This is a genomic window from Schlesneria sphaerica (assembly GCF_044336245.1).
GTDB lineage: Bacteria > Planctomycetota > Planctomycetia > Planctomycetales > Planctomycetaceae > Schlesneria > Schlesneria sphaerica.
In genome coordinates this window covers 4,117,596-4,232,938 of record NZ_CP172346.1, presented here as the reverse complement: position 1 = coordinate 4,232,938, position 115,343 = coordinate 4,117,596, and the positions used below count along the sequence as shown (strand labels likewise).

Sequence of the window (115,343 nt, the reverse complement as noted above, 5' to 3'; positions counted from 1 at the left end):
CCGCGCGAGAAGAATCCCTCTCGGTCCGACACTTCCTCCCCTTCCATGCGAAGGGATTTCCCTACTGTTCGGACGCCGCATCGGCAGAGTGCGAACCGTGCCCCCATTTGCATTCGCTGAACGATGACTCACCCCGGACACGCCGGCCACAGCCACGCGGTCACCGGGGGGGAGATCGAACTCATCGACCGGTTTGTATCTTCAAGTCAGCTTGAAGAGCTTCTTAGAGTTTTCGTACAGGATTTTTCGTTCTGCCTCTTTGTTTGGCGCCAGTTTGCGGATTGCGGCGATGGTCTGAGCCCCCTGGCACGCAGGCCCGGAACCGACTCGGTCATCGCAGTCGCTGCCGTACAGAATCTTTTCCTGATGGCGATCGAGGAAGCCACGGGCGTGCTCTTCATCTCGCGTCAACGCATTCAATCCCGACCCCGCTGACATGTCTGCGAACATATTCGGGTAATCGGCCAGATAACGATCCGTCAGCCCCCCGGGGGTGACTTTCCCTTTCGGGTACAGGTCCTTCTGATTGGTATGATTCTTGTCGATATTGGCCCACCACGTTTGCGCATGACCGATGAAGATCGTCTTGGGAAACTTTTCCAGCATCCTGGGAAGTTTCTCAAAGCCGAGGTTGTATGTTCCATGCTGAAGATGCATCAGGATCGGAACCTGATAGTCCGCAGCGAGAGCATACAGTTCCTGACTTGCGGGCGAGTCAAGTTCGAGCCCGAACTTCTGCTCACCAATGATGATTCCACCCAGATCAAGGTACTTGGCGATCTCGGCCCGGGCTTCCGGCAGATCGGTGACTTCGTTCGCACCGAAATAGAACTCCTTGGGATATTGTCGCGCCATGGTCAGGGCGGTCTCGTTCCCCCCTGCCCCGACACCCCCGAGCGTGTTGTGGATGCCGTCCCCCGTCGAAGGCCGCTTCACCGACGAACCGGCTGGCAACAGAATCGTCTGGGTCACCCCCATGGCCCGTTGATGAGCGGCCAGTTGTGCGTTCGTTCGCTCCCGATAGTTCGTATGCTGATGAATATCGATGATCGGTTCCACCGGTGTTTCCGCTGCAGTGGCAGCAGACGGCAGAAGAGCGACCGCTCCGGCGGCCAGAGAAGTCGACAGAAAATCTCGCCGAGACAGACACCTCATGACAAACTCCAGTCGGGTCACTTTCAACACGGACAATCAACACGGGCCAACGTGTGCGAAGACAGCGAAGCCGACCGGGGGGATAAGACCTCGCTTATGCATGGCTGAGCATTCTGCCACATTGATGCGAGGATGGAAATCGTGCCGCCAACTTGCGTCACCGGGAAAGACGGGACAGCGTCGGACGACCGCAGGGAGCACATCGGATGGAGTGCATCAAACTGAGTGCACGGGTGCGACCGAGTCCCCCCTCCCTCAACCTTCTCGATAGCGCAGTGCGACGAGGATACACGGTCCCCCGTGAATGACATTCAGCCCCGACTGTTCGGCCCGACGGACTGCCGCATCCGATTCGGCGCCGGGCTGAAACCAGACATGCTTGATTCCCAGGCGGACCACATCCTCGATGATCTGCTCGGAAACTTCGGGCGGAGTAATGATACTGACGCCAAAGACAGGCTCTGGCAGCGACGCCAGGTCAGCGTAGGCTTTTTCTCCTTCCACAACATCCGCCACCGGATTGACGGGGAACGCGGGGCGACCGGTCTGCTGGAATGCGCGCAGCACCTTGTTCCCATATTTCGCACGATTCCGCGAGGCCCCCACAATGGCGTGCGGACTGCCCGACAGGAATTGCTGTATCTGCTTGTCAGTACTCATCGAATTCTCTCTGCTCATGACGCCTGATGACCGCCTGACGTGCCGGGACATCTGGCCCCAGTGAATCGCGTCGCTCCACCATACTTCGCCGACCGGCATGCGGGAATCGAAGCGGTGCACCGCCCGACATCCTCAGCGCACCGCATTTGCGGACGGTCAGGAAATCAGCACTCATTGACCCCTTAAAGTGGCCTGCCAGCGTGGGCGGGTGACAGGTGTCACTTGTGCTGTCGGAGGGACACAGGCAAAATCCATTCATGCGCTGGGTGTCGAGACGAGTCACAATCCTCGGATATAGCTGAACGATGAATCCACATGACGAACTGAACTCGCTGACGAACATTTTCCCTGGTTCGGACAAGCTCTTTCTGCGAGTTGAACACACTCCTGCGGCACTCACGCCCGAGCCCTACAAGTCCATGCTGGCGCATGACCACCACATGACGATCGCCATGGAGACCTACCACAATTGTACGGTCGACGTGCGCGTCCTCGACAGCAAACTGGATGGCGACGAATACTCACGAAAAATTCTGTTGCTGAAGCAGGGAACCGAGACCGTGGTCCAGTTCGGTGTCATCCGGTTTCACTTCGAGTACGTCACCCGGGCGGTCCGCGACCAGATCATCGAGGGCAAGATTCCCCTCGGCCGCGTCCTGATCAACCACAACGTCCTGCGGCACATCGACCTGGGCGCCATTCTGAAAATCACCGCAGGGGAGGAACTGGCCAACTACTTCAAAATGCCGGTCGGAGGGGTCACCTACGGCCGACTGGCAACAATCTTCTGCAACCGACAACCCGCCATCGATCTGCTGGAAATCTCGTCGCCCCTCGCCTGAGCCACGCCTCAAAGCCCCCAGGCCGGGTCCGCAGCAGTTCGAGCCGTTCCACACAACTCAACATCCAGCGTGCAGGTCTCAGGATCCCGTCAGCATTCAGTCAACATCGAGCGAGAAGAGCAACTCGATCACAAACAACTGACAAGCGAAGACAACCACCCCCAACCCAAACAAAAAAGCTCTCCACCGAACCCGCTTCGGTGGAGAGCAACGACTGAGCCGCTAAGCCCCCCAACCAACCCCCGGACAAAAAGCTCTCCACCGAACCCGCTTCGGTGAAAGCAACGACTGAGCCGCTAAGCCCCCCCCAACCAACCCCCGAACAAAAAAGCTCTCCACCGAACCCGCTTCGGTGGAAGCAACGACTGAGCCGCTAAGCCCCCCCACCAACCCCCAAACAAAAAAGCTCTCCACCGAACCCGTTTCGGTGGAGAGCAACGACTGAGCCGCTAAGGCAGGACTGGCGAGGAGGGGCTTCGACAGGCGTTGTCTTTATGGATTGCACCAACCGCAGTGCAACTGCGGAGCACTCACAAGTCCATCCCGTCGCTGAATTTCTACCGTATGATTGCACAGGACGCACCCGAATTCTTCGTGCTCAATCATGTCCGTCGGTTGGTCGCAATACTCGCATCGCAAACCTTTTTCGGCGTTTACCAACCCCCAGCCGGGGGCGCGGCAGGCGGGACAACGTGTCGCCAGTCGCTGTGCCAGTTGGCGAGCAAGCTCGGCAATTTCGGACATGCGAGTCGGATTTACATGTGCACGCATGTCGGTCTCGACCCAGACCAAACCGTCCGACGATTGCATTCCTGAGTGAAAAAATGCACGTTCGAGTTCCTCTGGAGTATCAATACCATTGAAGATGAAGTCCCTGGATTTCATCCGGTTTGGCCGAACGATCAGGGCGTGTGACGGGAATTGCGTTTCGGCGGCAAACGTCTGCAATGCTTCGAAAGAATCGATGGTCTTAGCCCGGTAGTTTGTCTTTTCGCACAAGCGGCTCACATGAAGGTGAAAGTTCCGCTCGCGGTCGATGAAATATAGGACCTCACGTCCGGCCGGAATGAAGGGAATGTAGGGATGCGGGCCGAAACTCCCTTCACTCGCGATTCCGAACTTGGCGTTCAGCAGGTTCAATCCCCATTCGCATTTCCGGCGGGCACAGTCGAGCGCACTTCCCCGTCTTTTAACTTCTCCCGAAAACGTACCCAGCGCATCGGTGTCAATTGGATACTCGGCCACCGCCGCCCCAAGGATCTCTTGGAATCCAGGGGCGACGGCGATGGACTTTGCGTGTTTGGTCGTCATCAAAACGCATTTGCCAGTGTAGGGGGATGACTCCATTAGCATGTGCTTGCCCACTTGAGGTCTCGCTGAAGCAGGTGAGCCTGATTGTTGGATGGGTCGATGCAGGCCAGCGTGACCCATCCATTACCGAAGAGTGTCTTCAGGACATCCTGCGTCTGAATGGCCTGATCCAGCATCGCGCGAGGTGCGTAGACGACGGTCAGCAGTCGCAGGGGTTCGTGGTATGGCTCGCCGTCGGCGGCATAGACCGATTGCAGCGGCAGCCCGTGCATCAGGTCACTGGCGTTACCTTGCATTACGCCGAGTTTTCCAGTGACGTTTTGCGTAACCTTGCTTCCACCACCGTAGGCGACGTTGTCCAGCGTCGAGAACAGATACTGGCTGTTGATCCATTGCGCTACCACCATGGGTGCGGTCAGGATGCTGGTCAGGAACTTGCCAGTCGTGTCGGTCTTCCAGTCGTAGGAGTGGAGAAAACAGCGGCCTTCGAGGTTGACGGATTTCGTCAGTCCCCTTGGACCGACGATGAAAGCGGCGTTTCGCGCCAGGCCCCATTCTGGCCGCACTTCCGCCCAGTCACAGCTCCGCCGCTGGGTCTCCTGTACAGCCTTATCGTCCTGCAACATGTGCAGGCCGAAGGTCGCCGTGCGGGCTTTCGCATTCGCGATTCTGGCCTTGGAAAGATCTCTTCGAAGGCTGTTCATCATTCCTTGCTGCTGCTCTGACATGCCGCGCGGCTCGTAGAGTTCGACATGATCCGTGGTCGTATCGTGTTCGGCAGCCACGAACAACGTATCGGACGGTATTGCGAGTCCCCGATCCGAAAGGATGGAACGCACTGGTAGACTGTTCAAGATCGCAGCAAGGATACGGGCGTTGCCACCGCCATGATTGCCACCACAGGCACCGCAATCCAGTGCGGAAGCGTAGGCATTATTGCTTGTGCTGCTACCATGTCCGCAGAGAACCACCAAAGGTGCCAGGTTCTCAGTCAGGCCCATCATCCGCAGCGCGGATTCTCCGAAATCGGCCTGCTCGGAAAGTTCAATACTTTGCAGCGAGGGCTCGCTCGGAATCGGTGGTATGACGGTTACCTGGGTCGTTTCCGCCCATCCTGAGATGAGCGACGGCGCAAAGGTCCGCCCCAGCATCTGCATTCCGAGCCAAGGCCCCACCATTTCGACAAGCGCGAAGGGGGTGGCGAAGTTGTACTTCAGCCATTGGTAGATGGATGTTGGCATTCTCAGCAATGACCGTCCCTGGTCGTGACGCCGGACGCAGGATGCATCCGAATCAACCGCATGGTCACAGACCAGATGTCGCGGTTTGAGCAGGACCGGACACGAATCATGCGGTTGGTCGTCATCGAGCCCCTTCACCTGGACAGGCACGCCAAAAAATCCGGCAAATCCAAGAGTGTCATAGTTCCCTTGCGCTTCCAGCGCTCGCCGAAACGGCTCGGATCGCACGTCGATGCAGAATACCAACTGGACATCGGCCCGGGATGATTGAGGCAAGGCGACAGCCGCCGACTGCTCCAGCAACTTATTGAGCAGTCCCTTGCGGAACTGTGATTCCCTGTCGGGCAGTTCTGACAGGAATGCAGGCGGCGGCGTATTGGCCGATTCTGCAAGGCTGGCCTCTGGCCACAGCAGGCGAGTGAGAACCAAACGCACTGCGACATAGTCCACCAAAGTCGCCGGTCGTTTGGCTTGCTCTGCGGGACTCTGCCAGTTTTCTTTCCATTTCACGTAGCCCGACCAGCCCGGCAACGCCGCAAGTGCCTGCCGAATAAATTCTTCTTTCTGGTCCTCGATAATCTCCATTTGGTCGAGACATGCGACGATCGCATCTTCTGGTTTATCCGGCAATGCTGCCAGCACGATGTTGTCAGAGTGAGACCGGTTCAGCCTTGCGTCGTACAGTGCAAGGTTTGCGAACGCCCGGTAAAGACCACCATCGCGTCCCGGCATACCGATCGTCGATTGACCTTCGTCAAAGTACACGGAACACCATTTGATCAATTCCCTGTTGACCGCTTCGCGCCCGCTGCTGGCATCGCTGATTGCCGCGCGTTGCCGTTCCACTTCGAGTACTGCCAGCTCGAAAGGCAGATGTTCGAGGCCCTGCAAGGGGTTGACGGCGATGAAGGTCTTGAGCGGCCAGACCGGGGCGACAATATTTGCGGCGCTCGCAACCAATTCTTTAATCGAAATCATTTCGATGGGGATGACAGGGGTCTTTCGTTTCTGAGACCTGTTGACAACGTTCATAGACTCTCCTTTCAGGATTGGTAGGCGGTTCGGGATGAGGTAACGGTCTGTGGGTGGGGCTGGCTGGCGTTCAGTGCTTTCATATACAGCCTCTTCCAGGTGGCTCGGGACTGAAGCCTGGCTGGGAGGTTAAGAATCATGGCCATCCACAGCACGACGATCGTGGCAATGCCTGCGAAGTAGACGGCATCCATCGGCTGTGGCTGAATGGTGTGAAGCGAATTGAGCGCAGTTTCCACCAAACGGATACTGAGGCCGTACATCCCACCTGCTCCAGCCCCAACCAGGAAGGTGCCGAGCACACGAGAGACCGCCAGCGATTCGCCAAGCAAACCGACAGCCAGTTGCGTGGCGGCCATGAAGGCCAGAGCAATCATCAGGCTTGAGGTGTCGACGAAGCGGAGGTCAGCCCCGCTCGTGAGGGTGAACGCGAAGGCCCCACAAAGACCCGCCGGGCAGGCCATCAGAATCCGAGCGAAAGAGGGTTCTGTCGCGATGCCTGCGCGCTTTTCCTGCACCACCGAACCCGCGCTGAGGAAGAGATAGGCCTTAAAGAGGCCGTGCCAGCAGAGATGCGAAATCGCCGGTGCGAAGAGCCCCATTCCACACTGCAGAAGCATAAACCCCATCTGCCCCATCGTGGAACAAGCCAGCATTCGCTTGATGTCAGTCTGGAGTAGCTTCCAGAAGGTACCGATTACCGCCGTGATGAGGCCGACAAGGAATAACCCATGCAGAATTACAGACTGTGTCGCAAAGAGAGGCGCGAAGCGAACCAGGAGGAATCCGCCCCCGTTGACAAGGCCCGCGTGCATCAGGGCGGAGACAGGCGTTGGAGAGTTCAGTGACGAAGTCAGCCAGCGATGAAAGGGCCAGGCGGCGGATTGGGTCAGTGCGGCAATCGCAATCAGGATCAGAGCCACACGATGCATCGTTGTCCATTCATCAGTGGCCTGAACGATGCTGGCGATGGAAGCGGTCCCTGCGTTTTCCGCCAACAGCCAGAAAGCCACGCCCAGAACCACGGACCCAAAGCCAAATGTCTTGAGGGCCAGCAGGCCAGAATTTCGGGCGGCACGCCAGTGATCCTTGTGAATCATGAGCCTGACCAGCAGCAAGTTGCTCATTACCCAACCCGCAAGCAGCACCAAGAGGTGGTCAGCGAAGACGATCGCCATCACGCTGGTGGCAAGCAGCAAGACATCGCGTCGATGCCGGCGCTGGTTTTTGTCACCGGCCAGATAGCGACTCGAGTAAGCGAGCACATTGATGACGACGAACAGGATCAACCCCGCCATCACCCAAGAAAGGCTGTCAGGCCGGAAGAGCTCAAAATGATCAAACTGAAACAAGGGCATCGAAACTCCTTTCTGGAAAGCGTTGCGTTTACACGACTATCGTGATTGACAGTTTAGCCGCCGCAGTTTAATTTAAAAAATTGATAGTTCTCAACACTTCGATGATCTTTTCACATAGGTCGCAGCATGCCGTTCTTTGTCGATACCATCCAGCTCAAGAGTTTTATTGCGATTGCCGAAACGGGGACGTATGGGCAAGCCGCCGCGACGGTCAACCGGACGCAATCTGCTCTCAGCCTGCAAATCAAAAAGCTGGAGGAGCAACTTGGCTGCGAGCTATTCGACCGAACGAACCGCCGAGTGGTGCTGACGCAACAAGGAGAGATTTTCCTCGGCTACGCCAAGCGAATGATGCAACTTCAGTGGGAAGCGTTCAGTCGCCTCCGGGAGCCGGATGTCGAAGGCGAGATTCGATTCGGAACGCCAGAGGATTTCGCGACGCACTATCTTCCAGATGTGCTCGCGAGCTTCAGGCAGCATCATCCGCGCGTGCAGTTGAATGTCGCTTGCGACTTGACTCTCAACCTGATCGACGGCTTCCATCGCGGGGAGTTCGATGTCATTCTCGCCAAACGGGATCCACAGCGAGTCAAAGGGGGAACAAAGGTCTGGCGGGAACCGCTGGTCTGGGCTGCCGCCGATGGCTATCAACCAGAGGAACGCCTATCGTTAGTGCTTTCCCCACAGCCCTGCATCTACCGCGCTCGCGCGCTGGCAGCACTCGACCGGGCAAAACGGAGCTGGCACATCAGTTTCACCAGCCCGAGTCTGGCGGGTACGATCGCGGCGGTGAAAGCGGGGCTTGGTATAACCGTGCTGCCCGCGCACATGATTCCTGCCGGTATCCACCCGATTCGCAAAGAAACGAAACTGCCTCAATTGGCAGACTCTGAAGTGGCTTTGATGAAAAAGGACGAACTTTCGAAAGTCGCAGAGATTTTTTCCGACCACGTCGTGCAGAGCTTAGAGAACATCAGAACATAGCGACGGGAAGTGGGTTTTCCCGCAAAACTGGCGACGGGATTTGAGCTCAGGAATTCTGGTCCTGATCGAGAGTTATCGCGCATCGTCGGAGAAAGGGTTGGGGTGACAGAAGACCGTTAGAACGTTTTTCGGGGGGGGGGCACGAGCGGAGACATCAGCCTGCGGCGAAGGATGTTACCGATCGAGAAATTCAGGGGACGGTGGGATGCTCAGGTTCAGCTCGCCATCCTGGAAAGGTCCGTCGCCACCAAGTGCCGCCTGGTAGTCTGCCATAGACCGGTAGAACTCGGCCAGGGCATCAACCTCGGCAAACGAGGCTTCTGCGGCCACCAGTTCGCGAATGTTGAGGATCACAATCGTTCCTTGTCCCTGTGTGAAGCGCTCACGCTCACCACTTTCCACCTTCCGGGCCACCGCGACGTTTTCCCGCGCTTTCTTCAGCAGTTCGTAGGAACGTTCCAGGGCCGAGGCGGCGTCCTGAAGCTCGGCCACGATGCGGTCCCGCTGAAACTTCTCCTGAAAGCTAAGCTGAGTAAGTGCAGCTTCGGCCGTCATGGCACGCCCTTTTGCCTCCCGGCGTTGCAGCGGCAGGTCGAATTGCAGCGAGGCGATGTATGTGGCGCGATCCAGCTCCGTGCCGGTGACGAGCGGCGTCTTCGAGAAGTTTGAGGCGTACCCGATATCCTGAGCCCCTTCCAAGCCGAGGTTTAAGCCGGGGAGCATCTGATTTCTCGCCAATTCCAGATCCACGGCGGTCCGTTCACGCTGAAGGCGCAAGCGTGCGAGTTCCGGACGCTGTTGAAGAGCGACTGGGATATCCAGGGCAACATTCGCAGGGTCGAAGGGATCTGGCTCTGGCAGGTTCTTCGGTAGGCGTATCGCCTGCGGAATCAGGGGTTCTCCCTCTGGATTGCGGAGATAGAGTGACAATGCAATGGATGTCTGCTGCCATGCTCGCTCCGCTGTGATCAGCCGGGCCTGCCGCTCCACAATCACCCGCTGGTTGTCTGTTCGCTCAATCTCGGCGAGTGCACCGCGCTCGACCAGTTCCGCAAGCTGTTTGTTCCGGTCCTCAGCGATCTTCAGCACGGATTGGGCAATCAGGTAACGTCGGCCGGCGGCCACCCAGGTCCAGTATGCTCGGGATGCGGCGCGAATGAAGTCGAGCCGCTGCGCCGCGATGACGGGGTCCGCCAAAGCCCGAGTGAGGGCGGCCTGCCGGGCCGTTGCCCGCCGCTTATCAATGGGTCGGCCGGCCAGTAGTGGTATGAGCACACCAGCACGGAACTCGCCCCCGTCGCCGGTTTTGCGATCTCCGTAATAAATGGGAAAGTTGCCGTCGGATTGCCGATAGCCTGTGTAATACGACACACCGTTCCAGGCTGTGTTCTGATCCACGCCGACAGTCATCCGTTGACTGTCGTAAGTGCCGACCTGCCAGAATTCACGGGCCCGCAGATTCAGGTCAAACGCCCCCTGAGCGGCAAGCAACTGGCCGGAAGTGATTCCCTGCTCCTCAACTGCGGCAAGCAGCAGGGGATAATGGGTCTCGACTGAAGCCACAACCTCGCCGAGGTCGAGTTGGTCCTCAGCCAATTCATCTGCAGCGTGAATCGGCGGCGAGAGGAATTCGTAGCTCGCCTTCTGCTGGTCCAAAATATCCGTGTTGTCGTCGTCCATTGCAGAGGATTCCTCCTCGGTCTCACTGAACGCGACAAGCTGAGCGGAGTGCTCGAGAGAATCGGCCTCTGGATCAAGGGCACCCGCAGAATCCAGACTCTCCGTTTGGCCAGATTGCTTCTTTGATATGACCCCAGAACCAGATCCAGTACCCCGATCAGCACCCGCTTTTGAAGGTACGCTCGCACACCCACTCGCGATTGTCAGCAGCAAGCAGCCACAGACGATCGGCATCCTTGCCTGTGGTTTCATTTCAGCTCCTTGCGCTTAACCGGACCAAGCGGCTGACCGCTCTTCGCCTCTTGCGATTCACGAACCGGGGGAAAACCGTTGAGTTGCCGCCAAAACTCCCATCCAAGCGAAACTCTCTCCAGCAGGACCCAACCTTGCGCACGTCCCCCCTGACGGAGATACTGGTTGTTCGGCCAAGGCTGATCGTCAGGGTCTGGCTCGACGAGGATACGGAAGCGTCCCTTGTCATCCGCTGTGGAATCGACCAGGTAAACGCGCCCACCGAATGTGCCCACGGCGACGGAAGGCCAGCCGACGAACTGGGCGGCGGGCCAACCTTCGAACTGCAGCCGGACCCGGTCCTTTTCGTGCACCAAGGGCAAGTCGTTGCCGTCAATATGGAGCTCGGTGACGATACCGGGATAGCCTTTTCGGGTCAATTGCAATCCATCCTCGGACCCATCGTCGGAATCGGCCTCCGCCTTGATATCCGGGACCAGTACCGCCAGCCTTTCCCCAGGGCGGACCAGAATGCCTCCCTGCTCGGAGTTCGCCAGAAGTCGCAGCACTACGCCGTCGACTGGGGCATCGACATACTGGGCGCGTTGACGCGCGATACGCACTTCAATCTGGGCCTTGTCCCGCTTGACGGAAGCAACTTCGGCTTCAGCCGAGCGTTGCGACGCTGTCTCAAGATTGATCATCGCGGCCGTGTCCGAATCAACCTTCCCGAGATTGTCGGTCGCAGCCTTTTCTCCCGCCTTGGCGACTTTGACTCGCGCTTCTGATTGCCGAAGCTTGGCTTTTGCCGTTTCGAGCACCTGCTTTGCAACCTCAACGTCGCGCTGCGATACAAGGCTTCCCTGCTTACTCTTGAACAGTTCCTGCTGGCGCTGAAAGTTCGGCTCCGCCGCATCCAGGGCTGCTCTTGCCTCCAGCTGCTCCTGCTCGGAGGCCTGCACCCGCGCCTGTTCCTGGCGCAGGATGCTTGATTGAACGTCGATGGCAAGCTGGCGTGAATTCTTCAAGTTGCTGATACGGGATTCAATGTCGCGCACGCGCCCCTCGGCGGCGCGGAGGCGGTCCAGGATCGCCCGCTCCTCATCCAGCAGGCGCAGCTCCAGGTTCGGGTCGTTATCGACCATCTCCACAATACGCTCACCCGACTTTACTCGTTGCCCTTCAACGATATACCACTTCTTGATACGTCCCTCGATGGGGGACACCACGAACTGCGGGCGCTGGACCGGGTTGAATGCGATCGCCCGGCCAGTGCCGTGGACGGTCTGAGTCCAGGGTACGAGAGTCAGTGCAAAAGGGAGAGCGAGCAGGCAAAGCAGCACAATCTGCGATAGCCGCCGTGCCATTCGCGGAGGGCGTGCGAGCTGAAGAGCGGGCAAGGCCAGCCGATCACTTCGGACGAACTGTTTCGTTGCAACGACCATAGAACTTTCCACTTAAACGTTGGTCACGTGTTGATGGCTGGAATCGGCGCGGGCGTGGCTCGGCCGGTCCGCTCGCATGAGGGACACCTGGCGCCCGCAGAGCCGCGCAACGTCTTGACTGTGAGTGACGACCAGGAGCGTCCAGCGCGCTTCGGGGCCAAGGATGCCAGGCAAGACTTCCTGGCGAACATCCTGGTCCATATCGTCGAGCACTTCATCGAGCACCAGCAACCGCGGGCTGCCGGCAATCGCCCGTGCGAGCATGAGCCGTTCCGCCTGGCCCAGGGACAGGGGCGCCCCGCCGGTTCCCAATGCGGTGTTCAGCCCGCCGGGCAGGTCGAGAACATCTTCCAGCAGTCGCACTGCCCCCAGCGCCCTGCGCACATCCGCGAGTGACAAATGCTCTCGGCCCATGCGGACATTGTCGAAGATGCTCCCTTCGAAGATCTCGATTCCTTTCACGACCGCAATATGTTCGCGCAGCGACTCAAGGCGAAGGTCCCGCAGGTCCGTCTCGTCAATTTCTATGTGGCCATGGTTGGGCTGCCGCAGACCGAAAAGCAGGTCGACCAGCGTGCTCTTGCCGGCGCCATTCGGGCCCAGTAAGGCAACTCGCTCTCCCGCGTCGATACGAAGGTTCAATCGATCAAGTACCGTCCGATGGCCCTCGCCATAGGCGAAGGTGACGTTGTGAACCCGGATCGCTGCCCCCTGGCTCCGGGCGCGGTGAGACACACCTCCATCACGTTCCAGGGGCAGATCAGTCAAATGACCGAGTTTGTCAACCGCCGCCAGCAGGTCGTAGTAGCTCTCCAGATGTTTGCCAAGCTTGGTAAATGAACTGACAACCGATGCGACCACGATTTCCGCCGCGACGAGCTGGCCAAGGGTCAACTGTCCATTGATCACCAGATAGCCGCCGAGGCCGAGCAACGCGGTGCTGGCGAGCACCTGGAGGCCAAGGGCGAAGACAACTTGGCGCAGGACAATACGGTAGTGGCTTTGCCGGGCCAGAAGGTATTGCCGCGTCAAAACGTCGGCCCGCTCGCGGGCGAAGTTTGGCCCGCCGTTGAATTTGAATGCAACAGGATGCCTCGCCATTTCCTCGACCCATCCTGCGACCACGTATTTTGCTCGCGACTCGCGGATACTGCTGGCAACGGCCCCACGGCCTAAGACGAAGACGAGAAATACCAGACTGGCGATGAGTGCAAGGTCGAACCCCAGCAGGATCTGGTGGTAAAAGGCCAGAAGGGCAAGTCCAATCGCCATTTGCAAGACAACACTCACGCCATCGAGCAGCAATGACGCGCTGGCTTTCTGGACGGTGAGCACGTCGAAAAAACGATTGACCAGTTCGGGGCCGTGGTGTTTATCAAATGCCTTCACGTCGATGCGAGGCAGACGGTGCGACAGGTCTCCGACAACGCGAACGAAAATGCGCTGTTGCAAATACTCCACGACGATTGACTGCAAAACCCGTAAGAGCGCAGCCAGGCAGAGACTGATCAGCAATGCCACGCAGAGGACCAGCAACTGCTGCACCAGTGTCGCCAGCGCGGTCGTGTTCACCACCGCCATCGCCGTAATGGGAACAGCCAGGCTGAGGACACCGACGCCGAGCGCATACACGATCACCATCCAGATGTCGCCGGCTTCGGGCCGAAGTAACCCGAGAAGTCGACGCAGTGGGGGTGGTCCGTGATGTTCCTCGTCATGGGAATGGCCAAGCTCACCAGCGGCCGATGCCTCGGCGAGAGGAGCAGCAGGTTGCGCCGTCATCCACTCAACAACGACATCGGCGTCGGACGCCCCGATACGTTCCGCAATCCTCTCCGCATCGAGCCATTTATTGTCGTCTTCCGGTGCGGTGGAGAGCAGAGACCCTTTTCCACCGCTCGAATCCGTGAGCAGATGCCATCGAGCCGTGCCCGTCGGCGTAACCGCAAAAATGGCCAGAGGAGACTCCGGCTCAACGCTGGCTAAGGCCTCGCGGACAGAAAGCTGTCTGGTCAAGGTTTGTAAGCCGACCGCTTCGGCAGCCTGGGCAAGTCGCAACCGTGCGGCCCGCGCCACTGTAGGCGGAATATCCGCTTCCGCCCTGCGAAGCGCCTTGCCAGCCTGGGTCGGATCGAACGCGAGTCCGGAAGCCTCAGTCAGGTACTTGAGAACGACCAGGCTCTCCGGCACCGGGTCATCAATTCGCGAATCCGTCTCGTTCATGCGCGTCTGGCCCTTGATCCGGGTTCCGGGCGGGCGAAAAACGACACCACCCGCCCTCCTCGCCGGATACTGAATTCTTCGTTAGAATTCTAGGGACGGATTCAAAACCCGGCTACTGCAATAAATGCTCTGGTGAGCATATTTGGATTCAAGGAAGACTGGGGCTGCTCGATGTCAGATCCGATTGACGGCCGACTGGTCGTCGATGCACTGGAGAGGGCGGCCCAGCGAGAACTGCCGCCCACCGCAGGCCCGGTGGAGCACTCGGCCCCCGTGTGGAGCACTCGGACTGCAGGTGTGCAGTATGCCAGCGAACACGACCAGATTCTTCTGAGACGAAATCAGATCACCGACTCGATGAGCCGCCGAGGCAATCGCGGGGATGACGCACCGATGGAGCGTTTCTTCGCCACGCTGAACAAAGAGCTCGTACTGCGAACGGTATCAGACTCACTCGGTTGCTCGTTAAAGCCACTTTGAATCCATCAAACCGTTTTACAACCGTGTCAGAAGGCACTCGACAATCGGGTCTCTCCCATCTGTCAAGTTCGAGCAGGCCCTTTGATCCTAACCTCGCCCCCCCCTTTCATGGCCAAGTCCACAACCACCCCTCAACCCGAACAGAAGACGCTCTCCACCGAACCCGCTTCGGTGGAAGCAACGACTGACAAGCTAAAGCAACCACCACCAACCCCAACAAAAACGCTCTCCACCGAACCCGCTTCGGTGGAAGCAGCGACTGAAAAGCTAAGGCAACCACCACCAACCCCAACAAAAGACGCTCTCCACCGAACCCGTTTCGGTGGAAGCAACGACTCACAAGCTAAAGCAACCACCACCAACCCCAACAAAAACGCTCTCCACCGAACCCGCTTCGGTGGAAGCAACGACTCACAAGCTAAAGCAACCACCACCAACCCCAACAAAAACGCTCTCCACCGAACCCGTTTCGGTGGAAGCAGCGACTGACAAGCTAAGGCAACCACCACCAACCCCAACAGAAGACGCTCTCCACCGAACCCGTTTCGGTGGAAGCAGCGACTGAAAAGCTAAGGCAACCACCACCAACCCCAACAGAAGACGCTCTCCACCGAACCCGTTTCGGTGGAAGCAGCGACTGAAAAGCTAAGGCAACCACCACCAACCCCGACGTTCGAGCAGGAAGTCGTCGATCTGCGACTTCCAGAGAAAATCCATTCGGGAGGCCGGCTGGAGTTCGAAGTCGAACTTGAGTTTGCAAAGGATATGGAATGGGGATCTTTGCTGACGATTGAGTTTCTTGCCCCGTTCGATCGGACCGAGGGGCGCCGATCGTTCGGCGGCGTGACGAGACCCTGGTGCCGAAAGTACGGGCCTGTCGCGACACTGGAACTCGACGCCCCAACGCAAAAAGGAAAGTATCTCGTTGAACTTCAGGCAACCTCATCTGAGTTCGAACCACCAACCCAGCTCCTTGGGCGGGGAGTTATTCTCGTTGAATAAAGACAAACACAGACATTGCGAACCTTAGCGGCTCAGTCGTGGCTCACGACCGGCGCAGGAGGGTCGTGGGGAAGAATCTCCTTCCTTCCGGCGGAATTATTGGTCCCTGTTGTTCAAGGACCAAGTCTCGTCCAAACGTTTGGCTGTTTGGGCTCGCTGGGATCCTGCTTCTTGCTGACACTGCCCGTGTTCAAACATCTTCTGCTGGGACGAGACAATCGAAGAAAGAAATAGTTCAGATCGCAGAGCTTCATCATCCATCGCATGTCATCAGAAATCATCTGCGAGGCACAGGTAGTACGAACGCGGCACGGATGATCGAGACGTAAGCGGGACGTGTTGCGAGTGATCTTGCGAAGCTCGGGACGCGACCGACGGTCTGGTTGTGGCGTGACTCGGTCGCGCCCGGGAAAGTCATGAGTTTGAGTCGTCCAGCCGGTGTGAGATTGTTGTCTCAGACGGTCAATGTCGCTGCGGCCAGGAACCGCGGAATCCTGCATCAGACGGGAGAAAAAGGAATCGTCGCCCGCGTCGGATGGCGACAGGAGGTCATCAGGAAGTGCGGATGAGAGCGGGATTTACAGTCCGTCTCGGCGGGGATGGAGCACGACCGAAGACAGCGGCAAGACGCGCTGCGACGAATTCGAGGTCATCGATCTTGACGTCACGGGCTGGCCAATTGGCCAGTCCGTGGCCAGCCGCTGGCCAGTCCCATGTCTTTGGAGGATCAGGTGTTAAGTAATTTGGACGGGACTGGCCCGGCTGGCCAGGGATTTCTGGCGAGCCTCCCCCTGGGGCCGACTCAGGAAACGTGACGTTTCGGTACAAGCGGTTACTTCAGAACCGCATAACGAATCAACGGCACTATCGTTATTTGACAATTCGGGAGAAGTCGTGCCCCCACCTCTGCTGAAGAGGGGGGGGCACGCAGGCGATTCGTACCAAGAGCGGCTCCGTCGATCGGCTGCTCGCAGCTTTGATTGCTACACCTTCCTCCGAAGAATGTGGGGGAGTGAAAAGCTTCACCAGAAGCCTGGTATTCTCGCAGCGGTTCTCAGAAAGCGTGACACTGATCGGCAAAGTGGTCGTCCGCAATCCGCCTGTCCGACTGCCGACTCGGATGTGGTTGCCGCGCGGAGGTACTTCCGTCGCACCAACATTAAAGTTGAGATTTGGAAACGACAAAGTTAATGGACTGGAAGCGGACTGCGCGACACATGTCATAGACATGGATCACATCTCCCAGGGGGACTTCTGCAGCGACATCCAGATTCACGGGAATCTCGGTCGATGCCCGCGCGAGATCTTTGAGTTTCGCATCCAGCCCGTCCATTTCACGAAACTCCTGTCCTTCCAGAAACGTCACCGTCTCCGTTTCCACGCGTGTCAGTCGGATCGAGACTTCACCCAGCGGTTTCTCGGTCGGTTCCTTCTCGGTGGCACTGATCGCTCCGGCGGCAAAGTCCGTCGTTAGCAGTAGCTCTTTCATATGCCCCGTTGAGGCACAGATGAAAAAGATGAGGAGCTGAAAGACCACGTCAATCAGTGGAGTCATGGCCGTCTGCATATCCACCTGGGACGCTCGTTGTCGCGATGTGGGAATACGCATGCTCAGTGACTCAGAGATTCTCAGAAACCAGACACTCCACTGAGGTTAACGATTTTTCGGGGATCTCCATAGAGGGACACGATCTACCGGCGAGCCACGCCCTCGACCAGTTCAAATTCCCTACTCCACCCATTTCTCGCAAGCGAGAGACAATGTGTCCTCTGCGCACAGGAACGTTGGCCAATTCGCCGTCTGCCGGGAAAGTTGGTTGAGAAGAGATGAAGGCCGGGACGGCAGGTCACCGAAATCAACCACAGCAGCAGTGACTTGATCGTCAGCGACTTGATCCGCTGGCTCCGAAGCTGACGTCAGGTCTCAGTGAGAGGTAGAATCAACAGCCTTTGCGCAAGAGTCGCAACCTTCCAGCGGGACTGCTGCGAGGTCGCTAGTCGGGTTCGTCCATTTGGTGTTCGTTCGTGTCCAAGAGTGAAGATCGTGGTGCTCGAGCTTGTTGCACAGGGTTCAGAGACGGAGCAGCACTGGCGGAAACGGCTGGAGCCGGGTCAGCGTTACTGCATCGGTCGCCATCCCGAGTGTGAACTGAGCGTCAAATGGGACCCGCAGATCTCGCGGCAGCATGTCCAGATTGATGTGCATCCTGACCATCTTCAGCTTTCACGCGTCGAAGCGGCCAGAAACCCGCTGTTTTTCGCGGGGGAAGCGGTAGGAACCTGTCGCGTCGAGGTCGGTCAACACTTCGTGGTCGGTTCGACCTCGTTCCATGTCACACAACCTGAAACCGAAGTGGGAATTGTCGCAGCACCGTTTGAAGAAGTGGCATTCAAACGGGCGGAGCTCCGGAAAATCCGCTACCAGGACCCGGAAAACCGGATCGAGGTCTTAACTCATCTCCCAGAAGTGATCTCGGGTGCTCGCGACGATAGCGAGCTGTACTACCGCCTGGCGAACCTGCTGCTGAAGGGGGTGGTCCATGCAGAGGCGGTCGCGATCGTGACCACATCGGGGACAGAAGAAGTCCAGATGCTGCACTGGGATCGGCGACACGAAACTGCGGGCCCGTTTCGTCCCAGTCGTCGTCTGGTAACGGAAGCAATTGAGCGGCGCCAGTCGAGCGTGCTGCACATCTGGGAAACGGATTCGCCTGTCCCCAGCGACAAGACATTGACGCAAGAGTTCGACTGGGCCTATTGCACACCGGTGCCGGGACTCGCCATGGAACCGGCAGGACTATATGTCGCCGGTCGGATGGGAAAGACCTTCGTTCCCGGAACGACGCTGTCGGACGCCCTGCAACTGGAGGCAGATGTCAAATTCACCGAGCTCGTGGCCGAGATCATCAGTTCGGTCATCCGTGCCCGACGGCTGGAACGGCAGAAGGCGGGACTGCGGCAGTTCTTCGCCCCCCCGATTCTGGCGGCACTGGGGGACGAACTGGATACGACGCTGCTGGAACCCAGTGAGTGCGATGTCACCGTGATGTTCTGCGACCTCCGGGGGTTCAGTCAGCGACTGGAGAACGAAGCGGGCGACCTGATTGGCTTGCTGGAACGAGTCAGCCGGGCTCTGGGTGTGATGACTCATCACATTCTCGAGAATGGGGGTGTCACCGGGGACTTTCAGGGTGACGCCGCACTGGGATTCTGGGGTTGGCCGTTCCCTTCGCCGGACGCGGCCGTTCATGCGTGCCGCGCTGCACTGGGTATTCGGGCCGCTTTCGCCAAAGCGGCCGCAACCCGGAATCATCCCCTCGCCGACTTTGAAATGGGAATCGGGATCGCTCACGGCCGGGCGGTCGCAGGCAAGATTGGAACGGCAGAGCAGGTCAAGGTGACCGTGTTCGGCCCCGTCGTGAATCTGGCAAGTCGATTGGAGTCGATGACCAAACAGTTACGCGTCCCGATTCTGCTGGATGAGGGAGCGGCAAAAATGGTGCGAGATCGCCTGAAGCCGACTGAAGGAAGGCTGCGGCGGCTGGCTCAGATTCTGCCCTACGGCATGGAGACACCGGTGACGGTCAGTGAACTACTGCCACCGGCAAGCGACTTCCCGGAACTGACGGACGCGCACCTCGAGAGCTACGAGGCGGGAGTCGCGGGTTTCATTGCCGGAAACTGGGATGAAGCCTATCGACACCTGCACGCCATGCCGGCGAGCGATCGGGCACAGGATTTTCTGATGCAGCAGATCGTGCTCAACAATCGCACGGCACCTCGAAACTGGGATGGAATCGTACGACTTCCCAGTAAGTGATCTCGGCCGACCAGATGATTGGTCGTTAAACATTGACCGGTTTAGCCAGTCGGCTAGGATATCGGTTCTGGCCTGTGGGTCGCACAAGTTAAGTTTGGCCTTCCCTACCGGGATGAGTCAGACGCTGCGGGGTTACCCCGCAGTCGCAACAATGTTCCACATTCGAGCTGTGAAGAGTCGGCATCGGCAGTCTTAGCCGCAGCGACTCTTCGCCACGGGATCGGTTGTGCGGCCCGCAGGTCAGTAATGTTGCTTCGCAGGCAGTGGCCATACCCCGTTGCGTGCGGCGAACGGCAGGAAAGTTCAGCCAGTCAGGGTCGATTGGTTGGCGGTAACGGCTGCTTGGGAAATCGCTACATGGGCTTATTCAGTTGGCTGCTACAATGGTTTCGACGACGCCCCGAGCCTTCACCCCCCCAGCTCCAACCTTCGCAGAGTTTACCCGCCCCGGATTTCAGCGCGACTCAAATCGCTGTTTCCGACAATTGTCAGCAAAAGAGTCTTTCGGCCGCTGCGGTCGTGACGGAAGAACCTCGGCCTCGGAAGCGGTTGCCAAAATCGGCTCGCATTCGCCTGACACCTAATCGAAGAATCGTCGTCACAGCAGCGGAACGTCGAGCGATTCCCTTCATCGAAGCGAGCGGCGTTCCCCCGTACCGGTATGCTCGTTATGGGTCGCGAACGGATCACTATCTCGACCTCAGCCAGGACGGTAGCGAAGAACGGCTGCAGATATTTGGGCTGCCTGTCTTTCACACTCCTGAACAACTGGCCGAATGGATTGGAATTCCCCTCAACCGGGTTGCGTGGCTCATTCATCGCTTTTCCAATGGTCGACCTGAATCCCAGTCAGCCGCTCACTATCACTTCCACTGGGTCAAAAAACGGGCGGGTGGCTGGCGGCTGATTGAATCACCGAAGGGCTTGCTGAAGCAGGTACAGACAAAGATCCTGCATGAGCTTCTCGATCACGTCCCCGCCCATGCCAACTCACATGGCTTTACGAAGTCTCGTTCGATTCTGACGAACGCCCGGCCACATACCGGCCAGGCAGTGGTCCTGAAGTTCGATCTGTCCAACTTCTACACCACGGTCAGCTTCGCTCGCGTCGTGGCGATCTTCCGCAGCCTTGGCTATTCACGTGAAGTGGCAATCTGGCTCGGCTCACTCGTGACGTCGGCCGTCCCGGGCAATTTGAAGTTTCAGGAACAAGGACCGTACGCGCTGGTTCCTTACCTGCGCCGCCACCTCCCTCAGGGTGCTCCGACATCGCCGGCTCTCGCCAACCTTTCCGCATTTGGTCTCGACGTTCGGTTGTCGGGTCTGGCCAAGTCATACGGAGCAAACTACACCCGCTACGCGGACGACCTGACGATCTCGGGCCCGAAAGAGCTCAACTACGCGATTTCGACGATCATCCCGCTTGTCCAGCAGATTGTGCGGCAGGAACGGTTTCAAACGAATGGGAAGAAGCGGCAGATTCTCAGGTCTCACCAGCGGCAAACCGTAGCCGGGGTCGTCGTCAATCAGCGGCCTAACGTCGCCCGATGCGACTTCGATCAACTCAAGGCGATTTTGACTAACTGTGTCCGACTCGGCCCATCAACGCAGAACCGCGTCGGAGCCACCGACTTTTATCAGCACCTTCGCGGACGCATCGCCCACATTAACATGCTGAATCCCCTAAGGGGCGAACGACTCACGCAGTTATTCCTGGCGATCGATTGGACCAGGTAAGTCACGCAATGCGATCACCATTCCCGGGTCAGCCCCGGGAGCGGCGCACGGTTCATTCCTTCGACCGGGTACGTGGCGGTGTCTCGTGTTAGAGGATGAACTTGCTCAGGTCTTCGTCCTGACTGATCTGTTCCAATTGCTTCGCGACAAAATCACGATCAATGGAAATTTGTGTTCCCTGGGAATCAGGCCCCTGGAAGCTGATTTCTTCCAGAAGTCGTTCCATGATGGTGTGCAGTCGCCGGGCACCGATGTTCTGAGTTGATTGATTCACCCGCCAAGCAATCTCGGCGATCTCGGCCAATCCATCTGCGGTAAACGAAACATGGATACCGTCGACCTCAAGTAACTGCTGGTATTGCCGGGTGACCGAAGCAGAGGGTTCCGTCAAAATTCTCAGGAAGTCCGATTTGGTCAGTTCATCGAGTTCGACGCGAATCGGAAACCGGCCCTGCAGTTCGGGCATCAGGTCGGCAGGCCGGGACGAATGGAACGCCCCTGCGGCGATAAACAGAATGTGATCCGTCTTAAGAGCGCCATACCGTGTATTGACGGTGGCACCTTCCACGATGGGAAGCAAATCCCGCTGGACCCCCTGCCGGCTGACATCGGTCCCACTATGCCCCCCTTCGCTGGAGGTACAGATCTTGTCGATCTCGTCGAGGAAGACAATGCCGCTCTGTTCTGCCAGCCTGAGGGCTTCGTCATGGATGGCATCTTTATCCAGCAGCAACTCGGTTTCCTGCTCCATCAGAAGGCGGCGTGCTTCCACGACCGTCACCTTTCGATTCTTCGACTGTCGCGGCATGACTCGTTCGAACAGTTGCTGGAAATCGACATCCATCTGCTCGAGCCCCATGTTGGAAAACATCTGGACCGGAGCCTTGCGCTGTGGCACTGATAACTCAACCTGACGTTCATCCAGGGTCCCGGCATTCAGCATCTGGCGAAATTTTTCTCGAGTCCGTTCATGCCGAGCCGCATGCTCGTCAGCCGACACTGACTCTTTTTCATCATCTCGGGGCAGAGGCCGCGGTTCATGAGGAACAAGCAGATCGAGCAACCGTTCTTCGACATTCTTGCTGGCTTCGTTTTCGACCTCGCCCCGACGGCGTGCCTTCACCAGGTTGATCGACGCGTCGACCAGTTCACGGATCATGCTTTCGACATCACGACCGACGTAGCCGACTTCCGTGAAGCGGGTCGCTTCGACTTTGACGAAAGGAGAGCCAATCAATGTGGCCAGACGACGCGTGATTTCGGTTTTTCCGACACCTGTCGGACCAATCATGATGATGTTCTTCGGCGTAATCTCGCGCCGGATTGCGTCCGGGAGTTGCTGCCAGCGCCAGCGATTGCGTAACGCAATCGCCACGGAGCGCTTGGCTTTATCCTGCCCGACAATGTGCTGGTCCAACTCGGCAACGATCTGCCGTGGTGTCATGTCTCGCATTGGTCTTTTCCTTCCCCGTCCCTGAACTGGCGAGCCATCGTCGCCGCGACGAGACTTTTGTTCGTCATCTGAATCCTGTCGCAGTAAGCAGTCAGTGTTACAGCGACTGCGGACGTCCCTGAATCAGGATTGAGTTTGAGGAGTTCCAAATTCTTCGACGACAATGTTGTCGTTGGTGTAGATGTCGATCTCGGAGGCGATCTTGAGCGATTCGCGAACAATTTCTGCGGCGGTAAGTGAGGAATGCCGGATCAAACCTCGGGCGGCAGCAACAGCATAGTTTCCACCTGAACCGATCCCCAGGATTCCATCGGCCGGCTGAACGACGTCCCCTTGTCCCGTCACGAGCAGACTGTGATCAGCATCGACGACGATCATCATCGCTTCCAGTTTGCGGAGGACCCGATCGGTCCTCCAGTCGCGTGCCAGTTCCGTGGCGGCCCGCGGAAGATTACCGGGGAAGTTTTTGGCTTTGGCCTCAAATCGTTCGAGCAGTGAGAAGGCGTCCGCAGTTGATCCCGCAAACCCGATCAGCATTTTCTTATCGAGAATCCAGCGCACCTTACGTGTGTCTGACTTCAGAATGGCATTTCCGTAGGTGACTTGTCCGTCACCACCCAAAGCGACTTGTCCACGATGCCGAACAGCCAGAATTGTCGTGGAATGCGTTTCGACCTTTGAAGGTCGAGAATTTGTGCGGGCGTTCATGGTCAGCAGAACCAGTTCAGTTAGATATCAAGGAGGCCCCGCCGGACGCGGACCTGTCGTGCCGCCACCGTCAGCCAGATCGAGGGCCTCAACCAGCCCGCGCGGAAGGGTTTTTATTTCTCGGGCAGGTGGCAGTCGTATTATAGCGATGTCCTGCCATCGCCGATGGCTTCTCGCAGGAAAGTCCCGATCCGGTCCAGAACGACATGCGGAATTTCATGTCCACCGGCGAAGGGAAGAAACTCGACATCCGCCCCGCCGTGATTTAACAGGTCACGTAAAGTTCCTGCGGCAGCAAACGGAAGAATCGGGTCGTTGGTTCCGTGAGACTGGAGTACCCGAAGCGCTTTGTGCCCTGCCACACGCTCGTTCCAGGTATCTTCATTCAGCAACGTGCCGGACAAAATCACCAGACCGGCCGGGTTTTCGTCGAGATGCAAAGTGACATCCGTCGCCAGCATCGCTCCTTGTGAAAAGCCCCCCAGCAGAAAATGACTGAGGGGAACGTTCACTCGCTCGGACCATTTTCGAACCAGGCCCAGCATCATCTCTCGAGCCACCGGAAGTTCATCAGGACAGTCCTTCCGCAGATCACGGAATGTCCCGAGTGCAGCCGCCATTTGCAGTCGCCGCATATCGATGGGCCACCAGGCACGACCGTCGGGCATCCCCAGGTCTTCCAGACTGAGTGGCGCTTCGGGGAAGATAAACTGGACAGAACTGGCCATCCGCGGCTGTCGCAACAACATCTGACCGAGCGGAACCAGGTCCGTGCCGGGTGCACCGTACCCGTGACACAACACGACTACCGCGCGGGGAGTCGCTCCTGCCGGAAGGCTGTCTGCCACGTGACATTTCAAGCCGTTGAGATTCTCTTGGCGAAGTTGCATGGCGGTTTCAGTCTACTGAATTGAGAGGTGAATCTGTCTGTCGTTCACGTTCTTGTGGAGTTCCTGGGGAAGTCCACGAATGATTCAGCGGTTCGTCCATTGTGTCAATCGCTCGCACAGGTCTCTTGCCGCCCCGGAATCGACGACGTCTTTTGCGAGAATGACGGCGGCCTGGATCGAAACCGTTTTCCCTGCAGCCAGAAGTGCGGCTCCCGCATTTGCCACAACCATGTCATACGCCGGCCCTCGCTCACCTGCAAACACGCGACGGATCACATCCGCGCTTTCTGCCGCATTGTCGACGCGTAGAGCCTCTACATGACATTCCGGCAATCCCAGCGTCTCCGCCGTCCATAAGTGCGAAATCACTTCCGTCGGCGTGACTTCGAACACCATCGTGGAACCCCACAGGCTGACCTCATCCAGTTCATTGTTCCCGCAGACGACGAGGGCTCGCTGCGTCCCGAGTTTGAATAGCGACTGAGCCAGTTTCTCGGCAAAGTTGTTCTTGGTCGCGCCCAGTAACTGATACGAAGCCCTCGCCGGGTTGGTGAGCGGCCCCAGCAGGTTAAAGATCGTGCGGAATCCGAGCTGCTTCCGTACGGGCCCTACATGCTTCATGGCACTATGCAGGAGCGGTGCAAAGCAGAATCCGATGCCGACTTCATCAATACAACGACCAACCTGCTCGGCAGACAATTGCAGATTGACCCCCAGAGCCTCCAGCACATCGGCCGATCCGGATTTACTGGTTGCTCCCCGGTTCCCGTGCTTGGCCACCGGTTGCCCCGCGGCAGCTGCTACGAGCGCTGCGGCCGTGCTGATATTGAACGTCGAGAGTTGGTCGCCCCCCGTTCCGCAAGTGTCCAGCAACCCTTCCGCCTGACAGTGAATTGTTGTCGAGCGTTCTCGCATGGCCAGCGCGGCACCGACAAGCTCACCGACGGATTCCCCCCGCAAGCGAAGTGCGGTCAGAAACGCGGCAACCTCGGCCTCGGAACATTCACCATCCATGATGGCGTCGACTGCGGCCTTCATCAGTTCCGCAGGAAGCGGTCGTCCGTCGAGTAATTCGGCGAAAGCCGGCTGGAGAGCATCGTGCATTATTCGTGTTGTTCCAAGGTTCTTTGAGAGATCAATCTGAAGATTCTCGCCACGTCGGCTGCCTGCCCCCGCCCTTTCGGCAAGCTCTGAACGAGGAACGCTGAGTATATCCGCGGGAGATTTCGCGTGCGCGAATCTCCCGTTTGCGATGCGGATAAAAACGGCGGTGATTAGCCCACCTGCAGGTGATCGACGACAAGAGAGATGGCTCGTGACCGTGATCCGTTATTTTCCTGAACTGTCTTGAGATCCGCTTCGACACTCACCCCCAAATTGCAACCTGCCAACGTCGTTCGGCTTCGCCGATGCTGCCAGGAAACGAGACCGGCGATTGTACAGGAACAACAGGAAGTCGAGCGATCCCGGTACCGGTTCAGATTGAGTCAGTGCTGCCTGAATTTGGACGGATCGGAGATGCGATGGCGTGACCGATCCTTGATTTCGAAACAGTGAACCGACACTCTCAGCGTACGAGTGTCGGTTCGTCTCCATTTCGGCACCAGTTTCAGTATCAGACGCTGATATTGATTTCGTAGCCCTTTCGCTGCTCACGCGTGATCCACTTGGCGGCATCTTTGTCGTTGATGATCTGCTCCGTCTTGGGATCCCATTCGATCTTTCGGCCAAGGCGAATAGCGATATTCGCCAGATGGCATGTCGTCATCGCCCGGTGATGCGAATAGACATCACTGACCGGCAAGCCACGATCCTGCACGCAATCGAAGAAGTTTGCCATGTGAGCGTTGCGTCCCCCCTTGGGATCTTTCCCTTTGTAAAGATCTCGCAAGAGAGTCTCGGGAAGCGGATTCTTGGCGAGTTCCTCGACGGGTGCCCCGGTCAGCTTGCCCCGATTGACGAAGATCCGGCCTTCGGTTCCTTCGATGAGGACGCCATTATCCCCTTCGCTGGTGATCAGCATCTCGGCACCGTTCTCGAATCTGGCGGTGACATCGAACTTCGTCGCGACGTTATACCGGTCGGAAACTGTCGGCATCCCATTTTCGAAAGGAACAGGATGTTCCGCCGTTCCTTCGACAGAGATCGGGCCACTGTTATCCATCCCCAGTGCCCACATCCCGACGTCCACATGGTGAGCCCCCCAGTCCGTCATCTTTCCGCCGGAGTACTCGTACCACCAGCGGAATTCATAATGAGTGCGAGATTCCGGATAGTGCTTGTTGTTTCCGAATCCCCCCTGACGATATTCGGTCAGCGGTGCCTGCCCCAGCCACATCTCCCAGTTGAGCTGTGGAGGGATGTCGGCGACCGGAATCGCGCCGCTGACTTCTGCGCGATTAATCCCGCAGGTCACTTTCTTGATCTTACCGAGCCGACCGCTGCGGGCGATGGCGACGGCCTTCAAGAATTGGTTTTGAATCTTGCCGTCGTTCGCAGACATTTCCGAACGCTGCTGCGTTCCCACCTGAAACACACGTTTCGTTTCATTCAGAACCTTGATGATCTGCTTGCCTTCAAGGATCGTCAGTGTCAGTGGCTTTTCGCAGTAGACGTCTTTACCGGCCTGCATCGCTTCAATGGCAATTTTTGAGTGCCAGTGGTCCGTCGTCACGATTGTCACGACATCGATATCTTTGCGATCCAGCAGTTTGCGATAGTCTTCATACATCTCGGGATCGCCGGAAATCCCCTTCTTGCTTTGAATATCCCGGACTCGATTGCGTGCTTTTTCCACATGCTCGCGATCAACGTCACAGACGGCGACGCAATCCGAGAATTCCATTGCATTCGGGCCGACAGCGTTCCAGCGATCTCCCGTCCCCACACACCCTAGAACAGGCCGGCTGTTCACCGTCTGGCGGCCGAGGGCGAGGTTACTTGTAGACGTGAACCAGTAGGGTAGCGTCGCACCCGCCAGCGCGGCGGTTGAAGACTTCAGAAAATCGCGACGATCGGATCGGTAGCTCATCGATGATATTCCTCGCACGAGATCTGGGAGCGAAACAGAGTGATCGGAAGCGACAACCACTCTAGCGGAGCATGTGAACGGATGAAACCCGATCACGCCCCGAAGTGATTCTGGACCAATCCCCGACTTCAGGCCACGGGCTCGATATAGCAGCCCAAGGGAAAGGAGGCAGGCTTGGACGCGTAAATATCAGTCCCGAATCCGATGATCTGATCACGCTTCAGTTCAGCAACTTCCATCGCCCCGGTCCAGACCGCCGCCCGGCCCTTGGAGTCAATCTCGAGAGCCAGTCGGTAAGCCTCTTCTACGGTGTGTCCACAGATACGGCTCAGCGCATCGATCACGTAGGCGAACGTGTGCAGATCATCATCCTCAACGATCACCGAATATTGGGGCTGGCGCCGGGTCCGGGTGACGGGTGCGGGTTTCGCCGTCGACACGATCGTTTCTTCCACAACAATTTCTTCAAGCTCAGTCATCGCTCTGTTCCATCTCGGCAAGTCACCTGGGGAAAGGTAGGTTCAGACTACTCTTCGCTTCCTGTTCCCAACCGTTCGTAGTAACCACGCACCAGATCTCGATAGCGAGTCGGCACGGGGTCGCGATCGACGGGGACCAGTGATTCAGGCGATTCCTGCCTGGCTATTTCATCGGCCAGCCGCTGCTGGAGTTCGATCATGGGCTGATGCACAGAGGAGCGCACAAAATCCCAATTGGGTGTGGTCGTGTGCCGTTTGAATTCGGCTCGGGCACTCCGTGCACGATCACGAACTTTCTGAACTTCAGACTGAAGTCGGGGATCGCCGATCATCGATTCGACATCGCGCAGTCGCTCATTGAATTCCGTGAAGTCACCACCCGTGAGCGGTCCGCCCCCCTGGCTGTTCCCGCCACTGCCTCCACCTTCAGAGTTTTCTCCCCCCTCTTGCGAATTCCCCGGAGCGGGACGTGGACTTCCTGATGGTTTCTGTGACCGCGAATTGGCGGAAGATTGCCGCAGCGAAGGACGTTGACTGTCAGATCCCTTCGGATCAGGTTGCTCACCAGCAGGCCTTCCCCCGCCCTGTCCACCCGGTCGCGACTCCCCTTCACCACTTCCTTGACCTTCTCCCGCTTCACCCTGTGGGCTCTGACTATCACCGCTACTGGCAGCGGGCTGCGCACCGGACTCACCCGGACTCTCTCCTACTCCCTGAGCCCCTTCGCCAGCAGGCTGCTGGCCTTCTCCCGGTTCCGTCCCTTCGCCGGGTTTTGCGTCCGCTCCCGCCCCCTTGCCGCCGTCCGGTCCCCTTTGCCCCGCTGACTCATTCGTCTTCTCGTTCCCATCGTTGTTGCCATCAGCGGTCGAAGACTTGCCCGACGAACCAGCCTCTTGTGACTTGCTGGTATTAGCTCGAATTTCTTCCTCAAGCTGTTGCGAGAGAGCGGCCAGTTCTCTGCGGGCGCGCTTCAGCGAATCGATCTCATTTCCAAGGACCGATTCAGCCGCCTTTTCGATCCCCTTCTTCAGTTGATCGATCCCCGCCTGAGCCTGCATTTCGGCCTTCGCTGCTTCAGGCAGGATTCCCTGCTTTAGCAGTTGCTGCGTGGCTGAGAGCGCCTGGTCCAGTTTCGATTCGCGGGTCGAGCGGAGCATGTCATACAACTGCCTGGATAACAGCGGCTCAGATGTTTCGGACTCCTCGACAACTTGTTTGGCGTGATCCACAATCTCGTTTGCACGGAGCTGCTGTTGCTGAAACTCGGCCTGTAACTGAGACCGCTGCTGCGACTGTCGCAGAGTCCGGCTCGAGTCATCCGACAACTGAGCCAATTCTTGCGCAAGCTCTTTCTCGCGTTCGGCCAATTGTCGAACTTCTTCACGCATCGAACGCATGGCGTCAGCAAACTGAGCCGCTGTCTGCTTGCGAAAATCTTCCTGCATCTGTTTCAGTTCACGCTCGGCCCGCGTCCCGGCGCTGAGAGCCTGAGAGAGCTGCCCCTCACGCAGTTTTTCGGCCGTTTCGACCATCCGCTGGCGAGTCTGTTCCAATTGCTGTTTGGTTTCAGCGACGGTCTCCTGCTGGTTTGAGTGATTCAGCTTGTTTCGCAGTTCGTCTGTGTCATGCAGGATCTGCTGCTGCTCTTCGCGCAATCGCTTGAGTCGTCGTTCGATTTCCTCTCGATCCGCATCAGTCTTGGCCTGTCGCGCCTGGGCATCGAGGTCTTTCAACTGCTGGTTAAGTTCTTCCTGGCGCCGAGCCATTTCCTTCAGTCGGTCCAGAATCGCCAAGGCTTCGCGATTGACGTTGCTTTCCTGTTGCTTTGCAGTTTTTTCCGATTCGTAGCGGTCTTTGGACTGCTTCAACTCCAGATCAAGCCGTTCTTTTTCTTCGTTCTGTTGACCACTTCCTTTGGCCTTGGACTGCATCAGCAGATGTTCTTTGGCGCGCAGCTTAAGCAGCCCCTGGTAGGCGAGTTGTTCCGCGGCAGTCGCGGGAGTCAACGGTTGAACATTCTGCGAAGTCACCGCACGTTCCAGTTCACCGCTCGCCTTTTCCATCCCGTCGGAAATGGTCGAAAAAATCGGCTGCAATTGCGGCTGCGTCATTCGCTCGCGAAGTGCCTGCAGTTTGCGTGCGGCCTGCAACTGACCTTCGTGCAGGGTTTGAACTTCCTGTTCCAGCTTCGGCGACCACGTGGGATCGGGAGTCCTGACGGCTTTCCAGGTACCCACAATGATCTGCTTCTGAAGCTCAAGGAGTTTCGCGAGTGATTCGGGGGGCTTTTGAGAGTTCTGCATCTCTCCCGCCCCCTGCTGATCAACCTGGCGGTAAATCTCGTCGAAGGCCCGAACTTCCGCGAAAAAGACGTCACCATTCGTGCGACGGCGCTGACCATCCGGGCCGAAATCATCCGCGTAGAGGTAGTACGTCATCAACTCGTCAGGCTGCACCCGAAAGTCTTCCAGTCGCTGAAGAGAGGAAAGCTTATGTTGCTGACCGCCGCTGAGTTCACGTCCCAGCGGCAGCGTGACCGGTTCGCGTCCCGGCATCTGCACCACTAAACCGACTTCGAGCAGGCCAAAGTCGTCGATCGCGGTCGCATCCAGAGCAACTTCTTCCAACGGCGAGACTTTGACATCTTTCCCGGGAAAAACCAGTTTGAGATCTGGCGCGCGATTCGGAACGACATCAATCCGAAACTCTTCAGGATCGCGGTTTTTTCGGCCCGCATCGTCGGTCAGTTCCAGCTTCAGCCGCACCCGGCCTTCCGGAATGAAACTGCAACGATAGGATTGCGGCCGATCAGGATCAGCCTCGAGAGTCAATGTTGTTCCATCGGCCGAAACAAGCCGTGCACTGACAAGACTCTTATTCACGTGGCATGTAATCGAGATCCGTGTCCCCTCAACAACAGAGGCGTCGAAAGCATCCTCAAGTGTGTTCGCGGGAAGCTGCGTATAGCTGGGATACTCGAAACTCAGATCCGATCGAACGAGCGCAGGCAAATCGTAGACAGTGATGCGGTAGTCTTTCGTCTGATTGCCATCAAAGTCGATCCGATAAGAGATATCCTCTTTAACGACCGGCAGACGACTGGCAAAAACAGGGTCGTCGAGACTCTTTGCCAGCGCGAGTCTTGTTTCATTTCCATCCTCCCCCTTCCAGATGACGTGCACATCGGCGGGAGGCGTCCCCTGAAAACGTGCCAGAACCAGTAAACTGCTTCCCCGCTCCAGTTCCGCATCACCCGGTTCGACAGTCACCGGCAATTCCCCTGCCACGTTCTCGACGGCACGGTCACTGCTGGAAATCGCTGCCGCGGACCTGTTCGCCCCCTGGGTTGCCATCAAGCCGACGATGACGAACGCCGCCATTGCGGCGGTCTGATTGAGGATGGCTCGGCGCATCTGCCGGGGAGGCACCGCCTCGGTCCAGTCATTCATCCTGGCATGGTGCACCGCTTCGGAGATCACCTGACGCTGCAGCACATTGAGCCGGCCAGTTTGCACTTCCGGGAACTGCTCCAGAGCGGCCAGCAGGCGAGAGTTCAGTTCCGGAAAGGCCTGTTCAATGTTGCGAGCAACTTCAACTTTCGACGTCCCTAAGTAGCGTGACTGAATCCACACGACCGTCGCGACCAGCAGAGCTGCAAAAAACCAGACTGATCCCGGAACGAACGGACGCCCGGCGATCGCCCAAAGTGCAACTAGCACCGCGAATGCAGCCCAGGACCAGGTGAGTCGCCGCCACATCCATAATCGGCCCAGGCGCAGTGCGACCTTCGACAACTGCTGACGAAGTTGGATTTCCAGCATGCGACTCACTTCCAGCCAGATTCTGAGATTTCATGAGCGGAACCACACAGTCAGGATATCGCTTGATTTCCCGGTCGTCACCCCCGACTTTGAGCCACGCGGCCTGAAATTAAGATTCTCTGCCGACCGGAATTGCACTCCTCAACTCACAACGCAACGGGTCGAAGAACTTGTCACGTCCCGCGCCACGTCCGTCCTCATACGCACCCCGCCCTGATGGAGAATTGTCTTCCGCGAAGCGGGAGCGCAGGGACTCGAATTAAACAGTTCGATTCTGCAAACCGCTCCTCAATCCGAGCTCTTCTCCTGCGGGAGCGCGTGTACAGATTTACGCTACGTGCGCGATTGTTGAGTCGCTGTGGTTGGGCAAATCGGCTCGGTTCAATAATATGCCGACTTCATTTGTGTTTGGGTCTGGCGGTCGTTGCCATCCCCGTCCTGTTTGAAAAGACCAGATGAACTATTGCGGCGTACTCAACATTGACAAGCCAGAGGGGCTGACTTCCCGCGAGATTGTGAACCATGTCGATCGACTGGTCAGGCCCGCGAAGGTCGGACATGCAGGAACGCTCGACCCCCTGGCGACGGGCGTTCTCGTGGTCTGTGTCGGACACGCAACTCGCTTGGTGACCCTTGCCCAGGAAGGGCGTAAGCGCTATCTGGCGCGATTTGAGCTCGGCAAAACCAGCGACACCGATGATATCACTGGAACGGTCGACGCCGGGGGCGAATGGACTCATCTCACTGAAGATGACATTACGCGTCTGCTACCCTTGTTCACAGGCCGGATCGCGCAAGTTCCCCCGCAGTTCTCGGCCGTTCATGTGAAGGGAGAACGGGCGTATCACCTGGCACGTCGTGGGGAAACAGTCGAAATCGAAGCCCGGCCCGTCGACGTCTATTCTCTCCGGCTGACGGAATTTCAGTTGCCGGGGATCGAGTTGGAGATTGAGTGCGGCAGCGGAACGTATGTCCGATCGATCGGCCGCGATCTGGGTCATCGCCTTGGCTGTGGTGCGGTGATGACGAAGTTACGTCGCACGGCCGTCGGCCCCTTCGAAGTCAGTGACGCCATCACACTGGACTCTCTGACACCCGAAACGATCGCAGCCAGCCTTCAGCCTGCACTCAGAATCGCTCAGCACTTGCCGCAACGTGTGCTCAGCCCGCAGGAGACCGTGTCTGTTCGGCGAGGCCAGGCGATCCGACTGGGAATCCCCCTCTCGGTATTTGAAGAGGGGGGACCACTTCAGACGAGTGAACCCGCCTGCGTTCCACGCGCTGCACTGGTCGATGCAGATGAAGTGTTGATCGGGATCGGCGAAGTTGACTTTACCACCAGCCGCCTGCATCCACGTATCATTTTCCCGAACTGACGCATCGTTCTCATCAGCCGTTCGTGCAGAGCGGCATTCTCGTCAGTCCACACACGAGCAGCACACCGTGGGCAAAGTCGCTTGTGTCTCGAAACGACTACTGTTGATTTGCAGGCTGAATCGCGGAGGCGGGCTCGTCAGCCAATAGATCAGCAGGCAGAGGCAACTGATTAGGTGCCGCACTACCGCAACCATTCTCCTGCGACAACAGCGGTGGAGCAATAGGACCGACCTGGACCTCACTGCGGACGACGGGAATCTCGAACGATTCGTCATCAGCGACCGAGAAGTTCTGCTGGAGGATCCGGGGAATGGAAACGCGCCGTGCGGTCCATTTGGGGATCTCGTACCTGGACGTTGCCTTGGGTTGGCCTGCCTGGGACGCCGGAGGCTGATCAAGTCCTGCAGCAGCCACCTTCGAGAAACTTCCGGACAGTTTGTCAGAATCAATGGTCGCCTGCGGAGCGTTCGAAGAACCGAGCAATGACGGGGTCAGTGCCAGAGCAGGAAGTCCCGTTTCACTGGTTGCCTGGGTCGACCTTTTCGCTGCTTCTGCGAACGTCAGCTTCGGTTTTGACGCCACTTCGCTGATACTCTTGGGCTCCGTTTCGAGCTTCGGAGTCACTTTCAGACGGGACTCGGAATTCTGACTCGTCTCTGCACGAGGGACTTTTGCTTCCCGCAACAGGGGTGGCGTCTGAATCGTTTCTTCTGCACCCTGATGCTTTGGCGAGATTCGTTCCCGATAAAGAATCAGTGCATTCAGCGAGTGGAACAGCGGACCACAATCAATCTGGGCATCGCGCTGGAGGATCAGTTCACGTGACAGCGTCCAGACGGCGTTACGTACCCAAGGCTCATTGAGTCGTTCTTTGGGCAGGCTTGCAGAAAGGAACTCCATCGTGTGCCCGGTGGTGTTAAACCGCTTGTTCACGTCCGGGGTATAACCAGGTCCTTTGTAGGATTCGCTGGAGAAACTACCGTCCGAGTTCTGTAGCGACCGGGCGATTTCAATGTGCTGCTTGATTCGCTGATCGGCCTGCAACCAGACCCCACGCAACCGTCCGCCATTCTGCAGGTACTTGTCGCGAGCTCGGGTCAAGGCGTAGAGCCGATGATTCCCACCACAAGGAGCCCCTACGACGGGTTGACTGGTTTCAATCTGGACCAGTCGTTCGATGCTCCAGGGTTCATTGTGCTGGTTGTACCAGGTCGCGTCGGGCTTCAGAAAATGTTGCAGTGCCCACAACACCCAGGTCACTTCTTCGTTGGTGTTGACTTCCTTCATCGTATTGTTGACCAGATCATTCAGCGTGACGGTCTTTCCCTGCACGCGAAATTCGTGGTCAAGTGGCAGATTCGAATGAGACAACAGCGCCAGAAACTGCGAGGGATGTCCTTCGAAGGCGTAGATGCGGGTATAGGGATGAAACTTGGCCCCATGACTGGTCAGCAACATCCATGGCTGGTTGTCGAACTGAGGTTCCGTCGTCGACAGCCACTGGATGGCGTTGACTTTCTTGTCACCGAGTCGCAATACGGTGTCATGGCGCAACGCCAGAATGCAGTGAAATATCTGCCAGGGAGAATGCGAATTTGCGACCAAGGTCCGCTTGCTCGTGATTTCGATTGCACGATCAATCAATTGGACAAACTGATCTGACTGCGGCCCGGCGACGGTTGCTTCTGCCACGATTCGCTGAATCTCGGCAGGTGAATCCGCACGCGTGCTGAGGACACTGTTTTCAACCTGGGCTTCCACCTCAACTACAGCGAGCAGGACCATGGCCACGCCGAAGGTGAGCACAGACCGGACAAAACAGAGATCACAGCGATTATGCACAGTTCCTCCCATGAATCTCTCACTCTTCATCTGCAGTTACGTCTTCGGCCAGCGAGCGCAATCAGGATGAGTCGTTCCGTCCATTGAACCACGTTCTGCCCGTCCATCCGTGCTGAACCGGCAGTAATGGCGAATCGATTCCTGTGCGCTCACGAGCGCGGCCTGAGGCGTGCAGTGATCTTCGGCACTTGCGTAACCGGCTGACCACCTGTCAACATGCACGAGGATGAGCCTCCGTAATCGTCATAGCTTGACATTCCCACCTGGCGGGGCCGGTCAAGTCCGATGACACCTATCAGATGAAGACGATGCAGACAACCACGAATATCTCCGCCTACAAATTTGCTCCACTGTCTAACCTGAAGCCTCTGCGTGAACATCTGATCCAGATTTGCGCCGCTGGTAAGCTGAAAGGGACCATCCTGCTCAGCACCGAGGGAATCAATCTGTTTGTCGCTGGCAACCGAAGTGCAATCGACACATTGATTTGTGAATTGCGGCAAGTTCCCGGACTGGAAGATGTTGAGCCAAAAGTGAGTGAGAGTGCGGAACAGCCGTTTCGACGAATGCTGGTGAAAATCAAGAAGGAGATTATCGCCTTCGGCGTCGAAGGGATCGACCCCGCACGCGCCCCCGCTCCCAAGCTCCCCCCTCGCGAGTTGAAACAATGGCTGGATGAAGGACGCCCGCTGACACTGATTGACACGCGCAATGACTACGAAGTGCAGTTGGGGACCTTTCAGCACGCGATGTCGCTGAACATTGACCATTTTCGCCAATTTCCCGAAGCCGTCCGACAGCTTCCGGCAGAAATGAAGAAACAGCCCATTGTCATGTTCTGCACAGGGGGCATTCGCTGTGAAAAAGCGGGCCCGTTCATGCAGCGTGAAGGGTTCGAGCAGATCTTTCAATTGGATGGGGGAATCCTGAAGTACTTCGAGGAATGCGGCGGGGCTCACTACGACGGAGAGTGCTTTGTCTTCGATCAGCGAGTTGGTGTCGACCCGAGTTTGCACGAGTCCGAATCGGCACAATGCTTTGTCTGCCAGTCTCCGCTGACGCCCGAAGAACAGGAAGACCCGCGCTTCGTCGAAGGCCTTTCCTGTCCTTACTGTTACAAAACCACAGAGGAACAGCGAGCGGCAACTCTCGCCGAGCGCCACACCACGCTCCAGCAGGTCGTGAATCCCCTTCCCGGAAGTCAGCCATACGTCAACGAAAGGCCTTTGAACGTTCCGGCCGAGTATGATGGCGTTGCACTGCTCGACTTCCTCTGCGGTATTCTCAGTCACATTCCTCGGGAAGACTGGAAACAGGCGTGCGACGAGGGCCGCATCCGAAAACGGATTCATCCCCCATCACGCAGTCCAGGCCGACGCCCACAGCCTACGGAAGACTCTCCCACAATCGCCGCATCCCACGATGAACTCGTTCGTGCGGGTCAACGATATCTGCACATCATTCCGGGTACTCAAGAACCCGACGTCAACGTCCAGATCCGGATTCTCTACGAAGACGAAGCGATCATCGTCGTCCACAAACCAGCCCCCCTGCCGACACACCCGTCCGGCAGATTCAGCCGCAACACGTTGCAGTCGATCCTTTGTCAGGTCTATTTCCCCCAAAGCCCCCGTCCCTCGCACCGTCTTGATGCGAACACGTCAGGCGTGGTGGTCTTTGCCCGCACACGGCATTTCGCCAAACTCGTTCAACGGCAGTTCGAACAGACCGGCCCCGATGCCGTCTGCAAGCGGTACCTCGCACGAGTCCACGGCATCCCTTCGCAGGATGAGTTCGAATGCACCAGTCCCATCAGTGCGGATGCCGGGCAACTGGGATCACGTCACATCGACGACGAGCATGGCCTGGCGGCCCGAACCGGATTTAAAGTGCTCGAGCGTTTCCCGGATGGAACTTCCCTGCTGGAAGCCATCCCTTACACAGGTCGAACAAACCAGATTCGCGTGCATTTATGGCATCTCGGCCATCCCATCTTTGGAGATGCCACTTACCGCGTCGGGCATCAATTGGGAGACACACAAACCGTTTCGCTGGATGCTCCCCCGTTGTGCCTGCTTGCCCAGCGGATCGAATTCAAGCACCCCTTGACCGGTGAGCGAGTCCACTTCGAAACGGATCTTCCTCCCTGGACCGCCTCCGACTTTGTCATCGATTCAACGAAATGAGCTCCCCGATAACAGCCGGCCGCATCCAGTCTCCCGGACAACCTGGATGCCACCCATCATCGGACGAACATTCCATCGCCTGAAAATGGCTAACACGGCGCGACTGATCCAGTCGCGCCGTGCTTTTATCAAGTCACTGTCACCTGCCCTGCTGATCGAATCGCCATCCATCGGCTCAATCGAATCTGCGAAGGATCAGTTTCCAGCGGACGCAGTTCGGGGATTCGGCGAGATCGGCAGATATCCGAATCGGGTTTCCTGTCCCCGCACGAGGTAAAACTTCATCTGACTCTGTCCATCCGGGCCGGGGGTCTGCGTCATCATCTGATTCATGATCCAGGTGATGTTGTCGACGCTCATGGTTTCCCACTTGTCGAGTCCGACCAGGACGTCACCCTTCTGGATCCCATTAACAGCAGCAGGGCTTTCGGGCTTCACTTCAAGAACCCGCATTCCCCCTCGATACTTGGTCTTCGACAAGTGACTTCGCACTTCGTTCGAGGGCAACAGCGTCAGCCGCAATCCCAACTGCGACCAGAAGCGATCGGAATCATCATTGTTGGCCCGCGATACGACCTGGATATCGTTCGAGACTGAGGACCTGCCGCCGGCGTAGCTGGCCAGAGCGAGTGTCGTTTTGACTTCCCGATCATTCCGCTTGACGGTGATTTCAATTTTGTCTCCGACCGGACGATGAAGCATCGCTCGCTCGAAATCCGCCGCGTCGACAACATCAAGATTACCCGCCTTGACAATCACATCCCCCGATCGCAGCCCCGCCAATGCAGCGGGACTGTCAGGGTGAGCACCGTCAACCCGCAACATCCGTGTCGCACCCGACTTGATGTCCTTGCCGATCAAGCCATGGAAATTACCATCCAGATTCTCCACGCTCATCATCTTCGCAATGATGACTCGTGCGTCATCGATCGGAATTGCGAAACCAATTTTTTGAGCATTGGCGCGGATCGCGACATTGATGCCGATCACTTCGCCATCCATATTGATCAGCGGGCCGCCACTGTTGCCAGGATTGATCGCCGCATCGGTCTGAATCAAGTTCCGATACGATACGGTATCGTTGGCTTCAACATCGCGCCCCAGAGCACTGATGTATCCGAGCGTGACGGTCCCGTCGTAGCCGAAGGCGTTGCCGATGGCAATGACTTTTTCGCAGTACATCAAATCCGATGATGTTCCACAGGGCATCACCTTAAACGGTTTGGCGCCATCGACTTTAATGATGGCCAGGTCATGCTCGCGATCATAGCGAACCTTGCGAGCGACGTAGCTCGAACGGACCCGGTTTTCATCTTCGAATTCGACACGAATGGTGTCGACGTCGGCGATGACGTGGTAATTCGTGACCATATAGCCACGCTCATCCACAACGATCCCGGTACCCATCCCATTGATCTTGCGCGTCTTTTCAGAGGTAAATACGCTATTGGAAGGGTTCGCCGATTTCTCAGTATGGATGTTTCCGACCGACGGAAGTGTCCGCCGGGCGGCCAGTACTTCTGGCGTAACCCGTTCCGATGCACAGACCACCGTTGATCCTGCCAGCAGGATCAAGGCACTCCATAACTTACATGAAAATATGCTTCGTATCATGGAAGGTCTACTCGTGGGCGCTGAGGTTGGACAATAGGTGTTAATCAATGCGTCTGCCACAATCCCTCGCTGCGTCGGAGGACGATCCTTCATCTCCGTGCTTGTCCATCGACGGACAGGCGGGAATCGCTTGAAAGCGGGGGAGTGCGAGACGAACAGATTGCCTAGTCGAACGAAGTAGAAGACAGGAAAACTCTGCCTCCCCCACGCCACGGAGTTCCACCTTTTGGACTTCGACGGACCAGTTCGCTCAAGAAGACAGAGCTCACCCTGCTGCATGAGAGCCGCAGGCCAGAGTGCCCTGCAGAAATGGCCGCAATCGCCTCAAAATCTCCCGTCCGACTCAAGCGACCCCGCCCTCCGTCGCCCGGCAGACAAACCGATCCTCTGCCAACCCGAATTTCACATGTTCAAACCAGCAGTAGATTTCTGTCCAGACGGCTCGTACTTCCAATGCCAGCCCGAAGCGAAAACAACGACCATCCAACAAACGAGCCCTCCGCCAAGAGCTCTCCTCCGACCCTGTGTCGGTGGAAGTAACGACTGAGCCGCTAAGAGCAGAAAGCAGCCCCACTCAAAAGCTCTCCTCCGACCCCGCGTCTCATCGTACCACACAAGTCTGCCGTAACGGGTTCGTGAAACGCGATGTCGGTGGCATCCTGACCTTTGTTTCTGGGGCGAATGAGGTTCAACGATGGAGAATGATTGGAGACGGGGTCCACCCGAGCGAGTAGTCGGATGAAAGAGATCACGAGAGTGGGGAACGATGCTCTTGTATGGCAACTGGCGGGCTGTCAGAGCGTACATCGGCGAGCGAGCTCATCTTGAGCGTGGTTACTCGTCGACGGTTCCGACCGTTGGAGAGACCTGCGGGAAGTCGGTGGGCTGGCGGTGCTCAGGGACAGTTGATGACGTTCTGTGTCATACCCTGCCTCGACCCCGATCGGATCCGCGGGAGGGGCCGTCATTGCAGAGCTGGTCACCACCGCGGGGCATTCTTGCAGAAGCCTCGGGTCCAAATGAATTCCAGGCCTGGGAGAGGTCATGCAGACGTTGAAGACCCAGCCACAGCGTTTGGGAGCCGGGTTGAGTTTTCGAACGCATCACGTAACCACCCAACGAGGCAATCATCCGGACCATTTCGTTCAGCGTCGGGGGGCTCTGAGGGAGCACGTTGTTGTGCGTGACCATGTAAACGGGTTTCCATTCACAAGGCTCGAAGACGACTTCGCAGTCCAGGTCGGGACACTGCTGGCTGAGCCGACACAGATATAAGATTTTCCACGCAACGATCGAGTACACGGCTACGCAATTCAGCAGTCGATCCATCTCCTCGAAGTACCGTTCTTCAATGCGGCAACCTGATTTCAATGTTTTGAAATAAACTTCGATCTGCCAGCGGATGCCGTAGTATTTCACAATCAATTGAACCTGTTCGAGGTTATCGATCGGCAATGTTGTCAGGAGAATCCATTGGATTGGCTGTTGTCCTTCTGGAGGACTTGGTTCTTCTATCAGGACAACATTCAACGTCGCTTCAAGGAGTTTGCGGTCGGGGCGGTGAGGTGGTCGAAGTGTGACCGTCGCCGTGCGAATTTCCACTGCCGCGACCCGAGCATCTCGTTCTAGTGTGCGTTTTCGTTTATTCGCCTTCACCTTGGGAGTCCGACGGCTCACTTTGACGCTACACGACAACAAACTGGGTGACGCCCGCAGTGTTTCCACCAAATTCTTGGGGTGATTGCTCAGAACCCTGTTGTCGTGGCAGGCGCGTACCAGTAACTGCAATTCCTGTCCTTCACCTGTGTTTCGCGGCTCGGCGAACAGTTCGTAGATATCTGCTTCACTATCTCCCACACAGATGCACTGGGTGTCAGGGCAGACTTTGGCGACCTCTCTCGCCGCTCGAAGGCCTTCCAGCCAGCGGAAACTCTCTTTGTCTTCAATCGGAGTCGCCATGCGTCTATCTCGCTTTTCCGAACGAGGGACCTGCGTCTCAATCGATTTGCGAACCCAGGTCTTATTCCAGGTTTCGCCCAGAGGAATCCCGTTGGTATCAAAGGCAATCAACGGATGAACGAACGCGCCAAAGCGTGTTTTAAATTCGAGCGGGCCGCTTTCTCTGACTTGCTGCCTGGGGCGAGTGACATCCAGTTGGGTCGTGTCTTGAACCAACACGACCACGTCTGTTTGGCGAATTCGCTCATACGTGGCGGCGACATGGGGAGAGCGGATCGCCTCGGGGGACACCTTCCGATTATCGCAGAACCGATAGGCCCCTTCCATTTCGGCGCGCCCCTTCATCGCGGCCGGAATACTCATGTTCGGCTTCTCAGAGACGCGTTCCATGATCCTGACAAATCGCTTCGTCAACCGCTTGTCACCGAATTGGGCGGTGTCCAACTGATCAAGGATCATCTCCGGCATGGCAAGGACTTTCACGAGAGAATTGAAACCAATCCTCACGCAATCCTTGCGTGAACACGTCCAATGATGACTCGCTGTCCAGGTCGCACACAAAAACGGACCACGAAAATCGCTTCTATTCAAATAAAAACAACTCACGACAAATCAACATCGGCAATAACCGCCGGAAGACCGAGAAGACAAAGATGTGTGGTACGATGAGACCCTGCGTCGGTGGAAGCAACGACTGAGCCGCTAAGAGCGATCAAGTGCGGCCTTGATCGACCCAGTGTCAAACTCACCCACCGTCCCGACGTAGTAACTGCCGTCCCCACATAGTAACTGAAGGAAAAGATCCGCCTCATTCCGTGAGCCTAGGCCAGGTTGTTCAGGTAGCCGAGTGCGATCTCTTCCGGGGAAGAGGTCGCAGGAAAACCCGCCAAAAGATGCAGGTGGTCAGGCAACAACGCGAGGCGAGAGATCCCATATCCTTTGGCTTGAGCAACCGAAGCACCATATCCCGAGTGCCAGCCAGTGCTTCGTCACGAACCTCATTCCAGCGTCCGGAATGCACCAGCACCAGGTGCATGCTGTAGAGGTACGCTCCATGCGCCGTCGTCTGCCTCTGTGAGAGGTCCACCTCAGGGAAGGCCAGTTGAAATTGCTGCAGAGCGTTCTGAACTCGATCGTCGGCCATGCGATGATGGTCCAGTTGAGATGCCACGTACGCCTCGACCACCTCCCGTTTCGCATTGCCGATCGCCGCCAGCAGAAACTTTCTGCGGAACGCTTTCGGCGTGGTCTCTCGAAGCAGGTGCTGCAGCCGTCCCTTCACAGACTTCACGATGGAAGGGGGAGCCACCTCCGGCCGCGTCGAGAGAAATAACTGACAGGTGGTGTCTCCAGGGAGCAAGCGAGCTTCAAGAATCCGTACCCCATCCGCCTCAACCCGCTCCCTGAGTTCCGGCAACCAACGGTCTGAGGCCGGTAAGGGCTGACTGGCGAACAGCGACAGCGACCACCGTAGCTGGTACCTCCAGAAGATCGAGGACGATTTGATAACGGATCTTCAATTGTCCGTTACGGCATCTCCGCATGTTCTTCAGAATTCGCCGCTTGTCATGACGACTCGGGCTTTGAATAATTCCTTCCATGGGAATCTCTCCTTGAACAATTGGTTCCAAATCACACCCAATTATACCCTTGGAGCGATTCCCTTCTTTTCAACTACTGACCGAGCATATTCGCGCACGGTGATTTAGGACTTGTCCTCATGGGTAGAAAGAAACAGTTGGAAGTCTGGCAAAAGTATCTGCGCAACATAAAAAATGCCTATCGAGGTCGCGAACTGAGTTTTGAAATCTGAGTAATTGACATCGAGTCGACCATTTCTCCAAATAGAATTTGCCATGAGAGGCGGAAAAACTGTGAACTGGAGCACCGGTAAGATCGCTTTCTTAATGTTCCTATTGACGTGTGTCCTGTGGACTTACGTTTTCATAAATGCCGACACTTCGTATAAACGCCATGTTGTGTTGCGGCACATTAAGGCACTGCAGAACGATTTAAGAAAGAACCCAAGCGATCCCACGTCAATTGCAAAGCTCATAAACATTACGAATGGTAATTATTCCTTTGGCGCCACGAAAGCAACAATAGCCTTGGGTGAAATGGCACCGTTCTCCCTTGCAGTACGAAAGCAGATGGTGCTCCTTTTAAACTCGCCAAATTTGTATGTCCAGCGCGAGGCGGCCATCTCACTGGCGAATTGCGGTGCAGGGTCGGTGGATGTAATAGAAGAAATGGTAAACTATTTAGAAACAGAACATTCTTCAAGGGATTCCGTAGGATTCGTCGTGGAAGCGATTGGAAATATAGGGTGTCCAGCTAGTCAGTACATTGCAGTGTTACGATCCCGGCTAGGCCAGGGCAGCGTACTTGATATGCAACTTCTTGAAGCGATAAACAAGCTTGAGAACTGTAGTACTGAATGATGCTCTATTTAATCCGCCGCCAGAAATTCTCGAAATGAGCTTTCTTTGGCGTAATTTTGTTTAAACCAGGTTGCGGGTCAGATGCACGTGGGTGCGGGACTCAACGTGGACACCGCCAATACTGTTCGTCGCGAAGCTAAGACTCATCGACGACACAGCAGGTTGACGGCTAGTAAGCGTAATTCAGTTCGAGCGAGTCGGCATACATTTAGTTTGGGCGATAACGGAACACCCGGATGTGACCACACCCCCGGAGGATTCTGCAGCGATGGCGCACCAGTATTGTCGCGTGGCATTAACAGTCATCGTCTTGCTGTACCCATGAAATCAACGTTCCGCAGCACCCCTGTCGGTAACGATCTGCTCGCTGTCGGGAGGCGACGGCCCCACGACCGTTGAATAGGTAATGCGTCGAGAAAATCGTTATCCTTGTCGGTCAGATGGAACGAGTATTTTGTCGCCCCCCTTCTGGAGAAAAGTATGTTGCTGCGCTTTGCTCTGCAGTCCGTCACTGTGGCCCTCTGCCTGATTGGTGTTCAGGTCCTTGCTGCGGATGCCCCTCCCGAAAAAGAAGGAATGGTGACATGCTTTAACGGCAAAGATTTGAGCGGCTGGGACGGAGACCCGCGCCTGTGGAGTGTGAAGGACGGCGTGATCCGGGGTGAGACGACGCCAGAGAACGCGGCGGATGGAAACACCTTCCTGATCTGGAAAGAAGGTCGCACAAAGGACTTCGAACTGCGACTTTCGTTTCGCTGTAACGCCACCAACAATTCCGGCATTCAATACCGATCCCGTCATATCACCACCTCTGATGTACGGAACAAGTGGGTGGTCAGAGGTTACCAGCATGAACTGCGTAACGAAGTGGCGTTCCCCAATGTGGCTGGATTTATTTATGACGAGGGTGGCAAACGGGGCCGTATCAGCCTTGTGGGTGAACAGGTCAAGTGGGACCAGAATGGAAAGCAGGTCCTTCGCTCCGATCTGATCGATCAAGCCACCTTTGAAAAGTTGTTCAAGCTGGACGATTGGAATGATGTCGTGATCATCGCCAAAGGCCCGCTCATTCGGCACTACCTCAACAACAAGCTGATCATGGAATGTGAGGACCAGGATCCTCAAAATTCCTTTTCGGACGGCATCCTGGCACTGCAACTCCATGCCGGAAAGCCAATGTGGGCCGAGTTCAAAAACATCCGAATCGCAGAAATCAAAGCGGAATAGCTGCCGCTTCGTACGACCGATCCTGTGTCAGTGGATCGACGCAAACTCGTTGGAGTTGAGAAGAGCCCAGAACAGATCCTGATAAGCCGCAGCGGGACTGACGGCACCATTGGCGGACTTGCCCGCAGTGGTCGCAGCGTCCCGCAGCAGTTTCTTCATCGAGCTCAATTCATTGGGTTCGGGCAAGCGGGAAAGGGTCGCCAGACACAGCGATCGAATCTTCTCGGTCTCAGACGATCGTTGACGGACCACCTCCCCCAGGAAGCTGCCGGCGGACAGATCCAGAGCCTTTTCGATCAGCGGCCCATTCATCAGCGACAGTGCATTGCCGATGGATCCGTCGAACGTCATCGCCTCATCATTCTCGTCCGTGTTGTACGACACCACAAACTGACGCAGCCACTGTTGCCGGTTCTGCTCTGCATGCACCCAGTCGACCGCCCCCACCTGGTGCGCTTTCGTCGCAGTCAGGAAGGAATCATAGGTTTGTTCGGCCGTCATCGAGCGGACATACATCCGGCTGAACGCGGGGATGTCACCCAACGACGGATCATCCGACCGATTCGATTCCGAGAATCGGCTGCTCAACTGATACGGCTCGGATCGACAGATCCAGCGAACAAGTTGCTTGATGTCGTATCCACTGCGAATGAACTCGGCCGACAGGACTTCCAGCAGTTCGGGATGGCTAGCAACCTGATGCGGACCCAGGGTGTCTAATTCTCGCGTGAAGCCGATCCCGAAGAAGTGATCCCACATCCGATTGACGAAAGCCGACGCCAGATCCGGCTGCTCTCCTGTCGTCATCAATCGTGCCAGTTCCCGGCGGCGATTCGTCTCGGCCCCCGGATCTACGTCGGTCCCATTAAATCGAGGATAAGCGACGCGCATCAGCCCGGTTCGGGTTTCGAAATACGTAGGTCCACCCGCATCGCGTGTCACCAGTTCGGTGAAAGCCGCCAGTTGTCGGCCGGTCTGCTGGTCCCGACGAATCCGGCGCACGCTGGCGGTCTGCTGGAAAAAACTGTTCAGCTCCCAGAACTCAACCTGCTTCGTTTCATTGAAGGGATGGTTGTGGCACTGGTTGCAATGGAGCTGCCGCCCCAGGAACAGCTTGGAGCAGACCGCGGTCGCAGGTGTTGCCGCGTTATTCAGGTGAGCGATGAGAAAATTCGTGGCCCCATTTTCCGAATTGTTCCCTTCGGCCGAGATCAGATCGGCCACGATCTGATTCCAGGGCCGATTCTCGGCAAAACTCATTCGCAGAAACTTGGCGAATGCTTCGCGATTGACCAGCGGGTTGGAGGCCCGCCCGATCAGCAGGTTTGACCATTTGGTCGTGAAGTTCCGAACGTAGGCTGAATCTTCCAGCAGGACTTCAATGAGTGCCTCTCGTTTGTCGTCACTCTTATCCGCGAGGAATGTCTGACTTTCCGTGACGGTTGGGACACGGCCCGCCAGATCCAGGTAGATCCGGCGCAGCCATTCCGCATCGTCGGCTCGGAGCGAGGGCTGCACCCCGATCTCTGTCCAACGCGATTCGATCTCTTCGTTGATCCGGGTGACAATGGCCCGAGTCGACATGGGTGGCTGAGCGACCACAGACTCGGTCGAGTTCGGTGCAGCAGGAGTGGCGTTTTCCGGGACCTCAACGCGGGGTGCCGGACTGATGTTCCCCACCGTGACAGGAGCTTTGGGCGAGCGTCGGATTCGGTCGCGAACCGTCCCGGATTGTAACCGGTCCGTACCCCGATCTTCTGGTGCCACCTGGGTGACTTCCGCCGGTGGTTGAGTTCCGGGAAGCCGCCAGAGTCCCCAGGTGACGACACCCAGACAAAGGGCGACCGCTGCCATCATCCCTACCCCGCGACGGTGCGTCTTCGCAGGAGTGACAGCCCGAACGCTTGGTGGGGGCTGGACAGGACCGGCGTAAACCGGCAGCTCCTCCGAGGAAAGTGGTTCAGGTGAACCGGCCCCGGCCGCATCCCAGTACAGGGTGCCATGCAGGTCCATGTATGTGAGGTAAGTCCAGCGGGCTTCGGGGGACGACAGGACGAGTTCTTCCAGTCGCGCAGCGTCGGCCTGGGTCAGGCGGTCCTCACACAGTAGTTCAAGCAGCACTTCCAGTTCGGTGGGATTGTGACGGGGATGAGTCATGACGCCCCCTCTGCCGCGAACTTCTGCTGAATGCAGTCGAGTAGCGATCGACGAATGCGGCCGAGCGACTGATACACGGAATTCGCCGGTCGGCCAATCTGCTCAGCCAGGTGCTTACCACGTTCTCCCGGAGCATACCGCAGCTGAATCAATTCACGATCCTTGGGGCGTAATCGGTTCAAGCAGTCGACAAGCGCCGCCCGACGCGACTCCAGCTCTTCTGATCGTTCCAGACTTTCCTCGGCCACCGACTGAAGAAATTCGTCACTAAAGACCAGTTTTTCCCGACGTTTTCGCGTCCGAAACTTCATCACTTCGAAATTGGCGATCTGGCTGACCCAGGCCAGAAAGTTGGTACCGGGTTGATACTTGGCACTCTTACTCCAGATCACCACGTTCGTCTCCTGCAGGATCTCTTCGGCATCCAGAGGATTCGAGACCTGAGACAGGATATAGAGGAACAGCCGCCGCTGATGGTGAGTAAACAGCTGCACGAACTCACCACTGGGGGCAGAGGCCTGAGGCTCGGTAGTGGCGTCTTCTGTCACGATTTCACCGGAGAACTACGGAAAACTTCCCGCCACACCTCGACAACACCGACGGCAAGTTCCACGGCCGAAGTGGTTGTCGCCTCAGGGATCAACAATCGTCTGTCATACAAGAAACAGACGAGGCCTCGTCTGGAAAATTTGTCCGGGACGCATTCCCCGAATGAGGACCTCGATCTGTTCCTACTCCCGGCACTCAAGAGAAAGAGAAGAAGAGCCGCTTCGTCTTTCCCCTGTCACCAGGATTCTTGTTATCCGATCAGTTCCTGGATGGCTGTACCGCCGTTTGCCAGCTTCATTGGGCGACCATTCTTGGACTTGTGAACCGTATCGAGCGGAATCCCCAAGGCATGGGCTACGGTCGCCCAGACGTCACCGGGCTGGTACGACTTGCTGCTGGCGACAGAGATGCCGTCAGCGTCGGTTTCACCCACAGCCAGTCCCCCCTTCAATCCTCCACCACCGATCATGACTGACCAGCTATTGGCCCAGTGGTCACGACCGACGTCCTGGTTGATGCGAGGAGTTCGTGCGAATTCACCCATCCAGACCAGCACCACGTCATTCAACATGCCACGTTGCTTGAGGTCTGCGGTCAGTGCAGCAATCCCGGCATCCAGTGCAGGAAGCCGCTGCGTCTTCAAGGTCTCGAAGACGTTCGCATGCAGGTCCCAGCCACCAAAATCAACCTCGACGAACGGAACCCCGGCCTCGACAAGTCGTCGTGCCATCAGCAGGCTGCGACCGAACTGTCCGCCGCCTCCCATGGCACCCCCACGTGCGGGGGCTCCCGTGTAGGCGTCGAGAACTTCCTTCTTTTCCTGATCAATCTTGAAGGCATCCATCTGCTGCGACTTCATCAGGTTGACCGCCTTGACGTAAACGTCCTTGTGCGCCTGCCCTGATTCCCCTCGCTGCGACTGAATGAAGTTATCTTCGACCGTATTCAGCATCCGCAGGCGCTGTTCGAGTCTGTCCAGTCCCAATCCACCCAGTCCCGCGTTATCGATCTGCCCGCTGGTGTTAACCAGGAACGGCGAATGGGTCATCCCCAGATAGCCGGGGCTGGAACCACCACCGCCGATCGAAATGAAGGCGGGAATTTCAAGGTCTTTCCGCTTCGTTCCCAGTTCGTAGCTGACGACCGACCCGAACGCAGGATGAATCACCGTCGGAGTGGGTACGTAGGACGTGTGCATATAGTACCGACCTCGGCCGTGATCGGCTTCGCGGGTACTCATGGCACGAATGACCGACAGATTGTCCATCACCTGAGCCGTCTTCGACATGTGCTCACTGATCTCCAAGCCGCCACTGGTGCTGATCGGCTTGAATTCGCCCCCATTTTTGGAATTGGGCTTCAGGTCCCAGATGTCGATCGACGGCGGACCACCGCTCATCCACATCAGGATGCAGGCCTTCTGGCGTTTCTTCAGATCCGCCGCGTTTGCCTTCACGTGAGAAATGAAATTCATCGCGGGCAAGACAGAAGCGCCCGCTGCCAGGTGCCCCAGAAAATGACGTCGCGACATGCCCGAGGGTGTATTCAGATTCATAACGCGTTCCGATGTGAAAAGGGAGACTCGAGAAGAAGTGGAAATGGCCGACGCACGTCAGTGATTGATGATAAACTCGTTCGAATTGAGCAGTGCCCAGAACAGATCCTGATAGACCGTCAGGGGATCCTGGTTACTGTTCAAAAAGCGTTGGGCGGCTGCAATCTCGGCCTTATTTGGCATCCGGCTGAGGGCAGACAGATAAAGCCGCTGGATCTTGTGATTGTCGGTCCCCTTGCCTGTCAGCAACTGATGCAGATAACTGCCCGGTTTCACACTGACGGCGTCCTGGACCAGAGGTCCATTCATCATCATCAGCGCCTGAGGAATCGTGCCGTCGAAGGAAGTCGCTTCGTCCCCTTCATCGGTTCCGAAGGTCTGCACGAACGACTGCAGCCACGCATGTCGCTGGACTTCAGCCTGTTCCCAGCCCGACCGTCCGGATTTGTGAGCATTCGTGGCGACGATCAGCGAGTCATAAAGCTGCTCTGCCGTCATTGGCTTCACATAGACATGAGTAAAGAGGGCCGCTTCGCCAATGGCAGGGTTATCCTGGGCGTTCTTCTTCGTCGTCCGACTTGTCAGGTTGTAGGCTTCGCTGTTCGCGATCCAGCGGATCGCCTGCTTGCAGTTGTATCCACTCTTCACAAATTCATCCGCAAGCCGGTCGAACAGTTCGGGGTGGGTCACCGGAATATGCGACCCGATATCGTCGATCGGGTTGGTAAAGCCATAGCCGAAGAAGTGAGCCCACAAGCGATTGATGTAGGCCAGAGCAATCATCGGGCGATCCCCAACCGTCATCAGTTTGGCCAGTTCGCGACGTCGATCGGTTGTGCTGTCGGGATTGATGTCGACACCGAAATAAGATGGATAAGCCACCTTCATCAGGCCGCTCCGTTTTTCAAAATAGACAGGCCCGGAAAAGTCCCGTTCGACAATTTCCGAGAAGTCGTCGACCATCTGTCCCGTCTTCTGATCGAACCTGCGGTGATCGACCTTGGCGGTCTGGCGAAAGAAACTGTTGAACTGCCAGAACTGATCCTGCTTCCAGTCGTTGAAGGGATGATCATGGCACTGAGTGCACTGAACCTGCATCCCCATGAACAGCCGCGTCGTCTTGGCAGTCATCTGGATGCCGTCGTCCTGATCCTGCATCTGGGCGAGCAGAAAATTCGCTGCACCGTTCTCTTCGTAGTGACCTTCCGCGGTCACCAGATCACTGACGATCTCATTCCAGGGACGATTCTTGCCGAACGCCTCACGAAAGAACTTCTGCATCCCGGTTCGGCTCACACGGCGTGGAGTCTGCTGTCCGATGCACAGATTAGTCCAGATGGTTGTCCAGTTGCGGGTGTATCCCGGATCATCCAGCAACCGGTCGATCAGTTGGGCCCGCTTGGCCTTGTCCTTGTCCGCCAGAAACTTTTCGACGTCTTCGACAGCGGGAATGTGCCCGACAATGTCGAGGTAAACGCGTCGAATCCATTCCGCATCATCCGCCACCGGAGAAGGTTCGACCTCGTTGTCTTTCCAGGTCTCGCGGATCAGGCGATTGATTTCCTGCACCACGATGTCTGCACCGCGCGTCCTGATCGGCTCTTCCGCCGCAGCAACCCGCAGCACCGACGAATCTGCCACGAGTGGCAACAACAGGACAAGCCCCGCCATTGCACGAACGCAACGTCGGATCGAGGGCTGGCCGTTCAATTTCGTCGTCGACAACATCATGGCCTGCAACTCCTGTCTAATTCCGGGCATGGAAGAGGGTGGGTCACAAAGTACCCCCGGGACCGCGCTGCAACTCCAACGCAGCTTTTCCATCAATATAACAACACGAACGAAGAAAACGTTCGTCCAGATCTCTTTTGTTGAACCGACCTGCTCCACAACATGCTTTGTTGTAGAGCCTTGCGATGAAACCGCTCCTTCCGCTCGCCCCCGCAAATCCGTGGTTTCACTGAACCGGTTTGCATCCCCGCTTTTATGGATAACAAGCCTGACTAATGAGGCGAACATGGGTTGACAGTCGATTTCGGATTGGTATCTTACCCCCGTTCGAAGCGACCGTGAACGATTCACGGGTGCCGCGCCGGGGCGATTATTGACGCCCTGCCCGCGATCGCGGCAAGTCTGAAGGATTCTTCCAATGCTCGTGCTCACCCGTAAACTCGACCAGGTGATCAAGCTCGGCGACGACATTACGATCAAGGTTGTGAGAATGTCGAATGGATCTGTGCAACTGGGAGTAGAAGCTCCTCGCAGTCTGAAAATTATGCGAGCCGAATGCCTTGAGCGGAGTCTGGCCCATTCGCCAGAACAGAAGGTCGCCTGACCCCGAAGCGCCGTAAGCCGCTTCCGCTGCATGACGACATGCCGAATCGGGCATGATATGCTGCCCTGCCAACAACCCAACTATGGCATGGCAGCGCACAATGACCACCCCCCCCCGCCCCGACGACAGTCACCGGTACGACATCGCGATCGCTGTTCTGGCAGCAATCTCCATCCTGGTGCACCTCGCGATCCGGTTTGGAGTCGGCACCGCACCCACCGCCGGTCCGCTGCCGATCATGGACTGGCCGCTGGTGATCGCTCTGGTTGTGGGAGGTCTACCGCTGGTCATCGGACTGCTGGGGAATCTGGTGCGCGGCCAATTCGGGTCGGATCTCCTGGCAGGACTTTCGATCATGACCTCGCTGCTGCTGGGAGAATACCTGGCAGGAACGATCGTTGTGTTGATGTTGTCCGGGGGCGAAGCCCTTGAGGCCTGGGCCATTCGCAGTGCTTCGTCCGTCCTGGATGCACTGGCCCGGCGCATGCCTACAAAGGCTCACCGCAAGGAAGCAGACGCCATCGTCGACATCGCCGTCGATCAGGTTTCGGTCGGAGACGTCCTGGTTCTGTTTCCGCATGAAATCTGTCCCGTGGACGGAGTCGTACTGGAAGGTCGAGGTTCGATGGACGAATCGTTCCTCACCGGCGAGCCCTACCTGATGCCCAAATCTGCGGGCTCGACAGTGATGTCGGGGGCCTTGAACGGCGAATCGGCCCTGACCATTCGTTCGCACAAACTGGCTGTCGATTCCCGCTACGCGCAAATTATGAAAGTCATGCAGGTCGCCGACGAAAACCGTCCTCGTATGCGGCGAATCGGCGATCGTCTGGGAGCCTTTTATACTCCACTGGCGATTGCCATTGCGGCCGTCGCCTGGTGGCTTAGTGGCGAGGTCACTCGCTTTCTGGCCGTGCTTGTGATTGCGACGCCGTGTCCATTGTTGATTGCCATCCCCGTCGCGATCATCGGCTCGATTTCTCTGGCGGCACGTCGCGGGATCATCATTCGCGACCCGTCGGTTCTGGAACGAATCGACACCTGTCGCGTCGCCATCTTCGACAAGACGGGTACGCTGACATACGGTCGCCCCGCTCTGACCGAAGTCATCTGCGGCGAAGGAACAACAGAGCAAGAAGCCCTGGCATTCATCGGCAGTATCGAGCGTTATTCCAAGCATCCGCTCGCCTCGGCCATTACGGCTCGGGCTCATGACAAAGGTGCTGCCACGCTGGAAGTGACTCAGGTCCACGAACCTCCCGGACAGGGACTTGTCGGGACCGTTGGCGGCCGACAGATCCGCGTCACCAGTCGCGGCAAACTCACAAAAGAAGCTTCGGACGAGCGCGTGGCCCGCATTCTCGAACAGCTTCCGCCGCAGGTCGCCGGCATGGAATGTATCGGGCTGATCGATGAAACAATCCCTGTCACTTTTCGCTTTCGGGATCAACCGCGGATGGAAGGAGCCCCCTTCATCAAGCACTTGAGTCCCAAGCACCGTTTCCACAAAGTAATGATCGTCTCCGGTGACCGTGAATCGGAAGTCCGTTATCTGGCAGGTCTGATCGGCATTTCGGAGGTTCACTTCAGTCAAACTCCCGAGCAGAAGCTGGCTCTGGTCCGTAACGAGACCAAACAAGCCAACACGGTTTTTGTCGGTGACGGAATCAATGACGCACCGGCACTGACTTCGGCCACCGTCGGGATTGCGATGGGGGGAGCATCCGACATTACCTCTGAAGCCGCTCATGCCGTGATCCTCGACAGCTCACTCAGTAAGGTTGATGAACTGCTGCATATCGGCCAGCAGTTACGCCAGATTGTTCTACAGAGTTCACTCGGCGGCATGCTGCTGAGCATCGGAGGAATGATCCTGGCGGCATTCGGACTGCTGTCGCCTGTCGGCGGCGCAATTGCCCAGGAAGTCATCGATCTGCTCGCAGTACTGAATGCCTTGCGGGCGGCTCGTACTCCCCGGCAGCTCACGGACTTCAATACACCATCAACGGCGCGAGAGGCCGCTGCGTCTTCCCCTCGATGATGCACTGATGAGGCCCTGATGACGACTTACTTCGTGACAGGCAGATAATCCTGGAAGCGAGCAGGAAGTTTGTCTCCCAGCTCCTTCCAGACCACGGGGGTCAATGGAAGTGCGAAATTCACGGGCCAATTGAATTCTTCCTTCAACTTTGCTGCAAGTAACCGAGGTCCCTCAAAGCCCCGAGTCACGCTCAGACCCTGGACCTGATTTTTCTCCTGACGAATTTCCGTGTCGAGTAAGAATTCATTGCTTTCCATTCGATCTTCGAAGAGTTGTTTAGCAGCCATCAGCGATTGATTCTCTGGAATCACAAAGCCGACGACATCGACGATTCGATGGTCATACTCGTGTTGATTCGGGGGCGCACGGTTCGCTAATTGGCGATACGCGAGATCGGTGGGCCTCAGCGCCTCGTCAGAAAGTTGCTGATGATTCTTGAGTGCCGACTCGAATCGAGTGGCCAGGAAATAACGGTGATCTTCATGGTCACGGACAGACCACAGGATCCGTCCACGAAAGTTGCTATTCGAAGTGCGGTCGAACGGCTCAGCCAGATAGGCTTGAACGAGCGCTTCGAGCATATTCTTCGTCTTGGGTTTATTCAGGTTGTACCCGTAGTACACAGCAGCATCACGGAAAGGAAAAGGCCCTCTTGGATCCACGGCCTGGAACATGATCTCGCTCAACATGGGATCAAGGGGCCAGCCTAAGGCGCCCGAGATCCACCCGAACATCTCATTGGGTGTCTGCTTCGATCGCCGGACGCCGCGTCGAAAAAGTCTCAGCAGCTCACGGTCACTCATTTCAAGGCTTTCCTTCTGCTGATAAACCTCATCCAGCTTCCGGCCCGCGTCCTCATCGTCGGCAAAGTAGTTTTCGAAATCCGGGGCAACCCATGTAGTCGCGTTGAAGGCAAAGCTTTCCCCCACTTCCGGACGGGTGTACGTCGGGCGGGCGCGGACCGGGATTCCCCCCGGCAGATATCGTCCAAATTCACGGAGACGACATTCCCGCAGGATGCGAGGCGATAACAGAAAGTTGAAATCCAGCTTCGCAAAAATGTGCTGCTCCAGCCGAGTCACAAACTCATGTCGAGCCTTTTCCCCCTGAAGCAACACAACCGCCGTTTCATAGCCGTCGACGACTCGAGTGACGAAGTCAATCACAAGCGTCTCTTGACCGCGCATCAGCTTGTCAGTCTGTTCCCGTAGAATCTGCGCGGCGTGAGGATGACTGGCCGAGAGATCAGTTCGATGAAAGGCAACGATCCACTTCCCGATGTGATCGAACCGCTGCATCTCAGGTGGCATCGTCTCGAACAGACCCCGATAGGTGTCGATCGCTGCGCAGACGGTTCCTTCATCAAGATCTTCATGCGAGTCGAGCAACTGAAGTAACAGCCTGCGAGTCTCCTCGGCATCACCGTATGTCTTCATCCCCCAAATGATGCGAGACTGGTCGGTCACTCCCCATTCCTGATACTGCTGCATCAGCGTGCGAACGAGGTTGGGCGATCTTTTCAGCACGACCGTCGGGCCATGGTAGAACGCCGTATGAGCAAGCTCGTGCTCTGACAGATCGCTGGCGTGATACAACAATTCGATCGCGCGAGGATCCTGCGGATCTCTATTCCAGACGAACTCATTGCCCAGCGCTCCCAGCAGCCGAGTCTTGTCTCGCTGACAGTTCCGCAATCCCCTGCGAATCAGCGCCAGACGCTGATCAACGTCAATCGGCCACTTGCGAGCCCCTTGCAGACACGCTGCAAGTTCTTCTCCCGCAGTCTTGTCGTCCGGAAAGAATGTCTTGCTGTCAGGTGGCTCGTAGCGGTCTGTCCGGTTCCAGGCGAAAGGTGGTTTGATCAGCCCCGGTACTTCGTCAGGCGCAGAACGAATTTCACCGACCAGCACCGTCTGCATCAGCATCAGGAAGGCGAGAAGGCAGTAACCCCCAGGGCGTCTGTTGGCGGTGATGTTTCTCATCCTGCCCCCTCCATTTCGGCTGATGGCGTAACTCCCTGATACAGCCGCAACCGACCCGCAACGGTCGCGGCTGTCATTCGTCCCCCGTTATTCTAACCCAGTTCCACCTCCACCACATGATTCTGCCGGTCATCTTGCAACGGAATCAGACGATCTTCGCGATCCACTCCATCGACGGTGACGCGTTTGACATTACGGCTCGGCTCGGGTTGAAGAACGGTGATGTGATAGAACGTCTCGCGATAACGGTAATGAATGACGATCGACTTCCACTCGACATTCAGGCAGGGAGCCAGCCGCAGTTTGTCCACTTCAAGACGGAGACCCAGCAGCGATTCGGTAATCAGGCGATACATCCATCCCGCCGAACCGGTGTACCACGTCCATCCACCGCGACCGGTGTGAGGCGACACGGCATACACATCGGCAGCAACGACATAAGGTTCGACCTTGTAGATCGCGATCTGCTGGGGTGTTGTCCCATGATTAATGGGATTGATCATCGAGAAAAGTTCCCAGGCGCGTCGATGATCTCCAAGGGCCGCAAAGGCCATCACCGTCCAGATGGCGGCGTGCGTATACTGTCCCCCGTTCTCGCGAACGCCCGGGACATAGCCCTTGATATAACCCGGATCCAGAGCCGACTTGTCGAACGGAGGATCGAACAACTGGATCAACCCACTTTCGCGGCGGACCAGCCGTCGATAAACAGCTTCCATCCCCATGCGAGATCGTTCAGGATCCCCCGCACCTGACAGGATCGACCAGCTCTGCGGCAGCGAATCGATCTGGCATTCCGCATTCGTGGCGGAACCGAGCGGTTCGCCATTGTCAAAGTAAGCACGGCGGTACCACTCACCGTCCCACGCATTCTTTTCCACGTTTTCTTTCAGCCGGGCCGCTTCCACCTCGCAGCGATCGGCAAAATTCAGATCCCCCCGCATTCGAGCGATCTGCGAAAATTCCACCAGAATTTCGTAGAGGAAGAACGCCAGCCAGACGCTTTCTCCTTTCCCTTTCTCTCCCACCAGATTCATGCCGTCGTTCCAGTCACCGCACCCGATCAGGGGCAGCCCATGGACACCAAACGACAGCCCGTTGACGATGGCCCGAACGCAGTGTTCATAAAGCGATGCTGCCTCTGCGGAATGGGTGGGGAGGTCGTAGTAGGCTTCTTCGTCATGGTTAACGGGGCGACCTTCAATGAAGGGAACAATTTCATCCAGCACTCCCGTATCGCCTGTCCCCAGCACATAACGGCAGGTGACCAGCGGAAGCCATAGGAAGTCGTCGGAAAAGTGCGTTCGCACCCCGCGGCCCTGCGGAGGATGCCACCAGTGCTGGACATCCCCTTCCACGAACTGGCGCGATGCACATACCAGCAGGTGCTCCCGAATGAGCCGAGGCTCGGAATGCAGCAGCGCCGCCACATCCTGCAGCTGATCACGAAATCCGAAAGCGCCGCCAGACTGGTAGTAACCGCTGCGAGCCCAAAAACGGGCGGACAGTGTCTGGTACAACAGCCAGCCATTGGCCATCAGGTTGAGGGATGGATCGGGGGTTTGAACGTGCACGGCCCCCAGAGCCCGGTTCCAGAATCCCCAGACACTTTGAAGCATCTGCTGTGCAGGCTCCAGCCCGCGGAACCGCTGAACGAGCGTCCGAACATCTTCGATATCGCGGCCGACACCAAGCGTAAAGACGATTTCCCGTTCGCGGTTATCGGGAAGATCAAACGTGACCTGCATCGCGCCACAAGGATCAAATCCGGCTCCGACCTTTCCGGACAGTCTCATCCGCGACAAGGCGTCAGGCTTGGAGACGCTGCCGTTTCGCCCCAGAAATTCAGTCCGATCCCCCGTGACACTGCGCATCGGATCGCTGACATCCATGAACGCAATCCGTTCCGAGAATTCGATGCTGTAGGGATTTCTCGCCACTAACGCTCCGCACTTCGGATCGATTTCCGTCACGACGTGCATCTGGGTTCTCGAACGCATTTCTCCCAGAACCCATTCGCAATAGGCCGTCGCTGACAGGCGGCGAGACCGTCCGGAGACATTCTTGATTTTCAGCATGGCAAACTTGATGGGTGCGTCCGTTGCCACATAGACCCAAAGCTCAGAAGCAATGCCATTGTCGGCGTATTCATAGACGCTATACCCGAACCCATGACGACACAGATAGGGTTGGCTGCCACGCGCTGGTTGCGGTGTGGGAGACCAGTACTGCCCGCTCTCTTCATCACGAATATAGAACGCCTCGCCAGTGGAATCCGAGACGGGGTCATTGTTCCACGGGGTAACGCGATACTCGTGTGCGTTCACGCACCACGTGTACGCCCCCCCGCTTTCTGTGATCACTGTCCCGAAGTGCGGATTGGCAAGCACATTCACCCACGGAGCGGGAGTCGACTGATTCGCTTCCACACGAATGACATACTCATGCCCGTCGGCAGTGAATCCCCCGTAACCGTTGAAGTACAAGAGATCGCGACGCGGAGGCGAGGCAAATGACGGTGCTTCCTGTCGACGAGGTCGTGTGGGAACAAGTTCGGCCACTTTCACGTCGGTTCGGGCTCGCCGCTCTATCTGATCAGCCAGTGCCCCTTCGGAATCAACGATGATGGCGCGCGCGACTGTCTGTAGCAGGATTCGATCCTCATCAGACATCTGCTCACCTCGCCGGACGAAGATGCCGCCCGGCCGGTCCATCATATGCGCCCCCATCCCTGACGAGATGACCCCGATGATCAAATCCTGCAGGACCTGCCGGTAGCCTGATGAGTCCTCGTTCCAGATCACCAGATCGACGATCAATCCTTTCAGGCGCCAGTAGGCGTGAGCCTGTACAAGTTGCCGCACCAGCTCAATTTTCTCGGCATTGGAGATCTTCAGCAGCACAATCGGCAGGTCGCCTGAAATACCGTGCCCCCACAGACCTGATTGTCCTCGTTGATTCTTGGCGAGAATCAGCGGATTCGCACGACGCAGGTTCGATGCAAACACAATTGAACTGGCCAGGCGACCATACAGTTGCGCGGCCGCCTCCGTCGCATTCAGTTGGCGAAGCACAACCTGACCGTGGGTCCATGCCATATCGAAGATACGATCCGCCAGATGACGGTCATGGTACTTATCGATCAGCGACATCGCTGTTTCGCGTGATTCGGCCATCCCGATCACAAGGTCAACAATGGTCGCTTCATCGGGTGCAAGCGTCACCCGGCGACGGATGGCGACGATCGGATCGAGCACCGAACCATCGCTGTTGGTCAAGTTTGCCGCCCGTTCGAGTGCCTGGGGATTCGCCGGTGTACGGTTTCGACCAATGAACTTCAAGCGGTCCGTTTCGTATGTCGGTTCTCCTTCTGCAGGTCCCCGCACGTCCAGCAGGTGAATCATCCAGGGAGGATTTTCGTTGCTGGACCGCGGACGGCGAGTGCAGAGGATCGCCTGCCGTGAAGTCAGAATTTCTGTCTGCACGAACAAATTCGAGAATGCCGGATGCGTGGCCTCGGAGTTCGGCGCCGCCAGTACGACTTCCGCGTAACTTGTGAACTCAATCGTCCGGGGGACCTTCGACCGGTTTACAATCGTGGTTCGTCGGATCTCAATGTCATCTTCCGGAGAAACCGCAATTTCCGTGTGCAGTTTGATCTGGCTGTCGCGTCGGCGGAATTCAGCACGCGCCTGTGAGAAAATCGCTTCGTATCGTTTGGTCGGTTGCAGTGTCGGCTGGTGTGATGTGGACCAGACCTCACCGCTGCTCACATCGCGCAGGTAACAGAAGACTCCCGTGTTGTCGCGTGTCGCGTCTTCTCTCCAGCGGTTGACGGTCAGCCCTTTCCAGTGGCTGTATCCTCCACCACTGTTCGTCACCATCACGTGATACCGGCCGTTGGAGAGCAGGTGAACTTCCGGCGCGGGCGTGTTGGGAGTCGTAAAGACGCGAATCAAAGCGGCACTGTCGGCCGAGGGGAGACTTTCCGCAGCCGCCTCGTTGGCGTGCGGATAAAGGGGTGCGGCGTGAGGAATGCGTTCCTGAAGCAGCAGATCGGCGGCCTGGAACTCGGGGTCGCTGTCGAACCGTCTTTGCATTGGTCGATTGAGCAGAACATAGGCGAACGACAGAAACGCCATTCCCTGATGGTGCGCCATGTACGACTGCACCACGGCGTGTGTCTGTCCCCGAGAAAGGCGTGACGGAGTGTAGTCGACAGCTTCATGAAACCCATACGCCCCTTCGAATCCTTTCGCCTTCATGATCTCCAGATTGATGCAGGCCTTCCGCGGGGAGACCATCAGTGCCATCGCCGTTGCGTACGGAGCGATGACCAGATCGTCAGCAAGTCCCCGCTTGTAACCCAGCCCTGGAACACCAAACGCCCGGTACTGGTAGTTCATATTGGCATCGGTAGCGTTGTAACCCGATTCCGAGACCCCCCACGGAACACCGCGCTGCCGTCCATATTGAATCTGGCGGTCAATCACCGTCTGGTACGTCTGATCAAGCAGCGTATCGTCATAAGTGGGCATCACCAGCAGCGGCATCAAATACTCGAACATCGATCCGCTCCACGACAGCAGCGTCAACTGCCCGTGAGATCGGGTAAGCGAACGCCCCAGCGCGAACCAATTCTCTTGCGACAGTCGGCCTTGTGCAATGGCCACGAAGCTTGCCAGCCGTGCTTCCGACGCAAGAAGATCATAGAAGCTGCCGTCGCGTCGCAGTTCACTGACGTTGAAGCCAATCGCGAGCAATCGACGACGAGAATCGTAAAGGAAGTCATACTCAATATCGGCGAACTCGGCACATTGTTCGGACAGTTCCTCGATCTGATGTACGCGTTCACATGCCGTGTGAGTCGACTGTAAGACCAGTTCTCGAAGATGTTCCAGCCATTTCCGCTCTGCCGGTGCCAGAACAGGGCCCGTTTTCTCGAGACTGAGGATCCTGTCAATCCCCGGCAGCAGTTGATGATCGAAATCGCACACCTCTCGGAGAGACGGAATTCGATTCAGCCGGTCGACGATCTCCTGAAGTTCCCTGGACATCGAAGCCGGCTCATGGCTGCCACTCCGATGGACTTCCGGCGGAATCGCTGCGTGCGCCAACCACAACGCAACCGATGACAAGTCGTCAAGAACTCCACGACATTGCTGATTCAGATCCTTCAGAATCTCACGCACAGCCTCCGATTCCCGATTGTGACCCCATTCCACAATGGCAGCCGAAGCGGTTTGCATCTGTTGCAACCATTGCTGGGTTTCCAGCAGAGTCGCTGGACGCGTCTGAGCATCCGCTCCGCGTCGCAGAAGCTGCAGTACACTCTCGAGAGTGGGCAGGTTGTCAGGTGGCTTTGGCCCCGAGGAAATCATCCCCGAGCCCCCCTTCGCTGACGCCCCGTTCAGGGAAGCCTGCGCCCCGTCGCCACCTTCTTGCGCTCTATTCTTTTTCGACTCGACTCGCCCCTGAACTGGCTCTTTGGACGTTACCTCAATCAGACGCTGAGTGACTGCCAACGAGTTGAGGAAACCTGTCGAGATCAGCCGATTGCTGATCAGTTCCTTCAATCCACGCCGCAGGATCAACAGGTGCCCGGCAAGGTTTCCGCTGTCGACAGCCGATACATATTTCGGAAAGAGGGGAGTAAGCGACTGGGTGTCATACCAGTTCAGGAAGTGACCATGAAATCGCTCGAGCGACTCCATAGTCCTCAGAGTATTCCCGGTCCGCTCCAGCAAGCGACCGGTCGAAATATATCCGAAGTCATACGCGGCCAGGTTTGCCAGGAGCGACATCCCGATGTTGGTCGGTGACGTCCGATGAGCCACCACCGGCGCAGGATACTCCTGAAAATTATCGGGGGGCAACCAGTTATCTTCCGGCCCCACAAACGTCTCGAAGAACTTCCATGTCTTACGCGTCAACTGATGCAGAAACAGCTTCTGGTCTTCATCCAGCGATTCAGAGCGTCGCGGAATCTGCTGACTGATTTTCCAGGCGATGTAAGGGGCAGCCGCCCAGAGCATGAGGATCGGGAATGCCACCCATAACGAGACAGGCTGAACCACAGCCAGCCCCAGTGCGATCACCAACGCAAACGCCGGGGAAAACCACATTCGCCGGAAGCTCGATTCGAGATCATCGGTCAACTCACTTTCCGCATCGCTGGCCGTCTTCCACTCCAGCATCTTCCGGTGAGTCCACAAACTGCGGACAATGGTCCTGATGATGGCATCCGCGCAGATGAAAGCATCATACGGCAGGAAAATGAAAATCAGTGCGGCCCGGGCAAGGCTCATTCCGATCGACTTGACGGCGGGGCGCAATGTCGATGCCTGAGGGGACTCCGCTGCTTTCCGAACCAGGGCGACAAGTGACACGCAAACGGACGGAATCACAATAATTCCCAGCACCGTCACGGTCCACAACTGGGCGTGCGGATGCACCAGCCAGCCGAGGACCAGAACCAGCGTCAGCGCGAGGGGTACCAGGCTTCGGCGAAGGTTGTCCAAGATCTTCCAGCGGGACAACAGGCTGATGGGGTTGTCCCGTCCTGGAATCAACCAGCCGGCAATCTGCCAGTCGCCTCGAACCCAGCGATGCCTTCGACTGACATCCGTCTCGAATTTCAGCGGAAAGCTTTCGAATACGGAAATGTCGCTGGCAAGGCCTGATCGGGCATAGCACCCTTCCAGCAGGTCGTGGCTGAGGATGCGATTCTCGGGGAACCTGCCATCCATCGTGCGTGAGAACGCGTCGATATCATAGATCCCCTTGCCGATAAACGATCCTTCCCCGAAAACGTCCTGATAGACATCAGATATCGCCTGAGTATAAGGATCGATCCCCGGCTCGCCCCCGAACAACTTGAGATACCAGGAAGGTCTCGTCTTCTCAAAACTGATCGCCACCCCCGGTTGCAGGATTCCATACCCTTCAACGACGCGGTTTCGCCTGGAATCGATCAGAGCCTGATTGAGCGGATGGGCCATCGTGCCGATTAATTGCCGGGCGGCGTCTCGTGGTAACAGAGTGTCCGTATCCAGCGTGATCACGTACTTCATCTTTGGAAGAGACTTGACGTCCCCCACGATGACGGAAAACGCCTCCGTCGCACCTGTCAATAAGAGTTGATTGAGGTCTCCGAGTTTGCCTCGCTTTCGCTCGTATCCCATCCAGATCTTTTCTTGCTCGTTCCAGCGACGTGGCCGGTGAAAGAGGAAAAAAGATCCGCTGAAGGTCAGTGATTCACTGCCGTTCATGCCGGGTTCGACGGCCCCCCGGTACTTCCAATTGAGTTCCTCGATTCCTGCTGCCGCAGCCGCGATCAACTCTTCATCACCCGGCATCACTTCTTGCTCGGCATCTCTCAGATCCGTCAGCAGGCAGAACCTGAGGTTCGGATCCCGATTCGCCAGATAGCGAACTTCAAGTCCCTCAAGCAGCCGCTTCACCGACTCTTTCGAAACCAGCATCGTCGGAATCGCGACCATCGCACGGTCGCTGTCGGGGATCCCCGCCGAGAAATCCATCCGCGGCAATCGGTGCGGGCGAATCAGCATCGTCGTCAGCCAGTTCACCAGCCCAACCCCCAGATGGCTGCCGCTCAGTGTGAGCAGCGCTGCCAGGAACCAGAACCAGTAAGGATTGGTGCCAACAGCCGGCGACAGATTCAATACCAGTGCGGCCACCGCAATCGAAATCAATCCGATCGAGCCAAGGTAATTCGTCAGCGGGAAGTAACTCGCCACTCTCTTCACGCGCGAGAACAGCGTCCCCTTCATCCGGCATGCGGCTTCGAGATCGTGCAAACCTTTGCCGACGAGGTAGTACCCGACATGCGATTTCCGATTCGTGTGGCCATGCGCCAGTTCGCTGCGTCGGGCCAGCTGAATGGCTTGAAACGCCACCTCTTTTTCCGAGAGATGGCTATATTTGGCGACTTCTTCCACGACATGGCGATACTGGTCCCGTGTGTTGAAATCCATCCGGGCATAAACGCGCGCCGGATCCTGCCGGAGGGCCACTTCGACGACACTCAGCCGCTCGACAAAGTCACGCCAGTCAATCGCCTCGAGTTCCCGCAGACTGTTGATGCTGTTGCCAATTGAAACCTGATCGACGGCCTGCTGATGTCCCTCGGTCTGCACCATCTGTTCGATCGTCTGTCCGTTCTCAGACAATCGTTGCTCGACCCAGGTGAGCGGGAACGCCAGTGACGGACTTTGCCCGCTCAACCGGCGAGCCAGTTCGGCGACGAATGCACTGGAAAGGACCGGGTTAGGCCGGGCCATATCGGCCAGACAGAGAACCAGATCCTTCGGAGTCGTCTCAACGCAGTGGATAAAGCGGCCTGCCCACAGCGTCGCAGCATCCCGGTCGATGCGTCCCGTAGCAATGCGGGCCGCCACACGGCGCAGATTCTCGATCAGCGCCTGTCGCATCATGATCGGGACAGCCCAGAGTTCGCCCAGCTTCAGCGGACGCTCGCGCTGGTAGGCGGCCACGAATGTCCGCAGGCTTTCCGCATCGATGCGACCATCCACATGGGAAATCAGCTCCAGCGCCAAATCGTAGACGCAAGGATAACCTGCAGACGGCCCATTCAAAAGCCGCGGCAAGTCCCGGCTGTACTGACGTGGCAGGTGCCGCCGCGCCGTGCGAATTTGTTCCTCGATAAGGTAGTAGTTGTCCAGCAGCCACTCGCCCGCGGGGACGTTGTGGCGGTCGTTCTGCACCGCTTCGAGAAGCAGCTTATACGTTTGCTTTAGAATATTCTGATTATCAGTCAAACGCAGCAACAGCCGGTCTGGAGCCGGGTTCGGGTCAATCTCGTGCCACGCCGCCAGGGCTTCAGCGTGTTCTTCGAGTTGAGCCAGACTGAAGAGATCCGAGCGAAGCGGCAGATCATTCCCAAATTCGCGGAAAAGACCATCGACTCCGATTCTCGCCTTGAGGCGATCAATCCCTTTACGAATCGTTTTGCTACGTAACTTCAAGGGCATGCTGTCCATCCAAAGAAAAAGGCCGACGCAATCTAACCCCGCTCCAGAGGTCTACCGCGTCGGCCCACTATTCACCTCGCCTACCGTTCAGGTCTGCTACCGAAATTAGTCTTCCGATGTTGTGATCTGAGCAGAGTCTCCGCTCCTGCTGCCAGATCCTGACAACAGTTCTCTTAGCGGAAATCCCCCCCAATCACAACCACCAACGCGTCTCGCGGGTCCATGCAATCGGAGTACCACATCCATGTGCGATCACGATTTACGTCAAATTACATCAATTTCCTGTGACGGCCTGATGCTGACTCAACATTGAAATGAAGCCCTGGAGGACCAGGCTGGTCGATGAGCCGCCATTCTCACTACTTTGATCTGTTCCCTCTCACAGGCCGTGCACGCGGACTCTTGCGACAGCCCGTCACGGGTTGACGGGGATTGCCAAGCAGCTCTACATTTTCAAAGTGGATGATTGCGACTTCAGATCAACTCGTCCGCAAACCGAAGTATCCCGTGTTAAAAGTGTGGTTAACGGGGGACGGGGAAGCCACTTCTTTCCGTCGTCCAAAAATCACAGGGAACGAGATTACGTCGACTCTACCGATTCAGGGGTTGCGGAGTGAGTCTGCATCTGTAGAATCTAGCGTTTCGACGAACCGAGTTCTGTTACTGCGGTCCAACACGTCCGCGGCCTGAACTTCATTGCGAGCAACCTCGTGGTGAGCGTTTCGGCCATAATGTCCCGTGAAAGAGCCTGAGTCATGCCTTTGTCGCGAACTACTCTCGAAAGACAACTTGCAGCCGCCAACGCGGATTTGGCAACTTTCTCCAACTCACTCAAGGAGAAAGGCTTAGGGGAAGCCGAATTCAAGCGAAACACCAAATGGCGCTCGCTGAACGCCACAATCCGTACTGTCCGTCGACGCCTGGCCGCTGTTGGAGTGACTGAAGCCAACACCGCCGCTGTCGCCCAGCGGAAGGCTGAAAAGCTGGCAGCTGCAGAAGCCGAATAGTTCCTTCTGCGCCTCGATCCCAGCCCTGAACCGACGAGCGACAAATCTTCCCGACCGGGAAGCGGAATCAGCCAACGCCGATAAGTCAGTCCCTTCAGGGTTTCCCATCCACCGCCATTGGATGTGAAAGCCAGCACCAAAATACGATCGTTTTCTCGGAGAGGTGGCAGAGCGGCCGATTGTGCAGCACTGGAAATGCTGTGTCTGGGAAACCGGACCGAGGGTTCGAATCCCTCCCTCTCCGCATCTTGAGGGCCTGCAGAACCCGCTAAGGTTTTGCAGGCTCTTTTTCGTTCTGCCTGCCCCCGAGGAACCCGCTTTCTGACAGGATTCGCAATCTGGGAAGCTACGGGAATCATCAGAGACCGAATCGACCCGCAGCTTTTGCCGATCGCTTCTGGAAAGTCGTCCAAAGCGGTCTGACGTGCGGGATTCAAGTGGAATCAGACCTCTGGTTGCTCGATAAAATACCATAGGGGAACTCCCGGCCGAGTCGTTCGTTCGTTGTTTTCGGTGCGGCATACGCTGACTTTCCGATTTTGGCATCCTCCAAGAAGATCGATCTCTCGACGTAACCCCCGGTGAATGTCAATCTGAAGCCTCTCAGGGGTTTTAGTCGACGCCGGACCGTGTCGAGACACCAGCGAGATCAAGGACGAGATTTCCAAAACGGAAAGCAAGCTCGGCAGGATTAGCCAGTCGTTCCCAACAGAGAGGCAGTCATTTCATGCGGATCGTACTCGCCAGTTCCGAGGCAGTCCCTTTTTCCAAAACGGGGGGCCTGGGGGACGTTGCAACTGCCTTACCCAAGGCGTTGGCTCAGGTGGGTCACGATGTTTCATTGTTTACTCCTTTCTACCAGCAGATCATCGCCAAACGAGGATCCAGCGTTCCGGTGATCGAACCTACCGGCTTGACATTCCGCGTTACCGTGGGGTCAAAACACGTCGAAGGCCAGATCCTGAAGTCCTCGCTGCCGGGCTCGCGAGCAACGGTCTACCTGATTGAACAGCCACACTACTTCAACCGCCCTGGACTCTATGTCGAGCAGGAGCAGGACTACCGGGACAACAGCGAACGGTTCATCTTCTTCAGCCGGGCCGTCATGGAAGCGACTCGCCTCCTTAACCTGAAGCCCGACATCATTCACGCCAACGACTGGCAGACAGGGCTGATCCCCGCCCTCTTCAAGATTGAATTCCAGGGTTCTCCGGGCTTCGAACGGACGGCCTCGATCTTCACGATCCACAACATGGCCTTTCAAGGTCAGTTCTGGCACTGGGACATGCTGCTGACCGGGCTCGACTGGAAGTACTTCAACTGGCGTCAAATGGAGTGCTACGGCCATCTGAACCTGCTGAAAACGGGGATCGCCTTTGCCGACCTCGTCACCACGGTCAGCCCGACTTACTCTCGCGAGATCCAGACGCCCGAGTTCGGCTGCGGACTCAACGCCGCTCTTTCCTCCCGGCATGACGACCTGTTCGGCATCCTCAACGGCGTTGATACCGAAGTCTGGAACCCCGCTACCGACCCGCACATCGCCCAGAACTACACCGCGGCCACGGTGGCAGAAGGAAAAGCGGCCTGTAAGGCCGAACTGCAGCGCCGCCTCGGTTTGCCTGTTCGCCCGGACGTCATGCTGCTGGGCAGCATCTCGCGGATGACGCACCAGAAGGGCTTCCAACTGGTCGAACAATGCTCCTCCATGTTGATGGATCAGGACATTCAATTCGTTTTCCTTGGTTCGGGTGAACCTCGTTTTGAGCAACTGCTGACGAAACTTGCCGAAAGCCACCCCGGGAAAGTGGCCACCCGGATCGGCTACGACGAACCCCTGTCGCATCAGATTGAAGCCGGAGCCGACGCGTTCCTCATGCCGAGCGAGTTTGAGCCATGCGGCCTCAACCAGATGTATAGCCTGCTCTATGGAACGGTCCCCATCGTCCGTGCTGTGGGGGGCCTTGCTGATTCCGTTGTCGATTCCTCTGACGAGAACCTCGCCAATCGAACCGCCAACGGCTTTGCCTTCCGTGAATTCCGCAGCGACGTCCTGTTCTGGAACATCTGCCGGGCACGGGCCCTGTTTGCAGACAAGCAGAAGTGGTCCTCCCTCCAGCAGACGGGAATGAAACAGGACTGGTCCTGGACGCATAGCGCCAACGAGTATCAGCGAGTCTACGAACTTGCCCTCGAAAAGCGTCGGAATTCCCGCCCTACCAGTGACTCGACCACCCGAAGTGTCGTGGGAAGCTGAGCGACAGCCCTGCCCCATCACTGATCGAACAGAGGCTCCGGGATGCCCGAACTCCGCAAAGATCCGCTGCTGCAGCGCTGGGTCGTCATGGCACCCGAGCGAGCTCGGCGGCCGATCCAACTGCAACTCCCTGACCCCCTCCCGCCCCCTCATCCCACTAGCCCCAACCCGGAGCACTCCGCCGATCGCGGTACACCCGGCTGTCGCCGTCGCGGTTTCCGCAGCCGCAGCACCGTCCGTCGTCGCCACCCTAAAGTTGATGCCACCGCACCGACCACCGAGCCCCCCTTTGATCCGTTCGCCGAAGGGAATGAGCACGCCACGCCCCCCGAAGTCCTGGCCTACCGCAACCCCGGTTCCCAACCCAACCAGCCGGGCTGGCGAGTCCGCGTCGTCCCGAACAAGTTCCCGGCACTGGAACCGGTGGGCGAACTCCACCCTCTCACCGGCGACCTGTACCAGTCCTTAAACGGGTTCGGACTGCATGAGGTCATCATCGAATGCCCTCATGCGGAAACCAACCTCGCCCGACTCACGCTCGACAACATCCGCGAAGTCCTGTCGGCCTATCAGGACCGCATGAAGGCGATCAGGAACGAGGCTCGACTGGTCCATGTCACCCTCTTCAAGAACAATGGCGTTCGCGCCGGAGCATCCCTGCCCCACTCGCATTCGCAACTGATCGCCAGCCCGGTCGTTCCCGTGACGATTGTCGAAGAGATCGCGGCCGCGCGAGCCTTCTATGACTCCCGTCAGCATTCGATCTTTGACGAGCTCCTCCGGCAGGAACGCCTTACGGGTGAGCGAATCGTCTTCGAAAGCGACCGCTTTATCGCTTTCTGCCCTTATGCCAGCCGATTTCCCTATGAGACCTGCCTGCTGCCCAAGCGGCAGCAGAGTCATTATGAAAACCTGCAGCCGGACGACCTCACGGACCTGGCTTATATTCTCAAGGTAGTGCTATGTAAGCTCGATCAGGGCCTTAGTAATCCACCTTATAACTATGTTATTCACACCGCACCCTTGAATGAGCCGGAACTCCCCTGGTACCGCTGGCACCTGGAGATCTTCCCCCGCCTGACCAGTGTTGCCGGCTTCGAATGGGGCAGCGGCTTTTATATCAATCCGGTCTTTCCCGAGACCGCCGCCGGGCAACTGCGGGAGATTGTCATTTAGCGGGCGATGAGCCACCCCGTCACCCACGCAAGAGCCATTACGATGAGGCTCTGGCGGCAGAACCGTTTCCCTCAGCAGTTGTCAGTAGCGGGGGATCGAGGGATCGATCGTTTGAGACCATTCATCGATTCCACCGGCCATGTTCGAGACCTGTGAGAATCCCTGCTGACGCAACCAGTTGGTCACGCGCATGCTGCGGCCCCCATGGTGACAATGCACGATGATGGGGGAATCGCGATGGATTTCCAGTTCCCCCACCCGCTGCGCGAGCTCGCTCATCGGAATGAGGGTCGTCGATTCAATATGAGCCGTTTCGTATTCGTCACGTTCACGGCAGTCGAGAAACAGGAATGGCTGCTGCGCGTCGAGACGGGCTTTGACGTGCTGACAGTCGACTTCCAGGGGGGCGCTCATTGTTCATCCTTAAACGGCCATCTTCAGCGGGCAATCTGCTCGCGAGCAAACTGACGTGCCATCTTGTAGGCATGACGTAATGCAAAGATCCGGGTTTCCATCTGTTCTTCGGTGTAGTACTTGCCGGGTTCACTGGCGGGCAGCCCGGCGATGGAAATCGTCAGGGGCATCAGATCCAGAAACTCACGATAGCGACGCTGTTGATCGGCTGCTGAGGGGTCGCCACTCGACATGCTCTTACTCCTGAACGATTCTGACCTGATCTCGATCCGAATTGACTGAATGACAAATGTCACATCACATGCGGAAACATCTCCAGGGTCCGTCTATCGCATGCTTCAAGACAGAAGGACCGTCAACTGCGGCGATTCATGTACTGCTTGATGATGTCCGCCGCCGTATTGGAAGGCTTTTCTTCCTGCTTCGCGCCCCCCGCAGGAGCCGCTGCCGGGGCGACGGTTTTAACGCCCGTATCTTCCGGGTTCGGCAATCGCACCGCCAATTCGCCCGAAGGAGCTGCAGCGTCTGGCTCGGGCTCTTCCACCGGAGCCGCGACGGCACCACCAGGATATCCCTGCATGGGCATCATCTGGGGATAACCCATGGGGTAACCCATTTGCGGAGGGTAACCGGGTGGCTGACCGTAGCCGGGTGGATACTGCGGATAGGCCCCTGGCATGTAGCCCGGCGGCATTTGATAGCCGGGAGGAACCATCGGTGGATATCCGGGATACCCCTGCGGATAACCTGGCATCCCCTGTGGTGGATACTGGAGCGGCACCGGGGCACCGATGATCGCGGTGTCCTGAGTGGGCATGCCGGCTGCCGCGGGGTCGACGTAGGCAGGCATCTCGTAGCTGGTCTCGGTCTCTTCCGACGAAGAAGGAAGCTCGGTGGTCGAGAGGCCCGACGACAACTCGGCAACGGGCTCGGGAGCGGCAGCCGGTCGCGGCGACGACTTGGCGGTCGCCTGTCGGATGATGACTTCCAGTTCGAGCTTCCCGATCGAAACCCGGTCACCCGACTTGAGATTCACTTCACCACGCAGGCTGGTGCCGTTCACCAGGGTGCCGTTAGTACTTCCCAGGTCGCGCAGACGAATGGCGTACTCGTCGATCGAAAAGACGCAGTGGTGGCGGCTGACCAGGTCGCTATTGGGCCTCAGATGGCAATCCTGCTCACGGCCAACGAGAAACTTTTTCGTCGCCAGCGGTATTATTTTGCCCTGGTGCTTGCCACCAAGGATTTTCAGTTCGGCCTGCAACATGAATCAGACACTCCCTAAACTCAGAGGTCCATCAATCGAGATGGGCATCCACTCTCGCGATTGTACATCCGCTAACGGACACGTCGTTTTGAAATGACTTTGGCATGACGACCACGCCGGGGATTTGAAGGGAACGCAATGGCCCGTTCGTGGTTACCGGGAACCACTATCACGCTAACGCCTTATCGAAAGACTGTCAACGAGTATTCGCCGCACCACACGCCATGGACTACCTCCCTTTCACACGCGATTCATCCGTCGAACACAATTCTGCAGCAGCCTGTTTTTCCTGTTCCGTCAGCTCACCAAACGTCCAGCTTTCCGCGACCGCTTCTGCCAGCGGAACCGCCAGAACACGGGCCAGATCCGGGGGGACGTCAGCCTCGCAAAGGTCCGCCAGCCCCGCCACCGCCGGCGCCGCCGCAGAGGCGTGCAAAATTAAACTTCCGTGTTGCAAAACGGCTCCCCGCCGGCGACGTTGAGCACTTCCGACCACCTTCTGGCCATGCACGACCAGATCATGCGAATCTCGGCGCTGGAAGCACAACAAAGGCTCTTCACCCAGCTTTGACGAGACCCCGCGAGCGGCAATCGGGAACCCCAGGCGATTCAAACTTGCCACCAGCGACCCGTGCACGATGTCATAAAGTTCTTCAGGCAGACTGAACAGCTTTTGCACGGGGGGAACTGTCAGACTGTAAGTCCATTCGCAATCGTGGAGAATCGCCCCTCCCCCCGACAATCGCCGCACGACAGGGAGCTGCGACAGGACCGAATCCACTTCAAAGTCAGCCGACTTTTGAAAGTATCCCAGCGAGACCGTCGGCTCTTTCCACTGGTACCACCGCAGTGTCGCAACCTCCGACGAAATCGCCGACAGCAGCAGCGCCTCATCCACGGCCATATTCCAGACCCCCGACTGGGGCTCGGTCTCAAGAATGACGCGTAAATGAGTCAGCCGCTGCATCAATGGACAACCTTCCACAGAGGAACCGGATCGCTTCGCAGCCCGGTTTTGGTTCTCAACCCCTTCCAGAACGTCCCTTCGCGAGACGCTCCATCCCGGGAGGAATTCTATACAAAACGATCAGGCTGACGATGCCGATCCGGTGAGGAACCCGAGAAACCGCTCCTCACCTGCTCTCTCGATCGAACGTCGCCCGCCGACCAGCCCCCTGCTGACTCGACAACGACCCTGAAGTCGTCTCAAGCCGCTCTCTATTTTACCAATGTCCACGGCAGAACAGGAAATTGCAATTATTACAAACGTGTTAGTCGCCCGTCCCCCTGCAGAGGGGCCTTACTAACCTACTCCCGGCCACGTTAACCACGGCCGCGCTGCTTCTCACGCTGCTGCCGCTTCAACTCGCGCTTCTGCTTCTTGCTCAGCCCCTTCATCTGGTCTGCGGTGAGGCCCCCACCGGAATCCTCGTCATCCTCTTCACCACCACCGGCATAACCACTGCCGTCATGGACACCACTGTCATGGCCACCACTGTCACTCGATTCATACGACTCCGACGACTGATAGGAACTGTGGTCTGCCGACTCGGAGTAGTCTTCCTCCTGCTGCGAAACCGGTTGCGAGAAGTGAGGTGCGGGAGCTTTATTTCCGTGCGACTTGTGAGACTCCACAAACGCACTGCTTTCCACCTCGGCAGCAGCTTCCGCCTCCTCTTCGACCCACTCTTCCGACTGGTCCGCTTCAGGCTCCGACCACGATTCCTCGGCCGCAGACTCTTCGTACGCTGAACCGTCTCCTTCAGACTCTTCGTACGATTCATAGGCCGACGCGTCGACCTGTTCTTCCTGCTCTTCCACCTCTTCTTCGTATTCCGGCTGTTTCACCTTCGCACGCGTTTTCGGTGCGGCTCGTTTGGCGGGTGCCTTCCTCTTCCGCTTTGGCGCCGTGGCCTCTTCCACCTCGACCTTTTTGCGCCGTCGCTTCGGCTTTTCGACTTCGTCTTCATCAACGGCGGCGACAGCCGATCGCCGCTTCCAGAACTTCAGGCGACTCGCACACCAGACGGCCGCTTTCCAGAGAACCGACCCGGCACTCGGCTCCGCCAGCTCGGGAGGATCAGGACAGACATACGCGACGATGCGAGCATGCAGCCACAGCCCCAGAAACAACGTCCCGCTGGCGAACATCGGCAGAACCTGCCGGACGACACCGAAACCACTGACGTTTGCCAGCTCGCCCCGGAACAGTTCCAGCCACGCGGCCACGTACCACAAGGCCCCTGCCAGCCGGAGCGTATACAGACTCGAACGACTTCGCCGTAATTCCCGATCCAGCAGCAGCGTCATGGGGAGCATGACCACACACAACGGCAGCAGCCAGGCCACGGTTTCGCTTTGCCAGGCAAACCCCAGCATCGGTCCGAACACCTGACCGACCACCCGCTGCAGACCGGTCGCAACCGTCAGCGTCCCCACACCCAACAGCCCGGCCGCCCAGGGCCAGACACGATAACGACCACTGAAATCGAGCTTACACTGTGACCGATACCAGGTAATCAGCAGCCCCAACTGAGTCGATAGCGCCAGAAAGAGGGTGGAAACAACAACCAACAGCCGCGGACGCTCGCCCGACAGCAGCAGCTCCACAAAGGGATTCAGCACCGGACGGAAGGGGAGCGGCCGCGTCATCGCGACCGTCAGCCCCAGCAGCAGCACCCCCACAATCCCCGCATAAATCCAGATCCGCAGTTCAGATACGGGAACCCACGGTGCGGCGGCGGATGAGGCGACGAGCTGTGACTGAATCCGTCCTCGCTCTGCTCCGAGGGAGGTTGTCTCCAGAGAAATACCATCGCCGTTGACAGCCAGCCTGCGCCGTCGACGGTCGCCAGTCGAGCTCGACCCGGCAAACTGAATGGGCATGGTTCTAATTCTTCTCGCGGTGATCAAGCGAACTTTGGGGTAAAGCGCGTCTCCGCGTCACTTATCTCAACACTGATTCAAGACAGATCCGTATCCATGGCATGACTGATAGCGCGATGAACATCACGACCGGACGAAGTTCCAGCCGTCTCTCGATTCGCCTCCAGGCAACTCGACAGGCGTTCGTTCTCCATCGACCCCGCCGAGCTGCAGAAATAAGTTCAAATCACGCGCATCACCCGCACACCCCAAACCCCCAGGTCACCCCGATCAGAATATTTTCCAACGAAGCGACGAGAACGGGCAACGGGCTGGGCATCCGTTAAGGGTAGCACCGGTTGACCGGGTCTTCCCGGGCTACCGGTGTGCGTCGCACAAGAGGTTTCCATGAGCTCGATTCATCACGGCGGGCGGCACGGGGGGAGGGATCAGGTGTCACCTCCTCAACGGGCAGGTGCTCTCGTGTTTGAACCGGGTGAGTGAGCATCCGTGATGAGACTGGAAACGTGAGCAAACCCCTGAGGGGGACGCGGCCCCCGGCGGCCGCGAAGAGGCGTCGACCGGGGGCCGGGGTGGGACCGATCGGGTTGGTGCCTTAACGACCTGCACACCGTTCCGGAGCTCTCTCACGACTTATTTCCGCCCCGAGCCGTGGGTCAGCACTTCCAGCATTCCCTGGCAGAACGCGGGGAGATCGTCCGGACGGCGACTGCTGACGAAGTGGCGATCAATCACGACAGGCGCATCTTCAAATTCCGCCCCGGCATTAACGAGGTCATCTTTAATCCCGGGCGAACCGGTGACGCGCACACCTCGGTAGACCTGCGCCGAAATCGGGATCCAGCCACCGTGACAGATCGCCGCCACCAGTTTCCCCGCTGCGGCAAATTCCTGAGTCAAACTGAGCACCTTGGCTTCGCGTCGCAGCTTGTCGGGCATCCAGCCCCCCGGCAGGATGATCCCATGAAAATCCCCCGCTTCGACTTCGTCAATGGCGACATCGGATCGACAGGGGTAGCCATGCTTGCCGTGATAGACGACGCCCCCCTTCTGACCCGCCACGACCACACTGGCCCCCGCTTCAATCAGACGGAGCTTGGGATACCACAGCTCCAGATCTTCATAGTCATCTCCGACAAGAATCAGAATCCGCTGTCCGGCCAGTTGTGTCGACATTAACGTCTCTCCTCAATTGAGTTTCCGCCACGACGCCCGTCAAAAGCGCCGGCTCCAAACCGAGCTTCCGTACGCTACCAGACGATTGAAAAAGGGGGGGACTGGCTCCGAAGTCCGCTCGAAATCCATGAGGAATCGGTATTGCTCAAGGTCCCTGTCCCCCTATTTCCACAGGCAGTGACGTGCAAATGGCGTATCAGTTCGACAGCAAAGTAACACCAGCCCCCGGGAAAGTCCCCTACCGGCCCCAAACCCCGCCGCCGCCCGACAATTTTGCGACACGGCCCGCTCACGCCACATCCCCGCCCCCAAGCCAGCGAATTTTTTTGTTTGAGCATCTTGGTTGAACACCTTCCTTGAGCATCTTCCTTGAGCATCTTCCTTGAACACCTTCCTTGAGCATCTTCCCTGGGCATCTTCCCTGGGCATCTTCCCTGGGCACCTTGGTTGGGCACCTTGGTTGGGCACCTTGGTTGAGCATCTTCCAAACGGGGCCACCCCATCCCAGATAACCACGTCGCCTCATTCCCCCGCAACAACTCAGCCTACGCGGGTGAATCGCCAATACCGGCCGAAATGCGCGCTGCGCGCGGTTGAGCACCTTGAGCACCTAATCATCCTTTTCCCTGTTTGTCAGGCCCCAGGATTAGTTGCTCACGTTTGAGCAGCTTGAGCACCTTGAGCATCTAATCGCCTCCCCTTCAGACCTCATCCCAACCCAGCCCGTCTCGACCCACCCCGCCCAGGCTCCGCTCGCAGTAACCCCGGCCCCCGCCTCACCAAAATCCTGACCCGGCTCTCCACCGGCGCGACAAGGCCAACCCGCCAGCCAATCCGCCAGAAGCGAGTCCAGGCAGCATGCCAGTCTTTGCGCCGCCAGTTCGTTCGCCCCCCCTCCCTCCGGCCGACTCCGCACGGCGACGGCCACAGCGCGACCAGACGGATTCGCGCGCCCGGCCAGCGCCCCATCTTCCAGATAAAACTTCCAGACAAAGAAACGAACAACAAAACCGCCACGACAAAGTTACCACCCCCGGAAATCCACGCAGCACCAATCCCGCCCCCGCTTCCAAACATCTGGAAAGCCTCCCCCACCGAAAAGCCGCCCGGCCACCCGGGAAATGCAGGTCGACGCGGGGAACCGGTGTGGCTCAGTTGCCTGGGTCGTCTGAAGTACGACATCCGTCACACGGCGTTTCTCAATTTTTTGTCAGGGTATGACAGAAAATGACAAACTCCGTGTGTATCCTCTGAACACCTGGATTGTTTCAGAACAACCTCATGAACAAATGCGGGAAATCTCGATGGACTCCTCAACACCTGTGCAGAGGCAATGGCGGATTCTCATTGCACTGATGCACCGTCGTCAGGGGCAGACCGTCAAGGAGCTGAGTCAGGAGTTTGAGGTCAACACCCGCACCATCCTGCGGGATCTGAACACGCTGCGCCAGGCGGGGTTCCCGTTATCCGAACGAGTATCCGAGTTCGGCCGCAAGCACTGGCGTCTGACCGAAGGAGGCCCCCGGGCCCCGATTCACTTCACCTGGCCCGAAGCAGTCTCGCTTTACCTCGGCCGTCAGTTTCTCGACCCGCTGGCCGGAACGTACTTCTGGAAGTCCGCGCAGACCGCGTTCACCAAGATCCAGTCGATGCTGGGGGAAGCCGCCCTTTCACAGCTCGAAAAAGTCTCACGTCATTTTTTTCAGACGATCCCCGGCCGACCCGACTACAGCGGCAAGGCCGAAGTCATCGACCGGCTGATGCAGGCCGTGGAAGAGCAACGGATCGCCTTTGTCGCCTACCAGAGCGAACGAGCGACGGAACCGGTCTCACTCGAGATGTACCCGTACGGGATCGCTTATCACAAAGGGGCTTTGTATCTGGTCGCCTGGTCCCGCGACCACGACAGCATCCGTCACTTCAAGATTGATCGAGTCAGTGGAGTCGACATTCAGCAACTGCAATTCACACCCGACCCCGACTTCAGTCTGGAAAAACACTTCGCGAACTCGTTCGGTGTCTTCCGCAGCGAAGCTCCCGAACAACCACCACTACAACGAATCCGCATCCGCTTCGCCCCTTCCGTCGCCCGCTACGTGCAGGAAAAGATCTGGCACGCATCACAGCAACTCAAACGGGAAAACGACGGCAGCGTCACGCTGGAACTGCAACTGGAAAACACGCAGGAACTGAAATCCTGGATCCAGAGCTTCGGCCCCAAAGCCACCGTCCTGGAACCCAAATCACTGAAAACAGAAATCATCGACGAACTGAAACAAACACTAGAAAGCTACAACCGCCATAAATCTGTCCCCAACTAAGATCACACTTGTTCAAACCCTACGATCACATCATACTCTCACTGCTACCACTCATCATATGATTCATTTACGGATCATAACCGAGAACAGTGCACAACCCAGCCGAATACAGCCAAGAACAAGTATGTGAACCGCCCACTCAACAACTCTCAGCAAGCAACAACTGCGTAAACTATGTGACGGGAGACATCAACATCGCGCGATCACAACAACCCGGGTACTCGCAACCGGTAGGAGTTCGCTATACAATCACCTTCCTTCGCGGCTACACCTCATCGCCTCCGACAGTTTCCGCCGAAAATCCAGCAATGTAGAATGTAGACCGTGGGCGTAAGGACGAGGAATCGCCGGGTATAACGCAGCTCGACACAGGATACGCTCGTAGGAAAGAAGCGTATTCAGCAATCGTTTCCTCTCCGAATGAGCATGGAGTGGCTGGAACAAACTTTGCGGTGAAGAATTAAACTTATAGAGGACGACGATGCTCGCCAAAACCCTCCGAGAAGTTATCCACGGCAAGGGGACAATATGCGATTACGCAGACGATGGGAGCGAACTACCTGCCGAATGCATTCCTTTCACAAAACCGCCCAGCATCAGCCAGCGATTATCGCTCAACGACAGCGGGATGGGCGGCGCGCACAACTTCAATCCGGCGATGACGAAGTGTAGTGGAATGAACTGGCTCAACTCCGTTGACATCGTCAGCGAACAGCCGGGTTCTGTTCTCTGGGCCCATCGCCGGACGCCCGGACGTACAACCTGCCAGTGTGGAGGGCCCACACAAAGAAGCTCGCTACGAAGCACCACCAATATTGGACGTCCAACAATTCCTGGGTCTTGGTCGAACGGCTCACGTATAGCCGTGGGCTGGCCATCACAATTCGAGGCAGCGCGGCCAGCAATCATTTCCACAACATTGTAAACAAAGACCAGCCCCAGATACCAAGGCCTTTTTCAAGAGTGAACGTTCAGATGATCCAACCTGCAGCCGACGGTTCCAGGTGCTTTAAGGCGACCAGAAGCTCACCACCGCGTATGCGGTGCATAAATTCGTCCTAAATAAAAAGAGATGGAGAAGCGAGGTTGCACTATCTGACACTCCAGCACGGCGGTTTGTCTTCGCCGGGAGTGTTCTTTCCCTACATCGAACCTGCAAGGCAGGGCGAAATGCCAACCGATGAACTACCAGACGAACTATTCGCCGACATACAATCCTTTTTCCGCAAAACGCCAGTACTGCTAATTGGGTCTGGCTTCTCTTGCGGCTATGACCTTCCCGGCATGAAAGAATTAGCAGACCACCTAGCAACAACAGTGCACGATGGACTGAGCACCGATGAAGCGAGGACTGCTTGGACGCAATCTATTGCTGCGGTCAAAGCGAACCTGGAGGCCGGACTCAATAATATTCCACTCGGCGCTGCAGTATGGAATGAGATCATACTATCCATACGCCGAGAAACCGCAAAACTGATTCTCGACAGGACTATCGCCGCCGAAGAAAGAATCCTTGATGAAAAGCCGAATCGAGAACATGCACCGTCACGCCTCTTGAAACACTTGTTCACGGGTTCACCACAAAACGCTGAGTGCATCCACGTTATAACGACCAACTACGACACTTTGCTGGAGCTGTTCTGCGATTTAGCAAATCTTCCACTAGACACAGGTTTCATGGGATTCCGTCGGCGTAGGCCACGCCTCGATTCACTTTTTCAAACGCAATACAATCGAGTTCTGGTTGCAGAGAAGCACCAGCAACAAGTCGATCACAGACTTTGCAAAACCGTTCGTCTATATAAGCCGCATGGCTCGATCAGTTGGTTGGCGACTGAAGAAGGAGCAGTGGAAGTACTCAACGATGTTTCTATCGCTGACAGGGCCATCGTAGTTCCAGGACCTTCAAAATATCAGGATGCATTGGTAAACACGTTGTTCGACGCAATGCGCACTGAAATGAACTACGTACTTTCCGGTACGCAAGCATTGCTCTGCCTCGGCTTCGGTTTTAATGACGACCATCTTCAAGGCGTCATTTCACGTCGTTTATCTGAAGGACTGCCTATCATTCTTATTACACGCAGCCCTACTCCCAATATTGAGCAACTTCTCAACGACCATCCGCACGCAATAGCTGTGTTCAGATCCGACGACGGAGCTATCTTTCACTGGAATGGGAAGACACTGAGATCTCCTGAACCTCTCTGGCAGCTCGATGACTTCCTAAAACGTTTCTTGGAGTGAAGCAACAAATGAGCATTTTTAAATTCAATGAAGAGCAGTCCCTGGGCGAAGTTCGCAGCGTTGAGACCTCACGAATCGCAGTGCGAGTGACGGACGGTCAACGCCTCCAAAAAGCTCGCGTTGGTCGCCTGGTCGCCATCCAGTCGATGGGAGACGAGTGGTTGATCGGCATTATCGAGCGCGTTTGGCGACATCCGGTCGAATTGCCAACATTCTCAGCGGGTGAAGAAATTCCTGACCTGACCGACATATCTCAGGAAGAGAACGGCATTTCAATCAGCCTCGTCGGCACCTATCGTGCCCGAGACGGGCAGCGCAGGAATGCGTTCACTCGAGCTGTCTTCATACTTCCCGAGATAAACCGGCCCGTGTTTCCTATCGAGGAGAAGTCTCTCGAAGAATTCATGGGCATCTTGAGTGCGTCTTCTAAAACCGACGCCGCAGCCCCTCTCAGAGTCGGAACCTATACCCTTGACGGCAAGGCAAGCGCCTACATTGACGGGGACAAGCTATTCCAAAGGCATGCGGCACTACTCGGAAGTACGGGCTCCGGAAAATCTTTCACCGTAGCCTCTATCTTGGAACAGTCCGCTTTACTGCCACACGCGAACATCGTCGTCCTTGATTTGCATGGCGAGTACTCCAGCATGAAGTTTGCCTCACATTACCGGATTGCTGGCATCGGTGACATTAAAGCCGGGAACAAGGACGCTATCTTCCTACCGTTCTGGCTGCTGACGTATGACGAAATGCAATCAGTGTTTGTAGATCGTTCCGGAGACAACGCACCCAACCAGGCTCTTGCACTCATGGATTCCGTCGTGGAGATGAAACATTCAGCCATCGATTTGCTCAAGAAGCCAGAGCTCCTTGAAGGCTTCACTGTAGATACACCAGTTCCATACAAACTGAATGATCTAGTCTGTTCTCTTGATAGAAAGAACGAAGAGGCTATTCCGACGGGTGAAGAATACGTTTCAGGTGCGAAGAAGGGACAACCCAAGACCGAGAAAGGCCCGCTACACGGAAAGCTGTCGCGTTTTCTCATTCGATTGAAGACCAAGATGAACGATCGTCGGTATGCGTTCATGTATCAAGCCCCCGCGGAGTACGAAACTTACGAGGCATTGCATGAACTTGCAAGAAAGCTTCTCGGCACAGGCAGTGCCAAGGCTGACGTCAATCCCGGCATCAAGATCATCGACTTCTCGGAGGTGCCTTCCGATATTCTGCCAGTGGTAGTTGGGCTGGTTGGACGACTCATTTACCAGATTCAGTTCTGGAGCGATCCGGGAGAGGACGGGGATGCGCGGCATCCGATCGTAATCGTTTGCGACGAAGCTCACCTATACTTACCTAGTAGCGCCGCCTCAACGGGCCCGTTGGAGAAGAGAGCATTGGAGAATTATGAGCGGATCGCTAAAGAAGGACGCAAGTACGGCGTAGGCTTGATGGTGGTCAGCCAACGACCTTCAGATGTCAGTACAACGATTCTCAGCCAGTGCAGCAACATCATCAGCTTACGCCTTGCGAACAAAACTGACCAATCGGTGGTGAAGCAACTATTGCCGGAAAGCTTGGAAGGGCTGATGGAAGTGTTACCGACACTGGACGTGGGTGAGGCTGTTGTTGTAGGAGATGCCACCCTACTGCCAACGCGAATCAAGATGTCGAAACCTAAGCACGAACCCCGTAGCGCGACGATCCCCTTTTGGGCGAGGTGGACCGAACGCAAGGCAGAAGTGGATCTTGTTGCTGCGGTAGAAAACATGCGCCGCCAGTCTCGAGATCAAAAGTAATGAGACGAAGTCTTCAAATCGCCGGAACCGTAAAAAATCGCTACGACTCCGCATCCATGGATTCTCAGGTCAAGGAAGACGGAGCCGCAGCGATCATGAAGGATTATCCCAGCAGCCTCACGGATGAGCAATGGAAGGTGATTGAAAAACTGTTACCCAAGCGGGCCAAAGTGGGGCGACCGCCTGTGGACCGCAGAACCATTCTGGATGCGATCCTGTACCTAAATCGAACCGGTTGTCAGTGGCGTTACTTGCCTCTCGAATTCTCTCCTTGGAAAACGGTTTACACCGTTTTCTGGCGCTGGCGTCGATACGGAGTCTGGAATTCGCTCCACGAAACCCTTTGTCGAAAAGTTCGTCAGGCGGCTGGCAAGAAGCCAACGCCGAGCGTGGCCATCATCGACAGCCAATCGATTCGTACCGCGGAAGGAGGAGCGGAAAGAGGCTACGATGCAGGGAAAAAGATTACTGGTCGTAAGCGGCACATCGCCGTTGATTCGTTGGGACTCATCTGGGGAGTCGTCGTTCATGCCGCCTCCTGGCAGGATCAGGACGGCGCTTGCTACCTTCTGCACAAGCTTGAGTCGTTCGGTCGATTACGGCGAATTTTCACGGACAGCGCCTACGGTCGAGGTGGACTGCCGAACACCAGCGGATTCTTCGTCTTGCCGTAGCGATGGATTGTGGAGTGAACCTTCGCCTAGTGCTTTGTCACATCAAAGAACGTGGGTATACGGATTTGAGTTTAGTTCGTGCATCGTCAATCTTCATTTGCCAATTCACCCCTCGTTGTGTTGAGTTCACTTGGTCAGACCAAGCCGTGGCTTCGCTCTGAAGGGTCTTGATATCAGGAAAGCGTCGACCTGAGGCACATTGTCGAGTCAGGGAACTGAGCTCGTTCTCAGCGATGTTCAGCCAACTGCCGTGTTTGGGTGTGTGGTGAAATTCGATGCGTCGGACGTATGAGCGAGCGCGGTCCGGCTCAAATGCCTCGTAGAACGCACCTTTCGTATGTGTGTTCAGATTGTCGCAGACCAGAATAATCTTTTCTGACGTCGCATATCGACCGTCGAGCAAACGAGCCATTTCCAGAGCCCAGTCGATCTTTGTTTTGGTCTGTCTGACGGTCACTTTGCGCCACCCAGCCAGAGGTTCCGTGAACATGAAAATGTTTGCAGTGCCGGCCCGTTCGTACTCGTAGTCAACCCGCTTGGCATGTTTCGTTGTCGCGGGAATCGGTGTCCGTGTTTCTTTCAAAAGTTGGACCGGTTGCTCATCCATACAGATCACCGGGCAGCCTGAATCGTAGGGTCTTGCATAAATATCCAGCACATCCTCCATGCCCGCGACAAATTCGGCGTCGGCTTCGGGAGGGATCACCCAGTACTGAATCTTGCGGTTGGTCATGCCATTTTTTTGAGTGTGCGACGGACAGTTTCGTGACTGATGGAGTCTACAATCTCCAACTCGACGACTTTACGAGCCAACAAACGCAGCGTCCAGTTCGCATAGCCTTTCGGCGGCTGTCCTAAACGCAAGGCGATGATCTTCGCCTCCTGGTTACCATCCAACAACTTCAGCGTCGCTGGCGTCTCACGCTTCGCGCCACACAAAGTTTCTTCGAAACCGCATTCCACTAATCGACGGCGAACATCTTCCACGGTCTGTGTCCGACAGTTGAACGCCTCGGCGATCTTGCGATCAGACCAGCCCGGACCTTCGACATCGGCCTTCAAGAGAATCTGAGCTCGCTTCACCTTCTGGCTCGAGCCTTTCAGCTTACCGACGACTTCTCGAAGGACCTGACGTTCTTCGTCGTTCAACCGAACAATATACTTCTTCTGCATCGCACACCTCCTTGTGCCATACAGATTCTCGCAAAATACGGATTATGGCAATCCCTGTTTCGATGGGTGACAATGCACTAGAGGCAGTTTCAAAACCGGTTCAAGCATATCATCACGCAGGCGAGATGGAAAAAGCCTTCGAAGAGATGCGGGTAGTATTCGTGCCGGACAAGAAGTCTTCTCTGATAGCCTAACCAGCTGATCGTGCGTTCCACTTTCCAGCGGCTCGCATATCTCCTCAGTCTTCGCCCGTCTTGTCGAGACGGCTTCTTCCGGCCTTTTCGGTGGGGTGTGATTTGCTCGATACCTCGCAGTTGGAGTGTGTCACGAACCCAATCCGCATCGGCAGCCTTATCGTAGAGCAGCCTCTCTGGTTTCTGGCCAGCAACTTGAATGTCGACCAGCGTCTCGATCGTGTTGACTTCGGCGACCTGTGCAGAAATGGTGAACCCCGAGATGGGGACGCCGTTACCGTCCGTCATCAGCATGAGTTTCGTTCCTTTGCCTTTCTTGGTCTTGCCAAACTCGGCGCCCCCTTTTTTGCAGGCGAAAAGGTGCCATCACCCATTGCCTGCGACCAGTTCAGCCGTTTCTGTCGATCAAGGGACTTCAGCAGACGCTCCCACGTTTTGACCATGATTCCTCTCTCCGTCCACTCTTTCAGCCTTCGCCAGCATGTTGCAGGAGAGGGGTATCGCTCTGGTAAATCTTGCCATCGTCCTCCGCTCTTCAGGACCCACAAAATTCCCTCCAGACATGGTCGAGGCTCGACTCGCGGTCGGCCTCCCAGTGGGGATGGAAGAGGGTTCGCAAACAGATCTTTGATGGAATTCCACTGGGCATCATCGAGAAAAGGCTTCGGGACCGTCCTGGACCCTGTCGTATTCGGCCGCCGTCGCTGGGGCCACATGGACAGGGTAATTCGCATGTAAGGGACTCCTTTCTCCCTTACCGGTATGCAAATTGACTGCCAGAGTCGTTATTGCAAAACAGGGTCTTGAAACTGCCTCTAGCTGGCTCGGCACCGACGGCACAGTAAGGACTATGAGCTTAACCCAGAACCCAGCGAAGCCATGATTCAGATCTCAATGATCGGACTCATAACCCGAAGGCTTGCTAACCAAAATCGGGCTTGAACTGGACTTACCCATGCAATGTGGGCGCGAGGAAAAGCGAGTATGCTTTCCCTTGAGGAGTCCAGAGTATGTCGAAAGAACGTCGGAAGCACACACCCGAATTTAAGCGTGAAGCAGTGAGCCTTGTGCTGGATCAGCATTTGTCTGTGGTCGAGGTCTCACGCCGGTTGGGGATCAGTCAGACACTGTTGCACAAGTGGAAGGTGCAGTTTGCCGAGCAAGGGGACCAAGCCTTTCCCGGAAAGGGTCAGCAGACGCCGTAGGAAGCCGAACTGGCGCGATTGCGCCGCGAAGTCGAGCTCCTACGGATGGAACGTGACATTTTAAAAAAAGCGACGCAGTTCTTCGCGAAGGAGTCCAAATGAAATATCAGTTCATTGAAGACCATCGCCGTGTGTGGCCTGCCACAGTTCAATGTCGGGTGTTGGACGTTTCCCGCAGCGGGTACTACGCCTGGCGAAAACGTCCCGTCTGTGAGACTTCACGGCGACGCGAGGAACTGACGCGTCGCATTCAGACCATTCATGCGATGAAGTATCATGATGTTTATGGAGCACCACGACTTCAGGCAGAACTGAAAGCTCAATGCCATCCCTGTAATCGGAAAACCGTTGCGAAATGCATGAAAGAGGCAGGAATCAAGGCCGCGACGGTGAAGAAGTTCCGGGTGAGCACGACGGATTCCAATCATTCTCATCCGGTGGCTGCCAATGTCGTGGATCGTGAGTTTGCTCCTTCTCAAAAGAATCAGACTTGGACTGCAGACATCACGTACATTCCGACGGATGAAGGATGGCTTTATCTGGCGGCCGTCGAAGATTTGTACTCACGCAAGGGTGTGGGATGGTCGATGTCAGATCGGATTGACAGTCGACTGGTCGTCGATGCGCTGGAGATGGCAGTCCAGCGAGAACTTCCTGCCGCAGGCCTGGTGGCGCACTCGGATCGCGGGGTGCAATATGCCAGCGAACACCACCCAACACTTCTGAGACGAAATCTGATCACCTGCTCGATGAGTCGCCGAGGCAACTGCTGGGACAATGCACCGATGGAGAGCTTCTTCGCCACCTTGAAGAAGAAACTGGTCCACCGCGAACGGTATCAGACTCATGCGCAAGCGCGCCAAAGCCTCTTTGAATACATCGAAGCGTTCTACAACCGCGTCAGAAGGCGCTCGACGATCGGGTACCTCCCACCCGTCAAGTTCGAGCAGGCCACTTAATCCTAACCTCGCGCCCACATTTCATGGGCAAGTCCATTGAAGCGATGTTTCGTTAAGTCGGGACGGTGTTTTTATCGGTAGTTCTCCACGCTGAATAAGCGTGGCCTAATTGAAGCGGGTGTGCAAGACAGTGGGATTTACCGACGCTCGCGGGGTTCTCCACGCGGAAACCCAACCGCCCTGAACAGGTGGTCGGGACACCCTGGGTGGTGGACCTACGGGTCGGGCATGCCACTGCTCGGACGTCTTCGCCGAGCAGTGCTCTTTCGGTTCGTCGCCGACTCTGTTGCGGAGTGTTCCTGGGGACATTTTTTCGTTGTGGGCCTTCGGGCAGTGATGTATTGGTGAAGGGTTCTTCGTTCAGCAGAGCACTACGTCAGAGCACACTCTGATGAAGGGGCATGATCTTGAGGGGGGCCGCTGGCGTTGGGGGGACTGGGACGGATCTTTACTGGTTCTGCGGTTGGCTTTCCTGTCGCAGAGCGACAGGGCTCCTTGAGGACAGGACGACATCAGGACGAAACGACTTGATGCACGCTCATGATGCGGAATTGAGGAGGTGCGGATCGATCGTTGTTTTTTGGATGGGGGCCGGGCTGAACTCTTAATTTGGTCGAGAATCCCTCCCTGGTTGATCGGCGCGGCAGATTTCCCGATGATTCCCGTTTGTGGGTGGGACGGGGATCGATCCCCTTCTCTGACCTTCTTCTGAATACGGATCTGACGTCGACTTGCTCGAAGTGAACTGACCATGCCGAAACGTAAACCCGCCCCGAACAAGGACAAGGACAAACCGGAGGCCGTCAAACAGATTGAGCAGCTCGTCGCGGATTTCTGCCGTGAGCATCTGAACGCCGAGTATGCCGAACTTTGTCGTCGTCTGACCGACAAGCTGGCTCGCAAGCGACCGACTCCGCTGATCAGCGGCAAGCCGACGACCTGGGCCTGTGGCATCGTTCGCACCATCGGCTGGGTCAACTTTCTGGACGACCGCTCGAACACGCCGCACATGAAATTGACCGCCATCGACAAGGCGTTTGGCGTCGCCGAAAGTACGGGGCAAGGGAAGTCGATGCTGATCCGCAAGATGTTCAACATCAAATCCATGGACATCAACTGGTCGCTCCGCAGTCAAAACGAATCGAACCCCCTGGCCTGGATGATTGATGTGGGTGGACTCATCATCGACGCCCGGTTCCTCAAGCGGGAAATCCAGGAAGAAGCCGTGAAACAGGGACTCATTCCCTACATCCCCGAACGACCAAAACCGCTGCACCTTGATGACGATGAGGACGACGAGTAACCCTCGGGTCGACCCGGCCAGTCCTCGTCTGATGTCGATCAGATGAACGGAGAACCGTTCCGTTTCGTCGGTCACGGACAAGGGAGCGGGAGCTGAAGAAACGGAGACAGGCACCTCGGATGACCTCGGAGGCAGCCTTCGTTTCTCAACAAGCCGTTCAACCATTCGGAGCCCCTGCGCGGCAGGCAGTCGGCTCTGACTCGGTTGTTAACTGTGGCATTCGCTTTGCGGTCTCCCTAAGATCAGAGCGTTCTGTTGTGACGGATGCCGAACCGACAGGCCGGGGACGCTCGGGGTCTGGAATTGAGATGACAGTTGCCATGCAGGCTTTGTTTGTTCACGGAATGGGGCGTTCTCCGATCACCGCGTTTCCGCTGCTCAGGCAGTTGAAGCAGAACGGATTTTCGCCGTCGTGGTACTTTTACAGTGTCACCTTCCAGAACTTCACCTCCATCAGCCGGCGACTCGAACAGAAGATCGAACGCCTCGCGGCCCAGGGGGATTACGTCCTGATCGGGCATTCCCTGGGGGGAGTCCTGCTCCGGGAGGCCGTCGCGACACTTCCGCCGGGGACGCGGATGCCGACCCGCATCATCCTGCTGGGCTCCCCCGTCCGCCCTTCCCGCATCGCCAAAGCACTGAAACGAAACTGGCTGTTCCGACTGGCGACCAGCGACTGCGGTCAACTGCTCGCCTCGGACGATCGCATGGAACATGTCGCGGCGAGCCAGGTCCCCACCACCAGTATCATCGGTACCAAGTCGCTTGGACCGCTCAAGAAACTCTTCGGCGACGAAGAGAATGACTGCGTGGTGTCATACTCCGAAGTCTGTGCTGACTGGATCACCGAAGAGATTCGCCTGCCGGTTTCGCATACGTTCATGCCGTCCAACTCGCTCGTCGTGAAAACGGTGATTGAGTGTTTGAAGGCGGATCAGCCTGTCTTGAGTCCCGCCCCGGACCAGAATCAATAACTTGTGTCCGCTCAACCCCCGTTGGAGAAACGTACGATGTCTGGAGAACGCCGGATTGTTGCTGCCAAGCTGTTCTCGATCGGCGGGTTTCTGGTGTTACTGCTGGTGACTTACTGGCTGAGGTCGGAAGTGCTGGGACTGAGCCGCATTCGATTTTCCGCCGACGAGAAAAGGGTTGAGCTCGAACAGCAGCGGAACAAAGAGTCGTTTCCCGAGCGGCAGAAGCAGCATGAAATTGCTCTGAAGAATTACGACCTTCAGTTGAAGCACTATGAAAAAGTGCTGGCGATCTACGAACGGGATTTGGATGAGTATGCCAACCTGACGAAATCGGACCTGAAACCCCCACGACTTCCCGATCCGCCCGAGAAGCCGAACTCACCCGAAATCGAAGATCAGTTCCGCCAGATTCAGGCCGAGTTCGTTACACGTCGCTACCGCTACTTCGCCGTCAGTGAATACGGTAACGGAGTGGCCTGTCTTGCTGCCCTGTCGCTGGTCGGTGGCCTGCTCTACCTGCTGATGTTTGATACCAACGGCAATCGACTGTACTACTTCATGCTGCTCATGCTGAGTTTCGTGTTCCTGATCGGTCCCTCGCTGCAGTCACTGATGACCGGGATCATCAGCCTCATGTCGGGACCGCACGGCATGTGATCGGCATGGTAAAATGTGTCGCTACGATGCAGAGGACAGACTTCGCACCAGCAGTTGCTGGTTGCGTCCACAGAGGGGCGAGGCGGGTTGCTGTCGCTGGCGTTGGCGGGTGGACGTGGAAACCTGACCGGTGCTGCGATCGGTTTGCCTGCCGCGGAACGGCAGGACTACTTCGGGGACTGCTTCAAACCGTGGTAGCTGAGCAATCCTCGGTGAGGCTGTTGTTTGGTCGCGGCTTTTCAGTTGCTTGCGTCGGCTGGTCGGCGACGGGGCCTCTTGTTGCATGGCAACCCAGACGTCCAGAGCGACGTCTGGGCCACCCTAATGGAAATGCCACCCCTCTTGGCGGGGTGGAAATACGGGTCGGACATGCCACTGCTTGGACTCTTCGCCGAGCAGTCTTCGTTCGGATTCGTTCGGCAGTACTCGTTCTGGTTCGTTCGGCAGTGCACTGCTTCAGAGAGGACTCTGATGCAGTGGCATAATTTGTGAGGGGTGGCCGCTGGCGTTGCGGGGGCTGGGACGGGTCTTTGCTGGTTCTGCGGTTGGCTTTCCTGTCGCCGAGCGACAGGGCTACTTGAGGGCAGGCCTGCTGAAGACAGGCCTACTTGGGTTGGGCTCACTGACGCTGGCACCTGGGACAGAGACCATGCGGGGCGGGTTACTTTGGTGGTTCTGGCTGGCTGGTTGGGGGGATGTTCTGGGCGGCGAAGTGGATGGCGTCGGCGGGCCACTGGGGGGCGGACTTGATGGCGGGGAGGACTTCTTCTGCTGTCTGGACGACTTGCCACATGGCGCCGTGTCGTTCGGACATGAACCGTTCTTCCACAGCCCGCGACATCATTTCAATCAGGGGATCGAAGTAGCCGCGCGTATTGACCAGGACGATCGGGTTCAGGTACAGACCCAGCCGCTTCAGCGTGATCGCTTCGAACAGTTCCTCCAGCGTCCCCGATCCGCCGGGGAGTGCGACGACCGCCTGACTTTGCGACAGCATGATATGCTTCCGCGTTCGCATGTCTTCGACACGCAATAGCTCCGTAATGCCGGAATGGCCCCACTCCAGCTCCATCATGAAGTGCGGGATGACTCCGACCACCCGTCCGTTACGGCTGAGGGCTCCGTCGGCCACGGCCCCCATCGAACCCGCTCCGCCGCCTCCGTAAATGATCGAGCAACCCCCTTCGGCCAGCAGTTCGCCCAGACGGTAGGCACTGGCGTGGTAGTCGGGATGACAGGCTCGGCTGGAGGCGCAATAGACGCAGACGGTCGGACCGGCATTCGACAGATCGGTCCTGAGAACGGTTTCGGTCGAAACGTAGGAAAACGAAGAGGTTTCCGCTGAGAGATTGGGCGCCGGCATGTGCTCTTTCCGTGAAGGTTTACCTGAGTTGAGTTTGGGCGGGGGGTTCAGGTTCGCGCAGAATACCGGCTGGGGGCGGGTTTGTCTTTGGCCGCGATTGGTGGGGGAACGGGTTGCGGGGGGGGGATTTCCTGTCGCGGGAGCGACAGGTCTACTTTGGGCGAGAGGTGGGGCATGCCACTGCTTGGACTCTTTGCTGAGCCGTGTTCTTTTGGGTTCGGTCAACTCTTTCTGGTTCGGTCGGCGGAGCACTGCGTCAGAGAGGACTCTGACACAGTGGCATGGGACTGTGGACGGGGACAGTGCGACATGCGATTGACGCTTGGGGGGGACGGGGCGATACTTGAGGACTTCATAAGGGGAGTCCGAATGTCAGAGTGGGCAGAGTACGCTGATCAACTTACGAAACAGGCTCGTCAGGCCTCGCGTCAGTTGGCCTTGGTGAGTGGTGCACAGAAGCAGCGGTGGCTGCATCGCGCCGCCGAATTGTTAGTTGTTCGTGCCGAAGAAGTTGTGGCGGCCAATCAGCGGGATCTCGAGGCGGCTCCGGGTTACGGACTGAACGCCGCCGCGATCGACCGGCTGAAGCTGACGCCGCAGCGGTTGAAATCCGTCGCCGCCGCTCTGGCCGATGTCGCGTTGCTGCCGGACCCGATTGGCGAAGTGATCGATTCGACCGTCCGTCCGAACGGGCTGAGTGTCAATCGGGTCCGTGTCCCGCTGGGTGTCGTCTTCTTCATCTACGAGTCTCGTCCCAATGTGACGATCGACGCGGCTTCGCTCTGCCTGAAGAGCGGTAATGCGGTGATCCTGCGGGGTGGGAAAGAGGCACTGCACAGTAACCTGGCGCTGCACCGGATTCTGACCGACGCCCTGATCGAGACAGGGCTGCCCGAGCATGCGGTGCAACTGGTGCAGACGACCGAGCGTGCTGTCGTGGGAGAATTGCTGAAACGGGGCGACCGGATCGACGTGACGATTCCTCGCGGCGGAAAATCGCTGATTGAGCGAGTCGTCAGCGAAGCGACGATGCCCGTGATCAAGCACTTTGACGGGATCTGCCACGTCTACGTCGATGAGTCGGCCAATTTCGACATGGCTCTGGCGATTCTCAAAAACAGCAAGTGTCAGCGTCCCGGTGTCTGCAACGCGGCAGAATGTCTGCTGGTCCATGCGGCGATCGCCGAGACGTTCCTTCCCAAAGCGGCTGCCATGCTGCACGCGGAAAAAGTGGAAATGCGCGGCTGTCCCCGGACCTGCCGTCTGATTCCCACCGCCAAACCGGCGACCGATGCCGATTTCCGGACGGAATATCTGGATCTGATCCTGTCGATCAAGGTTGTCGACGACCTGACCGCCGCGATCGATCACATCGACGCCTATGGATCTCATCACACGGAAACGATCGTCACCACCAATCTCCCCGCCGCCATGCGGTTCACGGCGGAAGTCGATTCCGCTGGAGTGATTGTGAACGCCAGCACCCGTTTCAATGACGGGGGGGAGTTCGGGCTGGGTGCCGAGATTGGCATTTCGACGGATAAGTTCCACGCACGGGGCCCCTGCGGACTGCGTGAGCTGACCAGCTATAAATGGGTGGCGTACGGCACGGGTCAAATTCGGGAATAGGTGCGGCGTGAGGTGCTTCGGGCAAGAAAACGGGGATCAGCCGGAAACAGCGAATCCCCGGGGACTGAGCAGTCGATAACCGGAGTGAACACGCTGTTCGGAGTAAGCTCAGAGCAGAAGTTCACAGAACGGGTCCCACAGGAAAACCGCCTGAAGGACTCGCCAGAACGGATGGAATTCAGAGTCGATTCGCCAACCGGGCTGAGACACCACTTCCTGCTGCGGCAGGCTTTATTCGTGCGAGATTTTTTGTTCGAGCGGTTTTCGATCGAGCTTTCTTCGTTCGAGGGAGTCCAGGGATGGACAACAACGTGAATCACTCGACCGCCTACGTGCCTCGTCCGGGACAGGCGGGGTCTCGGCCCTTTGCCTCCCACCCGCGCGTTTCCGGGCCTGAAGTGGAAACACGTCCCTACGACTTTGAACACCCGGTCCCGCTGAGAGCTCAACAACTGGACGCGTTGCGACTGGCGACGGCCGGGGCCTGTGATTCCCTGCAGCGGGCTCTGACGCAACTGCTGCGGCATCCGGTGGGGATCGAGTTTCTGTCGGTGGAACAGTCGACTTATCGAGACTACCTGACGGCGTCGGACGAACCGACCTGCCTCGGAGTGTTCGCACCGGCGGATTCTGCCGAAGTCTGGTTACTCGACACCAATCGGTGTCTCGCCTTTACGATGATCGACTGCTTACTCGGCGGGGTGGTGTCGGGTGTGACGCTGTCTCGACCGTTTACGGCGGTCGAAACGCACGTGATTCAGAAAGCACTCAGCACCATTCTGCGGGAACTGACGGTGGACTTTCTGCCGACCACCCCGCTGCCGATGACACGACTGATTTCGGACGGCAGCCTGATTGCAGAGGCGGGGTCGAACGCGGCGGTCGCACTGGTCAGCCTGGAGGTGGTGATTGGTCCGAGCCGGGGACTGGTGCAGCTTTGTGTTCCGTGGAAGCGGGTACCGCATGTCTCTGTTTTACTGCAGGAAACGGAGCGCGGCCCGAACGAGCGAATGCGGGTGGCGGCAGGGAAAGTCCGGGTGCAGGTCTCGGCACGACTCGCGCAACTCAAACTGTCCACTCGCGACGTGGCAAATTTGTGTGCTGGCGACTTACTGCTGACCGACAATCCTGTCACGGGGGAAATCAGCCTGATGATCGACGATCACGAGCTGTTTCGAGGGACGTCCGGGCAGAGCCATAACCGCAGAAGTCTGGTAATCACGTCGTCTGTCGGAACAACTCGGGGAGTCAGAACGCCGCCCGAGGGGACTTAGTCGTGTTGACTGAGGAAAACTCGAGCGGCTGAAACGACTTCTTGACGGTTGACGATTATCGGGCTAATACTATGTGATTCCCTAAACTTACGTTCCGGATGCCGCCGGACCATTTCAGAACACTCACAGGAGTACGCAGCAATCGAAACAACGCATCGAATTAACGACCAGATTCGTCTCTCACCGATTCGAGTGGTCGATCAAAATGGAACAATGTTGGGTGTCATTCCCACATCGGAAGCGATGAGAACAGCGATGGACGCTGGCCTGGATCTTGTTGAAGTCGCCCCCAACGAGCGTCCGCCTGTCTGTCGGATTATGGACTACGGCAAGTTCAAGTACGAACAGAAGCGTAAAGCGGCCAACTCTGCGAAGCAGCATCAGGTTCAACTGAAAGAGATCCGCCTTCGCCCGAAGACCGGTGAGCACGACATTGACTTCAAGGTGAAGCAGGCTCGTGAGTTCCTGGTCCACAAAGACAAAGTCAAATTCAACGTCCAGTTCAAGGGACGCGAAAACGCGCACCATGACCGGGGTCGTGAAATGCTGGCGACGATCATTGAGCAGCTTCAGGACGTCAGCAAAGTCGAAAAAACTCCTTCGATGGAAGGGGGCAGAAACATGACTGCCGTCCTTTCACCGAAAGCCTAAGTCGCCGATCCCCGATCGGTCGATTCACAAAAACGGTTCGAAATAAGTGGGTAGACGGCCGGAAAAGGTCGTCTACCAAGAACTTCCGGTCGACGAAAGTGTGCGGATTGGGTAAACCTGACCACACAGTGAAAAAGTCGCTGGAAATTTTTGGCGGAATTCGTCTATACTCCTCGCCCCACTGATTTGGGCAATTCACTGCGCCGGACGGACGCCATGAATTGCAGCTTTGAATTCAAGGAATTACGGCGATGCCGAAGCAAAAAACGCACAAAGGTATGAAGAAACGGTTCAAAGTGACCGCTTCCGGCAAGGCCAAATGTCGTAGCGCCTACCGCGGCCACTTGCTGAGCCACAAGTCCAGCAAGCGGAAACGCCAGAATCGCAACGACGTCGTTCTGATTAAAGCTGACGCGAGAATGATTTGTGACGCACTGCGTCCTGCGGGTTAATCTTCGTCGTCTGCCTACGTCAGTCGACATTGCCGTCGATTGACCTGGTCGATTGCTCTGTTTGTGTTCTAATTCAGCGAATGGCATCATGAGAATTAGTTTTAGCGTCGCTCGTCGTCGATCCCACAAGCGCCTGTTCCGCGAAGTCAAAGGCAGCTATGGCGGTCGCAAGAACCTGCTTCGCCTCGTCAAAGAAACGGTTGTTCGTAACCGTGTCTTCGCTTACCGCGACCGACGTAACCGCAAGCGCGAGTTCCGAGCCCTGTGGATTGTCCGTATCAAGGCAGCAGCCGAAATGCGCGGCATTTCCTACTCACGCTTCATCCACGGACTGACGCTCGCCGAAATCAAGCTGAATCGCAAGATCCTCAGCGAAATGGCGATTCACAGCCCCGAAGTCTTTGACGAAGTCACGACCCTGGTCCGAGAGGGCCTGAAGAAGGCGGGCCAGGCCGTTTGATAACGGCTTGTCAAAAGTGATTGATATAAGACACTGCCCCCGTCGCTGATCGAGGGGGCAGTGTCTTTTTGTATTTACTCCCCATGGCGTTCTCGCACACTCTCGTCGTATCGCACAGAAACCCGATACACGCCTCCCCCGGCAGACTCGCCGGGGCAGCGCGAATCCGGTAACGGGAAGCGGGAACGTACGGCGAGATTTTAAGGCACGTGTGGCAATGGAACTCAGTCAGATATTTGCCAAGTTTCAGCAGGAAGCACTCACCGCGATTTCCGCGGCCACGAACGCCGAGATGCTCGAGCAGGCCCGAATTGAGTTTCTGGGCAAGAAGCAGGGAAAGCTCAAAGAGCTGCAGTCCACACTGGCCACCGTCCCCCCGGAACAGCGCCCCGAGGTCGGTAAACGCTTCAACGAAGTCAAAGAAGCGGTCACCAAGGCCTGGGAAGAGCGACAGCAGCAGCTCAGCCAGACCAAAGTGGCTGCCACCGCGATCGATGTCACCCTGCCGGGAATTCGACCGTCGCTCGGGAAGCTGCACCCCCTGACGCAGACGATCAACGAGTTCCAGGAGATCATGTCGCGGTTCGGGTTTGAAGTGGAAGACGGTCCCGAGATCGAGGACGAATGGCACAACTTCGTCGCTCTGAACATCCCGGATGACCACCCTGCCCGTGACCCGCTGGACAACTTCTATCTCGCCACGGCCGGTGTTGCAGGAGGGGGCCCGCGACTGCTCCGCAGCCAGACCTCGACCATCCAGATTCGGGTGATGGAGAACCGCAAGCCGCCCGTGCGCATCGTCTCGGTCGGACGTGTCTATCGTCCCGACGAGATCGACGATACGCACCACATCATGTTCCATCAGATGGAAGGTCTGGCGGTCGGACCTGACGTGACGATGGCCTCACTGAAGACGCTGCTGCGACTGTTTGCTGCCGCTTATCTGGGTGAAGACGTTCACGTCCGTTTCCGTCCGTCGTTCTTCCCGTTCACCGAGCCGAGCGTCGAGTTTGATGTTCAGCGGGGTGACGGCTGGCTGGAACTGGGGGGAGCGGGAATGGTCGACCCCAACGTCCTGCGGGCGGTCGGATATGATCCGGATGAGGTGAGTGGATTTGCGTTCGGGCTGGGCATCGCACGATTCTGTATGATGCGGCACGGGATCAAGAACATTCGCCACTTCTATTCGAACGACATCCGGTTCCTGCAGCAGTTCTGATTGAACGAGAGCGAGACGGTCGGTTCAGAAGGAGTGGAATCAGGGGGACGGATCGCCCGCAGGTTCCTCAGAACTGGCGAACAATCACGCCTGCCGGCTTGTCCTGACGCGGGGCCTGGCAGCAATTGGTGAGAGAGTCGGACGTTGTGTGGCATCCGATTGACCGGAAACTCTCGATGGGTTTGATGGAATCGAAGGAGAGAGCATGATCTACGTCAACATTGTCTTGACCGTCAAAGAGACCAGTGACGTTGCCGAGATTGAGAGCCTGCTGGCCGAACAGGGGCGATTGTCTCGACAGGAACCCGGTTGCCTTCGGTTTGAAGTCTATCATTCGCAGACCGATCCCCGCGTCTTCCTGCTGAACGAGCACTGGGCCGATCAGGCCGCGATTGATGCTCATCGCAAGGACAAGGCTTACACTACGATCTACGTCCCTAAGGTCTTGCCGCGCGTTGAACGAGTCCCCCACCCATCGACCCTGGTCGAATAACGGAGCCAGCTCCGTGACACAGGCCACGCAGCATTTCTGATCTGTGATGCCCGCAGGTGAAGTGGGCATCCGCTCCCTCTCGAGTGAAGGACGATCTCGACCTGACGCAAGCGGCTGGATGACACCGATAAGTCCCGCGTTCCAGGCCATCTCCAGAATCCACTCGGGGACAGGGATCAGGAATACGTTCGAGCAGCGTACGTCGCCGCTTTGCAGCCTGAAGAATTTCGACAGACAGACGCGACACCCGTTATCAAACGCCAGAACAAGTCCCCTGCTATGCCACTCGCAGGGGATCACAACGAACGCCAGTCATCAGTAACCGATTTCCTTATCTCCTGTAGATAAGACCGTTCAAAACAACTTCTTTTAGTGAACCTCATCATGACGCAAATCAACAAATATAGTTCCCGCATCACGCAGCCACGTTCGCAAGGGGCCTCGCAGGCCATGTTGTACGCGACGGGCATGAAACGTGAAGACATGGATAAGGCTCAGGTCGGTATCGCCAGCGTCTGGTACGACGGCAACCCCTGTAACATGCACCTCAACAAGCTCTCTGAAAAAGTCAAAGAGGGTGTCACTGCCGCCGGCCTGTGGGGAATGCGGTTCAACACGATCGGGGTGAGCGACGGAATCTCGATGGGAACCGACGGGATGTCGTTCTCGCTCCAGTCCCGCGACCTGATTGCCGACAGCATTGAAACGGTCATGTCGGCTCAGTGGTACGACGCCAACATCTCCATCCCCGGCTGTGACAAGAACATGCCCGGCTGTCTGATCGCGATGGGACGCCTGAACCGCCCCTCGCTGATGATCTACGGCGGAACTATCAAGGCGGGTTGTATCCCCCTGCATCCGAAGCTCGACATCGTCTCGGCATTCCAGTGCTATGGCGAATACATCACCGGCAAGATCACCGATGAAGTCCGCCAGTCGATCGTCGAACATAGCTGTCCCGGCGCGGGGGCCTGCGGCGGGATGTACACCGCGAACACGATGGCATCTGCCATTGAAGCCATGGGGATGGCACTCCCTTACAGCTCATCGATTCCTGCCGAAGACCCGCTGAAGCTGGGTGAATGTATGGCTGCCGGAAAAGCCATCCGCACGCTGCTCGAAATGGACCTGAAGCCCCGTGACATCATGACCCGGGCCGCCTTCGAAAACGCGATGGTCGTGATCATGGCGACCGGGGGCTCAACCAACGCCGTGCTGCACCTGATCGCCATGGCGCGTGCTGTAAATGTTCCTCTGACGATCGACGACTTCCAGGCCGTCAGTGACCGTATCCCCTACATCGCCGACCTCAAGCCAAGCGGCAAGTACGTGATGGAAGACCTGCATCATGTCGGCGGCACCCCCGCCGTGATGAAGTACCTGCTCGAGAAGGGTCTGCTCGACGGCAGCTGTATGACAGTGACCGGCAAGTCCCTCGCCGAGAACCTCAAGAACCTGCCGGGACTCGCCGAAGGTCAGCGGATCATTCAGCCGCTGGAAACGCCACTCAAGGAATCCGGGCACATCCGGATCATGCGCGGCAACTTCTGTCCCGAAGGAGCCGTGGCCAAGATCACCGGCAAAGAAGGACTCATCTTCAAGGGTCCGGCTCGCGTGTTCGATTCCGAAGAGCTGATGCTGAAGGGTCTCGAAGACGGCCTGATCCAGAAGGGTGACGTCATCATCATCCGGTACGAAGGCCCCAAGGGTGGCCCCGGTATGCCGGAAATGCTGACACCCACCTCGGCCATTATGGGAGCCGGTCTGGGATCCGACGTCGCACTGATCACCGATGGCCGGTTCTCGGGTGGTTCGCACGGCTTCATCGTCGGACACGTCACACCGGAAGCTCAGGTGGGGGGACCGATCGCCCTGGTTCAGGACGGTGACACGATCACCATCGACGCCAACTCCAACCAGATCGTGCTCTCTCTTTCCGATGAAGAACTCGCCAAACGCCGTTCGACATGGAAAGCCCCGGAACTGAAAGCCAGTCGCGGGACACTCTACAAGTACATCAAGAATGTGAAGAGTGCCTCCGAAGGCTGCGTCACCGACGAGTGACAACTGCTCACAACGCCGCGTGGGTTGAACGCCCACGCGGCGTCGCGTGACCTGCCCGCCCTGCCTTCAGTCCTTTGTTTCACTCATGGGATGCCTGCCGTCTGTGCAGGCATCCCTCATGAAGGCCCCCCCCCCTCGCACCGACGAGACAGTTCTGTTCCACAACTCGCTTTCTCCACGGGAACCCGGCATGAACTCTGATGAGGCTCTCACCATGAATGCCGATGTGAACGAGGATGACACGGGGGCGAGTGGTGAAGAAGCACATCCTGGCTGGATGGGCTGCATCGGTCGATTCCTCGGCCCGCTGGTGTTTCTCGCCGTCGCCACGATGCCTGCTGTTGAAGGACTGAACCCCGCCGCGCAGCGACTGCTGGCCGTTACGCTCTGGATGGCCGTCTGGTGGGTGACTCAGGCCATCCCCATCGCCGCCACCAGCCTCTTGCCGCTGGCCCTGTTTCCTGTGTGCGGTATTCAGTCGGCAAAGACGGTCAGCCAGTCCTATCTCGGCGACAGTTCGTTCCTGTATCTCGGCGGGTTCGTGATCGCGCTGGGGATCGAACGATGGGGACTGCACCGCCGACTCGCGCTCCTCACGGTGAATGCCACCGGGACCAGCCCCGCCCAGATCGTCTTCGGCTTCATGCTGGCCACGTTCTGCCTGTCGATGTGGATCAGCAATACCGCCACCACGGTGCTGATGCTGCCGATCGCGCTCGCGCTGCTCACATCACTGGAACGGCTGCCGACCGACGCCGGAGCGACTGCCAGCACACCCGACCCGCACTTCAACCATCTCGCGCTGGCTCTGACGCTGGGAATCGCCTATTCGGCCAGTATCGGGGGACTTGCCACACTGGTTGGCACCCCGACGAATCTCGCGTTTGTCGACATCTGGAATAAATCGTTCCCGGGCCAGCCCGCCGTCTCTGCCTCGCAATGGATGCTGACCTGGACGCCGTTCGGCTTTGTGATGCTGTTATGCACCTGGCGGATTCTGATCTTCGGCCTGCGAACGCCAGCCGGGTTCGATCGCTTCGACCGGTCCTTCTTCCGTAACAAGCTGCGGGAGCTGGGTCCGATGACGTTCGCCGAAGGAGCCATGCTGACGCTGTTCGCGTCCACCGCCCTCCTCTGGCTGTTTCGCACCGACTTCACGTTTGGCGACTGGGTGCTGATTCGGGGCTGGGGATCGGCGATGGCCACCTGGCTGCAGCACATCGGCGTCCCTGCCGAGAAATCGCTGGAGTTCGTCAGTGACGGAACCGTCGCCATGACCGTGGCGACCCTGATGTTCGTCCTGCCAGCACAGCGCAGCCGCAACGGACAAGTGAAGTACCTGATGGACTGGCAGACGACGGCCAAGATTCCCTGGGGGATCATGCTGTTGTTTGGAGGTGGATTCGCCATCGCAGGCGCGTTTGAATCGACCAAACTTTCGGAGTGGATCGGGGGCATCTTCAAGGTTCTGGCGGATGGCCAGCCGACCTGGGTGCTGGTGATCGCCGTCTGCGTGCTGCTCACGTTTCTGACCGAATTCACGTCCAACGTCGCGACGGTGAATACGGTCCTGCCGATCATCGCGGCGGCGGCCGTCGCACTGGACATTGACCCTCGCATGCTGATGATTCCGGCAACCGTGTCCGCAAGCTGCGCGTTTATGCTGCCGATCGGAACGCCCCCCAACGCCATCGTGTTCGGCACGGGGCGAATTCGGATGAGCCAGATGGCCGGATACGGAATCTTCCTGAACTTTCTGGGCGTCGTGCTGGCCGTGGCCGCCACTTACGGGTTAATGGTTCCTCAACTGGGAATTCAGACTCGCTGACGAGCCGTTTCAATACTGAGCCGCCAAAACCACAAACGACACGGTGGCCGTTGCCGTCGACGAAACACCCAGGGGCAAATAAGATCATTGCTGCGTGGAACAGCGGCTTACACCCTTCATCCCCGCATCTGCCCTTTGAAGAAGGCCAACCGTGAAGCTGCCCATTCGCGATCAGATTCTGTGGCCGCTGATGGGACTGCTGCTGCTCGCGATCCTGGCGAACGTGATCTTCTCGGCGTGGTGGATGTCGACTCGCAGCGCGAAGGCGCTCGACTCGCGGCAACGTCAGATTATCGGCGTGCTGGAAGAATCCAGTTTTCCCTTGCTCCCTACCGTGCTGGAAAAACTGCACCTGCTGACGGGAGATGAACTTCTCGTCTGGGACTCTCACCTCAAGAAAGTCGTCGCGGGAACGCTTCCCACGGATGTCCATCCACTCAAGGATGACCGCTGGATCGAAGAAGAGAACATCTCCCGCCCCGACACACTCCGCCGATGGACCATCAATGGCAAAGAGTATGTCGTCCGTGCCTGTGCGATTCGGGGTTCGCCCGCTCAGACACTTTTCCTGCTGACGTCAGACGAGTCGCGACGACGTGCGACGATGGAAGCTCTCTGGCCACCGCTGGCGGTCGGTGCCGGGACGCTGCTGCTTACCATTCCCCTGACACTGCTGATTGCCTGGAACTGGGCAGGACGCGTCCGTTCGATTGAACAGCATGTGAAGTCCATCGCCCTCGGTCAGTTCGGTCTGGAACGCCCCAAAGGAGTCATCGACGATGAACTTTCCCGCCTGGTCGAAAGCATCAATTCGATGAGTCGGCAACTCGACTCGATGCGGCAGGAACTGATCCGGGGCGAACGAACGCGCCTGGTTGCACAGCTCACCGCCGGCTTTGCTCATCAGTTACGCAATGGTCTGGCGGGAGCCAAACTGGCGATCCAGTTGCATGAAAGCCGCTGTACGTCCAGTGTCGATCACAGCCTGATGGTCGCCCGCCAGCAACTGGCACTGACAGAGGAAGAAGTACGCTCGCTGCTGTCATTGGGCAAAGGGACCGGCCGGCAGCTCAGTCCTGTCGATCTGGGAGAAATCGCTCTCGTCGTTCGCAACCTGGTGACACCGTCATGCGATCACAAGAATGTGCGAATGACTTTGACCCTGCCTGCGGAAATCCCGCTGATCCAGGGATTCGCCGAAGGACTTCGCGCTGCGGTTCTCAACCTGACGCTGAATGCGATCGAGGCAGCGGGACCGGGTGGAAATGTCTGGTTGACCGTGCAGCCTCAGCCGGAAAGTATGGTGCTGTTTATTGACGATGACGGACCGGGCCCCCCAGCGGACGTCGCCGATTCGTTATTTGACCTGTTCGTCACGACGAAACAGGAAGGAATCGGGCTGGGACTGGCCGTCGCTTCGACAGTCGCCCGAGACCACCAGGGTTCGCTCTCCTGGCATCGACTGGGTGAACGGACCCGCTTTGAGTTACGCCTCCCATTCCAGCCCGCGATTGAAGAGAATCATCCTGCATGAGTGCGATCCTGATTATCGACGATGAACCGGCCATCTGCTGGAGCCTGAAAGAACGGCTGGCGGACCAGGGACATCGTGTGCAAACCGCGTCCACGATTGAAGCCGCCAAGGAAATTCTGGCGACCTTCACTCCCGATGTGATCGTGCTGGACGTCCGCTTGCCGGGTGAAGACGGACTCACGGCGATTCCCCGTTTCCAGCAGTCGCATCCCACGGTTCCGATCGTGGTCATGACGGCCTTCGGCGACCTGCAAACGGTGGTCGAAGCGATGAACCGGGGAGCGTTCGAATACCTGGTCAAACCGTTCGAGCTCAGTGACTTCCTCGCCGTCATCGAACGGGCGCTACAGACCGCCAGCCAGCCAACCCCCACAGCGGCAGTCTCGTCCGACGTTCAGCAGCTTGTCGGTCGCGGCGCGGCGATGCAGGCCGTCTTCAAGCAGATCGCGCTCGTCGCTCCGACCGACTTCCCCATACTCATCACAGGAGAAACGGGGACCGGAAAAGAGCTGGTCGCCGACGCCATCCATCGCCACAGTCGCCGGGGAAGCGGTCCGTTCATGCGAGTCAGTCTCGCCAGCCTCTCTCCGACGGTCATCGAAAGTGAACTGTTCGGGCATGTGAAGGGTGCCTTCACGGGAGCCACCCACGACCGGCCGGGCCTGTTCGAACTGGCCGACCAGGGGACAATCTTCCTCGACGAAATTGGGGAAACGCCACTCTCGATCCAGGTGAAACTGCTGCGTGTACTCGAATCACGCTGCTACGCGCCGGTCGGTTCCAGCGAAGAAAAAGCGACCAACGCCCGTCTGATCGCCGCGACCAATCGCGACCTGCACGCGATGATCGCAGAAGGAACTTTCCGGGAAGATCTTTTCCACCGGCTGAAGGTCTTTTCGATCCATCTTCCTCCGTTGAGAACTCATCGTGAGGACGTTCGCCCGCTGGTGGAATATTTTCTGGCCCGGCAGCAGGTCCCCATCAGCCCGACCATCTCTGAGAGCTTCTGGGCCGAGATTGAACGCCGCGAATGGAACGGGAACATCCGCGAACTCCGCAACGCCGTCGACCATGCGGCGGTGATGGCGCGAGGTGGCCCGCTGGCAGCCGAGCATCTTCCCGCCATAGCTGGGTCAAACCGAAACGAGCCGCAGACCGGCCTGCAGCTCGAAGCGGCAATCACCCACTGGGTCCAGCAGCAACTGGCAGAAGTCGGTACCGAGCTTCCGTCTGACCTTCACCGCAAGTTCATGAGCATCGCCGAGAAAACACTGTTCAACGAAGTCCTCAGCTACACCCAGCAAAACCGCAGCCTCGCCGCCAAACTGCTCGGCCTCGACCGCGCCACCCTCCGCACCAAGCTGGGCCCGCCCCCCACCTAGTGGTTTGTCACGATGAAAAATTAGGGTGCCACTGCATGACCGTCCTCGGTCACGCAGTGCTCTGTCAAGCATCAAAAAATGAGAAGACACTGCGTCTCCGAGGACTCCGATGCAGTGGCACACAACCCGACGATTTCATCGTGACAAAGCACTAGTGCCGCGACTCGCGACAACAGCCACGTCACCCCTGAGCGACAACTCTCTCGCGATCGCCCCACGACTTTGGTCCACATGCAGAGCTTTCGGGTTCTTTTCGTCTCCTTCAGGGGGAATTCAGGAAAGAGGACTGGGATCGGGTTGTAGTCTCTGTTGTGGCGGATGATCGCCCGAATCTCGGGTGTGCTGGGCCAGGCGCCGGTGAACCGCTCCGGGTCCGGAGTGGCTCGGGGAGGGTGCCAGAGTGGAACGTGAATTGCTCAGAATGACGATTTCGGTTTATCATTGACCATTGAAACGAGCCCGCGACGCCCCCGCCTCATCGAACCTACCACTCGATCGGAAGAGACTGATGCTTGCCGAACCGACTGCTCCCCTGGAAATTGCTCCTGCGACAACGGAAGTGGGAAGTTATTTCATCTCGAACTATCCACCATTCTCGCTCTGGAATCGTGAGACCGTTCCCGAAATCCGCGCTGCGTTCGCGTCCGAGCCGGACCGCTCAGTCCCCATGGGGCTCTACCTGCACATCCCCTTCTGCCGCAAGCGGTGCAAGTTCTGCTACTTCCGGGTCTATACCAACCAGAACGCGAACGCGATTGCCCGCTATGTCGAAGCACTGGCCAAAGAAGTCGAACTGCTGAGTCAGCAGCCGGCGGTCCCCGGTCGCGACCTCAAGTTTGTGTACTTTGGGGGGGGCACCCCTTCCTACCTCAGCTCCCGCCAGCTGCGGTTCCTGCGTGATGAGCTCAGTCGCTCGGTCTCGTGGGACAACGCCGAAGAAGTCACGTTCGAGTGCGAACCAGGCACGCTGAACCTGGAAAAGCTGCAGACACTTAAGGACATCGGCATCACCCGAATTTCCCTTGGTGTCGAAAACTTCAATGACAAGATTCTGGAAGCCAACGGACGGGCTCACCTGTCACCCGAAATCTTCCGCGCTTACGACTGGATTCAGCAGGTCGGGTTCCCCCAGGTGAATATCGACCTCATCGCGGGAATGATCGGAGAGACCGACGAAAACTGGACGAGCTGCATCGAACAGGCCCGCAAACTCAAGCCGGACAATCTGACCGTCTACCAGATGGAACTTCCCTTCAATACTCTGATCTCGAAGGAGATGAAGGAACTCGGCATCGATTCACCGGTCGCCAACTGGACGACGAAACGACGCTGGGTCGATCAGGCGATGAATGCGTTCCAGGCGGATGGTTACCACATTTCCAGCGGGAATGAACTCGTCAAGAACCCCGCGACCGACCACTTCGTGTATCGCGACAATGTCTGGCGAGGGTGCGATCTGCTCGCGGCAGGGGTTTCGTCCTTCGGTCACTTCCAGGGAGTTCACTACCAGAACCTGGACCAACTGGAAGACTATCTCAAGACGGTCGAAGGGGGATCGCTGCCGATTAATCGAGCCCTGCGTCCGACAGATCATCAACGACTGATCCGCGAATTCATTCTGCAAATGAAGGAAGGCCACCTCTCGGCCGCACCGTTCCGCGACAAGTTTGGCGTCGACGTGCTCAAGGAATTCGCTCAGCCACTCGCTGCTCAGCAAGCCAAGGGATACCTGACGGTCGAAGGGGACGAGATCAAACTGACGCGAAAAGGGATCCTGCAGTCCGACACCCTGCTCCCCGAATATTTCGAGGTCGAACACCGCGAAGTTCGCTACACGTGACCGCATCGCGGCATCGCTCCTGCTGACCGCTCGGCGCAAGTGTCCACTGCGGCCCACTACGAGACGCAAAGTGGAATGCCGCTGTTACTCGACAATCCGGGGAGACTCACCGACACTGTGTCAGTCACCGAACGCGACGGCGCTCGTCCGGAATGGTGGTGAGATCACTGGCGGAACCTCTGCTTGACGGACTGCAGCTTTCGGGCGTCAAGCGTCAAGCTGGGACGCCCCTCACCAGGTTTCGCCGCGTAGTCCGTTGGGCACGATGCAGGGTCCTGCCAGTTTGCTTTCAACTTCCCACTGGGCGATTTTTAATGCGGCAAGTCGGTTTTCTAGCGAATCGGGAACAAGCAGAACGCTTTGCAGATTTCCTGCGTGCTGAAGGGATTCGGTGTTCCGTTGATGTCGAACCCGGCGGCCACCGGATCTGGGTGGAAGACGATGATCTCGTCCCCCGTGCCAAAGAAGAACTTCCGACGTTCCTGGCCGACCCGAACAACGAACGCTACCGCAACGCCGTGCGCGTCGCGAAATCACGCATGGCGGAAGAGCAGCTCCGTCGTGACCAGGCTCGCGCAAACAAGGTGGATCTTTCCGAACGGTGGCAACAGCGGTCCAGTAACAATGGCTTGCCGATTACCTTCGCACTGATCGCGCTTTCGGTATTCGTATCCTTCCAGACAGGGTTTCGGTTGAATGCCCCTCTGACCAGCCAGCTCGCCATCTCGACCGACGGCACGTTTCGACAAATCCTGAATGGGGAAGCATGGAGATTGGTCTCCCCTGCTTTCCTCCATTTCAGCCTGATGCACATCGTGTTCAATCTGCTGTGGATTTACCAATTTGGCATGCAGATCGAGCCTCGACGGGGTTCCGCCCGGTTCCTGTCGATGGTGGTGTTTATCGCTGTCACGTCCAATCTGGCTCAGTTCTGGTTTCGCGGCCCTCTGTTCGGTGGAATGTCCGGCGTAGTGTATGGACTGTTCGGCTATATCTGGATCCGAGGAAAGCTCGACCCCCAAAGTGGCTACTGGTTGCCTCAACAAACGATCGTCATGATGCTGATCTGGCAGGTCCTCTGTACGCTCGAGATCATCCCGAACGTGGCGAACTGGGCACATGGGGTGGGACTGGGAGCCGGGATCTTCCTGGCTCTGATTGATTCGATGATCCGGATGCTGGCGCGACGCAGATGAGCCACCCGACTTCCCCCCTCTCGCTCGAGCAGGCCGCCTCCATCCTGAAATCAGGTGGATTGGTCGGACTTCCCACAGAAACCGTCTATGGACTCGGTGCGAACGCCCTGGACCCGGTGGCGGTCGCGAAGATCTTCGCCGCGAAAGAACGCCCCTTCTTCGACCCGCTGATCGTCCATATCCCCGACATTGACTGGGTCCCTCGCGTGGCCCGCGTATTCCCTCCTCTGGCCCACAAGCTGGCGCAACATTTCTGGCCCGGCCCGCTGACACTCGTTCTGCCCAAGTCAGATATCATCCCCGATCTGGTCACGTCGGGATTGCCCGGTGTCGGCGTCCGCATTCCGGCTCACGACATGACACGTCAGGTGATGCGGCTGGCGGACATTCCTGTCGCGGCCCCCAGCGCAAATCCGTTTGGCAAGCTCAGTCCGACCACCGCGGAGCATGTCTTTCATCAACTTGGGGACCGTGTCGACGCCATCCTGGACGGCGGTCCGTGCCGGATTGGCATCGAGTCCACCGTCCTGCGCGTCGACGATGATCGAGTCACCCTGCTGCGGTATGGCGGCATTTCTCTGGAAGAAATCGAAGACCTGATCGGACCAATCGACCGCCTGGTCGACCAGACGTCTCATGCCCCCGCGGCGGCCCCGGGAATGCTGACAAGTCACTACGCTCCGCGGACACCTCTGATCATCGCAGACGATCTGTCAGCGGAAGTGGGCTCGGGTCCTGTCGGTTTGCTGACGCTCCAGGGGGACGGTGACCTGTCGCGATTCAGTCAGGTCGAGGTTCTCTCGCCGTCTGGCGATCTGGTTACGGCCGCCGCCAATTTCTTTCAGGCGCTGCACCGACTGGACCGGCTGAATCTTCGCCTGATCGTGGCGAGACGCTTCCCGGAAACCGGTCTGGGCCGGGCGTTGAACGATCGCTTGAAACGAGCTGCCCATCAGGAGCCTGTCATCACCGGGCCGTGAAACTTTTTTCACTTTTTCCGGAAAGTCTCCTTGTCGCTAACGAACACTGTTCTTATCGTGTCCGACAGATGTAATCCTGTTTGCTTGGCCAGATGACCCGGGCGGAGCCAGATGAAGCGAGAATATAGGCCAGGCGATCCTGTAGTCTTTCGCGTGACAAAGCAAAGCACCGATCCCGGTCCGCGCGCGGTCGATGTCCATCCCTCGCCTGCCGGTGAAATGTACTCCTACCAAGTCGACAAGTTCTGGACGGTGAGCGAAGTTCTTCCTGACGGACAGCTCAAACTCGTGACTCGCCGAGGAAAACAGCGGTCTGTTTCGATCCACGATTTTCGCTTGCGTCACGCCCGCTGGTGGGAGAAATGGATCTATCGCCATCGCTTCCCCAATCTCCAGGACATTAAAGTCCCGCCCGGCAATTCAGACGCCCCCGCCAGGTAACCTGCTCGCCCCTCCCTTTTCGCCTCACCCGTGCGACCTCATACAAAATCGTGACTGGAGTCGAGTCTATGAATCTCAGCGATCTTACGTGGCCTGAAGTCGATGCCCTGTCTCGCGACATCCCTGTGGTGATCCCCGTCGCCGCGGTCGAACAGCATGGCCACCATCTGCCCGTCTATACCGACAGCATGCTGCTGGGCGAAATCGTTCGTCGCGTCAGTGAATCCATGCACAATCGCATCCTGTTCGCCCCCTTGATGTGGCTGGGAAATTCTCACCACCACATGGACTTCCCCGGAACGCTGTCCGCCTCGCCCCGACTCTACCTCGACCTGCTCAACGACCTGATGGAGAACATGCTGACGCACGGTTTCCGTCGGATCATCCTGATCAACGGGCATGGCGGAAACTGCATCCCGGGCAAGCAGGCCGTCTTCGAAGTCCGGCAGCGGCACCGCCTGCGACGCGACCTGCTGCTGTTGATGGCCACCTACTGGGAGCATGGCCGACCGAACCAGTTGCGGTCTGATCTTGTCCAGACTGCGATGGGACACGCCTGCGAGTGGGAAACGTCGATGATCCTGCGGCTGGCTCCACACCTCGTCAAGGATATTCGTACGGTGGAATCGGTCGAACCGGGCTTTGCGTTCGAACCGGCTTATCGTGGCTGGATCACAAAGGACCGAACCGACGTGGGACACATCGGCCAGTCCTCGGCCGCGACGGCGGAAAAAGGGGAAGCCTTGTTTCAGACCTTCTCGGCAGGTGTGATCAAGTTCCTCGAACAAGTCATCGCATGGGATGGACAGAGCTGGGAGATGCCGCAGTGAACCTGACTGGAACGTCATGCCTTATATCTGGTTCTCGGTAATCTGCCTGATCTGGGGCAGCAGCTTCATCCTGATGAAGCGCGCGATGGAGTATCTTTCGCCGATCGGAGTCGGTGCAGGACGAGCCCTCGGTGGATCGCTCGTCCTGGCACTGATCTTCCTGCTGATGAAACAGCGGCGAACCGTCCGCCGGACCGATTTCCTCCCCCTCCTGGGGGTCGTTGTGCTGGGATTCGTGTGGCCACACTCGATCCAGCCGGAACTCGTCGCCCGGCATGGGGGGGCATTCGTCGGGATGACCGTCGGCTTCACGCCCCTGCTGACGCTGCTCGTTTCCATCCCGATTCTGGGGGCCTGGCCCACGACCCGGCAGACGGTAGGCGTTATCGGAGCCCTGAGCTGCCTGATGGGCCTGATGCTCGACTACGGCACCCGCTCAGTCCCGGTCGTCGACATCCTGCTCGCCTTCAGCGTCCCGTTTACCTACTCGATCGCGAACAGCATCATCCGGCGGTACCTGACACATCTGCCGCCGCTCGAACTGACACTGATTTGTCTGACCGCAGCAGGAGCCGTCATGGTCCCCCTCTCGCTGTCGATCCGCAATCACCGCCCTGTCGACTTTAGCAATCTCGGCTCGGCCCTGGCCGCCGTCGCCATTCTGGGCGTTGTCGGCACCGGGATCGCCACCTTCCTGTTCAATCGACTCGTCCAGCAGGAAGGCCCCCTCTTCGCGGTCATGACCACGAATCTGGTCCCCATCGGTGCCGTGATCTGGGGCGTCGTCGATGGTGAACGAATTACGCTGCTCCAGCTCACCGCCCTGATCGGAGTCCTGGTGATGGTCACCTACGTCCAGACACAAACAGTGACCCGACACACCGCCGCCCGTCCCACGGAATCCTGACGCCCCAGCGCAACCTCCGCAGACCGCGATCTTCGTAGTGGCATCGCCCACTGAGAAGCGTTCTTCAGGAGGGAACCTTCTCTGGAGGCGACGTTCATAACAGAGGGCGACGTTGATCCAAGCCACCCAACGGCCACCCAAATATCACTTCAGCCCCGGCACCCGGTTCGCCACGGCCTGACAAGGGGTGTTGTCGTGGCTCAGAACCAGTTCCTTGCCGACAAAGTACGAGTGGCATTCATCGACGATCAGGTTGTATGTCGCTTCCGGATCCTGCTCCTCGGTAACGGAGTCGACCTTCGCAAATCCCCGAGCGGTGTGCAGGCCCATCCCCGGTGCCAGTAACCGAGCCTTCGTCCAGCCTTTTCCGTTGACCCAGAAGAGATGTCCCCCCGTCGCACGAACGACCTCACCGTTGAACGACAGACGAAGTAACCGTTCCGGTGGCCGCGTGGCTGTCCTCAACACGGGAGCAAACTTCAGTTCACCGCTCTGCAGATTCTGGGTCAGCACAAGATCGCCGGACTTCACCTGATCGACCGCCAGAAATCCTGTTTCCGTCCAGATCGGCGTCCCTGCAGCCAGGCAATCTTGTTGAATGTACTGTCTCGGATCTGACCGTGGCAGTTCCACTTGCTCGCGACTCGTCTCATGCAGATAAGCGACCGACTTCGGTTCCGACGGATAGGACTCTGTCTTGTTGTTCCACCAGTTCCACCAGTCTTCCGGGTTCTTGCTCTCGAGAACTTCGTCGGTCGCTTTTCCGTTCATCGTTGCGGCGAGTAACTGAATAATTCTTTCATTCCGGCTCTTGATACCAGAATTGAGGACATAAAGTTCTGAGTCCGCTTCGATCACAGCGAGTTGCGTCAACTGACGGTTGAGTGGGTTCTCTACATCAATGCGAGTCTGGAACTGGAACGTGCGGTCCAGGTCCGCGATTTTCTGCTCCCTCTGCGACTCTGCCATCAGCCTTCGTCGCCAGACAATCTCGTTCAGGCGAGTTGTCTCGATCGCGTCGGACTTTTCGACCAACATATGCAGGGCCGCCAGGAGTTCCGGGACATAGCTGTATTCGTCCCGCTCTTTCAGCAACTCCGTCGCCTTCGTTCGTACTTTTCGATCCTGATGGTCCATCGCGTGGCGGGCCAGAGAAATCGATGCTTCCGGAGCCGACATCGCTGCGAGCGCCTTTACCGCGCAGAGTCCCCCCGCCTCGCCCGTACTGGAAAACCAGCTTTCCAGCCCCGGAATCACATACGGGCTGTCGAACTCGCGGAGCCCCTTCAAGACAACTTCTTCGGATTTCGTTTTATCCAGCAGTGCTGCCGACAAGGCCATGAGCCGCTTGCCATGTCGACGGAGGTACGTAGACGTCGCCGCCGCTCGCTTCTTCTGCTGCTCAAGCTGTTGACGATCGAGCCAGACTCCCCCCTGTTCGACCTGACCCAGTCGACGACGAGCTTCACGGTGCCCCGGATCAATCGCCACCACGGCGAACAGATGAGCCCGCTCCGCACCCGGCAGCTTGTTGGCACGACAGTACTCGGCTAGTTTCAACTGTTCTGCGACAGTCATCCCCGCAGCAGCCCGCTGTTCCCAGTACTTCATTGTCACCGGTTGAGCCAGCTTCTCAGCCGCAAAATCTTCCAGCGAGACCCATCGCTGTCCCACCCGAACATCACCCCGCGCCCAGTGCGCTTCCGCTGACGAAGGATCCTCACGCAGCGCCGTCTCGACCAGTTCGTTCCGGCGAGTCGCATCCAGATCGACCGCCGCCTTCAGCGCTGCCTGAACATGCCTCGCCGCCGATTCGGCCCCCTGACACGGGAAACTCAATTCCCACAGTCCCAGCATCGAAGCGAACAGACCTGGAACCAACCGCGAAAGCCAACAGACCTGGCGCAGTGCACGCATGAAGGTCTCTCCTCAAGAAAGAGACAGAGGTGAAGTTCGATGCGAAATGACGAGTCGTCTGCAGCCAAAATCAAAGATGAAGTAAAATTAGACGCTCTCTTCGCTTCCCGATCAAGCAGATTCTGACTTTGCGTAAAAAAAGCCTGCTTTCCAACAAGATCCACGCGTCAGCAGCCCCGAAACCCAGCGCGGGGACGGCTCGCCCCCCGTTCCAGAGCCACACTTTCCCGAACCACCGTGTCCCCGAGCTCCCCCGTCTTGCGCCACCCCGTCCGAGGTTTCGCCCCGGTGCGCCCTGAGTGACACGAAACAGGGAACCTCTTCCCGACTCGAAGTGTCCTGATGGACACAAACCGAAAGAGAAGACGGGGTCGCGTCCCCGCAGATTCAAAGAACCACCCAAACCAACACAGACCGGTCCCAGAGTTCCACCAGTCCCCGATCGAATTCACCGACGGTGATTCGAAGGGGACGGATTTCACCCCCCGCGTTGTCCGACGTATCCAACGATCAAAAAACAACTTGCAGCAACCAAGCAAATCCTGAAAGCCCGGTGATAACGGCAGACAACCACCAAAAACCCAAAAATTCCCCAATCCCCAAAACCAGTCACTTGCGTTAACCCCCACATCAGCTAGACTTTTCGCCTACGCACCCCTAGCTCAATTGGATAGAGCATCGGTCTACGGAACCGAAGGTTGCTGGTTCGAACCCAGCGGGGTGTATCTTGGAAGTTTGAAAAAAGGGACAGGCTCCGTCCGCGGTGCCTGTCCCTTTTTCGTCTTCGCATTCTCTTTTACCTCAACTTAACCTCAAGCGTCGCGATCCAGACGCAGCCGCCCCAGCGGAGGCAGAGACGACTCCAAACCCAACCGGCCCGCGGCCTCGACCTGCCAATCCACGCCACCGAACGGCGTCCCCCGCTCAACACTCTGCCGCAGAGCCTTCAGCTCAGCCTCGGTCTCTGCACCATTCACGAACGGCGTCCAGGAATCAGGCTTCACAACAGATCCATCGACAAGCAGCCCTTCCGCCCCACTGCACCCGTCGGCTTCAAACTCGACCACTCCCAACCCTGACCTCGCGGAACCAGATTCCGTCGCAACGGATTCCGCTCAGCATAACGCAGCACGGTGAGGTAGTGCTCATCTTCCTGAATCGGAAAGGCCTTAAACCGTCCCTGCCAGACACGCCCACCCCTTTGTCGTGTCGATAGTAGCGACGCACGTGCGAGGTCATGAGCCACGGCATCCAACGACTCAAGTCACCATCGCCAAAGGGCCACAGCACAAGGTGAAGAACTTGGTCACAAACACTAGAAGCAGGTTCAAACCCCCTACTGCAAACTTTGCCGATTGAATTCTACTTGAAGAGCCAGATGCACCAGTCATCGCGTATCGGGATTTGAAACTGCTTCTAATACGAAAGACCTTTCCAAAGCCTGCAAACTTCCTATGATGGATCCGAAACCGTCGATAAAGGCAAGATCCAAAACAGCCAATCGAAAACACAAGCCTGAAGAAGAATTTGCCGATCTCCCGTTCTGAAAATTGCCCTATAAGTCGCTTCCCACAGTGATCTCAATATCTGGATCAGATTATTCTCACTGAGCCATGCAGACGAAACTTGATGAAGAAAGCCAAACGCACTATCACCGGCACGCATTTTGTCGAACAGCGCCCAAACCGTAAGCTTACCTGGGCCGCTCCGACTAATGAGGTTCCGAAGAATAGACGACATATTCTGCGAATGAGTTTTGGACGCGACGCCGGAGTGCGTCGTCAGGTCTCCGCTGAAGGTATTGCACAGGCGCTCAGGGATGGAGCTCTGGCAGACGCAGTATTCTTTCTTGATACGTGCTTTTTGCGAGCGCCGCTTGATGAGCGCGTATGGCAAGCCCTTCTTTCTAAGCAAATTGCAATTTCGAAAATGGTGAATGAAGAGCTCGAAAGCTGGTTAACTTCTCCAGGAAGTGACGAAACTCTTGCAGAACAAGTTCGAAGCCGAATCGAAGACGCGAGCGATCGGATTATTCGCAACTTCTCGTGGGATGACTATAAGCAGCATGCATATAACTATTACATTTCACTCTTGCTGCTGCGAAAGCTGAAAGGAAAGCAGTGGGCAATTGAGTTTGAACAAATTAACGGCAGGTTGCCTACAAAAGAGGAGTTTTTCCCTGGCTTCAAGCAAACAGATAGAACGTTCGGTGACCGCGCGGCGAGAATGGCGTGGAAAGGATTTTGCGACTATGAAAAAGATAATTATGCAGCCGACGAACAAACAGTCGTCATGGCGGTACTTCATGGGTTGATGACTGGTCGCGAAACTATGATTCTTACGCGCGATCACGATCTGATGGATCAGTTTTACAAATTGATCTTTCTGATCGACACTCACTACCGAAGTATGCTATTCGCGTCAAAGTACGTTGCAGATCCGGAGCAGTATCATACTCAACAAAAGCAAACCGTTTGCGAGGGATACCCAGATTTTTTCAACGATCGCTTCGTCGGCAAGAACGACATTTTCATCAACCCAAACCTACCAACAGAGACCTCATGGAACAGTCTGCTTCCCGCTGAATCTCAAACAGTGATGGTAGGCTGTATCTGGTTCGGTGATGGTCCAAGCTTGTTGCAAGTTGCAGACATGTCGTTTTGTGCAGATCGAGAAATGGCGGAAGTATTAAGGACGAAAGTCAAAACAAGTGGATTGAGTACGGAGGTTTGTCAAGGAAAAAATTGCCACATTTGGCCGAGCCCCGAACTCCAAAAGCAATTAGGACCCTGCGTCGCGATCGCAGAAGACAAATTTGTGAACTACCATCCTGGCATCCCACCATATCGTGTGCTCGACATGATTCATGTGATGCGAAGTAACGAAGGCTTTGACACAGTCAATGTAAAGTAACACAGGAGAGAAAGGGGACATTCTACTTTCTTGGGAAAGCAGAATGTCCCCTTTCTCATTCCCCCGTTCTGACCATGATTTCTCATTCCGTCCAGTCCTTGAGCCTTCGCCAGCATGTTGCAGGAGACGGGTATCGCTCTGGTAAATCTTGCCATCGCCCTCCGCCCTTCAGGACCCACAAAATTCCCTCCAGACACGGTCGAGGCTCGACTCGTGGTCGGCCTCCCAGTGGGGATGGAAGAGGGTTCGCAAACAGATCTTTGATGGAATTCCACTGGGCATCATCGAGAAATGGCTTTCGGACCGTCCTGGACCCTGTCGTATTCGGCGGCCGTCGCTGGGGCCACATGGACAGGGTAATTCGCATGTAAGGGACTCCTTTCTCCCTTACCGGTGTGCAAATTGCTTGCCAGAGTCGTTATTGCAACAAAAGGGTTTTGAAACTGCCTCCAACCAAAATCGGATTTGAAGACTTCTTCTTATGGTTCGATTCAGTCATTGTCTCGTTTGAATGTGTAGAAAGCCTGAGGCATTCCCGGTACAGGGGGCAACGCCCTAAATGCCTTGGGCCGCTTAGCCTTTCCGTCTTTCTGAAAAATGAAGCACAGCTTCAGGTTGTCATCATCCAGTTCATAAATGCCGATCCATTCGACGAGTTTTTCTTGCGGCCCCTTTCCAACCCAATCGAAATCACCGTTTATCGCATCAATCTCAAATTTGCCGACCCAACTTGCTCCAACTCGCTCCATGGTCAAGGAATTGCCTTTGATTGTGAGACGGCGGTTCTCGCGTTTGACCGCACTTCTGTCTTGTGCTTTTCCGTTTTCTTCGCCAGCAACACACTTCCACTCGCCCTGAAGTGCTGGACTTGCCCATGAAATGTGGGCGCGAGGTTAGGATTAAATGGCCTGTTCGAACTTGACGGGTGGGAGATACCCGATCGTCGAGTGCCTTCGTACGCGGTTGTAAAACGCTTCAATGTATTCGAAGAGGCTTTGGCGCGCTTGCGAATGGGTCTGATACCGTTCGCGGTGGACGAGTTCCTTCTTCAAGGTGGCGAAGAAGCTCTCCATCGGTGCGTTATCCCAGCAGTTGCCTCGGCGGCTCATCGAGCAGGTGATCTGATTTCGTCTCAGAAGAGTCTGGTAGTGTTCGCTGGCATATTGCACCCCGCGATCCGAGTGCGCCACCAGGCCTGCTGCAGGAAGTTCTCGCTGGACCGCCATCTCCAGCGCATCAACGACCAGTCGACTGTCAATCCGATCTGACATCGACCAGCCCACGATCTTGCGTGAGTACAAATCTTCGACGGCCGCCAGATACAGCCAGCCTTCCTCCGTCGGAATGTAGGTGATGTCTGCTGTCCATGTCTGATTCTTTTGAGACGGAGCAAACTCACGATCCACAACATTGGCAGCCACCGGATGAGAATGGTTGGAATCCGTCGTGCTCACGCGGAACTTCTTCACCGTCGAGGCCTTGATGCCTGCCTCTTTCATGCAGCGAGCAACGGTCTTCCGATTACAGGGATGGCCTTGAGCTTTCAGTTCTGCCTGAAGTCGTGGCGCTCCATAAACATCATGATACTTCATCGCATGAATGGTCTGAATGCGACGCGTCAGTTCCTCGCGTCGCCGTGAAGATTCACTGGCGGGGCGTTTTCGCCAGGCGTAGTATCCGCTGCGAGAAACGTCCAATACCCGACATTGAACTGTGGCAGGCCACACAGTGCGATGGTCTTCAATGAACTGATATTTCATTTGGACTCCTTCGCGAAGAACTGTGTCGCTTTTTTTAAAATGTCACGTTCCATCCGTAAGAGCTCGACTTCGCGACGCAATCGCGACAGCTCGGCTTCCTGGGCCGTCTGCTGGCCTTGGCCGGGAAAGGCCTGCACGCCCTGCGCCGCGAACTGCGCTTTCCACTTGTAGAGCAGCGTTTGACTGACACCCAGGCGGCGCGACACCTCTGCTACGGACAACTGTTGACTGCTGATCAGACTCAATGCCTCACGCTTAAACTCCGGCGTGTGCTTCCGACGTTATTTCGACATCCTCTGGACTCCTTGAAGAAAAGCATACTCGCTTTTCCTCGCGCCCACATTTCATGGGCAAGTCCATACCGGAACTTCCAAAAAAATCACAACCTCTCCGCAACGGAACTGGCAGAGTGTCCATCCACCAGCAAGGCCACCGCTTCTTTCTTGAACTCCTCCGTGAAGCTCCGACGAGTTCGTTTCGCATTTCTCTTTTCGACTTTCTTAGACATCCAATGATCCTTTCTGGGGCTTCCAGTTTAAGATGTTGAACTGTCCGTGAAATCGTCAGCACCTCATGTTGCTATGAGATCTGGCGGTAACTCACCGAGCAACTTATGGACACGCAGAACTGCTTCTTGATTGTCAGCCAGAAGTTTTCGA

General features: G+C 57.2%; 87 protein-coding genes, 2 tRNA genes and 1 pseudogene (1 of these 90 only partly in view). 45 read left to right on the top strand and 45 right to left on the bottom strand.

The window, feature by feature from the left end:
• Positions 1-201: 201 nt before the first annotated feature.
• Both ACGY09_RS15355 and ACGY09_RS15350 read right to left on the bottom strand, forming a co-directional pair.
• Entirely contained in the window at positions 202-1,155 is a 954-nt protein-coding gene (locus tag ACGY09_RS15355; protein ID WP_397568415.1) for an amidohydrolase family protein, read from the bottom strand.
• 255 nt (positions 1,156-1,410) lie between these two features.
• The gene (locus tag ACGY09_RS15350; RefSeq protein WP_397568414.1) at positions 1,411-1,815 is read right to left on the bottom strand and encodes a CoA-binding protein; all 405 of its coding nucleotides are present in this window, start codon (positions 1,813-1,815) and stop codon (positions 1,411-1,413) included.
• A 305-nt stretch (positions 1,816-2,120) separates the two neighbouring features.
• Between ACGY09_RS15350 and ACGY09_RS15345 the strand changes: the two genes are divergently transcribed.
• On the top strand, positions 2,121-2,657 hold the full coding sequence (locus ACGY09_RS15345) for a hypothetical protein (RefSeq protein ID WP_373649361.1): 537 nt from the start codon (positions 2,121-2,123) through the stop codon (positions 2,655-2,657).
• Positions 2,658-3,149: 492 nt separating this feature from the next.
• On the opposite strand, the gene ACGY09_RS15340 is transcribed toward ACGY09_RS15345, so the two are convergent.
• From ACGY09_RS15340 to ACGY09_RS15330, 3 genes are read right to left on the bottom strand one after another with little or no spacing between them, the layout of a single operon-like run.
• Complete coding sequence (locus ACGY09_RS15340; protein ID WP_397568413.1) at positions 3,150-3,968, bottom strand: DUF6671 family protein; 819 nt, start codon at positions 3,966-3,968, stop codon at positions 3,150-3,152.
• 35 nt (positions 3,969-4,003) lie between these two features.
• Entirely contained in the window at positions 4,004-6,241 is a 2,238-nt protein-coding gene (locus tag ACGY09_RS15335; protein WP_397568412.1) for a DUF2309 domain-containing protein, read from the bottom strand.
• A gap of 11 nt (positions 6,242-6,252) precedes the next feature.
• Complete coding sequence (locus tag ACGY09_RS15330) at positions 6,253-7,599, bottom strand: proton-conducting transporter membrane subunit (RefSeq protein ID WP_397568411.1); 1,347 nt, start codon at positions 7,597-7,599, stop codon at positions 6,253-6,255.
• Positions 7,600-7,725: 126 nt separating this feature from the next.
• On the opposite strand from ACGY09_RS15330, the gene ACGY09_RS15325 reads away from it, so the two are divergent.
• Entirely contained in the window at positions 7,726-8,583 is an 858-nt protein-coding gene (locus tag ACGY09_RS15325; protein WP_397568410.1) for a LysR family transcriptional regulator, read from the top strand.
• Positions 8,584-8,757: 174 nt separating this feature from the next.
• Here ACGY09_RS15325 and ACGY09_RS15320 read toward each other — a convergent pair whose 3' ends face one another.
• From ACGY09_RS15320 to ACGY09_RS15310, 3 genes are all read right to left on the bottom strand, one after another.
• A complete protein-coding gene (locus ACGY09_RS15320) occupies positions 8,758-10,263 on the bottom strand; it encodes a TolC family protein (protein WP_397568409.1) in 1,506 nt (501 codons plus the stop codon).
• Between the two features lie 248 nt (positions 10,264-10,511).
• Positions 10,512-11,939 (bottom strand): HlyD family secretion protein, encoded by a 1,428-nt coding sequence (locus tag ACGY09_RS15315; RefSeq protein ID WP_397568408.1) that lies wholly within the window; start codon positions 11,937-11,939, stop codon positions 10,512-10,514.
• A gap of 12 nt (positions 11,940-11,951) precedes the next feature.
• Entirely contained in the window at positions 11,952-14,162 is a 2,211-nt protein-coding gene (locus ACGY09_RS15310) for a peptidase domain-containing ABC transporter (protein WP_373649368.1), read from the bottom strand.
• A gap of 171 nt (positions 14,163-14,333) precedes the next feature.
• On the opposite strand from ACGY09_RS15310, the gene ACGY09_RS15305 reads away from it, so the two are divergent.
• Positions 14,334-14,642 (top strand): hypothetical protein, encoded by a 309-nt coding sequence (locus ACGY09_RS15305; protein WP_397568407.1) that lies wholly within the window; start codon positions 14,334-14,336, stop codon positions 14,640-14,642.
• A 624-nt stretch (positions 14,643-15,266) separates the two neighbouring features.
• The gene (locus ACGY09_RS15300; protein ID WP_397568406.1) at positions 15,267-15,644 is read left to right on the top strand and encodes a hypothetical protein; all 378 of its coding nucleotides are present in this window, start codon (positions 15,267-15,269) and stop codon (positions 15,642-15,644) included.
• Positions 15,645-16,803: 1,159 nt separating this feature from the next.
• Here the strand turns inward: ACGY09_RS15300 and ACGY09_RS15295 are convergent.
• On the bottom strand, positions 16,804-17,253 hold the full coding sequence (locus ACGY09_RS15295) for an ExbD/TolR family protein (RefSeq protein ID WP_373649370.1): 450 nt from the start codon (positions 17,251-17,253) through the stop codon (positions 16,804-16,806).
• Positions 17,254-17,688: 435 nt separating this feature from the next.
• Between ACGY09_RS15295 and ACGY09_RS15290 the strand changes: the two genes are divergently transcribed.
• A complete protein-coding gene (locus tag ACGY09_RS15290) occupies positions 17,689-19,464 on the top strand; it encodes an adenylate/guanylate cyclase domain-containing protein (protein WP_397568405.1) in 1,776 nt (591 codons plus the stop codon).
• 549 nt (positions 19,465-20,013) lie between these two features.
• On the top strand, positions 20,014-21,201 hold the full coding sequence (locus ACGY09_RS15285; protein ID WP_397568404.1) for a reverse transcriptase family protein: 1,188 nt from the start codon (positions 20,014-20,016) through the stop codon (positions 21,199-21,201).
• 88 nt (positions 21,202-21,289) lie between these two features.
• Here ACGY09_RS15285 and hslU read toward each other — a convergent pair whose 3' ends face one another.
• The 7 genes from hslU to ACGY09_RS15250 form a co-directional block, all read right to left on the bottom strand.
• A complete protein-coding gene (gene hslU / locus ACGY09_RS15280; RefSeq protein WP_397568403.1) occupies positions 21,290-22,654 on the bottom strand; it encodes an ATP-dependent protease ATPase subunit HslU in 1,365 nt (454 codons plus the stop codon).
• Between the two features lie 123 nt (positions 22,655-22,777).
• Positions 22,778-23,362 (bottom strand): ATP-dependent protease subunit HslV, encoded by a 585-nt coding sequence (hslV, locus tag ACGY09_RS15275; protein WP_373649374.1) that lies wholly within the window; start codon positions 23,360-23,362, stop codon positions 22,778-22,780.
• Between the two features lie 140 nt (positions 23,363-23,502).
• Positions 23,503-24,252, bottom strand: a complete 750-nt coding sequence (locus ACGY09_RS15270; RefSeq protein ID WP_397568402.1) for an alpha/beta hydrolase — start codon at positions 24,250-24,252, stop codon at positions 23,503-23,505.
• 84 nt (positions 24,253-24,336) lie between these two features.
• Complete coding sequence (gene trpD / locus ACGY09_RS15265; RefSeq protein ID WP_397568401.1) at positions 24,337-25,356, bottom strand: anthranilate phosphoribosyltransferase; 1,020 nt, start codon at positions 25,354-25,356, stop codon at positions 24,337-24,339.
• A 511-nt stretch (positions 25,357-25,867) separates the two neighbouring features.
• A complete protein-coding gene (locus ACGY09_RS15260; protein ID WP_397568400.1) occupies positions 25,868-27,283 on the bottom strand; it encodes a Gfo/Idh/MocA family oxidoreductase in 1,416 nt (471 codons plus the stop codon).
• 128 nt (positions 27,284-27,411) lie between these two features.
• Complete coding sequence (locus ACGY09_RS15255) at positions 27,412-27,762, bottom strand: ATP-dependent Clp protease adaptor ClpS (protein ID WP_373649378.1); 351 nt, start codon at positions 27,760-27,762, stop codon at positions 27,412-27,414.
• Positions 27,763-27,809: 47 nt separating this feature from the next.
• The gene (locus ACGY09_RS15250) at positions 27,810-31,583 is read right to left on the bottom strand and encodes a hypothetical protein (RefSeq protein ID WP_397568399.1); all 3,774 of its coding nucleotides are present in this window, start codon (positions 31,581-31,583) and stop codon (positions 27,810-27,812) included.
• Positions 31,584-32,038: 455 nt separating this feature from the next.
• Between ACGY09_RS15250 and truB the strand changes: the two genes are divergently transcribed.
• Entirely contained in the window at positions 32,039-32,959 is a 921-nt protein-coding gene (truB, locus tag ACGY09_RS15245) for a tRNA pseudouridine(55) synthase TruB (RefSeq protein WP_397568398.1), read from the top strand.
• A 97-nt stretch (positions 32,960-33,056) separates the two neighbouring features.
• On the opposite strand, the gene ACGY09_RS15240 is transcribed toward truB, so the two are convergent.
• Positions 33,057-34,802, bottom strand: a complete 1,746-nt coding sequence (locus ACGY09_RS15240) for a hypothetical protein (protein ID WP_397568397.1) — start codon at positions 34,800-34,802, stop codon at positions 33,057-33,059.
• Positions 34,803-35,110: 308 nt separating this feature from the next.
• On the opposite strand from ACGY09_RS15240, the gene ACGY09_RS15235 reads away from it, so the two are divergent.
• The gene (locus ACGY09_RS15235) at positions 35,111-36,988 is read left to right on the top strand and encodes a sulfurtransferase (RefSeq protein WP_397568396.1); all 1,878 of its coding nucleotides are present in this window, start codon (positions 35,111-35,113) and stop codon (positions 36,986-36,988) included.
• Positions 36,989-37,183: 195 nt separating this feature from the next.
• Here the strand turns inward: ACGY09_RS15235 and ACGY09_RS15230 are convergent, their stop codons facing one another.
• The 4 genes from ACGY09_RS15230 to ACGY09_RS15215 form a co-directional block, all read right to left on the bottom strand.
• Entirely contained in the window at positions 37,184-38,539 is a 1,356-nt protein-coding gene (locus ACGY09_RS15230; RefSeq protein ID WP_397568395.1) for a trypsin-like peptidase domain-containing protein, read from the bottom strand.
• 984 nt (positions 38,540-39,523) lie between these two features.
• A complete protein-coding gene (locus ACGY09_RS15225; protein WP_397568394.1) occupies positions 39,524-41,029 on the bottom strand; it encodes an IS4 family transposase in 1,506 nt (501 codons plus the stop codon).
• Between the two features lie 367 nt (positions 41,030-41,396).
• Complete coding sequence (locus tag ACGY09_RS15220) at positions 41,397-41,921, bottom strand: hypothetical protein (protein ID WP_397568393.1); 525 nt, start codon at positions 41,919-41,921, stop codon at positions 41,397-41,399.
• Positions 41,922-41,952: 31 nt separating this feature from the next.
• Positions 41,953-42,162, bottom strand: a complete 210-nt coding sequence (locus ACGY09_RS15215; RefSeq protein WP_397568392.1) for a hypothetical protein — start codon at positions 42,160-42,162, stop codon at positions 41,953-41,955.
• A 273-nt stretch (positions 42,163-42,435) separates the two neighbouring features.
• On the opposite strand from ACGY09_RS15215, the gene ACGY09_RS15210 reads away from it, so the two are divergent.
• Both ACGY09_RS15210 and ACGY09_RS15205 read left to right on the top strand, forming a co-directional pair.
• Positions 42,436-43,002 (top strand): HEAT repeat domain-containing protein, encoded by a 567-nt coding sequence (locus tag ACGY09_RS15210; RefSeq protein WP_397568391.1) that lies wholly within the window; start codon positions 42,436-42,438, stop codon positions 43,000-43,002.
• Positions 43,003-43,482: 480 nt separating this feature from the next.
• Positions 43,483-44,229: a DUF1080 domain-containing protein gene (locus ACGY09_RS15205; protein WP_397568390.1), complete on the top strand. Its 747-nt coding sequence runs from the start codon at positions 43,483-43,485 to the stop codon at positions 44,227-44,229.
• Between the two features lie 27 nt (positions 44,230-44,256).
• Here the strand turns inward: ACGY09_RS15205 and ACGY09_RS15200 are convergent, their stop codons facing one another.
• From ACGY09_RS15200 to ACGY09_RS15185, 4 genes are all read right to left on the bottom strand, one after another.
• Positions 44,257-46,386, bottom strand: coding sequence for a DUF1549 domain-containing protein (locus ACGY09_RS15200; RefSeq protein ID WP_397568389.1), 2,130 nt, complete (start codon positions 46,384-46,386; stop codon positions 44,257-44,259).
• The gene (locus ACGY09_RS15195; RefSeq protein ID WP_397568388.1) at positions 46,383-46,934 is read right to left on the bottom strand and encodes a sigma-70 family RNA polymerase sigma factor; all 552 of its coding nucleotides are present in this window, start codon (positions 46,932-46,934) and stop codon (positions 46,383-46,385) included. Before ACGY09_RS15195 ends, ACGY09_RS15200 begins: the two co-directional genes overlap by 4 nt.
• A 251-nt stretch (positions 46,935-47,185) precedes the next feature.
• Positions 47,186-48,490, bottom strand: coding sequence for a DUF1501 domain-containing protein (locus tag ACGY09_RS15190; protein WP_397568387.1), 1,305 nt, complete (start codon positions 48,488-48,490; stop codon positions 47,186-47,188).
• A 57-nt stretch (positions 48,491-48,547) separates the two neighbouring features.
• Complete coding sequence (locus tag ACGY09_RS15185; RefSeq protein WP_397568386.1) at positions 48,548-50,221, bottom strand: DUF1549 and DUF1553 domain-containing protein; 1,674 nt, start codon at positions 50,219-50,221, stop codon at positions 48,548-48,550.
• Between the two features lie 418 nt (positions 50,222-50,639).
• Between ACGY09_RS15185 and ACGY09_RS15180 the strand changes: the two genes are divergently transcribed.
• Complete coding sequence (locus ACGY09_RS15180) at positions 50,640-50,825, top strand: carbon storage regulator (protein ID WP_373649392.1); 186 nt, start codon at positions 50,640-50,642, stop codon at positions 50,823-50,825.
• 100 nt (positions 50,826-50,925) lie between these two features.
• Positions 50,926-52,866 (top strand): heavy metal translocating P-type ATPase, encoded by a 1,941-nt coding sequence (locus ACGY09_RS15175; protein ID WP_373649393.1) that lies wholly within the window; start codon positions 50,926-50,928, stop codon positions 52,864-52,866.
• A gap of 26 nt (positions 52,867-52,892) precedes the next feature.
• Here ACGY09_RS15175 and ACGY09_RS15170 read toward each other — a convergent pair whose 3' ends face one another.
• On the bottom strand, positions 52,893-54,848 hold the full coding sequence (locus tag ACGY09_RS15170; RefSeq protein WP_373649394.1) for a hypothetical protein: 1,956 nt from the start codon (positions 54,846-54,848) through the stop codon (positions 52,893-52,895).
• Positions 54,849-54,940: 92 nt separating this feature from the next.
• Positions 54,941-63,862, bottom strand: a complete 8,922-nt coding sequence (locus ACGY09_RS15165; protein ID WP_397568385.1) for a GH36-type glycosyl hydrolase domain-containing protein — start codon at positions 63,860-63,862, stop codon at positions 54,941-54,943.
• A gap of 755 nt (positions 63,863-64,617) precedes the next feature.
• Between ACGY09_RS15165 and ACGY09_RS15160 the strand changes: the two genes are divergently transcribed.
• From ACGY09_RS15160 to ACGY09_RS15145, 4 genes are all read left to right on the top strand, one after another.
• Positions 64,618-64,869, top strand: coding sequence for a hypothetical protein (locus ACGY09_RS15160; RefSeq protein ID WP_373649396.1), 252 nt, complete (start codon positions 64,618-64,620; stop codon positions 64,867-64,869).
• Positions 64,870-65,026: 157 nt separating this feature from the next.
• Positions 65,027-65,113: transfer RNA gene (locus ACGY09_RS15155), tRNA-Ser, on the top strand.
• Between the two features lie 483 nt (positions 65,114-65,596).
• Entirely contained in the window at positions 65,597-67,126 is a 1,530-nt protein-coding gene (gene glgA / locus ACGY09_RS15150; RefSeq protein ID WP_397568384.1) for a glycogen synthase GlgA, read from the top strand.
• A gap of 42 nt (positions 67,127-67,168) precedes the next feature.
• A complete protein-coding gene (locus tag ACGY09_RS15145; RefSeq protein ID WP_397568383.1) occupies positions 67,169-68,302 on the top strand; it encodes a DUF4931 domain-containing protein in 1,134 nt (377 codons plus the stop codon).
• Between the two features lie 81 nt (positions 68,303-68,383).
• Here the strand turns inward: ACGY09_RS15145 and ACGY09_RS15140 are convergent, their stop codons facing one another.
• The 6 genes from ACGY09_RS15140 to ACGY09_RS15115 form a co-directional block, all read right to left on the bottom strand.
• Positions 68,384-68,716 carry a rhodanese-like domain-containing protein gene (locus tag ACGY09_RS15140; protein WP_397568382.1) on the bottom strand — a complete coding sequence of 111 codons (333 nt, stop codon included), beginning with the start codon at positions 68,714-68,716 and terminating at the stop codon, positions 68,384-68,386.
• Positions 68,717-68,739: 23 nt separating this feature from the next.
• Entirely contained in the window at positions 68,740-68,949 is a 210-nt protein-coding gene (locus ACGY09_RS15135; RefSeq protein WP_373649399.1) for a hypothetical protein, read from the bottom strand.
• Between the two features lie 122 nt (positions 68,950-69,071).
• Positions 69,072-69,983, bottom strand: a complete 912-nt coding sequence (locus ACGY09_RS15130) for an FHA domain-containing protein (protein ID WP_397568381.1) — start codon at positions 69,981-69,983, stop codon at positions 69,072-69,074.
• A 229-nt stretch (positions 69,984-70,212) separates the two neighbouring features.
• Positions 70,213-70,950 (bottom strand): biotin/lipoate A/B protein ligase family protein, encoded by a 738-nt coding sequence (locus ACGY09_RS15125; RefSeq protein ID WP_397568380.1) that lies wholly within the window; start codon positions 70,948-70,950, stop codon positions 70,213-70,215.
• A 356-nt stretch (positions 70,951-71,306) separates the two neighbouring features.
• Entirely contained in the window at positions 71,307-72,869 is a 1,563-nt protein-coding gene (locus ACGY09_RS15120) for a hypothetical protein (RefSeq protein ID WP_397568379.1), read from the bottom strand.
• A 633-nt stretch (positions 72,870-73,502) separates the two neighbouring features.
• Positions 73,503-74,045, bottom strand: a complete 543-nt coding sequence (locus ACGY09_RS15115) for a type 1 glutamine amidotransferase domain-containing protein (protein ID WP_397568378.1) — start codon at positions 74,043-74,045, stop codon at positions 73,503-73,505.
• A 1,304-nt stretch (positions 74,046-75,349) separates the two neighbouring features.
• On the opposite strand from ACGY09_RS15115, the gene ACGY09_RS15110 reads away from it, so the two are divergent.
• From ACGY09_RS15110 to ACGY09_RS15095, 4 genes are all read left to right on the top strand, one after another.
• Entirely contained in the window at positions 75,350-76,366 is a 1,017-nt protein-coding gene (locus ACGY09_RS15110; protein WP_397568377.1) for a helix-turn-helix transcriptional regulator, read from the top strand.
• A 1,086-nt stretch (positions 76,367-77,452) separates the two neighbouring features.
• Positions 77,453-78,613: an SIR2 family protein gene (locus ACGY09_RS15105; RefSeq protein ID WP_397568376.1), complete on the top strand. Its 1,161-nt coding sequence runs from the start codon at positions 77,453-77,455 to the stop codon at positions 78,611-78,613.
• 8 nt (positions 78,614-78,621) lie between these two features.
• On the top strand, positions 78,622-80,412 hold the full coding sequence (locus ACGY09_RS15100) for an ATP-binding protein (RefSeq protein WP_397568375.1): 1,791 nt from the start codon (positions 78,622-78,624) through the stop codon (positions 80,410-80,412).
• Positions 80,412-81,086, top strand: coding sequence for an IS5 family transposase (locus ACGY09_RS15095; protein ID WP_397568374.1), 675 nt, complete (start codon positions 80,412-80,414; stop codon positions 81,084-81,086). The genes ACGY09_RS15100 and ACGY09_RS15095 overlap by 1 nt, the downstream gene beginning before the upstream one ends.
• Positions 81,087-81,123: 37 nt before the next feature.
• Here the strand turns inward: ACGY09_RS15095 and ACGY09_RS15090 are convergent.
• From ACGY09_RS15090 to ACGY09_RS15080, 3 genes are all read right to left on the bottom strand, one after another.
• Positions 81,124-82,259, bottom strand: a protein-coding gene (locus ACGY09_RS15090) for an IS630 family transposase (protein WP_397568373.1) whose coding sequence is annotated in 2 segments (ribosomal slippage) — positions 81,124-81,830 and positions 81,830-82,259 — 1,137 coding nt in all. Because the reading frame shifts where the segments join, the coding sequence is not laid out codon by codon here.
• An 89-nt stretch (positions 82,260-82,348) separates the two neighbouring features.
• Positions 82,349-82,747: a transposase gene (locus ACGY09_RS15085; RefSeq protein ID WP_397568372.1), complete on the bottom strand. Its 399-nt coding sequence runs from the start codon at positions 82,745-82,747 to the stop codon at positions 82,349-82,351.
• Positions 82,741-83,169 (bottom strand): transposase, encoded by a 429-nt coding sequence (locus ACGY09_RS15080; RefSeq protein ID WP_397571883.1) that lies wholly within the window; start codon positions 83,167-83,169, stop codon positions 82,741-82,743. The genes ACGY09_RS15085 and ACGY09_RS15080 overlap by 7 nt, the downstream gene beginning before the upstream one ends.
• 294 nt (positions 83,170-83,463) lie before the next feature.
• On the opposite strand from ACGY09_RS15080, the gene ACGY09_RS15075 reads away from it, so the two are divergent.
• From ACGY09_RS15075 to ACGY09_RS15050, 6 genes are all read left to right on the top strand, one after another.
• Entirely contained in the window at positions 83,464-83,658 is a 195-nt protein-coding gene (locus ACGY09_RS15075) for a transposase (protein WP_397568371.1), read from the top strand.
• 98 nt (positions 83,659-83,756) lie between these two features.
• On the top strand, positions 83,757-84,617 hold the full coding sequence (locus ACGY09_RS15070; protein ID WP_397568370.1) for an IS3 family transposase: 861 nt from the start codon (positions 83,757-83,759) through the stop codon (positions 84,615-84,617).
• Positions 84,618-85,368: 751 nt separating this feature from the next.
• Positions 85,369-85,920 (top strand): DUF6398 domain-containing protein, encoded by a 552-nt coding sequence (locus ACGY09_RS15065; protein WP_397568369.1) that lies wholly within the window; start codon positions 85,369-85,371, stop codon positions 85,918-85,920.
• 308 nt (positions 85,921-86,228) lie between these two features.
• Positions 86,229-86,894, top strand: coding sequence for an esterase/lipase family protein (locus ACGY09_RS15060; RefSeq protein ID WP_397568368.1), 666 nt, complete (start codon positions 86,229-86,231; stop codon positions 86,892-86,894).
• A gap of 36 nt (positions 86,895-86,930) precedes the next feature.
• Complete coding sequence (locus tag ACGY09_RS15055) at positions 86,931-87,551, top strand: hypothetical protein (protein ID WP_373649413.1); 621 nt, start codon at positions 86,931-86,933, stop codon at positions 87,549-87,551.
• A gap of 15 nt (positions 87,552-87,566) precedes the next feature.
• A complete protein-coding gene (locus tag ACGY09_RS15050; RefSeq protein ID WP_397568367.1) occupies positions 87,567-87,749 on the top strand; it encodes a hypothetical protein in 183 nt (60 codons plus the stop codon).
• 463 nt (positions 87,750-88,212) lie between these two features.
• Here the strand turns inward: ACGY09_RS15050 and ACGY09_RS15045 are convergent, their stop codons facing one another.
• Positions 88,213-88,914, bottom strand: coding sequence for a TIGR00730 family Rossman fold protein (locus tag ACGY09_RS15045; protein ID WP_397568366.1), 702 nt, complete (start codon positions 88,912-88,914; stop codon positions 88,213-88,215).
• A 369-nt stretch (positions 88,915-89,283) separates the two neighbouring features.
• Here ACGY09_RS15045 and ACGY09_RS15040 point away from each other — a divergent pair, with 369 nt between their 5' ends.
• The 17 genes from ACGY09_RS15040 (at position 89,284) to ACGY09_RS14960 (ending at position 108,094) form a co-directional block, all read left to right on the top strand.
• Positions 89,284-90,543, top strand: coding sequence for a glutamate-5-semialdehyde dehydrogenase (locus tag ACGY09_RS15040; RefSeq protein ID WP_373649415.1), 1,260 nt, complete (start codon positions 89,284-89,286; stop codon positions 90,541-90,543).
• A 299-nt stretch (positions 90,544-90,842) separates the two neighbouring features.
• A complete protein-coding gene (locus ACGY09_RS15035; RefSeq protein ID WP_397568365.1) occupies positions 90,843-91,817 on the top strand; it encodes a FliM/FliN family flagellar motor switch protein in 975 nt (324 codons plus the stop codon).
• Positions 91,818-91,928: 111 nt separating this feature from the next.
• Positions 91,929-92,468, top strand: a complete 540-nt coding sequence (gene infC / locus ACGY09_RS15030) for a translation initiation factor IF-3 (RefSeq protein ID WP_397571882.1) — start codon at positions 91,929-91,931, stop codon at positions 92,466-92,468.
• Between the two features lie 251 nt (positions 92,469-92,719).
• Positions 92,720-92,920 (top strand): 50S ribosomal protein L35, encoded by a 201-nt coding sequence (gene rpmI / locus ACGY09_RS15025; RefSeq protein ID WP_373649418.1) that lies wholly within the window; start codon positions 92,720-92,722, stop codon positions 92,918-92,920.
• An 88-nt stretch (positions 92,921-93,008) separates the two neighbouring features.
• Entirely contained in the window at positions 93,009-93,380 is a 372-nt protein-coding gene (gene rplT / locus ACGY09_RS15020) for a 50S ribosomal protein L20 (protein WP_373649419.1), read from the top strand.
• Between the two features lie 217 nt (positions 93,381-93,597).
• Entirely contained in the window at positions 93,598-94,599 is a 1,002-nt protein-coding gene (gene pheS / locus ACGY09_RS15015; RefSeq protein ID WP_397568364.1) for a phenylalanine--tRNA ligase subunit alpha, read from the top strand.
• Positions 94,600-94,804: 205 nt separating this feature from the next.
• Complete coding sequence (locus tag ACGY09_RS15010; RefSeq protein WP_397568363.1) at positions 94,805-95,092, top strand: putative quinol monooxygenase; 288 nt, start codon at positions 94,805-94,807, stop codon at positions 95,090-95,092.
• A 384-nt stretch (positions 95,093-95,476) separates the two neighbouring features.
• The gene (ilvD, locus tag ACGY09_RS15005) at positions 95,477-97,156 is read left to right on the top strand and encodes a dihydroxy-acid dehydratase (protein ID WP_397568362.1); all 1,680 of its coding nucleotides are present in this window, start codon (positions 95,477-95,479) and stop codon (positions 97,154-97,156) included.
• A 190-nt stretch (positions 97,157-97,346) separates the two neighbouring features.
• Positions 97,347-98,984 (top strand): SLC13 family permease, encoded by a 1,638-nt coding sequence (locus ACGY09_RS15000; RefSeq protein ID WP_397568361.1) that lies wholly within the window; start codon positions 97,347-97,349, stop codon positions 98,982-98,984.
• 151 nt (positions 98,985-99,135) lie between these two features.
• A complete protein-coding gene (locus tag ACGY09_RS14995) occupies positions 99,136-100,518 on the top strand; it encodes a sensor histidine kinase (RefSeq protein ID WP_397568360.1) in 1,383 nt (460 codons plus the stop codon).
• On the top strand, positions 100,515-101,900 hold the full coding sequence (locus tag ACGY09_RS14990; protein WP_397568359.1) for a sigma-54-dependent transcriptional regulator: 1,386 nt from the start codon (positions 100,515-100,517) through the stop codon (positions 101,898-101,900). Before ACGY09_RS14995 ends, ACGY09_RS14990 begins: the two co-directional genes overlap by 4 nt.
• 508 nt (positions 101,901-102,408) lie before the next feature.
• Positions 102,409-103,740, top strand: a complete 1,332-nt coding sequence (locus tag ACGY09_RS14985) for a coproporphyrinogen-III oxidase family protein (RefSeq protein WP_397568358.1) — start codon at positions 102,409-102,411, stop codon at positions 103,738-103,740.
• Positions 103,741-104,054: 314 nt separating this feature from the next.
• The gene (locus ACGY09_RS14980; protein WP_397568357.1) at positions 104,055-104,936 is read left to right on the top strand and encodes a rhomboid family intramembrane serine protease; all 882 of its coding nucleotides are present in this window, start codon (positions 104,055-104,057) and stop codon (positions 104,934-104,936) included.
• Entirely contained in the window at positions 104,933-105,916 is a 984-nt protein-coding gene (locus tag ACGY09_RS14975; protein ID WP_397568356.1) for an L-threonylcarbamoyladenylate synthase, read from the top strand. The genes ACGY09_RS14980 and ACGY09_RS14975 overlap by 4 nt, the downstream gene beginning before the upstream one ends.
• Positions 105,917-106,027: 111 nt before the next feature.
• Positions 106,028-106,357, top strand: coding sequence for a hypothetical protein (locus ACGY09_RS14970; protein WP_397568355.1), 330 nt, complete (start codon positions 106,028-106,030; stop codon positions 106,355-106,357).
• A gap of 68 nt (positions 106,358-106,425) precedes the next feature.
• Positions 106,426-107,187, top strand: a complete 762-nt coding sequence (locus ACGY09_RS14965) for a creatininase family protein (RefSeq protein WP_397568354.1) — start codon at positions 106,426-106,428, stop codon at positions 107,185-107,187.
• A gap of 16 nt (positions 107,188-107,203) precedes the next feature.
• Positions 107,204-108,094, top strand: coding sequence for a DMT family transporter (locus tag ACGY09_RS14960; protein WP_397568353.1), 891 nt, complete (start codon positions 107,204-107,206; stop codon positions 108,092-108,094).
• Positions 108,095-108,238: 144 nt separating this feature from the next.
• On the opposite strand, the gene ACGY09_RS14955 is transcribed toward ACGY09_RS14960, so the two are convergent.
• Positions 108,239-110,011 (bottom strand): polymorphic toxin-type HINT domain-containing protein, encoded by a 1,773-nt coding sequence (locus ACGY09_RS14955; RefSeq protein ID WP_397568352.1) that lies wholly within the window; start codon positions 110,009-110,011, stop codon positions 108,239-108,241.
• Positions 110,012-110,662: 651 nt separating this feature from the next.
• Between ACGY09_RS14955 and ACGY09_RS14950 the strand changes: the two genes are divergently transcribed.
• Positions 110,663-110,736: transfer RNA gene (locus ACGY09_RS14950), tRNA-Arg, on the top strand.
• 87 nt (positions 110,737-110,823) lie between these two features.
• Here ACGY09_RS14950 and ACGY09_RS14945 read toward each other — a convergent pair.
• On the bottom strand, positions 110,824-111,078 hold the full coding sequence (locus tag ACGY09_RS14945) for a hypothetical protein (protein WP_397568351.1): 255 nt from the start codon (positions 111,076-111,078) through the stop codon (positions 110,824-110,826).
• A 562-nt stretch (positions 111,079-111,640) separates the two neighbouring features.
• Between ACGY09_RS14945 and ACGY09_RS14940 the strand changes: the two genes are divergently transcribed.
• On the top strand, positions 111,641-112,924 hold the full coding sequence (locus ACGY09_RS14940; protein ID WP_397568350.1) for a hypothetical protein: 1,284 nt from the start codon (positions 111,641-111,643) through the stop codon (positions 112,922-112,924).
• Positions 112,925-113,006: 82 nt separating this feature from the next.
• On the opposite strand, the gene ACGY09_RS14935 is transcribed toward ACGY09_RS14940, so the two are convergent.
• From ACGY09_RS14935 to ACGY09_RS14910, 6 genes and pseudogenes are all read right to left on the bottom strand, one after another.
• Positions 113,007-113,273, bottom strand: coding sequence for a transposase (locus ACGY09_RS14935; RefSeq protein WP_397571881.1), 267 nt, complete (start codon positions 113,271-113,273; stop codon positions 113,007-113,009).
• Between the two features lie 142 nt (positions 113,274-113,415).
• Entirely contained in the window at positions 113,416-113,805 is a 390-nt protein-coding gene (locus ACGY09_RS14930) for a TIGR03067 domain-containing protein (protein WP_397571880.1), read from the bottom strand.
• An 18-nt stretch (positions 113,806-113,823) separates the two neighbouring features.
• On the bottom strand, positions 113,824-114,684 hold the full coding sequence (locus tag ACGY09_RS14925; protein WP_373650866.1) for an IS3 family transposase: 861 nt from the start codon (positions 114,682-114,684) through the stop codon (positions 113,824-113,826).
• Positions 114,681-114,953: pseudogene (locus tag ACGY09_RS14920) on the bottom strand (transposase); the annotation flags it as partial. The pseudogene ACGY09_RS14920 and the gene ACGY09_RS14925, both read right to left, overlap by 4 nt.
• Before the next feature lie 110 nt (positions 114,954-115,063).
• Positions 115,064-115,192, bottom strand: a complete 129-nt coding sequence (locus tag ACGY09_RS14915) for a hypothetical protein (RefSeq protein ID WP_397568349.1) — start codon at positions 115,190-115,192, stop codon at positions 115,064-115,066.
• Positions 115,193-115,255: 63 nt separating this feature from the next.
• Positions 115,256-115,343 carry the end of an AAA family ATPase gene (locus tag ACGY09_RS14910; protein ID WP_397568348.1) on the bottom strand. The gene runs 1,529 nt beyond the window's last position, so 88 of the gene's 1,617 nt are visible here — the last part of the coding sequence; its start codon lies off the right edge, out of view; it ends in the stop codon at positions 115,256-115,258.

What these genes read in the sequence shown, in the direction of transcription:
- ACGY09_RS15355 (WP_397568415.1), bottom strand. Translation starts at nt 1,155, where the DNA reads ATGAGGTGTCTGTCTCGGCGAGATTTTCTGTCGACTTCTCTGGCCGCC.
- ACGY09_RS15350 (WP_397568414.1), bottom strand. Translation starts at nt 1,815, where the DNA reads ATGAGTACTGACAAGCAGATACAGCAATTCCTGTCGGGCAGTCCGCAC.
- ACGY09_RS15345 (WP_373649361.1), top strand. Translation starts at nt 2,121, where the DNA reads ATGAATCCACATGACGAACTGAACTCGCTGACGAACATTTTCCCTGGT.
- ACGY09_RS15340 (WP_397568413.1), bottom strand. Translation starts at nt 3,968, where the DNA reads ATGACGACCAAACACGCAAAGTCCATCGCCGTCGCCCCTGGATTCCAA.
- ACGY09_RS15335 (WP_397568412.1), bottom strand. Translation starts at nt 6,241, where the DNA reads ATGAACGTTGTCAACAGGTCTCAGAAACGAAAGACCCCTGTCATCCCC.
- ACGY09_RS15330 (WP_397568411.1), bottom strand. Translation starts at nt 7,599, where the DNA reads ATGCCCTTGTTTCAGTTTGATCATTTTGAGCTCTTCCGGCCTGACAGC.
- ACGY09_RS15325 (WP_397568410.1), top strand. Translation starts at nt 7,726, where the DNA reads ATGCCGTTCTTTGTCGATACCATCCAGCTCAAGAGTTTTATTGCGATT.
- ACGY09_RS15320 (WP_397568409.1), bottom strand. Translation starts at nt 10,263, where the DNA reads ATGGACGACGACAACACGGATATTTTGGACCAGCAGAAGGCGAGCTAC.
- ACGY09_RS15315 (WP_397568408.1), bottom strand. Translation starts at nt 11,939, where the DNA reads ATGGTCGTTGCAACGAAACAGTTCGTCCGAAGTGATCGGCTGGCCTTG.
- ACGY09_RS15310 (WP_373649368.1), bottom strand. Translation starts at nt 14,162, where the DNA reads ATGAACGAGACGGATTCGCGAATTGATGACCCGGTGCCGGAGAGCCTG.
- ACGY09_RS15305 (WP_397568407.1), top strand. Translation starts at nt 14,334, where the DNA reads ATGTCAGATCCGATTGACGGCCGACTGGTCGTCGATGCACTGGAGAGG.
- ACGY09_RS15295 (WP_373649370.1), bottom strand. Translation starts at nt 17,253, where the DNA reads ATGCGTATTCCCACATCGCGACAACGAGCGTCCCAGGTGGATATGCAG.
- hslU (WP_397568403.1), bottom strand. Translation starts at nt 22,654, where the DNA reads ATGCGAGACATGACACCACGGCAGATCGTTGCCGAGTTGGACCAGCAC.
- hslV (WP_373649374.1), bottom strand. Translation starts at nt 23,362, where the DNA reads ATGAACGCCCGCACAAATTCTCGACCTTCAAAGGTCGAAACGCATTCC.
- ACGY09_RS15270 (WP_397568402.1), bottom strand. Translation starts at nt 24,252, where the DNA reads ATGCAACTTCGCCAAGAGAATCTCAACGGCTTGAAATGTCACGTGGCA.
- trpD (WP_397568401.1), bottom strand. Translation starts at nt 25,356, where the DNA reads ATGCACGATGCTCTCCAGCCGGCTTTCGCCGAATTACTCGACGGACGA.
- ACGY09_RS15260 (WP_397568400.1), bottom strand. Translation starts at nt 27,283, where the DNA reads ATGAGCTACCGATCCGATCGTCGCGATTTTCTGAAGTCTTCAACCGCC.
- ACGY09_RS15255 (WP_373649378.1), bottom strand. Translation starts at nt 27,762, where the DNA reads ATGACTGAGCTTGAAGAAATTGTTGTGGAAGAAACGATCGTGTCGACG.
- ACGY09_RS15250 (WP_397568399.1), bottom strand. Translation starts at nt 31,583, where the DNA reads ATGCTGGAAATCCAACTTCGTCAGCAGTTGTCGAAGGTCGCACTGCGC.
- truB (WP_397568398.1), top strand. Translation starts at nt 32,039, where the DNA reads ATGAACTATTGCGGCGTACTCAACATTGACAAGCCAGAGGGGCTGACT.
- ACGY09_RS15235 (WP_397568396.1), top strand. Translation starts at nt 35,111, where the DNA reads ATGCAGACAACCACGAATATCTCCGCCTACAAATTTGCTCCACTGTCT.
- ACGY09_RS15225 (WP_397568394.1), bottom strand. Translation starts at nt 41,029, where the DNA reads ATGCCGGAGATGATCCTTGATCAGTTGGACACCGCCCAATTCGGTGAC.
- ACGY09_RS15215 (WP_397568392.1), bottom strand. Translation starts at nt 42,162, where the DNA reads ATGGAAGGAATTATTCAAAGCCCGAGTCGTCATGACAAGCGGCGAATT.
- ACGY09_RS15205 (WP_397568390.1), top strand. Translation starts at nt 43,483, where the DNA reads ATGTTGCTGCGCTTTGCTCTGCAGTCCGTCACTGTGGCCCTCTGCCTG.
- ACGY09_RS15200 (WP_397568389.1), bottom strand. Translation starts at nt 46,386, where the DNA reads ATGACTCATCCCCGTCACAATCCCACCGAACTGGAAGTGCTGCTTGAA.
- ACGY09_RS15190 (WP_397568387.1), bottom strand. Translation starts at nt 48,490, where the DNA reads ATGAATCTGAATACACCCTCGGGCATGTCGCGACGTCATTTTCTGGGG.
- ACGY09_RS15185 (WP_397568386.1), bottom strand. Translation starts at nt 50,221, where the DNA reads ATGATGTTGTCGACGACGAAATTGAACGGCCAGCCCTCGATCCGACGT.
- ACGY09_RS15180 (WP_373649392.1), top strand. Translation starts at nt 50,640, where the DNA reads ATGCTCGTGCTCACCCGTAAACTCGACCAGGTGATCAAGCTCGGCGAC.
- ACGY09_RS15175 (WP_373649393.1), top strand. Translation starts at nt 50,926, where the DNA reads ATGACCACCCCCCCCCGCCCCGACGACAGTCACCGGTACGACATCGCG.
- ACGY09_RS15170 (WP_373649394.1), bottom strand. Translation starts at nt 54,848, where the DNA reads ATGAGAAACATCACCGCCAACAGACGCCCTGGGGGTTACTGCCTTCTC.
- ACGY09_RS15165 (WP_397568385.1), bottom strand. Translation starts at nt 63,862, where the DNA reads ATGCCCTTGAAGTTACGTAGCAAAACGATTCGTAAAGGGATTGATCGC.
- ACGY09_RS15160 (WP_373649396.1), top strand. Translation starts at nt 64,618, where the DNA reads ATGCCTTTGTCGCGAACTACTCTCGAAAGACAACTTGCAGCCGCCAAC.
- glgA (WP_397568384.1), top strand. Translation starts at nt 65,597, where the DNA reads ATGCGGATCGTACTCGCCAGTTCCGAGGCAGTCCCTTTTTCCAAAACG.
- ACGY09_RS15145 (WP_397568383.1), top strand. Translation starts at nt 67,169, where the DNA reads ATGCCCGAACTCCGCAAAGATCCGCTGCTGCAGCGCTGGGTCGTCATG.
- ACGY09_RS15140 (WP_397568382.1), bottom strand. Translation starts at nt 68,716, where the DNA reads ATGAGCGCCCCCCTGGAAGTCGACTGTCAGCACGTCAAAGCCCGTCTC.
- ACGY09_RS15135 (WP_373649399.1), bottom strand. Translation starts at nt 68,949, where the DNA reads ATGTCGAGTGGCGACCCCTCAGCAGCCGATCAACAGCGTCGCTATCGT.
- ACGY09_RS15130 (WP_397568381.1), bottom strand. Translation starts at nt 69,983, where the DNA reads ATGTTGCAGGCCGAACTGAAAATCCTTGGTGGCAAGCACCAGGGCAAA.
- ACGY09_RS15125 (WP_397568380.1), bottom strand. Translation starts at nt 70,950, where the DNA reads ATGCAGCGGCTGACTCATTTACGCGTCATTCTTGAGACCGAGCCCCAG.
- ACGY09_RS15120 (WP_397568379.1), bottom strand. Translation starts at nt 72,869, where the DNA reads ATGCCCATTCAGTTTGCCGGGTCGAGCTCGACTGGCGACCGTCGACGG.
- ACGY09_RS15115 (WP_397568378.1), bottom strand. Translation starts at nt 74,045, where the DNA reads ATGTCGACACAACTGGCCGGACAGCGGATTCTGATTCTTGTCGGAGAT.
- ACGY09_RS15110 (WP_397568377.1), top strand. Translation starts at nt 75,350, where the DNA reads ATGGACTCCTCAACACCTGTGCAGAGGCAATGGCGGATTCTCATTGCA.
- ACGY09_RS15100 (WP_397568375.1), top strand. Translation starts at nt 78,622, where the DNA reads ATGAGCATTTTTAAATTCAATGAAGAGCAGTCCCTGGGCGAAGTTCGC.
- ACGY09_RS15095 (WP_397568374.1), top strand. Translation starts at nt 80,412, where the DNA reads ATGAGACGAAGTCTTCAAATCGCCGGAACCGTAAAAAATCGCTACGAC.
- ACGY09_RS15085 (WP_397568372.1), bottom strand. Translation starts at nt 82,747, where the DNA reads ATGCTGATGACGGACGGTAACGGCGTCCCCATCTCGGGGTTCACCATT.
- ACGY09_RS15080 (WP_397571883.1), bottom strand. Translation starts at nt 83,169, where the DNA reads ATGTGGCCCCAGCGACGGCGGCCGAATACGACAGGGTCCAGGACGGTC.
- ACGY09_RS15075 (WP_397568371.1), top strand. Translation starts at nt 83,464, where the DNA reads ATGTCGAAAGAACGTCGGAAGCACACACCCGAATTTAAGCGTGAAGCA.
- ACGY09_RS15070 (WP_397568370.1), top strand. Translation starts at nt 83,757, where the DNA reads ATGAAATATCAGTTCATTGAAGACCATCGCCGTGTGTGGCCTGCCACA.
- ACGY09_RS15065 (WP_397568369.1), top strand. Translation starts at nt 85,369, where the DNA reads ATGCCGAAACGTAAACCCGCCCCGAACAAGGACAAGGACAAACCGGAG.
- ACGY09_RS15060 (WP_397568368.1), top strand. Translation starts at nt 86,229, where the DNA reads ATGACAGTTGCCATGCAGGCTTTGTTTGTTCACGGAATGGGGCGTTCT.
- ACGY09_RS15055 (WP_373649413.1), top strand. Translation starts at nt 86,931, where the DNA reads ATGTCTGGAGAACGCCGGATTGTTGCTGCCAAGCTGTTCTCGATCGGC.
- ACGY09_RS15045 (WP_397568366.1), bottom strand. Translation starts at nt 88,914, where the DNA reads ATGCCGGCGCCCAATCTCTCAGCGGAAACCTCTTCGTTTTCCTACGTT.
- ACGY09_RS15040 (WP_373649415.1), top strand. Translation starts at nt 89,284, where the DNA reads ATGTCAGAGTGGGCAGAGTACGCTGATCAACTTACGAAACAGGCTCGT.
- ACGY09_RS15035 (WP_397568365.1), top strand. Translation starts at nt 90,843, where the DNA reads ATGGACAACAACGTGAATCACTCGACCGCCTACGTGCCTCGTCCGGGA.
- rpmI (WP_373649418.1), top strand. Translation starts at nt 92,720, where the DNA reads ATGCCGAAGCAAAAAACGCACAAAGGTATGAAGAAACGGTTCAAAGTG.
- rplT (WP_373649419.1), top strand. Translation starts at nt 93,009, where the DNA reads ATGAGAATTAGTTTTAGCGTCGCTCGTCGTCGATCCCACAAGCGCCTG.
- pheS (WP_397568364.1), top strand. Translation starts at nt 93,598, where the DNA reads ATGGAACTCAGTCAGATATTTGCCAAGTTTCAGCAGGAAGCACTCACC.
- ACGY09_RS15010 (WP_397568363.1), top strand. Translation starts at nt 94,805, where the DNA reads ATGATCTACGTCAACATTGTCTTGACCGTCAAAGAGACCAGTGACGTT.
- ilvD (WP_397568362.1), top strand. Translation starts at nt 95,477, where the DNA reads ATGACGCAAATCAACAAATATAGTTCCCGCATCACGCAGCCACGTTCG.
- ACGY09_RS15000 (WP_397568361.1), top strand. Translation starts at nt 97,347, where the DNA reads ATGAACTCTGATGAGGCTCTCACCATGAATGCCGATGTGAACGAGGAT.
- ACGY09_RS14990 (WP_397568359.1), top strand. Translation starts at nt 100,515, where the DNA reads ATGAGTGCGATCCTGATTATCGACGATGAACCGGCCATCTGCTGGAGC.
- ACGY09_RS14985 (WP_397568358.1), top strand. Translation starts at nt 102,409, where the DNA reads ATGCTTGCCGAACCGACTGCTCCCCTGGAAATTGCTCCTGCGACAACG.
- ACGY09_RS14980 (WP_397568357.1), top strand. Translation starts at nt 104,055, where the DNA reads ATGCGGCAAGTCGGTTTTCTAGCGAATCGGGAACAAGCAGAACGCTTT.
- ACGY09_RS14975 (WP_397568356.1), top strand. Translation starts at nt 104,933, where the DNA reads ATGAGCCACCCGACTTCCCCCCTCTCGCTCGAGCAGGCCGCCTCCATC.
- ACGY09_RS14970 (WP_397568355.1), top strand. Translation starts at nt 106,028, where the DNA reads ATGAAGCGAGAATATAGGCCAGGCGATCCTGTAGTCTTTCGCGTGACA.
- ACGY09_RS14965 (WP_397568354.1), top strand. Translation starts at nt 106,426, where the DNA reads ATGAATCTCAGCGATCTTACGTGGCCTGAAGTCGATGCCCTGTCTCGC.
- ACGY09_RS14960 (WP_397568353.1), top strand. Translation starts at nt 107,204, where the DNA reads ATGCCTTATATCTGGTTCTCGGTAATCTGCCTGATCTGGGGCAGCAGC.
- ACGY09_RS14955 (WP_397568352.1), bottom strand. Translation starts at nt 110,011, where the DNA reads ATGCGTGCACTGCGCCAGGTCTGTTGGCTTTCGCGGTTGGTTCCAGGT.
- ACGY09_RS14940 (WP_397568350.1), top strand. Translation starts at nt 111,641, where the DNA reads ATGAAGAAAGCCAAACGCACTATCACCGGCACGCATTTTGTCGAACAG.
- ACGY09_RS14935 (WP_397571881.1), bottom strand. Translation starts at nt 113,273, where the DNA reads ATGTGGCCCCAGCGACGGCCGCCGAATACGACAGGGTCCAGGACGGTC.
- ACGY09_RS14925 (WP_373650866.1), bottom strand. Translation starts at nt 114,684, where the DNA reads ATGAAATATCAGTTCATTGAAGACCATCGCACTGTGTGGCCTGCCACA.
- ACGY09_RS14915 (WP_397568349.1), bottom strand. Translation starts at nt 115,192, where the DNA reads ATGTCTAAGAAAGTCGAAAAGAGAAATGCGAAACGAACTCGTCGGAGC.